Here is a 113597-nt window from a genome sequence, read left to right as displayed (position 1 = left end):
GTTGAGCCCGCCGTGCGGGAAGGTCGCGGGGACGTTCGTGCACCACACGAACGTGGAGGACGCGGTCTCTGATCAACGCAGGCTCGTTTGTTACGACTGCGGCGTGGCCTGCGACATGACGCAGATGCGAAGCGAGCGGGTCGACTTCCTCCGCAAGCTCGGCGCGAACAAGCGGCTGCCGCTGATCACGGATGCCGTGGTGGCAGCGCCGGTCGTCGAGGCCCCCGTGGTCGAGGCACCCGTGGACGACGAGGTCGAGGTGATCGAGCAGGCGTCCGCGCCGGTGAAGAAGGCGCCGCAGATGAAGGGGCGCGGCGGATTTTTGTATCGCATCCGGTTCGAGAAGACGGGCGCGATGGCGCTGCTCGGGCACCTCGACGTGGTGCGGGAGCTTCCGCGTGTGTTCCGGCGCGTCGGCGAGCGGATGGTCTACACGAAGGGCTTCCACCCGAAGCCCGACATGATCTTCTCGCCCGCGCTCTCCCTCGGCGTGGCGAGCCTCGACGAGTACGCGGACGTGCGGCTCGAACGCGCGCTCGACCCCGCCGAGGTCGCGTCGCTCGTCGAGCGAATGAACGCGGCGAGCCCCTCGGGCCTCCGGTTCCGCGGCGCTGCGCTGCTCGGTCCCGAGGACGCGGCGATCTCGCGTGTGATCCGGGGCGCGCGGTACGTGCTCGCGTTCGCGCGCGCGGCGCTCGTGGTGCCGCCCGGGCAAACCGTCGAGGAGATGCTCGCGGCCGCGTGCCGCACGGCGATGGCGGCGTCGTCGCTCCCGATCCGGCGTGAGATCGAGGGGATCGGCAAGGTCGTCGACGTGCGGAAGTACCTGCTCAAGGTCGAGGTGGGCGGCGCGGAGGCGCACGCGGCGCTCGAGCGTGCAGGGCTGTTCGGCGATCTCGTCGCGCTCGACGTGTTTGTGGAGATCACGGGCTCGGGGGCGGCGAAGTCGTCGGAGATCGCGGCCGTGATCTGCGGGGAAGGCGGCGTCGCACCGGCGCACCGCGCCATCCGCCTGGAGCTCTTCGGCGGCGCCTCGGACGCGCGTTTCTCGCCGCTCGATCTCGCCGCGGTAAAGAGCGCGCTCGGGCGGGAACGCGTGGCGTCCTCCGCCGCCAGCGCGCCTGTCCTCGTGTCGGCCGACGCCGAGTGACAGCACGTCCGCTTTTGGATAGGAACGCCCAGCGTTCGTGCTCGTCCTCCCGCTCCTCTGCGCGGTCGCCCTTGCCGCCGGTCTGATCGACGCGATCGCCGGCGGCGGCGGTCTGCTCACGGTGCCCGCGCTGCTCGTGGCGATCGCCGATCCTCGCCTCGCGCTCGGCACGAACAAGGGGCAGGCCGTCTTCGGCTCGGGCGCGTCGCTCCTCTCGTTCGTGCGCGCGGGCCGCGTCGACAAGAAGCGCTTCTGGCCGACGTTCCTCGCCGCCGGCCTCGGCTCCGCGGCGGGCGCGCGCGCGCTGCTCGCGGCGCGCCCCGAGGTGCTGCGCCCGATCGTGCTCGTGCTCCTGATCGGCGTCGCCGTCTTCTTCGCGGCACGCGGCAGGCGACGGCCGAAGGCGCCGCCGAAGGCCGAAGCGCCGCCCCCCGTGCCCAAGCCGTGGGCGATCGCCGAGCGTCGTCCGCTCGTGACGGCCGTGGTCATCGCGCTCGTGATCGGCGCTTACGACGGCTTCTTCGGGCCGGGCACGGGGACGTTTCTGATCCTGCTCTACACCACGGTGTTCGGCGACGACCTCACGCGCGCGACGGCCAACGCGAAGGTCGCGAACTTCGCCTCGAACCTCGCCGCGATGGTGAGCTTCGCGCTCGCCGGACGGATCGACTTTCGCCTCGCGTTGCCGATGGCCGTGGCGCAAGCCGTGGGCGGCGTCCTTGGCGCACGCGCGGCCGTGAAGGGCGGCGAGCAGCTCATTCGCTCGGTCGTCCTGCTCGTCTCGCTCGCGCTCGCGGCGCGGCTCGCCTACCAGATCCTCGCGGGCGGCTGAACTTCTCCGCCCTTGGCACCCGCAGGGCGGGGGCCCTGCGCACACCAAGACCCACCGATGCGACAGCGTTGTCAGAGGAGGCGCCTTCGCACCCTCGGGCCGGACGCTGGAATTGCGGGCAAGCGTGCGCGGCCCGGCTCTTGCTCAAGGGTCTCGTCGCAGCGCGCGAGCGCTCTTCCTTTGCTTCGCTTGGATCGGTCCCCCGGCGTCGGCGTGTGATGGCAGCGAGTCGACGAGGACCACGCCGCCGCCGGGGGACCTTGCTTCTTATGCCTTCGCGCTAGACTCGCGCGCCGTGACGACGGCATCCGATCCGAACGATCGAGACGCGCGCGCGGCGGCCCTCGCGATCGCAGGCGCGCTCGGGGCAGGCGTGGCCCACGAGCTCAGGAACACGCTCGCCGCGATCGAGTCGGCGCTCTACCTCGCGCGGCGCCACGCGGAGGATCGAGCGCGCCTCGGCGAGCACCTCGCCCGCGCGGAGAACGAGGTGCGGAAGGGGCAGGCGGTGATCGACCGCGTCCTCGGCCTCGCGCGAGGCGAGCCGCTTGATGTGGAGCCTGCGTCCGTCGCGGAGATCGTGGCCTGTGCGGAGCGAGAGCTCTTCGACGTGAACGCGACGATCGAGGTGCGCGTGGCGCCGCCGGATCTCGAGGTCGTCTGTGATCGGATCCTGATCGAGCGGGTGATCGCGAACCTGCTCCTGAACGCGCGTGACGCGCTCGAAGGCCGCGCGAGGGGGCGGATCGTCGTGCGGGCGCTCGCCGCCGGCGAGGCCGTCATGGTCGACGTCGAGGACGATGGGCCGGGGATCGATCCGGCGATCGCGCCGCGCATCTTTGAGCCTTCCGTCACCAGCAAGCCGACGGGCACGGGGCTCGGGCTCGCCTTGTGCCGCATCATCGCGCATGCACACGGCGGCACGATCGAGGCGCTCGGCGCGCCCTCGGGCGGCGCGCTCTTCCGGCTCACGTTGCCCGCAAAAAGCGCGGACTAGCGCCGCGTGCGCCCGCCGCGGACGAGCTGTGCCACGGCCTCGCCGAGCCCTTCGAGCGTGAGCTGGTACATCGGGAACACGTCCTTCACGACCTGCACCGTGCCGTGCGACCAGCCGCTCGGCGGATCCGGGTTCAGCCAGACGGACCGTTCGAAGTGTTCGCGCAACATCGCGAGCCATGCGACGCCCGGCGTACCTGCGTCATCGCCCCAGCTCGCCGCGCCGAGCAGCTCGTACGGCGCCATCGACGCGTCGCCGACCATCACCAGCTTGTAGTGCTTGCCGCACTCGTGGATGAGGTCCCGCACGCTCACCGGGTCCTGAAACCCCTCGGTTTTGTAGACCTTCCCGTAGACGCAGTTGTGGAAGTAGTACGTGCGGAGCTCCTTCCAGTGCGTCGCGCGCTTGGCCGCGCTGAAGAGCTGCGAGACGGCGTGCGCGTACGGATCCATCGAGCCGCCGACGTCCATCATCAGGAGGACGCGCGTGTTCGGCCGTCGCGGCGGCCGCGTCACGACCTCGAGCTCGCCTGCGTTTCGTGCCGTCGCGTCGATCGTCCCCTCGATGTCGAGCTCTTCGAGGGCGCCCTCGCGCTCGAAGCCGCGGAGCTTCCGCAGCGCCACCTCGATCGTGCGCACGTCGAGCGTGATGTCACTGCGGTACGAGCGGTACTTGCGCGCGTCCGCCGTATGGATCGCGCTCTTGCCGCCCGAGCCGCCGCCCATGCTGATCCCCGACGGATGGAAGCCCGCGCGGCCGAACGGCGACGTCCCGCCCGTGCCGATCCACCGGTTGCCTCCGTCGTGACGCTCCTTCTGCTCGCGCAGCCGCTCCTCGAATTGGCGCAGCACCTCTTCGAGGTCGAGCGCCTCGATCATCGCCTTCTCTTCCTCGCTGAGCTGTCGGAGCTGCTTCGGATCCTGGAGCCATGCCTTGAGCTCCTCGGCGATCTTCTTTGCCTCCACGTGTACGCCGCGGAAATGCTTGGCGAAGGCGAGGTCGAAGTCGTCGAGGTGGGCCTCGGAGTGCACGCAGAGGGCCCGCGCCACGTGGTAAAAACCCTCCAGCGACGAGTCGTGCAGCCCTGCGGCGAGGGCGCGACCGAGCGCCACGGCCTCCTGCGTCCCGACCGGCACCTGCCTGCCCCGTAGCTCGTACAGGAAATCGAGGAACATCCTGGGGAGAGCTTAGCCTCTTCCTCGTCCTCCGCTCCCCGTTCCGGACGTCTCTCTCGCGTCCGGGATGCGCTCGCGGCTCCCCTCCGCGCGTGCACTTGTGTATGGTTCGCAGAATGGCGAACAAGGAGGAACTGGTCCAGACGGTCAAGGTCATCGCGAAGCACTGGCGGGATGGCCAGCTCGACGAGGCGTACGCGGGCTACCGCGACCTCTTCTCGAGGCCGGACTTCGCGGAGCATCGGCCGGAGGACCAGAGGAGCGCGTTCAAGCTCATGATCCTGGCGAAGGGCGCGCCGAACCCCGAGCGGGCCACGCCTTTGATGATCGAGGCGCATCGCGCCGCTGTGTCACCCCTCACGGACATCGTGACGGCGCACGGCGATCCGGCAGATCACGAGATGCTCGGCATCTGTCACGTCGTGATCGGCAACATCGAGAGCGCGAGCGCGATCTTCCGGGCTGGGCTCGCGATCGAGCGTCAAAAAAATCCGCAGTCGGATCTGTGCGGTTCGTTGATGAAGCGGATCAGCCTGATCTAGTTCGTCGCCGCGCGACCCACCTTTTCGCGTGGTGTCCTGCTACGATGGCGCGAGAAGCATGCACGTCATCTGCGTGGCCAGCCAAAAGGGAGGCGTCGGTAAGACCACGATCTCGCTCAATCTAGGTCTCGCCCTCGCCCGGGCCGGCAACCGCACGCTGCTCATGGAGCTCGACGCGCAAGGCAGCCTCTGCCTCTCGCTCGGGCTTCCCGACCGCGCGCGGCCAGGCATCGCAGAGGTGCTCACGGGCGCCGAGCACATCGGCAACGTCCTCCTCCGGACCCGCGACCCGCAGCTCCACGTGCTCAGCGTCGGTCGCGTCGATCCCACGACCGTCGCCGGCTTCGAAGAGGCGCTCACGCGCACCGGCATGCTCACCGGGATGCTGAGCAAGCTCGAGAGCGAGTTCGACATCGTGCTCCTCGATTGCCCCGCGGGCCTCGGCAAGGTGACGAGCCGCGCGCTCGAGGCCGCGACGCACGTGCTCTCGCCGCTCCAGGCCGAGCCCCTCGCGCTGCGCTCCGTCGGCCAGCTCCTCGCGCTCATCGACCGCGTCCGCGCCGAGAAAAACCCGCGCCTCACGTTGATCGGCATCGTACTGTCGATGTTCGATCGGCAGACGCCGGCCTCGCTCGAGGTCGCCGAGACGTTGTGGACGCGTTTCCCGGGCGGCATCATCCTCGACAGCGTGATCCCTCGCGACGAGGTGTTCCTCGAAGCGTCGCTGCGCGGCTCGCCGCTCCTGCTCATGCAGAAGCGCCCGCCGCCGCTCGCGCGTGTCTTCGATCAACTCGCGAACGACGTGCTCGATCGCCTCGACAGCCAGGGCGGCGCCACGGAGGAGGACGATGGCCCGATCCCGCTCCTCGTTTGACCTGACGAACGCGATTGCGGCTGCGACCTCGCTCTCGGGGGAAGAGAAGGGCAAGAAGAAGCCGCCCGCCGTCGAGCCGCTGCCGCCCGATCTCGTCTCCTTCGATCCCGGGGCGACCGCGCCGGCGACCGAGGCCTCGCCGGCGCCAGTCCAGCCGACCCCGCCGCGCGGCGGTCACGTCGCGGCCTCCGCCGCACAGGACCCGGACGCGAGCGCGGGCGATTCGCCGCGGAACCTGCCGAAGCTGCCGGATCTCTCGGGCATCACGAGCCTCGTGAAGCGCTGCGAGAAGATCGTGCAGTGGATCGGCGAAGCCACGGGCGCGACCGACGTGTTCCTCGCCGACGCCGCGGGCCTGCCGCTCGCGGGCGCCGTGAGCGACACCGAGGCGAAGCTCGCGGGCTCGGGCCTCGTCGCCTCGTCGATCGCCTCGCTCGCGTCCGCGGTGCCCGGCAACCTGGGCTCGACCTTCGAGATGCACATCGGCGAAGGGCCCTGCTTTCAGCTCATCGGCTTCCAGGTTGGCCCGACGCTCTTTTTCGTCGGCTTGAACCGCACGCGCCCGCTCACGCCCAACCAGTCCCTGGGGATTCGCCTCGCTTGCCGGCACGCGCTCGGCGACGCGTTGCGCACCGGAGGACCATGACGGCGAGGCCTGCTCGGCCGAAAGGAGCTCCCACCGGCGCGTCCCTCGTCGAGCAGCTCGCTGCGAGCGTCGACGGGTGCGAGGCGATCGTCGCGTTCCACATCGCCGATGGAAAGATTCACGCCGCCTGGATCCGCCCGGGCTCCGGCTACACCGCGGGCGCCGTCACGCAGAGCCTGCGCGAGGTCTACAAAACGAGCCAGGTCCACGCGCGCCGGCTCGATTTCCTCTCGCCCTCGCCCATGCTCGATCAGGGCTCGGCCGACCTCTCCGATCCGCTGATCACGCTGGAGATGCCGGGCCGCGTGATCGTGGTCCGGCGCGTGCACAGCCACGTCGTCGCGGTCTCCTTCGACGGCACGGTGCCGCTCGGCTTCGTCCGGTACCACGCGTCGCGGATCGCCATGACGCTCCGGCCGGAGCTGCCGCAGGAGTCGGCCACGCCGTCCTCGGGCGTGCCTGCGGTCTCGACGCCGCCGCCGACGGTGAACGTCGTCTCGAAGCCCGCGCCGGACGACGCCGAGCACGAGGAGCCGGCGCGCACGCTCGCGTTTCCGGCGAGCGGCGCGGTCGTCGTGCGTTCGTCGCGCCCGCCGCCGCGCGGCACGAAGGCGGAGATCGATCGCGCGACGAAGCTCCTTGCGTACCTCGACGCCCATGCGCCCGATCCGCACGTCGTGCGCCTCCGCGTATCGCTCCGCGCGGGCATCAAGCCGATCGCGCTCGACCACCCCGAGTCGCTCGGCGCGGACGTGATGGTCCTGCTCGAGACGGCGGCGGAGGACATCCTCGGCATCGACCGCGCCGAGCTCCGGAGCAAGTTATGAAGTCGCTCGGCGAGCTCGTCCGCGACTTGCAGCCGCACTCGCTCCTCACGCTGAGCGACCAGCTCGTCTACGTCCAGAGCCACCACCACGCGATCTTCCTCGACCAGACGGTCTCCGACGCGCTGGGCGGCGAGGGCTGGGCCGTGCGCAAGCAATCCGCCTTCGAGAGCTCGCACGCCCTGCTCGAAGCGGTCTTCAAGGCCCAGAGCGTCGAGGGCGCGAAGGACCGGCTCGAAGCTGCGTCCGCGCTCTTCTCGTCGATGGGCCACGGAAAGCTCGTCTTCGACGTGACGGCCGAGGGCGGCATGGTGCGCGGCGAGGCGCTCTTCTACGGGGCGAGCTTCGCCGAGAAGTACGGCAAGAAGATCCGCCACAAGCAACCGGTCGACTCGTTCGCGGCGGGCTTCTCGGCGGCGGCGGCGAGCCTCGCGTTTCCTTCGGACTGGGGTCATTTCGAGGCCGAGGAGGTCGCGTGCGTGGGGCGGGGGGATAACGGCTGCACCTTCACGCTCTCGCGCCGCCCGGAGCGGCCGCGGCTCGGGATGGCGGTCACGCGCCAGGTCGTGGCGGCCCTCCCGCTCAAGGCGCCGCCGCTCGACGCGCCGGCCTCGCAGTATCCGCACGCCATTCCCTCGGCGATGCGGGTCCTCCGGAACCTCGCGGCGACCGACGAGGGCGCCCTTGCGGCGTTTGGCGTGCGCCTCGCGCTCGTCCCGGTCGGGTACGTAAATCAGATCACGTTTGACACGATGCACCTTCTGGAGAGCCGCACGCCGGAGCTCGTGCCGGTGTACGCGGCGCTCGTGCGCGAGGCGGCGCAGGCGGGGGCCTTTCATTTGCTCGGCGGGGTGCTCTCGTCGCCCGAGTGGGCGATTTCCTCGAAGGCGACGGGGCCGGTCGAGCACCGGCTGGAGAAGCTCCTTTCGATTGCCCGCGTCCTCGGCTGGGGCCGCTGGTATTCGGTCGAGTTTTTCCCGGGCCAATCGCTGGTCGTGCGCAGCCCGACCACGCAGGAGAGCATCTATTACGGGACGCGGTATGGTGCGTCCGTGCGAAACCGCCTCTTCTTTCAGCAGGGCGCGGTCCTCGCCGTGATGCAGCTCCTCCACCGGGTGGATTTTGCGACGCCGAATCCGATCAGCGCGGCATCGTACGCGTCGCTCTTCGGCGGCGGCGGCGTGCGGTTCCATGTCGAGGAGACGCGCTCGCCGCTGCGCGGGGACGATATGTGCGAGATCGTGGTCGAGGTGCTGAGCGAGCGGTGAATGGGGGAGTCCACGCGGGCAGACACGCACCACGTGGATGGACAGAGCCCAATGCCTCGTGTCTCCTGTGGGCCATGAGGGTTTCACGCGTGCGTACCCTCCTCTCGTGGGGGCTCCTCGGCTGCGCGGCGGCGGCGCTCGTGCCGCTCGGCTGTGCGGCGAAAATCGTCTACCCCACGGTGGAGGACGAACGCCCGCGGGTCCCGGACGCCACCGCGGAGCGGCTGCGCGAATGTGTCGATGAATTCGGGGGTGACCTTCCCCGCGGGAAGTTTACGTTCGACGTCGCGTTGACGGTCGACGAAGATGGACAGGTCGTGGATGTCAAGAGCAAAGGCGTGCCCCATGAAGAGCTCGCGATATGCATGCGGATCGCGCTGCGAGGCATGACTGTCCCGGAGGAGCTCGTCAGGCTGCGCGAGCTGCGCCTTTCCGAGTCGCCCGCTTCTACGCACGGGCAGACGGCGGCCGAGCGTGGGCTCGTCGGGCACCCCGGTGCGCTCGTGGTCGTGGCGCTCGCCCTCGCCGACCTCATCATCGAGGCGGCCCCCATCGTCGTCGTGATCGCCGCGTCGGTGGAGATTGGCAAGTCGGAGATTGCGGAGACGGCTCGGAGGCGGCCCAAGCCGAACCTGAACCGCTGCCTCGACGCCGCCGCGGGTGGTGGTGCGCTTTGGCAGGAGTTTTGCCGAGCGCTGCCGACTACACTCGACCGCGAGGATTGCTGGTCGAGGGAGGACGAGAGCGAACAGAACAAGCGCGGTTGGTGCAGATGGAGATTTGGGAAGTGACGACGGCCAAGCCTGGAAAGACTATGTCGAAAACCAAACGAACGCGCTGGATTGCCGAGCGCCGCCTCGAGCGACGCGACGCCGTCGGGGGCATCGTCGTGGTCCGCATCGGTTGTCCTGAATGGCCCCCTGGCGCCGAGGAGTGGAGATGCCCGTTCATCATCTTGGGACTCGGCGACGACTCGATTCAATTCAGTCACAGCATCGACTCAATGGGCGCGATACAAAATGCCCTCATCGGCATTCGCTGCAAGCTCGTGCAGAGCGGCATTCCACTTCGGTGGGAGGGCTTTCCTGAAGATTCTGAAAATCACACTGGTTTTCGGATGGTTATGCCATCGGGATTTGGCCTCGCGTTTGAACAACGTATGGAAAAAATGATTGAAACGGAGATCGAGGAGATCGTTCGGCCCAAGCGCGAGCGCCAAGAACGTCGAGAGGCGCGCCGCAAGACGAGGGCAAAGCCGCGAACGGAATGACGCTCGTGACGCACGCGGATCCGTCGTGGTTCAGGCTGACACCGGGCCCGCGTCGCCGCGGGCCGGACGCCGTTCCCTCACATCTCGGGGCTCATCGATCCCCCGTGTGCACAGACGGATTGGATGGTCTGTGTCCCGCCGTTGCCCGCGGCGCCTGGCGACGGAGAACCGCTGGGGGACGTGCCGTTCGCTCCCGCCTTGGGAGCGGCGCCTTGGGAGCAGGTGACGTTGGTGCTCCAGGTCGTGCTGTCGCTGCCCTGGCTGCCGGCGGCGCCTCCAGCGCCCCCAACCCCATGGACGCCCGCGGCCCCGCCGCTTCCCCCGCTCGTATCGAGCACGAGGCTGCTGCTCAGATTGACGCAATAGGACACCGCGATGGTGCCGCCGTTGCCGCCTTTTCCGCCATTGCCTCCATTGCCGCCATTGCCCCCCTTGCCACCGGTCCCGCCAACGGCGCCCGGCTCGCATTTGCCGCCGTCGCCCCCGGTGCCTCCCTTGCCGCCGGTGCCTCCCTTGCCGCCATTGCCTCCCTTGCCGCCGTTGCCACCCCGCGCGACGATGTGGACATCCCCGCTCAGCGTGTTCGCGAGCACGGTGACGCTGCCGCCTTTTCCGCCGTTGCCGCCGTGGCTGCCGGGAGCGCCGTTGACGCCGGCTCCTCCGGTTCCGCCGATCGTCGGGCACGTATCATTGAACAATTTGCATACGGAACTGCTGCCGGTGGCGCCGGTGGCGCCAGTCTGGCCGCTCGCGCCATTGCCGCCGTTTGCCCCGGCCCCACCCGACGAGGTGACGTCCGTACTGGTGGTCGATACGGTTCCTCCCTGCGACCCGTTCGGCGCCGTGGTTTGCGTCGTTCCGCCGCCGGTGCTCCCGCTGCCGGTGCTCCCGCCGCCGGTGCTCCCGCCGCCGGTGCTCCCGCCGCCGCAATCGTCTCCTTCTTCCACGAGCTCCATGCATTCGACGATGGGGATGACCTGGTTTTGACCGTGCTTGCCCGAGACTTCAATCGTGCCGGAGCCGTCGAGCAAATCGGTGACGATCGTGATCTCCTCGCTCCCCATCAGCTTGGCGTCCTTGCCGAGCACGACGCCCCTCGCGGCTTCGATATGAACGGGGGCGAGAAATTCTACATCCACGCCTTCCTCGACGATCACGCTGCCATGGACGATGACCTCGACAGGCTGGGTGAGCGTGCGCGTCGTCTCGGGAGCGTTTTCCCGCGCGAGGTCGGCGACGCCCCGCGCCCGTACGCGCGCATGACGGCCCGTGGTATCGAGAAAGGCGAGCATCGAGGTGGACGTCGGGTCCTTCGAGAAGACGAGATCACCCTCGTAGGCGAACCGGATGGCGTCGCCATGATCCTCGGGCGTCGCGGCGCCGCATCCGGACAGCATGGCGAACACGCCCAGCGCCCCGCAGGCCGTGTATGCAGTGAGGCGCGAACGGGTCGTCTTCATGGAATCGAGCTCCTTCCTGCACGACGTCGAAGCGCCCTGCCCAAAGAGGGGCAGCGCTCCTGCGTGCAATGGCCACGACGCTCCGAGGGCGCTTCGTGCGCCTCCGTCTTGAACAGCGTCTTGAATTCGTACCGTAGTTGAAATCGGACCATCCGAACAAACAAGTGATGCACATGGGGGGCGAGCCGGACACCACGGTATCGCTCTTGGATTGCAACGTCGCGGCGGAGGAGTTCCTCCTGCGCGCCGAGCTCGATCGCTCTCCGTGGGCGGCCCCGGGGGCAGCAGACGCCCGAGGAGCCGGCCTGCGATGACGCGGCGTCGTCCGCGCGCCCCTGACCGACGGAGGCGCGATGATGCGGGACCTCACTCAGGCGGCTGCGCGGCTCCCCGCGGCATCGCGCAAAGCCCGGCAAGCCGGTTGGGATGCGCCCGGCGTCGGCGTGAGAGGGGCGTGCAGGTGATCGTCACGCCGACCGCAGGGATGCGGGAGGCGTCGTCGGACGCTTGCGAAGCGTCCCGCATCCTGGCGGGTGCGTGTTCCGGCGCCCGAGCCGTCCCCCGCGCGGGCGCCTGCGCTTCAGGGGGTGGCTTCCGGCGCGGGCGCCTCGGAAGCGGCGGCGCCAGCGCGGCTCGTCTTGCGCCACGGAATCGTGAACAGGGCCGTCTTCTCGCGGTCCTTGAGGAGGCTCTGGATCGTGCCCAGCTCCGCCTCACGCACCTGCGAGAGCTCGGACTTGTAGAGCGTCAGGGCGACCTTCCCGCTCTGGAGCGCGAGGCGCGTCTTGTCTTCGTTCTTGTCGGCGGTGGAGAACTCCGCGAGCTCCTTCTCCAGCTTGTCGAGAAAGGCCACCCGGAGCGGATCGTCCACCGCGAGCGTGCGCAGGTTCGAGAGGGCCGCATTCGTGCGATCCGTGAACGTCGCAGCGCCGAGACGGCGGAGCGCGGAAGGCGCCTCGGGCAGGAGCGTGAGCGCGTCCTCCGGGCTCTTGACGGCGATCGTCCGCCGCAGCTCCGTGTAGATGTCCACGACATCGAGCTTCTCGGCGTCCTCGACGGCGCGCGCCCGGATCTGATCGTCCTCGGCGGCCTGCAAGGAGGTTCGGCGGGCGTCGATTTGCGCGACGATGACGTTGGCCTCGGCGCCGACGGCGGCGAGCCCGGGATACCGCTTGGCGAGCGCGCCGCACATCGCGCCCCGACGGATGAAATCCTCGCGGTAGGTATCAAAAGGCGTCTCTTCGGTGTACGTTTGGTAAGTATTTTTCGCCATGGGGCCAGCTCGCGCTTGGGAGGGAGGGAGTGGGCAACGACGGTACGTCCGCTCACGCTCGTCCGTCAAGGCGTTTGGTTGCCGCCGCGCGAACCCTTGAAGGCGTGCGCCCTCTCGGGGTGGAGCAATGCATCCTTCGCGCTTCGCGCCCAAAAAGAGTTCGTCGATGCACGCGACGAGCGAAAGAGGCACGAGCGCGAAATGGGCTCCCTGCCAGCCCTTGGACCTCAAACTACCCCGTTGAGGACCGCGCGCCTTTCGCGGTACTCTCGGTCCGATGAACTACGTGGTCCGGGCAGGCGACACGCTGAGCAAGATCGCTTCGCGCAATGGTCTGAGTGTCCGCGAGATCGTCTCGGCCAACCCGCAGCTCACGAATCCGAACGTCCTGTCCGTCGGGCAGCGCCTCGTCCTGCCCACGGCAGCCGACGCCGGGAGCAGCGGCGGCGGCGGCGGCGGCGATGGCAGCGCGAACGCCGCGTCCGACACGCGCCCCACCACCACCGAGACGAGCGGCGCGAATCGTTCGAACACCCCGCTCACCTCGCCGAACAGCGATTGGATCCTCCCCGGCGAGGGCCTCGCGCTGAAGCTCGTCCCCACCGATTTCGCGAACGCCGCGCGGGAGCTCGGCTGCGAGACGGCGGCCGTGCGCGCGGTCGCCGAGGTCGAGTCCGGCGGGCGGAGCGGCTTCGACGCGCAGAAGCGACCCAAGATCCTCTTCGAGGTCCACAAGTTCCGCAAGCACACGGCCCGGCGCTACGACCAGAGCCACCCGCACCTCTCCGCCCCCTACGAGAGCGCGCGCCGCAGGGAGAGTTATCGCAAGGACCAGTGGCAGGTCCTCCGCGAGGCGTTCGCGCTCGACCCCGAGGCCGCGGTGAAGAGCTGCTCGTGGGGCATGTTCCAGGTCATGGGCGAGAACCACGCGATGTGCGGGTGGCGCAACGTCCGCACGTTCGTGGAGGATATGTTCGTTTCGGAGGCGCAACATATGCGCGCCTTCCTCGGGTTTTGCCGCGACAAGCGGCTCACCCGCCACCTCTTGACGAAGAACTGGGCCGCCTTCGCCCTCGGTTACAATGGCGAGGACTACGCCTCGAACCAGTACGATACCAAGATGGCCGAGGCATACCGTCGGTACAGCCGAAGCTGAGCCGACGGGCGCCGGACCCTCGTGCCCCGCGCCCGCGATCTGAAAGGTTCGACTGCAATGGACGTCGACTCAACTTGCCCGCTCCGCGTCGCCGCGCGGGTCTGGACCTCGGCGCACGGCGCCTCGCTGCTCACGATCGCGTGCAAAGCCACCTACGTCCTGCTCCCAGGGACGTCGCAGCTCGCCCCCGAGCAGGAAGCGCTGAACGAGGACGACAACTACTGGGACGACGATCCCGCGCGTAGCCTCTACGCGCCGAGCGAACTCGCTCCCTACAAACCCTGCGCGGACATCGTGCTCGTCGGCTACGCCTTCGCGCCCGGCCGTGTCCCCACGGCGTCCTTCCACGTGCGCATGATCGTGGGCGACGTCGACAAGTCGATCGAGGTCGCGAGTGATCGCGTGTGGGCGGCGGACGGGACGCTCCAGGACGGCAGCCGCGTGGTGCGCATGCCGCTCCGCTACGAGCGCGCGAGCGGCGGTCCAGGGACGTGGAACCCCGTCGGCGTGCGCTGCGCCGGTCCGCCCGACGCCTACGGAAGGCTGCCCCTGCCGAACCTCTTGCCGCCCGGAAAGACCCCGATGCGCCGCGGCGATTTCGTCGAGCCCATCGGCTTTGGTCCGATTGCGCCGACGTGGCCCTCGCGTATGGAGAAGCTCGGCCCTTATGCAGGCGTATGGGATTCTCGGCGCTGGCACGAGCGACCCTTGCCCGAGGGATTCGACGCGTCGTTCTTCAACGTGGCGCCGCGTGATCAGAACGTGAGCGAGCTGCGGGACAACGAGCGGATCGTGCTTGAAAACCTGCACCCCGAGCACGAGCGCCTCTCGACCAGCCTGCCGGGGCTCCGGCCCCGCGCCGTGGCGGAGCGCGCCCCCGGCCGGCGCGAGGAGATCGCTCTCACGGCCGATTCGATGTGGATCGACACCGGGCGTGGCCTCTGCACCTTGGTGTGGCGAGGCCGGCTGAACCTCGCGCACGCCCGCGAGCCCGGTCGGATCACGGTGAGCCTCGACGAGACGCGCAGCCCCGCGGTAAGCGCGTCCGTCCCGTCCGCCGCATCCGCGCCGCCCGTGAGCGAGAAGCCGAGGCGGGCCCTCACCATGACCATCGAAGCCACGGAGACGACGGTCGTTCGTCCCTTGGAGGCGTCGAGGCAGGTGATGCCGTTCATGATGCAGCAGCCGGTGGTCGAGGCCCCCCCGGCCGGCGCGCCTGTTCGTCCGGGCAGCGCCCTCGCGGGTCTGCCCTTCGCGTCCTTGTCGGCCGCGCCCCCGCCCGTCCAGGCGGCCCCGCCGATGCAGGCGCCTCCGCCGATGCAGGCGCCTCCGCCGAGCGCGCCTCCGTCCGTTCAAGCGCCTCCGCCCATGCAGGCGCCTCCGCCCGTCCAGGCGGCCCCGCCCATGCAGGCGCCTCCGCCCATGCAGGGCCCTCCGCCGAGCGCGCCCCCGGCGTTCTGGCCCGTGTCCCCGGCGGAGCAACCGGCCGCGAAGGTCTCGATCGGGCAGCGGGTCGTCGCCGAGAGCGTGCCGTCGTCGTCGCCGTCGTCCGAGGTCGCCCCCGAGCCGGCCGCGCCGCCCGCGTACCGCGCGCCGCGCGTCGCGCCGAACGACCCGTACATCGATCTGCTCTGGTTCGACAAAACCGCGCCGAAGCGGGTGCGCGCGCAGGCGAGCTTCGCGGAGGAGCTGCGCGACCCGAGCGAGAGCGGCGCGTGGCTCACGCTCGACGACACGCAGCAGCCGAAGCAGGAGATCAAGGATCGTCGCGACGTCGTGCGTGTCCTCCGGCGCGTCGCGCCGGTCGATGGGGACGGCGTCGGCCGCGCGATGGCGGAGGCGATCGACGACGAGGGCGCGCTCACGCCGCCACTCGTGGTGGTGTCGGGCGAGGTGCAGCTCTTCTTCAATGAGGTGCAGACGCTGAAGGCGACGATCGCGGTGACGTCGCCGCTCGCGGGCGCGGACAAACGGCTGCGCGAGACGCTCGACGCCGCGAACGAGCTCGTGCAATCGGACTGGAAGTGCACCGCGCTCGCGGCCGACGGCATGACGAGCCGGCTGCGCGAGGCGTTCGTGCAGGCCAATCGATCGTTGCCGAGCAACTTCCTCGACCAGAACATCGAGCGCGTGCTGCTCGAACAGCGCAGCTATCAAAAGCGCGTGATCCTGGGGGAGAAGCGGATCCGCGCGGCCCTCACGCCCGAGGGCTCGTCCACGCCGATTCCTTGTTATCTCTCGGAGGAGCTCGAAGCGAAGCTGCCGCTCTTTCAGCGCTTCCGCGCCGTGGTCATCGCCGAGGCGCGCGGGCAGCAGGACCAGTACGAGACGAGCCCGCTCGCGCTCGTGGCCCTGGCCCTGGGTCGTGTGCTCGGCATGCCGGGCCGGCGCTGAGGGTCAGGGCGGGTAGGGGATCGTCCGCCGCGCCGAGGTGCGCAGGTTGACGAGCGTGATCGTGTCGGCCTGGTCCCGGTAATAATGGTCGGTGAGCTCGCCGAGGACGACCTCGACGATGAGGCGGATGGACGCGTCGTCGTCGAGGTCGTTGACGAGGATTTCGTAGGAGCATTCGAGCACGCGATCACGTGGCTCGAGGACGGGGATCTTGATCACGTCGACGGGCAAGGGCTCGCCGCCCGCCTTTTCGAGGCGGGAGATCACGTGGTATCCGGGCGGCGGCACGTCGGCGTACGCGCCTTCGTAAATGGGTCGGGTCATCGTGGGGTTTTCGTGGGAGGGAGGCGCGCCGCTCAGGGGCGCCGTTTGTACCTGCCCGCGGCAGGGTCGTAAAAATAGTTGTCCGGGTTTTGCCGGGCGTACGGTGGTGGATTGCCTCCTTGTGCCATGCGCTCGCTGATCGACTGACCGCCCTGCGGGACGGCCCTCGGCGGCGTGGGCGGCACGTTGGGCGCGTCGACGCGCGGGGCGGTGGGCAGATCGGGCGTGCCAGCGCGCGGGGCGGTGGGTAGATCGGGCGTGCCAGCGCGCGGGGCGGTGGGTAGATCGGGCGTGCCTCCGCGCCCAGGCCGAGCGAGCCAGCCCGACCGGCCGAGCGTCCCGGTCTCGTAGATCGTGCGGACCCATGGATTCAGGCCGCCGTACGTCTCGGCCAGCCAGAGCCCCCCGTCACCCAGCGCCAAGCCGATGTCCCAGCGCTGGGAGCTCGACAGGGATCGAATCGCCGGGATGAACCCCTTGATGCCTTGCGTGAAGATCACCCGGATCGAGCCGAACCCGGAGAGGATGCCCAGCACGACGCCGACCCTGTCGACCAGGGTCATCCAGTCGCGGAACTCCTGGGAGATCTCGGGCCGCCAGCGCGACCTCGGAATGAGCTCGATCTTGGGGCCGCCGATCCGGACGGTCTTGCATCCCTGGACAATCTTGCCGCTGCAGTCGGTCTCGTCCGTTTCGCGCGCGGCGTTGAACCTCTCGATGTAGACGGTCTTGCTCCCCGTGGCGATCCGCGCGTCTCCGTGATCGGCGCGCGAGAAGCTGTAAATGCCGAGGCCGATCATCCCGAGGGGGCCGAGGAGCGCGGCGACGGCCACCTTGCCCGGCGTGACGGGAGGATCTCCGCACGCGAGCCTGTCGAAGGCCCTCGCGGCCGGGGGACAGCCCTGCCCGATGAAGACGGTCTTGGCGCCTTCCCGTATGACCCCGGATATCGATTTGGATTTCTGGCCTATCCATTCGCCGAAGGAGAAACCAGCAACGGCCCCCGTACACGCCATGGCCGCCGCCCCGATCACCGCGAACGCCACGGCGGCGAGTCCTCCGGTGGCGACGGTGAGGATCCCCGCGACGCCAATGGCCACGCCGATGGCCAGGCCCATCGCGATCCCCGTGATCGCGCCGAGCAAGGCGTTCGAGTGTTCGATCGCGTCTCCGACACGTGCAGCAGGCGGGGGACCGGACATGGGTATCTCCTCGTCTTGTCGTCAGCGCCCTTCGTCCAGAATGGGCCTCACCCTCACGGTCGCGAGCAATCGCGCGAGCTCCTTCGAACAAGCCTCCTCGACGCGCGCCAGGCTCGCGGCCGTGAAGGTGACGAATTTCCCCCGCACGACGAGCGTGACCTGCTGCTGGAACATCTCGGACTTCCCGTCGCGGAACGTCGAGCGAACCGAGAGCGCCCGCATGCCCGCGACCATGCACTCGTCCCGGCCCTTCTCCTCGAACCACGGCATGCGTTGCGAGAGGTCCTTGACCTGGCTGCTCACGAAATCGTCGAGCGCGCGCCCATTTTGATCCGCGCGGGAGACGAGCACCTTGAACTCGTCCACGCTCGGCTCGGGCCCGAGCACGTTCAAGGAGCGGTCGAACCACCCGCTCGGCAGCGAAAAGACCGCCTGGTCGATCGTGTACTCGCTCATTGTTTTCGGAACTTGATGCCGGAGAGCATCTGCTCGAGATAAGCGTCACACTGGGGCGCGAGCTTCACGAGGCTCGACGCGGTGAAGATCAGGACCTCGCCATAATAAGGCACGTAGACCTGGTGCTGGTACATCGTCCCGCCTTGCATGGGCCATTGCAGGCGGGCTTCGAGCCCCGAGAGAGGGCCCACCATGCGCTCCCGCTGGCCGAGGATGTTGAGCTTGGGCACGCTCTTGGAGATCTCCTTGAGCTTCCCGAGCACGAAGGGCCGGAGCTCCGCGTCCCCGAGCTGGTCCCGCGTGACCACGACGTTGAAGGGGACGCGGTCGCCGGGCGCGCTGACGAAGATGTTCACGGAGCGGTCGCTCCATTCGTCCGGCACGTCGAAGAGCAGCTCGTCCGTATGGTACGTGCGCACGCCTCACCTCACCGCATCGGAATGACGAGCGCTTCCGGGTTGCCCGCGACGAGCCCCGGCGATCCGGTCGCGACGACGAGCTGGTTGTCGAGCCCGATCCGCGCGAGCGCCGCGACGAACGCGCCGACCTCGGGCTCGGGGATGTGCAGCTCCGGCGTGTCGACGAGGACGAGCGAGCCCTCGATCCCGGAGCGCAGAAACGTCACCGCGAAGAGCAACGCCTGTCGCTCGCTGTCGGAGAGCTCCTCCGGGCCGACGACCCCGCCGCGCGCGTCGACGAAGCGCGGCACGAGCGCTCGTCCGGCCTGCTCGACCCCCGCGAGCGTCCGGGTCCGGCAGAGCTTCGCGAATGCCTCCGCGAGCCGCTCGGCGCCACGCTTGCTGCCCTGGTCGTGAAGGCCGAGGCTCGCCTCGGCGACGTACTGCGGGACGAGCGCGTACTTGGCGTCGTCCCGCGTGAGCCGCGCGAGCCGCTCGCCCTCGGGGATGCCGATCGTGGCCATGCTGGGCGCGCCCCCGCGCGGGATGCGGCGGCTCGCGTGGAAATACTCCACCTTGCTCACGCCGGGATCGACGTCGTATTCGCCGAGGAGCGCGACGAGCGAGGGATCGTGATCGATGGACGAGAAGAGGTTCGGCGCGAAGATCGACTCGCTGGACAGCTCGAGGCCCGTCGCGCCGACGCGCGCCCGCTCCTCCTGCGTGAGCACCCAGTCGACGCGTACCTTCGCCGCGGCCTCGCCAGGGCGGATGAAGGCGATCGGAGAGCGCTTGAGCCCGTAGGGCCCCACGTCCTCTTTGGCCGCCAGGATCGCCTCGAGCAGGCTTGTCTTGCCCGACCCCGAGGGCCCCGTCAGCACGACCATGTCGGCCGGCGCGCCGGTCCTCGGGGACGTGAAATCGAACGTGCGGTCCGGCAAGCCGCGGAAGCCGTTCGTGAGGAGTCGCTTGATCTTCATCGCGTGCTCCGCGCCTATTCGCCTTCGTTGGGATTGATGAACACCTTCGGCCCCTGGATCACGATGCCCTCGGGGGTGATGCGAATGAAGGAATTGTCCCCGACCTTGAGGATGATCTGCTCGTCGCTCTCGATGAACGTCGTCTGCTTCGATTTGTGGTAGGCGAAGCCCTCGACCGCGGTCTGGATGATGTTCTTCGAGACGGAGTGCGTCTGGCTCTGGAGCACGGCCACGGTCCGGTTCAGGCCCACGACCTGCGTCTGGAACGCGGTGACGACCTCGAGGTCGTTCGCGAGCACGAACGTCGAGCGGTTGCGACGCACCGTGGTGGTCTGGTCGTTCTTGACGAGCGTGTTCATGTCGCGCTCGGCCTGCATGCGCAGAAGCTCCTTGCCCGCCGAATCCTCGAACATGAGCTCGTTGTATCCGCCGGTGGCGGTGGTCGAATTGCTCTTCCAGCCGCTCTGCGTCTTGTTGTCCGGCAGCTTGTACGGGACCTTCTGGAGGTTCGTGTAGACGCGACCGATGATCACCGGGCGATCGGGATCTCCCCCGAGGAAATCGACGAGCACCTCCTGCCCGACGCGCGGGATGTTCATCCCGCCATACCCCGCGCCGCCCCAGGGGTGGCTCACGTGGATCCAGCAGGAGCTCTTGTCGTCCATCTGGCTCTCGCGGTCCCAGTGGAAATGGACCCGGACGCGACCGAACTCGTCGCAATGGATCTCCTCGCCGGGCGGGCCCACCACGGTGGCGCTCTCGACGCCGACCGCCTTGGGCTTCGACGTCGTCATGGGCGGCCGGTAGGGCGCTTCGGTGCGGCGCGCCTCGCACGCGTGGTGCCAGTCGCCATTGGGCGTGCCCGCGAGGAGGGATTCGACGAGCAGCAAGTTCTTCCCCACGGCGAGATCCCCGCGCGGATGATCCGCGAAGGTCACGACCACGCCAGGCGCGAGGTCATGGACGTTCGTCTCGAAGGAAATGACGTTGCCGCTGCTCCGCTTGGCGGCGAGGCGTTTTTCGGCGAGCCCGGTCGCCTCGGCCTCGTCCGTGCGCGTCTTGCCTCTGTCGTCCGCGTTCGGCGTGTCGTCGCCGCGGTCGACGCCGAACAGGAATGCGCCCGGCGTGTAGTGGAATCGCTCGAGCCGCTCCTCGATGCTCACCTTCGGCGCAGCGGCGCTCGCCGCGAGCTTGTACGAGGGCGGGCGGCGATAGTCGTGGTCCCGCATCGTGTACTTGCCGGGGCGCACCCGCTGCCCGACGCGGACGTTCGTCACGTGCTCGCGGTCGGCCACGGTGGGGTTGTCCCGGAACGAGATCGTCGGGCGGGGCGCGTTCGTGTGGGGCGCGTCGGAGAGCACGAGCTTGGTCTCGTCGCCGATCTGCGCGAAGTAGAAAGAGATGCCCGCGTCCTCGAGCATGCGGCTGATGAACGCGTAATCCGACTCGGCGTACTGGACGCGGTACTTGCGTTTCTTGTACGCCCCCTTGTCGATCTTGAGCTCGGGCTCGATGCCCCACTCGGAGAGGACCTTGAGCACGATGTCCGGCTCCGAGACCTGCTGGAACATGCGGTGATTGCGCCGCTGCGTCAGGAGCCACAACGTGGGCACGATGTTCAGCCGGTAGGTCGAGAGCCCCCGCTCCTCGACGCGGACCTGCGAGAGATCGTTGCAGATGCCCGACCAGAAGCGGACCTGGGTGCCTCCGACGCCGCTGTAGAGGAGGAAGCGCGCCGGCTGCCCCACGACAGCGTCGAAATCGACGTCCGGGTTTTCACACACGGCGTGCAGCGTGACGTCGAAAATCGAGGACATCCGCTGGTGAATGGTGAACTCCCGGACGTCGAATACATCGCCCGAGCTGACCGTGACCTCGAGGTTGCCGCCCATGGTGTCGACTCCGTGGCGCGAGAGATGCAGGTGGAGGCGCGACGTGCCCCACGCGTCAATCTATTCCAATTCGGAGCACGCAGATAGTCTTCTCTGCACGAGTTCGTAGGTGCACAAACGAAAGAAAGCCCCGAGGGTGCCATCGGTTCGTAGGTGCACAAACGAAAGAAGCCCGGAGGGCGCCCACAGGTTCTTAGGTACACAAATGAAAAAAGCCCCCTCTCCGCGGGGAGAGGGGGCTTTCATTCGCCCGGGAGCTGTTTGCGGTCAGCCCTTCGCGGCCTGGATGCCCTTCACGAGCTCCGGCACCGTCGCGAACAGGTCCGCGACGAGGCCGTAATCCGCGACCTGGAAGATCGGCGCGTCGGCGTCCTTGTTGATCGCCACGATCACCTTCGAGCCCTTCATGCCCGCGAGGTGCTGGATCGCGCCCGAGATGCCGATCGCGAAGTAGAGCTGCGGCGCCACGATCTTGCCCGTCTGGCCGACCTGGAGATCGCTCGGCGCATAACCCGCGTCGCAGGCCGCGCGGCTCGCGCCCACGGCCGCGCCGAGCACATCGGCGAGCGGGTCGAGCACCTGGTTGAACTTCTCCTTCAGCGCGCGGCCGCCCGACACCACGACACGCGCCTCCGTCAGCTCCGGACGCGCGCTCTTCACCTGGTCGAACGAGACGAACTCCACGCGCTCGGCCGCCTTGCTCGGGCCCGCGTACGCGACCGTCTCCACTGCTGACTGGCCGCCCGTGGGCTCCGCCGCGGCGAACGCGCTCTGGCGCACGCTCACCACCTGGATCGGCGTCGAGATCGAGCTGATCCCGAACGCGTTGCCCGCGAACATCGGCCGCTTGTACTTGAGCTTGCCGCCGTCCGCGATGACCTCCGTGATGTCGCTCGCGTAGCCCGCGCCGAGGCGCGCCGCGACGCGCGGGAGCAGGTCCTTGCCGTAGGCGCTCGCCGTGCCCACGACGACGGCGTAGCCCTTGCCGATCGCCGCCACCGTCGGCGCGTAGCGCTCGGCGAGGTAGTTCTTCAGCGACGCGTCCTCGACCACGAGGATCTTCGCCGCGCCAAAGCCCTGCGCCTCGGCCGCCGCCTTCCCGGCGCCGTCACCGATCACCAGGATCGAGAACGCTCCGCCGATCGTCGCCGCCGCCTTCTGCGCGAACGTGATCGCCGAGTGCGTGGTCTTCTTGAGCTTGCCCTCGGCAACCTCCGCCACAACGAGAACGTCAGCCATTCTGATTCCTCTTCTCCGAAATGGGGGTTTGTCCTAGAGGGTCCTCAGAGGACCTTCGCTTCGTTCTTCAGCTTCGAGACGAGCTCGCCCACGTCCTTGACCTTGATGCCGGCCTTGCGCGCCGGGGGCGCCGCGAAGCCGTGGTACTGCACCTTCAACGTCTGATCCGACGCGAGGTCCGCGAGCTTCACCTCGACGAGCGGCTTCTTCTTCGCCGCCATGATCGCCGGCAGCGCCGCGAAGCGCACGCCGTCGTTGTACTTGTGGGTCGCCGGCGTCTTCAGCGAGTACACGCTCATCGGCGCCACGATGCGCAGATCGACCGTCACCACGGCCGGCAGCTTCACGCGCAGCGTCGACACGCCGCCGTCGACCTCGCGACCGACGAGCAGCGCGCCCGCCTCCTCGCGGATCGTCGCGGCGAACGTCGCCATCGGCCAGTCGAGCAGCTCCGCGAGGATCTGCCCCACCTGGTTCGAGTCGCCGTCGACCGCCTGCTTGCCCATCAGCACGACGTCCGGCTTCTCCTTCTCGACGAGCGCCTTCAGCGCACGCGCGACGAGATCACCGTCGAGTTTGTCGTCGGCCGCGTCCACGCGGATCGCCTTGTCGGCGCCCGTCGCCAGCGCGGCGCGCAGCGTCGTCTCCGTCTCCTTCGGGCCGAACGTCACCACGACGACCTCGCCGGCACGAACCTTCGGCTGCGTACCGTTTTCCGTGAGCCGCAGCGCGGCCTCGAGGGCGTACTCGTCGAACGGGTTCGGCTTCCACTCGAGCCCGGTGGTGTCGATCTTCTCTCCCGAGGCAGGGATCTTCACCTTGTTGGCGTTGTCCGGGTCGGCGACGCGCTTGAGAGCAACGAGGATCTTCACGGTTCGGGAGGCTCCTTTCGGCGGCCAAGGGTCGGGCCCAACAGGACGCGCGCGCCCGTCAGGCGCGTGCCTCATGACAGCGTTGTCGTTGTGCGTCAAGGAGCCTGCTACCCTGCTGCCCGTGGCCGTCACGACCGATTTTCTCGTCATCGGCAGCGGGATCGCTGGCCTGACCTTCGCCCTCGACATCGCCGACCACGGCGAGGTCGTGGTCGTCACCAAACGCAGCAGCGAGGAGTCGAACACCCGCTGGGCGCAGGGCGGCATCGCCGCCGTCATCTCGCCCGAAGACACCTTCGACGCGCACATCAAGGACACGCTCGTCGCCGGCGCTGGCCTCTGCCATGAGGTCGTCGTCGACATCTGCGTCCGCGAAGGGCCCGATCGGATCCGCGAGCTCATGGACCGCGGCGCGCGCTTCGACCGCGAAAAAGACGGCTCGATCGCCCTCGCCCGCGAGGGCGGGCACAGCGCGCGCCGTGTCCTCCACGTCGCGGACGCGACTGGCTTCGAGGTCGAGCGCGCGCTGCTCGAACGCTGCCGCGCGCACCCGAACATCCGCATCCTCGAGCATCACATGGCGATCGACCTCATCGTCATGTCGCGCTTCGGTGGCCCTGACGTCTGCGTCGGCGCGTACGTGCTCAACATGGCCACGCGCTCGGACGGCGAGGACGACGCGAAGAGCCACCTCGTCGAGACGTACCTCGCGCGCGCCACGATCCTCGCCTCGGGCGGAGCGGGCAAGGTCTACCTCTACACCTCGAACCCCGACGTCGCGACGGGCGACGGCATCGCGATGGCGTACCGAGCAGGCGCCGAGATCGCGAACATGGAGTTCTATCAGTTCCACCCGACCTGCCTCTATCACCCGCAGGCGAAGAGCTTCCTCATCACGGAGGCGCTGCGCGGCGAGGGCGCGATCCTCCGCTTGCCCGACGGCACGCCGTTCATGGCGAACCACGACCCGCGCAAGGAGCTCGCGCCGCGCGACATCGTCGCCCGCGCCATCGACTTCGAGATGAAGCGCACGGGCAGCGAGTTCGTCCTGCTCGACATCACGCACAGGCCCGCGAGCTTCGTCTGCGATCACTTCCCCACGATCTACGCCGAGTGCCTGCGCTTCGGGATCGACATCACCTCGCAGCCGATTCCTGTCGTCCCCGCGGCGCACTACCTCTGCGGCGGCATCAGCACCGACCTGCACGGCCGCTCCACGATCCCCGGCCTCTGGGCCGTCGGCGAGTGCGCGTGCACGGGCCTGCACGGCGCGAACCGCCTCGCCTCGAACTCGCTCCTCGAAGGCCTCGTCTTCGGCCACCGCGCCGCCGTGCGCCTCGCGAGCACGATGGGCGAGCTCTGCAAGAGCCCGTTCCCCGAGGTCCCCGAGTGGCAGATCGGCGACGCCGTCCCGAGCGACGAGGAGGTCGTGGTCACGCACAACTGGGACGAGCTCCGCCGCACCATGTGGAACTACGTCGGCATCGTCCGCTCGAACGCGCGCCTGCGCCGCGCCGCCCGCCGCATCGCCCTCTTGCAGGACGAGATCCGCGAGTATTACTGGCGCCACCTCGTGACGCGCGACCTCCTCGAGCTGCGCAACATCGCCACCGTCGCCGAGCTCATCGTCGGCTGCGCGGCCGCGCGACACGAGAGCCGCGGCTTGCACGCGACGATCGATTATCCGCAGACGAACGACCGGTTCGCCGCGGACATCGTGGTCAAACGGGGCGTCGTGCCCCATCTTCGAGGTCGTTGATGGATCCTGACGACGACGACCGCCCGAGCAGCCCGCTCGTTCCGCCCGCCGAGCGGAGCGAACGCTCGATGAGTTACCTCGCCGCCGCGGGGTTCGCGGTCGGCACGACGTTCCTCTACATCTTCTTGCTCTCGCTCAGCAGCTCGATCCGCGGCGGGGATGGCCGCCTGGACCTCGTCACGAGCTTCGGCTGCCAGCTCGTCTCCACGTTGATCGCGCTCTTCTTGATCCTGCAGCTCCACGCGCCGGACAAATCGATCCGCGACTACCTCGGCGTGCGCGCGACGCACCGCGGCTTCTTCCCGCTCGCGGCGATGCTCGGCATGGCCGTGCAGATCCCGGCGAACGCGCTCTACGACCTCATCGTCAAGCGCTGGCCCACGGGACAGCCGCGCGAGGAGATGCTCCAGGAGGAGCTCGCGGGCGGCGTGCCGAAGCGCATCCTCTTCTTCGTCATCCTCGTGCTCGCCGGCCCGCTCATCGAAGAGGTCTTCTTTCGCGGCGCGCTCTTCCGCCCGCTCCGTCGCCGCTACGACGCGCTCGGCACGCTCCTCGCGACGAGCACGTTCTTCGCGTTCGCGCACCTCGAGTGGCAGCTCGTCTTGCCCATCGGCATCGTCGGCCTCTCGCTCGGCTTGCTCCGCAGCGCGAGCGGCTCGCTCCTGCCGAGCTTCGTCATGCACGGACTCTTCAACGGCATCACCCTCGGATCCGTCTACTCGCGCTCCCCCACGGAAATCGCGGACTCCGCGCCGATCCCGCTCGTCGTGACGATCGGCGGATCCGCCGTCACCATCGTCTTGATGGGCCTCGTCTACCTCCTCGGCAAGAAGTCCGAGGTGGCGCGCGAGGCCCGAGAAAAGGACGTAGCGTGAGCGACGCGTCGAGTTCTTCCCACGAACCTCCGAAGACCGCCCTCTGCTTGCCCGGCGGAGGCCTGACCGGCGCGCTCTACCAGATCGGCGCGCTCGCTGCGCTCGCCGACGGCGTGCGCGGCGTCGACGGCCAGAGTTTTTCCCTCTACCTCGGACAATCGAGCGGCGCGAGCGTCGCGGCTGCGCTCGCCGGCGGCATCCCCGTCGATCGCCTCTACCGCGCGCTGCTCGATCCGGTCGACAACTTCTTCCCGCTCGAACGGGGCCACGTCTTCCGCATGGACATCGACGAGTGGCGCCGCGCGCTCTCGACCTCCTGGGTCGCGATTCGCCACGCCGTCGCACGCCTCTCGTCGCGCCGCGACACCGTCTCGCCCACCGCGCCGGGCCACCTCTACCTGTGGGAGCAGATCGACCGCCTCGCCGACTCCCTCCCCGCCGGCTTCTTCACGCTCGACCGGTACGAGCGTTTCCTCGCCGAGTTTTTCCTCCGCCGCGGCATCCCCAACGCCTTCCGCGCCATGCCGCGCCCCTTGCGCATCCCCACGTACGACGTTGACTGCGGCGATCGCATCCTCTTCGGCGCCGAGGGGCACGAGGACATCCCGGTCTCGCTCGCGTGCGCGGCGTCGCTCGCGCTCCCGCCCTTCTTTTCGCCGATCCGCATCGGGGATCGGCACTACATCGACGGCGGCCTCGGCGACGTCGCGCACCTCGACGTCGCGGCCGAGGCGGGCGTCGAGTTCGCGGTCGTCGTGAACCCCATGGTGCCCGTCTCCGTCGCGCACCGCGCCGTCCCCACGGGGCATGGCGTGCGGCAGAGCGTGCGCGACAAGGGCTTGTTCTGGGTGATGAGCCAGGCCATGCGGATCGGCACGCACGCGCGGCTCGCGCAGAACGTCGAGCAGATCCAGCAGAAGACCGGCATGCACGTCCTCGTGCTCGAACCCGAGCCGACGGACGTCCTGCTCTTCCTGCACAACCCTTCGAACCTCGCCGCGCGCCGCGCCATCCTCGAATACGCGTACCGCACGACGCGCGAGCGCATCGTCGAGTGGATGGAGAAGCGCCGCGGCGTCGTCGCGCGCCTCGGCTGGAAAGCGGCTTAGGACGCCGACTAGTACGCCGACGCGAGATCGATCGGCGCGAGGTGCGGGCGCTGCGTGGCGAGCCAAGCCCGCGCTTCCAGCTCGTCCTCGAAGCAGGCCGTCCGCCGGGTTTGCCCCTGGAAGACGCGCACCGCCTTATCCATCATCGCCACGATCACGCGGAGCCGGAAGTTCGCGCCGAGCAGCGCGAGCGCGCCCACGAGCCGCGAACGTGGATCCATCGTCGCCACCTTGCGTGTCCGCGCCCCGGGATCGTTCGAGTGCGTCAGGTCGTTCATGACCAGCACCTGCCGCCCCTGCGCCATCTCTTCGAGCATGTCGTAAAACGTGAGCATGTGCTCCGGCTCCACGTCGCCGTTCCAGGCCAGCACCACGACATCGGGCGGCTCGAAGCTCACGCGATGGGCCTGGCCAATGGAGAAGATGCGCGCGTCGTGTTGCAAGGCTGCTCCTCGTTGAACCTCAAAGTTTCGCCCAGGACACCGTGCAATACGCGGGGGTGTCCAGTCCGTCAACCCGACCCTCCACGTCCGTCCACGCGCCTTCCGCCTCGCCTCGAGAGGTCGCCCTGTAAGCCTTGCCGGGCTGCGTACGTTCTCGAGGCATGCCGGCTCTTGAAAGCCGCCCCTCGCTGCGCTCTCCTCGGAGGATCCTGATGCTCGCCCGCCCTGCTCTCCTCGCGTCCCTCGCCCTCGTCGCACTCTCGGGTCTCACGGGTTGCGCGAGCCTCGTTCCTTTCACCCACGAGATCCGCACCGAGCACGGCCTCACCGACGACGAGGTCAAGAACCTCCAGTTCTACTCCTCCCACGGCATCACCCTCCGCCGCGAAGTCGAGTCGGGCGGCCGCAAGATCACGCCGGGCCACAAGCTGCTGCTCATCTCGGGCAAGCAGATCGAGGAGGTCGTGATTCCGGCGAAGACCCCGGGCGTCGCCGTGAAGGTCGGCCCGCGCGCGCTCGCCGTCAGCTTCGAGCCGGGCACCTCGCTCGTGTTCACGGTGAAGGGCTCGCGCCTCGCCATGGATGAACGTGGGTTTTTGCGCCCCCTCGCGCTCGATCCTTCACCCGCGTCGCCCTTCGAGCGGCGCGTGACGAACCTGCTCGGCCAGCAGTTCGCGCAGCCTCCGAACCCGTTCCCCGGCAACGACAGCGGCAATGAGCCGCTCCCGGGCTCCTCCACCGTGGCCGGCGACGACGCGAGCGGCAATTACTGGCTCGACACGGACAGCGCGGGCCGCATCTCGTTTGCGGGCAAGCTCTGGAACAGCGAAGAAGACAGCATGCAGGCGCACCTGCTCATCGATTCCGATCTCCTGGAAGAGGTCGACAAGAAGCGCAACGTCCTGCATGGCGTGAAGCTCGAACCGAAATGAGCTAACGGCTCTTCAAGAACGGGATCGGGTGGCTCCGCAGGAGCTCCACCGTGTACCCCGCGGCCACGTCGCAGGCATACGATCGATATCCATCCACGCGCGGCGTGTTCTTGTTCTCGTCGGCGAGGTCCGACACGCCGCGCACCATGAAAAACTCGGGCTGCCGCGCGGCCGCGAAACAAGCGCTCGCCACGCCCGCGGCCTCCATCTCCACGCCGATCAGCGTCGGCCACACATTTCGATATTCCGTGAGCACCCGCTCGACCGCGACCACCTTGTCGCCCGACGCGATGGGCCCGAGGTGGATCCGCGGCGCGCCCTCGCCCGGACGCGGCACCGAGAGGCTCTTCGTCCACGCGTCGCCGAGCACGTTCAGCGCCGCCGCGTAGAGCCTCCGTGATGCTTTGTGCACCGACCAGCGCACCTCGATCCCCTGCTCCGTGAGCTTTTGCAGCTCGTAATCGACGACCTGCTCCGAGATCAAAAGATCCCCGAGCGAGACGCTGCGCGCCGCGACGCCCCCCGCGATCCCCACGAGCACCACGTGCCGGGGCCGCCAGCGCTTGATCGCCTCGCTCGTCGCCGTCGCCGCATTCACGCGGCCCATTCCGAGCAGCGGCAGGACCACGATTCGATAGCTGCCCGAGCCGTCCGTCACGGGCAAGGTCGCCCGGAAATAGACGTGCACGTCTTCCTTGCGCGGCACGACCCGCTCGAAGCCGGGCAGCCGCCGCAAAAGCGCGTCGCGCTCCTCGGGCAGCGCCGTCACCAACAAGAAATCGACCCGCTCGGGCTTCGTCTTCGTCGTGCTCTTGGGCTCCCGCGGCCCCTTCGGGCGATCCGTGGCGGTGACGGGCCGGCGGCCCGAGAGCTCCTCCGTGATGAGATCCAGCAGCCGCTCGGCGACGTCGTCGGCCGCCTCGCGCGTCGTGATCGGCGTATCGAGCGCGGCGAGCTGCGCCCGCGTCACGCGCCGGTGGAGCCCGAGGCCCTGAAAATCGGCCATGATCTCGTCGAATGCCTTCTTCGCGTCGCCACCCGTGGACGGCAGCGGAAACACGGGCACCTGCTCATTGCGCGCGGTTTGGTATGTCTTGTACGTGCCGCCGAGACCCCCGATGAGGACCACGGCTTGCGCGCGCCGCACGCTCTCGACCCATTCGGGGACCCCTTTCTCCACGTACACCACGTCCCCGCCGAAAAAGGAGGGCTCGTCGGGGCGCGGCACGATTTGCTTGAGCCGCGTGGAGAGCGGCATCCCGAGGGCCTGGAGCTCGCCGGCGAAGGCCATCGTCGCGGCCTTGTCCACGCCATCCCAGCCGCACGTCACGAGCCCCGCGCCGCTCTGCGCCAGCGCCCGCCCGATCGCTTGCGCCGTGAGCTCCTCCGTCCTGGGCAACGGCGCTTTGCGCGAACCCGTGCCCGCGACCTGCACCCACATCTCCTGCCCTTGCGCGGCGTCACTCATGGATGCGGAGTCTACCAGGCGCGGCGCCTCGGGTGTACGCTGAGCAAACGCGCGGCGCGTGCTGGGCGCGGAGGAGCCGGAGCATGGATCAGGGCCTCACCGATTTCCTGCGAGATTACGTCGACGCCCTCGAACGCGGGAGCGCGGCCCTCTTCGTCGGCGCGGGATTGTCGATGGCGACCGGCCTGCCCGGCTGGGGCAAGCTGCTCGAAGGCATGGCACGCGAGATCGGGCTCGACGTCGGCAAAGAGCACGACCTCGTCTCGCTCAGCCAATTCTACGTCAATCGGTACGCCGGCAGCCGCACGCAGCTCGAATCTCTCGTCCGGCGTACGTTTGATCGCGACGTGGGCATCCCGGACAACCACCGGATCCTGGCGCGTCTGCCGATCGGCCACGTCTGGACCACGAACTACGACGAGATCCTCGAAGGCGCGTGGCGGCAGGCGGGCAAGGTCTTCGACGTGAAAGCACGCAGCCGCGACCTCACGACCTCGGACCCCGAGGCCGACGCGCTGCTCTTCAAGATGCACGGCACGGCCTCGCAGCCGGACGAGATCATCCTGACGAAAGACGATTACGAGCGGTATGCGCGCTTGCGGCCCGGCTTTTTGCAGATCCTCGAGAGCGACCTCACGACACGCACGTTCCTGTTCCTCGGGTTGAGCTTCACGGATCCGAACCTCGGGCACGTCCTCTCCGCGCTGCGCCGATCCTTCGAAGACGGCCCGCGCCAGCATTACACGATTCTCAAGCGCCCCTCGGACCCGTACGACGCGCAGCGGTTCGCGCACCTCGTCACGGACCTGCACCGGTATGGCATTCGCACGCTCGTGGTCGACGATTTTGCTGGAATCACGGAGATCCTGCGCAAGCTGGAGCGACGCCGGGCGCAGCGCAGCGTGTTCGTGTCGGGCAGTTTTCCCGAGGACGGGGACGAAAAGGAGCGCGCGTTCCTCACGACGATCGCGCGCGGCGTGGGGCGCATCGTGGGCTCGAAGAACATGCGGCTCGTGACGGGGCTCGGGCGTGTCGTGGGCAGCGCCGCGGTCACGGGGCTCGTCGAGGCGCTCGACGGACGAACGGCCGCGGCCATTTCGAGGCGGCTCGTCGTACGCCCGGTCCGCGAGGTCGTCCCGCCCGGCGCGTCTCTGGAGGCGTGGAAGCGAAAATCACGCGAGGACCTGATCGTGCAATCGGGCGTGATGATCGTGATCGGAGGATTGCGGCGCGGCGCGCCGGCGCCCGGCGTGCTCGAGGAGTTCGAGATCGCGAAGGCGCAAGGCCTCGTCGTTCTGCCGATCGCGGCCACCGGGTACGCGGCGCAGGCGATTCACGAGGCCATGCGCGCAAACCCCGGGACGCATCTCCCCGCGGAAATCGACGCGGCCTCGTTCGAGGCGCTCGGCCCGGAGACGAAGGACGAGGGCGCGATCCTCGCGGCGATCGAGCGTTGCCTCGGCCGGCTCGCGACGTAAAGCTTCGGGGTGGATTTCGAGGGCGCTCGCGCCCTACGATGCCCGGCGTGCCGAGCATCTTCTACGCGCCCGACCAGATCCGCATCGACGTCGAGGAGAGGCAAACCCTCTTGAATGCCGCGCTCTCCGCGGGCATTCCGCACACCCACGTCTGCGGCGGCCACGCGCGTTGCTCGACGTGCCGGGTGATCGTGGTCGAGGGCCTCGACAACGTCGAGCCGCCGAACGAAGTCGAGCGTGCGCTCGCCGAGCGCCTCGGCCTGCCGCGCGAGGTCCGCATCGCCTGCCAGACCACGGTGCGCGGGCCGGTGCGCGTGCGCAGGCTCGTGCTCGACGACGACGACGTCGCCCTCGTCGGCCGCATGCGCACGTCGAAGGTCGACCTCACCCCGGTCGGCGAGGAGATCCGCGTCGCCATCCTGTTCTCCGACATCCGCGGCTTCACCCCGTTCACCGAGGCGCTCCTGCCCTACGACGTGATCCACGTCCTGAACCGCCATTTCGAGGCGATGGGCAGCGCCGTCGCGACCGCGGGCGGCTTCATCAACAATTACATGGGCGACGGCTTCATGGCCCTCTTCGGGGTCGACGGAAAACCCGACGCCCCGATGCGCGCGGTGCGCGCCGCGCTCGGCATGCTTTCGGCGATGCAGTCGAAAATGACGCCGTACCTCCTCGCGACGTACGGGCGCGTCTTCGACATCGGGATCGGGATCCATTACGGCGAAGCCGTCGTCGGCCCGATCGGCTCGTTCGAGAGGAAGGCGATCACCGCGATCGGCGACGCCGTCAATTTCGCGAGCCGCATCGAGTCCGCGACGAAGGACGTCGGCGCCCGCCTGCTCGTCTCGGAGGCCGTCCACCGCGAGGTCGCCGGGCGCGTGACGATCGGAAAAACCGCGCGTGTCTCCGTCAAAGGAAAGACCGGCGAGCACCAGCTCTTCGAAGTGACCGCCGCTTCCGAGGCGTGACGTTCAGTTTTTCCGGTACACGAGCAGCTCGTTCCCGTATTCGAGCCGCCGCATGCGCCGGAGCCCGTGTGGCTCCATCACGCGGTCGAGCGTCCGGGGATCGAGGTATTCGACGCCGATCCACGTGAACGCCGGATTCGGATTGACGACCACCACATGCCCGCCCGCCGTCAGGCGCTCGGCCATCTTCGCTGCGGCCCGATCCAGGTGCGGCACGTGGTTCAGCGCGTGGACCGCCGTCATCACGTCGTACCGCCGCCGCAAGCGCCGCGCGGCCGCGCCTGCGCCGAAATCGGAGCGCTCGACCCCGTCGATGCGCCGCCCCGGATGGCGCCCCCGCGCTTCGCGCACCACGAGCCCGGCCCCGCTCCCGATATCGAGCATCGAGCGGAACGGCAGCTCGTCGAGCATCGTGAACAGCGCGACGAGGTCCATCCGGTAGCTCGGCGATCGATGAAACGCTTCGAGCTCCCATCGGGGCCCCTCGGAGACGTGGATCGTTTGCAGGGCGGGGTGGTTCATGGCGCAGCCAGAGCGGGAAATCGTTCCGTGAACGTACGAATCCCTTGCACCCCACGTGCCATGGCGTGGACGTGACGTTTTCCGGGTCGCGTTCCGCTGTGGCTGCGCATGTTGAGCAGGAACGGCGCGACCTGCGCGGCGCGTGTTCCTGCGCTGTCAGGGTCGAGGTGCGCGGGCCGAGATCCGGGACGAGGGCGCGATCCTCGCCGTGATCGAGCGTTGCCTCGGCTGATTCGCGGGCGGACCCTTCGGAGGGGACGAATCGTGGGGGCGTGCACACGTGTGTTGACGGATCCGGCGTCTCCTGGTCGCATTCTTGGAATGCGTTTTCCGTGTGTACGGACCCTCCTGTCCCTCGGGCTCCTCGGTTGCGCGACGACCGTGCTCATACCGCTCGGCTGCGGGAGCAGAATCGTATACCCGGCGATGAGCGAGGGCCCGCGCGTGCCGGACGCCACCGCGGAGCGGCTGCGGGAGTGCGTCGATGAGCTCGGCGGCGAGCTCAGGGGCGGAACCTACACGTTCGACGTCGCGGTGAAGGTCGACGAAGACGGCCGCGTCGTGAATGTGGAGTCGAAGGGCGCGCCCCATACGGAGCTCGCGGTATGCATGCGAATCGCGCTGCGAGGCATGACCGTCCCGGAGGAGCTCCTCAGGCTGCGCATGCTGCGCCTGTCCGAGTCGCCTGCTCCTGCGAACGGGCAGACGGCGGCCGAGCGTGCACTCGTAGGGAACCCCGGGGTGCTCGTGGTCGCGGCGATCAGCCTCGCCGACCTCATCATCGAAGCGGGCGGGGTGACGATCGTGATCGCCGCTTCGCTGGAGCTCAGTAAGGATATTGCGGAGACAGTCAAGGGGAAGTGGTCATGCACCGCATCCTGCAACGTGCAGCAGATCAACCCGAGTGTCTCTTGTCCTGACCGAGCGACAGGAACTGCAGGCGGACCTAATGAGCCCGCCGCCTGTGTTGAAGCAAAGCGCAGTGCTACGCAGTCGACCCCAGCCGGCTGTTACCCGCGGCACTGTCAGTGCCGTTGTTCCAAAAGATGACGGAGCACGTGATGCAATCCTCAAAGGTCGTTGAAGCTCTTGATTTGGCGGTGCCTGCTGCCGACGGGGAAGAGTTGCTGTTCAGGTTGGAGGTGTTGGCGCACGGAGCCGGGAACGCTCGTCGCTACCGCTGCCGTCTGTACCGGCTCGAAAGCTTCAGATTTCGAGTTTTCGGCAGCAAAAGCGGTGGTCGCGGCAGGAAATGGGAGGGCGCTGACTACCGTTGTTGGGTTGTGGATGACAGCCTCGGGGTCGATCTTCTATCGTACCCCTCTCTTGCGAAGGCTAGAAATGCGGCCGTTCTGACACTGAAGACGCAACTGGGTCTTCCGTGAGAACTCCGGTTGCACAAGGGACGTCAGCGCGGCGTATCGCCTCCGAAGATCAAAGCCCCGGGATGCTCCCGAAGAGCGAAGGCTCGATCTTGCCGACCGTTGCTTCGACCTCGAACCGATACACCACGCCGTCGACGTCCTCGGCGACGACACGCCGGAGCGCCGCAGGATCCCCACGCGCCACGAGCACACGATCGATGTGCAGCTCGACGTGCAGGATCCCCGTGCCGGGCTCGCGGGGCGTGCCCGTGAGCACGATCGTCGTGGGCGACGAGGAAACCGGCGCGACGGAGAGTGAAAACGCCCCCTGCGGGCCCACCGCGAGCGCGCGCCAGAGCGCGAGCAGGGGCGTGGGGACGCGGCGCGGCGCCGACGGGCCCTGGCCGTCACGGACCTGGATCGAGGTCACGCCGTCGTAGACGAGCCGATCGTGGCCGTGCACGTCGTTCAGCACCGCGAGGCGGAACGTCGCGCCGTCCCGCGCCTCCACCTCGACAGCCACCAGCGCAGACGTGACGACCTCGCCATCCGGCCCCGTCGTCCGCCAGCCGATGAGCGCCGACGCGGGCGAAGAGCGCGGGTAGAGCGCGTCGAGCGCGGTCGCCACCTCCTCGGCCGAGCCCGCGTGCGGGCCGAGCCGCTCGGGCCAGGTGAGCGGGGACGCGAGCGAGACCGGCGAGATCCGCGTCGACGTCACGGGCTCGGTCGCGTGCGGGCCGAACGTGGCGAGGTCGTTCTCCGTGCCATCGGGTGGCTCGAGCAGGAGCAGCCGCCCCACGTGCGTGAGCGCGGCCGTCTGCGGCAGGCCCGGCGCGCCCTGCGCGAGCACGGGCGTGGCCGAGGCCGCGAAGCGCGCGCCCACGGGCGGGAAGGGCAGGGGCGGCAGGAGCGGCTCGGGCGGGCGGCCCGGGTAGACGAGCGCGCGGATCAACGTCGCGCCGAGCGGATCGGCGGCGCGCAGCGCGTCCGTACGGTCGCGCGGGACCCAGTCGAAGGCTTCCCGCACCGCCGCCACCAGCGCCTCCACGTCGAGCCCCTCGCCGCGCATGCGCTCGAGCGACCCTTGCAGCGCGGCCGTCCCGCCTTGCTCGGCGGCCTTGCGCAAGAGCGGGATGCCGCGCTGCGCCGCGCCTCGCGACAGGGCCACGAGGCCCGCGCACGCGAGCATCGACGCGTCGCCCGGCGGCCGCGAGCCGGCGCGTTCGAGCCGCGACATCGCCTCCTCGTAGCAGGCGCCGGCCGCGCGGTGTGCGCCGAGATCGTCGAGCCTGCGCCCGTGCCGCACGAGCTCGAAGGCCGCGCGCAGGTGCACCCGCCCGTGCCGCGCGTCGCCCTCCTCCTCGCTGGCCTGGAGGAGCCCGGGCAGCTCGTCCACGCCGCGGGCGTGCTCGCGCATCCGCGTGAGGTACCAGGCCACGTCGGCGCGGCGTTCACGCATGTACACCTCGCCCGGGTGCTCCAGACAAACGTCCACCCAGCGCAGCCCGTCCTGCAGCGCTTCGAGCCGCTCGATCGCCGCGTCCTTTCGGCCGAGCGTGGAGAGCAGGTGCCCTTCGAGCAGCACGGCCGAGAAGCGCACCCGGTGCACGACCGCGCCGAGCCCGCCGAGCGAGGCGCGCATCTGCTCGAGCCGTTCGAGCGCCGCCTCGACCCGGCCCGCGCGCGCGAGCACCGCCGCCTCGTTGTAGGCCGCCGCGGCCGCCACCTCGTGAAACGGGCTCTGCCACGTGCCCGCGAGCCGCTCGGAGAGCGCGCCGAGCACGGCGAGCGCGTCGTCGTAATGCCCCGCGAGCCCGAGCGCGGCGCCCTCGTTGCACGCCGCGATCGCCGCGATCGCGCCTTCGATGAGGGACGGCGAGGGGCCGAGCCGCTCGCGCAGCGCGCTCGCCCGGTCGGCCGCATCGTCGGGCCTGCCCGAGCGCGCGAGCACGAACGCGGAGAGGCACGCGGCCGCCGCCTCCGTCTCCCGCTGCGCCGCGCTGCTCCCGCCCGGCGTCGACAGCGCCGCGTGGCCGAGGGCCGTGAGCGCGCGCGCGTCGTCGCCTCGCTCGATCGAGATCACGCCGAGCACGAGCGCCGCGTCCGCCGCGAGGGCGCGCAGATCCACCGAGGATGTTTGTCCCTGGAACTTCCACTCCCCGGCGAGCTCCAGCGCGGCCGAGAGGCTGTCGGTCGCGAGGGCGAAGCGCTCGCGGGCTGCGTGGCGCTTGCCTCTGCGGTAGAGCGCGAGCAGCACGGACTCGAAGAGCTCCGGGTCCTCGTGCCTGCGCTCGTGGAACCTCCGGACGACCTCGTCGTACTCGCCCGTCTCCGTCTGCGCCGAGAGATCCCCGAGCGCGAGGAACGCCTTTGCCGTCTCCTTGCTCCCGCGCTCGTCGCGCACCGCCTCGCGCACGATCGCCGCGCAGATCTTGGCGGCCTCGGCGTTCCGGCCCTGCGCCCGGAGCGCCATCGCCTCGGCCAGGCGCTCGGCGTGCTGGGCCGAGAGCTTGCGCGTCGAGAGCGGATCGGGGCGCCCCGGCCGCTCCGTCGGGCGGCCCCCCGGCCCGGCGGCGGGCGCGATCGTGGACGGAGACGAGAGCCCCGGCGAGCTCGGCCGCTCCGCGGGCACGGCGCGGAGACCCTCCGCGGGCGTCGCGTGGGGCGCCGCGCGCCGCGCCTCGATCGCCGAGAGCAGCTCCGCCGACATGGGCCGCGCGCGCGCGCCCACCTTGATCGGGCTCGTCTTCGAGAGACACTGTACGAAGCGGAAATAGGCGTGCGAGAGCCCCTGCGGATCCGACGTCGGCTCCACCTCGGCAGCGAGGCGCGGGGCGGGCTTCGTGGTGCTGCGCTGCGGGATCTGCGCGAGCTCCAGGTAGAGCGAAAGGTCACACGCGGGCAGCGCGAGCGTGGATCGCAAGAGCGCTTCGAGCCGCGGACGCGCCTCCTCCACGAACGCGCGGCCCGCGGAGCCGTCGGCCACGTGCACGAGCAGCGGGAACAGGTGGAGGGGTCGATCCGTCGAGGCGATCGCGCGCCGCCCGTGCGCCCAGGCGCCGAGCTCGATGGCCTCTTCGAGGGACGCGTCGTCGAGCACCACCACGAGCTTGTCGGCGAGGTGCGAGGCCAGGAGGGCCGTCGTCTCGGTCTCGCCCGTCGGCGCGTCGAGGAGCACCGCGTCGTAGCGACTGCGCAGCGCTGCGGCGACCTCTTCGAGCACGCCTGGGAACGCTTCGAGCCCGTCGAGCGGGCGGTTGCGCTCGCGTGGCGTGTCCTCGCCGCCGACGGGCAGGAAGTGCAGCTCCACCGTCCGGTCCTCGGGCAGGCCTGGGTAGCGCAGGGGCACGCGCCGGATCGCGGCGTCGTTCGCCTCGATGATCCGCTCGACGAGCTCGCGCGCCGCGCCGCCGCCGGCCGGTCCGCGTGTCGCGGGGAAACGCCGGGCTTCTTCGCGCACGGCGGCGAGCAGATCGACCATGCCGGGCGCGGGCCTCGGCCTCGGGGCGGTCGACGTGGCGGCGCGGCGCTTCGTGTCGTCCGGGAAGTACCGTGTGAGCGTGGGCGAGTCGACGGCGAGGTCGATGACGAGGACCTTGTCGCCGCGGTGGGCGAGCAGGGCCGCGAGGTTGGCCAGGGCCATTGCGCGTCCCGCGTCGCTGCGGGCGGACGCGAACACCGCGAGGTAGCCATCCCGAACGGTAGGCAAACGAAAACCCTCCAGCGGCCTACTTTCGCATGTTGCGGCCGCGGTACAAGGGGCTTGTCCCGGAGCGGGACGTGGGGGGTTGGGGGCGCAGCCGGCTTGCCGAGCGTAGCCCCCAAGCGTTGAATCGCGGGTTGGGGGCGCAGCCGGCTTGCCGAGCGTAGCCCCCAAGCGTTGAATCGCGGGTTGGGGGCGCAGCCGGCTTGCCGAGCGTAGCCCCCAAGCGTTGAATCGCGGGTTGGGGGCGCAGCCGGCTTGCCGAGCGTAGCCCCCAAGCGTTGAATCAAAGCGTTCCGGACTCCATCGCCGCCTTCTCGGCCGCGCGAACGGCGGTCTTTGCTTTCGCCTTGCCGGCGATCACGCGCGCGATGGCGTCTGCGTAGACCTCGGTCGTATCCATCGCGTCGAAGATCATGTTTCGGACGAGCAGCGGCGAGAGCGGCTCCTCGGTGTAATCGAGGGCGATCTTGAACCGGACGGAGCCGTCGTCGAAGTCCATCTCGAAATTGCCATCGCCCATACCGAAATTCGCGCGCGTGACGAACTCGGCGAGCTCCGTGCGGAGCTCCTTCTTCGCCTTCGGCTCGAAGATTACGTACACGACGACCCGCTCGAGCTCCTCGGACAGACGGACCGCGAACGACTCCACGATCCCCTGATTCACCGCGGCCAGGTAGTCGATGTAGCCCGCCTCGTCCTCGGACAGGGCGAACGTAAAGCCCGAGGCCCCGAGCACCTCCTCGACCACCATTCGTGCCGTCCGAGGCGCTTCCTCGACCTTCGCGCCCTTGCGCGCCTTCGTTCCGCCCTTTTTGCCTACCATGGTTTCGGTCCTCTGCTTTTCCCCGGCCTTGCGAATCATGTCGAGCAGGTTCTGGGTGTTCGGTCGATGGTGCCAGTCGGCCGCGGCCATCCCGAGGGCCCGCTCGCAGTCCTCCACGGCGCCCGCGAAATCGGCGTGCAGGGCCCGCAGCGCGGCCCGCTCGCCATACGCGCTCGGCTCGTCCGGCGCGAGGCGAATGGCCTCGTCGAGATCGGCGATGGCGCCGTCGAGATCCCCGTGCCGCTGCTTCGACAGGCCGCGTCGCTGCCAGGCGGGCGCGAAGTCCGGGGCGATCTTGATCGCGTCCGTGTAATCGGCGAGCGCGCCGTCGACGTCGCCGGCGAGCGACCGGGCATTGCCGCGGTTGTACCTCGGCGCGTGCTCCTTGGGCGCGAGCTTCATGGCCTTCGTGAAATCGGCGATGGCGCCGTCGAGGTCGCCCTCCTCCTGCTTGCGATTGCCACGATTGTTGATCTCGGCCCACGCGGGCATCCCTCCCTCGGGCGCCTCCGTCGTGAGGATGGGCCTCGTCGGCGTGCGCTTCGTGGGCGCCTTCCTGGCGGCTTTCTTGGCAGGGGTTTTTGGGGCGGCGGTTGTCTTGGTCGTGCGCGGCATGCGTTCGGCGGAGCCTATAGCACGGGGGCGCGCGTGTTCTCACCTCCCGACCGGCGCCCGAGCGCCCCGGCCCGTTTTTCGTGACGCGAGGGGGTCGCCGCGTGGCGAGGGAGACGCGCGAACGTGACGCGAGGGGGTCGCCGCGTGGCGAGGGGCACGCGCGAATGTGACGCGAGGGGGTCGCCACGTGGCGAGGGGCACGCGCGAATGTGACGCGAGGGGGTCGCCACGTGGCGAGGGGGACGCGCGAACGTGACGCGAGGGGGTCGGTGCGTGGCGAGGGGGACGCGCGAACGTGACGCGAGGGGGTCGCCACGTGGCGAGGGGCACGCGTGAACGTGACGCGCGGGGGTCGCCGCGTGGCGAGGCCGCCGGTCGAGGGTTTTCAGGCTCGTCGGGGATTGCGCTGGCAGAACGTGCACGACCAGGTCGTGCGGGGCGTCGGGGCGCGGCATCCGAGCGGACGCCGCGCCCGGCGTGGTTTTACTGAATCAGCCGCTTGATCTCGCCGCCCGCGACGTACGAGCCGCCGCCCGAGGCCTCGACGACCTCGTCGCAGACGTAGAGCACGCCGAGCTCGCGGATGCTGCGCGGGAAGCGGATGTTGTAGTTCGGGTTGAACCCGTCCGACACCACGCGCGCCCGGAGCTTCTTGCCCTCGGGCACGCATTGCACGAGCACGCCGTCGCCGATCTCCGTGCACGTCGGCAGATCCGCCGCCGTCGCCGGCGTCTTCGCCGCCTTCGAGGACGACCCCGACGAGCGCCGGCTCGACCCGCCGGAGCTCACGCTCACGGTCTCGCCCGGCCGGAGCAGCCGCTTGATCCAGCCAGCCGCGCGGTAGAAGCTCCCGTCGTTGCTCCCCACCACGTTCTCGACGAGGTACGTCACGCCCTCCTGCCGGATCGCGCGCGGGAACTGCACGTTCTTCGACGAATCGAAGCCGTCCGAGATCACCTTGATCCGGAGCTTGCCGCCCTCCTTCTCGCAGCGCACCACGACGCCGCCGTCCGCGCTCGTGACCGTGGCCAAACCCGCTGCGCTGCCGCCGGTCGTGCCGCGCTGCGCGAGGTCGCCGCGGCTCCGCGCCCCGGCCTGGTAGGACTGATCGCGCAGCTCCTTGCGGAGCACGCCGTCGTACGACCGCTTCTCCAGCCGGTCGGCGAAGTGTTCGAGCTGCTCGATCTCCTCGGCGAACGCGAACTGGTTCGCGAGCGGGCTGTTGCGGAGATCCTCGGCCATCTTCCGCAGCTTCTGCGCCGCGTTCTTGAGGTCGCCCTTGTCCGCGAGGTCGACCGCCTCGTCCTTGAGCTTCGCCGTCTCCAGGCGCCGCGCCTCGCCGATGACGTTGATGTCCTGCGCCGCCGCGGCCGCTTCTTCGGCCGTGCCCGCGTTCACCGTCACCACGAACTCGCCCGACCCGTCCTTGATCGAGCCGTCCACCACCGTCTGGTACTGGAACTGAACCGACGCGACCTTCACCGGCCCGGCCTTCGTCGGCTTCACCTCGAGCTCGAGCGCGAGGACCTTGTCTTCCACGGCGTACACGTCGCCGAGCGTCACCTCGAGCTCGTTGCCCTTCTCCTGGATGCGGTACTTGTTCAGCACCCAGCCGTGCTCGACGATCTCGTCGGGTCGCACGCTCACCACGAGGTTCTGTCCGATCACGGAGGACAAACCTTCGAGCTCGATCTTGAAGACCTGCTCGACGTCCTCGGGCGACTCGATGAAATAGAAGTTGCCCTCGGCCTCGCGGGCCATGCCGATGAGCAGGTCCTCGTTGAAGCCCGAGCCGAAGCCGAGCGTCGTCGTCACGACGCCCTCGCCCGCCTTCTCGCCGGACGTCTTCTTCAGCACGTCGGGATCGGTGATCCCCATGTTCGCCTGGCCGTCCGTGAGGAGCAGGACGCGGTTCACCTCGTCCTTTTTCGCGTGCTTCTTCACGTGCTTGACGCCTTCGAGCCAGCCGCCCGAGAGGTTCGTGCAGCCGCCGGCGCGCGCCTTGCCGATCTTGTCCTGGATGCCCTTCTTGTCCTTGGCGAGCACCGGATCGACGATCGTGTCGGGGCTGTCGTCGAAGATGACGACGCTCACCCGATCGTCCTCCTTCATCTCGCCGACGAGCGCCTGCGCGGCCTTGATGGCTTGGCGCAGCGGCGTGCCGCCCATCGAGCCGGAGCGATCGAGGACGAGGCTGAGGTTCAGCTTCCGCCTCGGCGCGTCTTCCTTCTTCCCCTCTGCCCCGAAGCGGACGACGAGCGATACCTTGGTGGACTCACCGACGACGATCGTCGGCTTGCTCAATGCGTAAGTCGCTTTCACGGAGTTTCCCCTCTGGACGCCCGAAGTGGCCGCCCGCGCGGCCTAGAGACCTATCACAAGGCGACCAGGGCGGAAAATCAGGATCCGTCAGGGAAAGGCGACGGAGGTAGGAACGAGAACGTCCTCCGGGGCGGGCGTCCCCGCGCCGGTCTGGCCGAACTCGTTGTCACCCCAGCAGAAGACGCCCCCCGTCCCCGTGATCACGCAGGTGTGGAGCCGCCCTCCGGCGATCTCGGTGGCGTTGAAGAGCTCCACGGGCAGGGGGACATAGGTGGTGTCGGTCGTGCCATTGCCGAGCGGCACGTTGACGCCCGTCACGTAGGGCTGGCCGCCCTCGCCGGAGATGCTCGCCGTGTGGTTGAAGGCCGCCGATACGAAGATCGGCTTCGGGACCGCGGAGGGGTCCGTGGGCGTCGTGCGCCACGTGAACTCGTTCTCGATGCCGAGCTGACCCTGGTACCCATTGCCCCAGCAGTATTGCTGCCCGCCCTTCAAGGCGCAGGTATGCGTGGAGCCGGACGAGACGCGATCCACGCCCGTCAAGCTCACGACCTTCGGCGAGGGTTGGTCGTCGCCGCCCCCGAGGCCGAGGGGGCCCATCAGCCCATCACCGCCCCAGCAATAGAGCGTGTCGTCCATCAGGACGGCGCACGTATGCTCGTTTCCGGCCGATACCTGGCGCACGCCGTCGAGCGGCACCTTCGTCGGCGTATTGACCTCGGGGCTCGCCATTCCGATGCCAATCTGCCCCCGATCGTTCGCGCCCCAGCAGTAGAGCTCGTTCTTGTTCGTCACGGCGCACGTATGCCGCCCGCCCGCGCTTACGGACACAGCGCCGACGAGGCTGATGACGGTCGTCGGCGTGTCCCGCCATCCCATCGCGCCAATGCCGAGTTGTCCCGTTCCGTTCGCGCCCCAGCATTGGACCGTGGTGTCCTTGAGGACCGCGCACGTGTGCGCGGCGATCTGCTCTGCGCCGGCCGCATCCTTGAAGAGGCCTCCGCCTGCGTCGACGTCGACGGCGTTCGTCGCGAGGGCCACCTTCGCCGGCGCGGCGGCCATGACATCGACGCCGAGCCCGAGCTCCCCCGACGCGTTGCGGCCCCAGCAATACACATCGCCGATCTCCGTGCGCACGCACGTCTGATGGTAGCCCGCGGTCACGTGGCGCGGATCGTCGCACACTCCGAGGACACACGAACGCGCGCAAACGATGCCGCAACCGCCGCAGTTCTTGGGATCGTCCGTGGTGCTCGTCTCGCACCCCGGCATGTCGTCGCAACTGGCGGTCCCGGGCGCGCAGCCCGGGTTGTCCCCGCCGGACCCGCCGCCGCCCGGCCCACCGCCGGACCCGCCGCCGCCCGCGCCGTAATTGCGTGGCTCCGGCGTGCACGCGGCCAGGACGACGAGGCCGACGACGAGGGCGCTGACGGAGAGAGCATTTCGCATGATGGACCTCGGAGGCTATCGAAAGCTTGCGCCGATATGCTCGCGTACGGCACCCCGATTGTCAACGCGGCTCTCACTTCGAGCGCAAAAGCCCCATCCTTTGCCGGCGCTCCCACAACGTCTTTCGGCTGATCCCGAGCCGCTTGGCCAATTCCGTCTCCGTCATGCCGTCCTGGTTTTCTAGGACGAACCGGCGGAAATACTCTTCCAGCGATACGTCCGAGGGCAACGAGGTCGGGGCTCCGCCGCGGCTCTCTTCTTTGGCCTCCAGGCCGAGCAGATCCGCGCTGATCATCCCTCCCTCCGAGAGGATCAACGCGCGCTCGATCGCATTCTCGAGCTCGCGCACGTTGCCGGGCCAGGAATGGCTCGTGATGGCCTTCTCCGCGTCCGGCGAGAGCGCGGGCACCGGCCGCTCCGCTTTTCGGGATCCCTCGGTGATGAAATGGCGCGCGAGCGCGAGCGCGTCCTCGCCCCGCTCGCGCAGCGGCGGCAGGCGCACTTCGATCACGCGCAGCCGGAAATAGAGATCGCTCCGGAACGTGCCCGCCTGCACCATCGCCGCGAGGTCCCGGTGCGTCGCCGCGACGAGCCGCACCGACACCTTGCGCGAGCGCGTCGAGCCCACGTGCCGCACCTCGCCCGTCTGCAAAAACCTGAGGAGCCGGGCTTGCGCCGGCAGGGGCAGCTCGCCGATCTCGTCGAGGAACAACGTGCCGCCGTCGGCCGCCTCCACGAGGCCCACGTGTGCGCTCGTCGCGCCCGTGAACGCGCCGCGCTCGTGGCCGAAGAGCTCGCTCTCGATGAGCCCCTCGGGGATGGCCGCGCAGTTGACCGGCACGAACGCGCGACCCCCGCGCCGGCTCATGCGATGAATCGCAGCCGCGACGAGCTCCTTGCCCGTCCCGCTCTCGCCGAGCACGAGCACCGTCGCGTCCGTGGGCGCGACCTTGCGGAGCCGCGCCTCGACGTCGCGCATCGCTTGCGACCGGCCGATCAAGCCCTCGAACGCCCCCTCGTCCGCGCGGGCGGCAGGCGCGGGGGGCACGTCCGCGGCGGGCCTCGGGCGCGACAGGATGCGCTCGACGAGCGCGAGCAGCTCATCGTGTTCGAACGGCTTCGACAGGTAATCGACCGCGCCCCGCTTCATCGCGTCGACCGCGGATCGCACCGTCGCGTAACTCGTCATCACGAGGACGGGCACCCCCCGTATGCGACACGGATCGATGAGGTCCGTGCCGGGCGCGCCAGGCAGCCGCACGTCGGTGATCACGAGATCAAACGAGGCGAGGTCGTGCTCTTCTTCGGCCTCGCGTACGCTCTGTGCCTCGGCGACGTCGTGCCCGGCGCGCGCGAGCAGGCGGCGGAGCTCGCTCCGGATGATGGATTCGTCTTCGACGAGGAGGAGCCGCGGCATCAGGTCGTCCCGCCAAACGCGGAAGGCGCATCCTCGCCCAGACGGGGCGCGAGCGGAAGCCGCACGTGCACCGTGGTCCCCACGCCCTCCTCGCTCTCGACCCACACCGCGCCGCCGTGCTCCCGCGCGATGCTCTCCACGACGGCGAGCCCGAGCCCCGTGCCTTCGCCGCGTGGCTTCGTCGTGAAAAAGGGGTCGAACATCCGCGCTTTCACCTCCTCCGGAATGCCTGTCCCCGCGTCGATGACGCGCAGCACCACCGACGAGTCCTGTCGCGCTGCGTCGATGAACACGCTGCCTTCCTCCTGCGACGCGTCACAAGCATTCGTCAGCAGATTGATGAGGATCTGCGTCAGGCGTTGCCGGTCGGCGTGGACGGCGAGGTCGTCGGGACAGACGTTTTCCATCTGGATTCGCTTGCCCGTCCGGTCGAGGCGCACGAGCGCGATGGCCTGATCGACGACCGGCGCGAGCGGGACGCGGGCGAATGCGCCCTCCGGCCCTGGCTCCACGGCGCTCGCGCCCGCATGGCTGTAGCCGAGGAGTGATCGGACGATCGCGTCGATGCGCCCCGCCTGCTCCAGGATGAGCCGCGCCCGCGCCCGCGCCTCGGCCGCGTCCGGCTCTTCCGCGAGGTTTTGCGCGAGGCAGGTGATGCCGGTCAGCGGATTGCCGATTTCGTGCGCGACGCCGGCCGCGAGCCGACCGACCGAGGCGAGGCGATCCCGATGCACGAGCTGCGCTTCGAGCGCCGCGCGCTCCGTGCGGTCCTCCAGGAGGAGCACGAGGCCAAACGGCGCGCCTGTTTCTCCTGCGCCTTCGGCATCGAGCGAGGCCTTGTGCAGCCGCACGGCGAGGCGCCGCCGGCCGTCGTCGAGGTCCACGTCGGCCTCCGCGCGCGCCGCGTCGTCGGCGAACGAGGAGAGGAGGGGCCCGAAGGGATCGGGGAGCCGTTCGAGGGGCAAGCCCGAGGCGACCTCCGGCGCGAGGCCGGTCGTGCGGGCGAGCGCGCGGTTCCACAGAATGACGTCGCGGCGTGGGCCGAGGGCGCAGACGCCGATGGGCAGCTCGTCGAGGACCGTGCGCAAATAACGCCGCAAAAGATCGAGCTCGGCCGCGATTCCGGTGAGCCCGAGGGCGGGCCGATTGAGGCGTTCGTCGAGGAAGCGGAGCTGATCGGCGAGCGCGGCGTCGTCGCCCTCGCCGCGATCGGCCGGATGCACGAGCAGCCGCGCGAGGATCGGCCCGAACAGGCCCGAGAGGTTGCGCTCGACCTGATCGCCGAGGCGGCGCAAATCCGCGCGGCCGAGCCCTTCCCGCGAAAGACCGAGCTCGCCGAGGGCCCGCGTGATCTCGGCCTCGGCGACGGCGGCGCCCACCTTGCGCGCGAGGGTCCATTCGAGCTCGGACGCCGAGCCCCACGGCGTCGCGGGCGGCCCCACGACGATCGCCTCCCGCGCGCAGATGCGCGCCGCCTCGGCCTCCTCGGGGGATTGCCCGCCGCGCAGCGACACGCCGCCGAAGAGCGCCACGTTCACCGAGAGCGAGAGCACCGTGGGCAAGGTCCAGCTATCCCCGAGGTCCGCGCCGAAGAGCGCCCGCGCGCCGAGATCCGCCGGCAACACCCCGGTGCGCGAGAGCAAAGGCAAGAGCGCCGCCGCCACCCACACGAGCGACCCGGCGCCGAGCCCGCTCAGAAATCCGGCCCGCGTGGCGCGTTTCCAGAACAGGACGCCGAGCAGGCCCGGGAGGAACTGCGCGAATGCGACGAACGACACGAGGCCTGTCTCGACGAGCAGCCCGCCGCGCTCCTGGACCCGATAAAACCCATACCCTGCGAAGATGATGGCCGCGACCAGCGCGCGGCGCAGCCAGAGCAGGCGCCGGTACGGGTCCTCGCCGAGCTTGTCGAGGCGAACCGGCAAGACGAAGTAATTGACGCACATGCCGGCGAGGGCAATCGTCGTGACGATCACCATCGCGCTCGCCGCGGAGACGCCGCCGAGGAACGCGAGCAGGGGGAGCTTCGTCGACCCGAGCGCCGCGGGTACGGCGAGCACGTATACGTCCGGCGAGGCGTCGAGCCCGAGGCGCTGGCCCGCCCACAGAATGGGCAAGACGGGCAGGTTGAGGAGCAAGAGGAACACGGGGAACGCGACGGCCGCGAACCGGAGCGAGCGCTCCTCCGCGCCCTCGGCGAATGCGACGTGGTATTGCCGCGGCAGGAGGAATGCGGCGCCGAACGAGAGGAGGATCAGGGACGAATAGCCCGTTCCCTCGCGCACGGGCGCCGCGAGCCGCTCGGTGACCTCGGGGTGGGTCGCGAGATACGCTTCGAGCCCCCCGACCCCGCCGTGCACGCCGAAGAGCGCCGCGGCGCCGACCGCGACGAGCGCGACGAGCTTCACGACCGATTCGAATGCGACGGCGAGCGCGAGCCCTCCATGCCGCTCGCGCGCCGTGAGGTGCCGCGCGCCGAAGAGCACGGTGAACGTGGTGAGCAGCGCGGAAAACCCGAGCCCGAGCGCGGCCGGCGAGGCCGTGGGGGCGAGGGCACGTGCGCTGTCGACGACGGCGTGAATCTGCTGCGCGATGTACGGGACGCTGGCGACGAGCGCGAGCAGCGTGACGAACACGCCCACGCGGCGCCCGCGATACCGAAACGCGAAGAGGTCCGCGAGCGAGGTGAGCTGCTGATCGCGTGAGAGCCGCAGGATGGGCTGCCAGACGAGCGGGGCGGCGATGCAGGCGAGCGTCGGCCCGAGGCACACCGCGAGGAACGTGAGGCCGTGGCTGCCGGCGAAGCCCACGCCGCCGAAATAGGTCCACGACGTGGCATACACGCCGAGCGAGAGCGAATACACGAGCGGGCTGCCCGTGAAGCGTCGTGGAATGGTCTCCCGCTCGGCGAGGTGCGCGAGCAAAAACAAAAGCGCGAGGTAGCCGAGCGCGACGAGCGAGAGGGTGGAGGCCGCGAGCGTCATGGTCCGGAGCCACGGCCGCCGCGCTCGCCCCGCGCCGCGAGCGCCGAAAGCGCGATGAGCAGGGCCCACACGAGGAACGGCGCGAGCCACGTGCGCCCCGGGTGCGCCCACGCGAGGCGCAGCGGCGACACGGCGACGAAGGCCCCACATCCGAGCAGGACGAGGGAGATCTCGGCGGCGGAGGCGCGCGGAGGGATGCCCACGCGGCGACGTTACCAGATCCCCGGGGCCCTTGGCGCGCGCGGAGTGTGCTGACGCACCGCGTTCGTTACGAAAGGAAACGCGGCTTCGTTACGAAACACCACGCGATGCGGTTTTGCCGCGGCGCGCGCCCGCGTTCCGCGCCTGGTACGCGCATTGCAATCCGGTTTTCCCGGCGAACGGGGACGTGCCCGACCCGGCGTACCTCGGTCCCCCCGTTCCCCGTTTTTTCCCGCGTGCCGGAGCGCCGGCGCGGCTTTGGGGGTCGTCCATGAAGAGGTGTCTCACGGCGACGGTGGCGATGTTCGCGCTCGCGATGACGGCGGGCGTGGCGCGGGCCGAATACGATCCGTCGATCGACAAGGGCGTGAAGATCGAGCTCTCGAAGGACGGAAAACAGTACTTCCGCATCCTCACGTGGCACCAGATCTGGATACGCTACAACGAGCACAACCCCGATTCGCTCGTCCGCGGCGCGCCCCAGGACGCGAGCGCCGACATCGGCATTCGCCGCTCGCGGCTGCTCCTGCACGGCCAGCTCTCCAAGGACCTGACGATCCTGGCGCATTTCGGCATCAACAACCAGAGCACCGTCGGGGGCGGGTTCGGCGCGGGCGACACGCCGAAGAAGCCGCAGCTCTTTTTGCACGACCTGTGGGGCGAGTACCGGATCGCCGGGGACGCGCTCGCGGTCGGGGTGGGCCTTCATTACTGGAACGGCGTGTCCCGTCTCGCGAGCGCGAGCACGATCAACTCGATGACGATCGACGCGCCCATTCACAACTGGCCGACGATCGACAAGTCCGATCAGTTCGCGCGTCAGCTCGGCGTGTACGTGAAGGGCATCCTCTGGAATCGCCTCGAATACCGGGCCGCCGTGAACCATCCCTTCGCCGTCGCGGGGGAGCCCAAGGAGAGGACGGCCGACTACGACCCGAACGCGAACATGCCCGCCGTGCAGGGGTATTTAAAGTTCGATTTCCTCGAACCGGAGTCGAACTCGCTGCCTTATTACGTCGGCACATACCTCGGCAAGAAGAAGGTCCTGAACCTCGGCGCGGGGGTTTATTGGCACCCCGATTCGATGGCGTACCTCGACGGCGGCGACAAGCGGAAGGCCGATACGCGGATGTTCGGTGTGGACACGTTCCTCGACCTGCCCACGGGCTGGAAGGGCACGGCCGTCACGGCGTATGCGGGCCTCGTCCTCTCCGATTTCGGACCGAATTACGTGCGGAACATCGGCATCTTGACCCCCTCGACGGCGCTCGCCGCAGGCGCGCCTGGATCATTCAATGGTCCGGGCAACGCGGTGCCCACGGTCGGCACGGGCATGCAGATCTACGGGCACGCGGGGTTCTTGTTCCCCGACATGGGCCGCGCGGGGCAGCTCCAGCCTTATGTCGCGGTGCGCCGCGGGCACTTCGAGGGCCTCGACGATGCCGTGCTCGTGCCCGACGTCGGGCTCAACTGGTTCGTCGTCGGGCACCACGGCAAGCTCACGCTGAATTACCGCAGTCGCCCGGTGTTCTCGGCGCGGCCCGAGGGCAAACCGATCGAAACGGATCGCAAGAACGAAGTCACGATGCAGGCGCAGGTGTTCTTCTGAGGAAGGCGCGCCGCTGTCGGAGCATGGGAGGAAGAACATGAAATTCGCAGACGAACCGCTCGCCTACCACCCGAAGATCCGCTCGATGGAGGACTACGAGACCCTCTATCGGCAGAGCCTGGAGGACCCCGAGGTCTTCTGGTCGGAGCGCGCCCGCGCCCTCTCCTGGTTTTACCCGCCCCACAGCACCGTGGACGTCGACCCCGAGAGCGCGGACGTCGCCTGGTACTCGGGCGGGCGCCTCAATGCCTGCTTCAATGCCGTCGACCGGCACGCGGCCCACCGGCCGAACAAGACCGCGCTCGTGTGGGCGAAAAACGAGCCCGGCGAGTACGAGCGTATCTCCTTCCGCAAGCTCAAGCACGAGGTCTGCCGGCTCGCGAACGTCCTCAAATCGTTCGGCGTGCACAAGGGCGACCGCGTGTGTCTCTACATGCCGATGATCCCCGAGCTCGTCTACGCGATGCTCGCCTGCGCGCGGATCGGCGCCGTGCATTCCGTCGTCTTCGCCGGCTTCTCGGCGGAGAGCCTGCGCGAGCGGATCCTCGACGCCGGCTGCGAGGTCGTCCTCACGGCGAACGAGGCGCTCCGCGGCCCGAAGCGCATTCCGCTGAAGCACATCGTCGACGACGCGGTCGAGGGGCTCTCGCTCGTCCACACGGTCCTCGTCGCGCGCCGCACGGACACGCAGGTGCCCATGCACGCGGGCCGCGACCATTTCCTCGACGAGGTCATGGACAAGCATCGGTCGACGTGCCCCGTCGAATGGATGGCCGCCGAGGATCCGCTCTTCATCCTCTACACGTCCGGCTCCACCGGGAAACCCAAGGGCGTCCTGCACACGACCGGCGGATACCTCGTGTATGCGGCCCTGACGCATGCCGTCGTCTTCGACCTGCGCCCGGACGACGTCCATTTCTGCACGGCCGATCTCGGCTGGATCACGGGCCATAGTTACGTGGTGTACGGCCCGCTCGTGAACGGCACGACGACGGTGCTCCTGGAGGCGCTGCCCAATGATCCCGACGCGAGCCGCATCTGGCAGATCGTCGACGATCTGAAGGCCACGCAGCTCTACACAGCGCCGACCGCGCTGCGCTCGCTCATGGCCGCGGGGGATACGTATCTCGAAACCTCGAGCCGCGACACGCTGCGTGTCCTCGCCTCGGCCGGCGAGCCCATCAACCCGGAGGCCTGGCGCTGGTATCACGATCAGGTCGGCAAGGGCCGCGCCGCCGTCGTCGATACGTTCTGGCAAACCGAGACGGGCGGCGTCCTCGTCACGCCGCTGCCCTTCGTGACGCCGACCAAGCCGGGGTCCGCCACGAAACCCTTCTTCGGCGTGGAGCTCGCCGTCCTCGACGAGCAGGGGCACATCCTCGATAAAAACGGCGTCAGCGGCAACCTCTGCGTCAAGCGCTCCTGGCCCGGCCAGGCCCGCACGCTCTACGGTGACCACCGCCGCTTCCGCGAGACCTATTATGCGCGTTTCCCGGGCCTGTATTTCACGGGCGACGGGTGTGTGCGCGACGAGGACGGCGACATCTGGGTCACGGGGCGCGTGGACGACGTGCTCAATGTCTCCGGCCACCGGCTCGGCACCGCCGAGGTCGAGAGCGCGCTCGCCGAGCACGACGCCATCGCCGAGGCCGCCGTCGTGGGCATTCCACACGCCATCAAGGGCACGGGCATCTTCGCGTATGTCGTCCTGCGGTCCGGCGTCTCGTACCGCAGCGAGATCGAACTCCAGGGCGCGCTGAAAGAGCAGGTCCGCCACGCGATCGGCCCGATTGCCACGCCGGACGGATTCCGGATCGTGTCGGGCTTGCCGAAGACACGCTCGGGCAAGATCATGCGCCGCATCTTGCGCAAGATCGCCTGCGGAGAGACCGAGAACCTCGGGGATACGACCACGCTCGCCGATCCGACCCTTCTGGACGAACTGCTCGAAAAAACCGTCGAGGGCGCGGCGAAATCGCGTACGCTGAGCGCCGAGGTGAGGGCATGAACGAGAAGGATCTTCGCCGGGTCGCCGCGGCGCGCGACCGCATCGCGCGCGTGCTGACCGCGGCCACGATGTTCGCCTATTTCGGCTTCATCCTGCTCGTGGCCTGGGGCAAACCCCTGCTCGGCAATCTCCTCACGAATGGCTTGAGCCTCGGCATGCTGCTCGGCTCCCTCGTGATCGTCCTGTCCTGGGTGTTCACGGGCATCTATGTCTCCTGGGCGAACCGGCATTACGACGTCCACGTCGAGCGCCTCGCCGGCAAGTCGAAGAGCGGGGGCGGTACATGAACGGCGTACAGACCTCGCTCGGCGCGACGAGCGGCACGGCGATCGCGTTTTTCCTGGTCTTCATCTCGGCGACGCTCGCCATCACGGGCTGGGCCGCGCGGAAGACGAAGACGACGAGCGAGTTCTTCGCGGCCGGCGGCAACGTGAGCGGCTTGCAGAATGGATTCGCGCTCGCCGGCGATTACATGAGCGCGGCGAGCTTCCTCGGCATCGCGGGCCTCGTGGCGACGAGCGGCTTCGACGGCCTCATCTATTCGGTCGGCTGGCTCGTCGGCTGGCCCGTGGTGACGTTCCTGATCGCCGAGCCGCTGCGCAACCTCGGCAAGTACACGTTCGCCGACGTGGTGGCGTATCGCCTGAAGAAAAAGCCCGTCCGTATCGCCGCCGCGATCGGCGGGCTCACGGTGATCTGCTTTTATCTCATCGCGCAGATGGTCGGCGCGGGCAACCTCATCAAGATGATGTTCGGCCTGCAATACGAGACCGCGCTGCTCATCGTGGGCACGGTCATGCTGCTCTACGTGCTCTTCGGCGGCATGATCGCGACGACGTGGGTGCAGATCGTCAAGGCGGTGCTTTTGCTCGGCGGGGCGACGTTGCTCGCGCTCCTCTCGCTCGTTCCTTTCGGGATGAACCCGCTCGCGCTCTTCGCGAAGGCGGCCGAGACCTATGGCCCGGAGGTCCTCGCGCCGGGCAAGCTCGTGTCGAGCCCGCTCGAAGCCGTCTCGCTGGGCCTCGCGCTCATGTTCGGCACGGCCGGCCTGCCGCACATCCTGATGCGCTTTTACACGGTGCCCGACGCGAAGGCCGCGCGCTCCTCCGTCTTTTATGCGACGGGCTTCATCGGCTTCTTTTACCTCGTCACGTTCATCCTCGGCTTCGGCGCGAGCGTGCACGTCGGGCGTTCGGCCATTACCTCGGTCGACAAGGGGGGCAATATGGCCGCGCTCCTGCTCGCCGAGGCCGTGGGCGGCCGTCCGTTCCTCGGGTTCATCTCGGCCGTGGCGTTCGCGACCATTCTCGCGGTCGTGGCTGGCTTGACGCTCTCGGGCGCGGCGGCGCTGGCGCACGACCTGTGGGTCGGCGTGATCCGGCACGGGCAGGCGGACGAAAAGGAGCAGCTCAAGGTGGCGCGTGTCGCGACGATCGTTCTCGCGCTGGTCGCGATGGGCCTCGGCCTGCTCTTCAAGGGTCAGAATGTCGCATTCATGGTCGGCCTCGCGTTCGCCGTCGCGGCGAGCTCGAATTTCCCGGTCTTGCTCCTGTCGATCACGTGGAGGAAGTTCACGACGCGGGGCGCCGTGAGCGCGATCGTGGCGGGCGTCGTGAGCGCGCTCGTGCTCATCTGGATGTCGCCGACCATTCAGGTGGACCTGCTCAAGAACCCCACGGCGATGCTGTCCCTGAAGAACCCGGGCATCATCACGGTGCCACTCTCGTTCGTCGTGGGAATCGTGGTGAGCCTGCTCTTCCCGGAGCCGGAAGCTGAGGCGAAGTATGCCGAGGTGGAGCGCCGCATGCACCTCGGCGCGGAGGATGCGGAGCCCGCTGCGGCGGAGTGAGCCTTACGCGCTTTCTTCCAGGGGGGTTGCGGTAGACTTCGTCCAGGTCGAGCTTGCAGCCGATCGACGCCAGCGTACTCGGTGAACGTGACGAGCTTGCGAGCGGCCTCTCCCATGTGCGGCTCCTCCTTGCCCATCGCCCTACCACGCGCCGTCCGACGGGGGAAGATCCCCGGTTTTACCTTCTGGAACAGGTTTCACCTGGCTATACCAGGAGTTTCACCGTTTCTTCATGAACATTTTCGCCCGTCGACACATCCCCCCGCTCGGCCTTCCGCATGAGCCGCCAGATGTGCCGCCCGAGCACGTCGATCTCCGTCGACGCGTATTGCTCGCCCCCGAACCGCTGGATGTTCTCCGTCTGCAGCTTCAACAGCGCCGCGTCCTGCGCGAACACCTTGAGGCCGAGCGGCAGCAAGAACGGCTTGAGCAGCCAGCCCGGGAACAGCCGCACCCTGAAGCTCACCACCGCGTAGATGTGCGTCAGGAAGTCCGTCACCGGCGTCATCGCGGCCGAGACCAAAAAATGGTTTTCCGTGCCAATCTTGTACTCGACCTCCGCGATCGAGGGCAGGATGAACCGATCGAAATGCGTTACCTCGCCGCCCGACGGCGAGAGGATCCGGGCCACGAGGCCCGTCGGGCGCGGCTCGCCTACGTACTCGGCCACCACGCGGTCGTGCGTGCGCTTCACGCGCGCCTCGATCTCGATGCCCCGCGGCTTCGATCGAAACAGGCCACTGTGCAGGTACTGCGTGTGCGGCACGTCGAGCGCGTTCTCCAGCGCCGCGTGCATCGTGCTCTCGGACTCCACCCGCCGCCGCACCGACGTGTAGCCCGCGCCGAGCGCGGGGAAACGATACGGCTCGGTCTTCGGCGTCTCGTTCGGCGCCCCGTAGACCCACACGAACCCGTCTTGCTCCCGCGCCGCGTAGCTCGGCGCGTTGCGCGCCTTCGCCGCAGCGTCGCCGACGAGCGACGGGACGAACTTGCACGTGCCCCCGCGGTCGAAACGCCAGCCGTGGTACGAGCACTGGAGCTGCCCCTCCACGACCTCGCCGATCGAGAGCGGCACGTTCCGGTGCGGGCAGCGGTCGAGCAGCGCGCCGGGCTTGCCCTCGCCGTCGCGGAAGAGCACGAGCGGCACGCCGAGCAGGGTCCGCGCGATCGGCCGATCCCCGAGCTCGTTTGATGTCGCCACGACGAACCAGTGGCCCAGAAGGCGCGCCACCGAGGCCCGCACCTTCGCCCGGGGCGGCGCGAGCAAGGCCTCGGCCGGCACGAGGGGTGCGCTCTCGGAAGGCTCGGCAACGACGTCGCGATCGTCGGGTCCCATCACGCTCGAAGCCTCCCCACTTTCGGCCCCGATGGCAAGCGCCGGTTGGTGCTCGGCCCGTGTGTGCGATTTGTCACGATGTTTTTACCCAGGTGCCTTTCCGGAGATCTCACGCTCTCGGGAGGTATGTTATGCGATCAACCATGAACAGGACCTTTTCGCTTCTTCTCTTGGGCGTGGGAATGGTTGGGCTTCCGTTCGTCCTCGGCGGATGCGGGAGCGACATCTCCGACACGACGAGCGGCACGTTCACGGGCAGCACGGGGACGGCTGGATCCGGCGGGGCCGGAGGCGACGGCGGCGTGGGCGGGATGGGCGGGATGGGCGGGATGGGCGGGATGGGCGGGATGGGCGGGATGGGCGGGGCCGGCGGCGATGGTGGTATGGGCGGCGGCATGGGCGGCGCGGGTGGCGGCGGCCCGGCATGTATGCAGCCGCCGGACGGCTGCGCGGCGTGTATGTTTCAGCAGTGCAACGTCGCGTACTGCGACTGCGCTGCGGAGGCGTCCTGCCTCGGAATCATCCCCTGCCTGCAGGCGTGTCCGGCGATGGACGAGGCGTGCGCGCAATCCTGTTATCAGAAAAGCTCGCTCGGCTTTGCAGAGTTCGTGGTCACGTCGAACTGCGCGAGCACGCTCTGCGCGCCCTCGTGCCCCGGCGCGGGGATGATCGGCGCCTGCGAGCTCTGCCTCGCCCAGCAATGCGAGCCGCAGTTCGAGGCCTGCATCGGCAACCCCGCGTGCCCGGCGTTCATCGACTGCGTCCGAGCCTGTCCGCAGGGCAACATGTCCTGCCAGCAGGCGTGCCTCCAGCAGCACGCGGGCGGCGCAAACCAGGCGCAGCAGCTCAACCAGTGTGCCTCGATGAGCTGCGGCAACGTATGTAACTGAACGTCACCGAGGCTCTTTACTTCCCAACGGCGCCCAGGACGGCTAGGCTCCGCCGCCGTCGCGTCATGCTTCCTCGAAAGACCTTCGCTCGTAGCCCCCTCCTCGCCCTCGTCCTCTCGCTCCTGCCCGCCGCGTGCGGCGGCGGTTATGCGCCGCGCCCGATGTACGGCCAGGCCGATCGAGGGGCCGACACCGACCAAGACGGCGCCGCCGACATCGACGACGCTTGCCCCGCGGACGCCGAGGATGGCCTGCCGCCGAAGGCAAACGACGGCTGTCCCGCGACCGATCCCGACAACGACGGCGTCCTGCTCGCGGACGACAAATGCCCCTACGCGAAGGAGGACGGCCTGCCGCCGAAGGCGGATGACGGCTGCCCCTCGGACGACGAGGACCAGGACGGCGTCGCCAATGCGAAGGACAAGTGCCCGGTCCAGCCCGAGGACAACCTGCCGCCGAACGTGGGCGACGGCTGCCCGTCGCCCGACCACGATCAGGACGGCGTCGCCGACGTCAACGACAAATGCCCGAACCAGCCCGAGACGATCAATGGCTACCGCGACGAGGACGGTTGCCCCGACCAGGCCGCGGGCGAGGTCGCGTATGACGAGGCCTCACACGAGATCGTGATCCCCGAGACGAAAAAGGTCGATTTCGAGCTCGATTCGGCCGAGCTCACCCCGGCCGCGAAGGCGACCGTCGCCGAGATCGCCAAGGTGCTGAAGCAAGTGCCGCAGATCCAGCGCATGGAGATCGAGGGGCACGCGTCGAGCAAGGGCGACAAGTTTTACAACCTGAACCTCACCGAGCGCCGCGCCCAGGCCATCGCGAATGCCCTCGTGGCCGGCGGCGTCGAGAAGACCCGGCTCGTCCCGGTCGGTTATGGCGAGTATTGCCCGGCCGTCGATCGCGGCGACGAGGTCGACGATCCCGTCAACCGGCGCGTGCTCCTCAAAGCCGTGCAGGTGAACGGCATCTGGCAAGACGTACCCCGCGGCTGCTGGCGCGCGAAGGCGGCCGGGATCGATCCCACGAAGCGCAAGCCCGGCGTGTGGCAACCCCCGTCGAGCCAGCCTTCTTCGCCGCAGACGCCGTACGTCCCGCCCGCCGGCGGCGCGTGAACGAGCATCATTTTCCTGGTCCATCGAGGAGCTTCGTCATGTCTTTCCTGCGTGGTTTCGCCTCCCTTCCATTTATCGCCGCGTTGCCGCTGCTCGTCGGCTGTGGCCCCAACCAGGCACAGATCGACCCGAAGAACGTGGTGAATGTCTCGGTCCGGCCGGCGTCGGGGCAATTGCTGTTTTGCCCGGGAGACCCTTTCCAGGTCGAGGTCGTCGCGAAGCTGAAGGACGGCACGTCCTGCAGCAACGTCGACGCGAGCAAGGGGTGCATGAATGAGAAGGATACGGTCATCTCGTCGGAGATGGTGCGTATCCAGGGCAGCTCGGGCGCCATCGGCGGCGGCAATTTCATCTGGGTGCCGGAGAAGGACGTCCTCAAGACGGCCGACACGGGCATGGGCCTGCGCGGCTGGCTGGAGTCGGCGACGAGCGGCAAATCGATGGAGGGCGAGGCCCAGCTCAAGCCGGTCTACGATTGCCAGGGGGAGCAAAAGATCCGCGGCGGGAAGGGGCGCGAGGGCGAGCCGGGCGCGCCGGGGCCGGATCTCACGGTCACGATCACCACGCTCTCGACGCCCTTTTATCCCGACGCGGCGCTCGTCCGGCTCGATTGGCCAGGGAGCCGCGCCTATCTGATCAGCCCCTCGGCGGACAAACCCGTGCGGATCACGAGCATCGGCGGGGAAGGCGGCCAGGGCCGAGAGGGCGCGCCCGGCATTCCGGGCAAGGACGGCAAGGACGCGAAGGAGGACTGCCTCGACGGTACGGACGGCACGAACGGCACGGACGGCGGGCCCGGCGGTCGAGGCGGCGACGGCGGTGCCGGCGGCTTGATCAAGGTGATCCTCGACGACGCGAACCCGGACAAACTCAAGGGGCGGCTCTTGCTCCAGAGCGTCGGCGGGCCGAGCGGCGATCGGGGGCCGGGCGGCAAGGGTGGTTTCGGCGGCAAGGGCGGCCAACGCGGCATGCTCAAGGCGGGAGAGGCCTCCTGCAATCCGAAGGACGGCAAGAATGGGCAGCTCGGGCGAAGGGGTCCGAGCGGCGAGACCGGTCGTCCGGGGCCGTCGGGACCTGCGCCCGTCTTCGAGATGGGGCAGCGCCAGGTGATGTTCGCGAATGAGCTTGCGATCATCCAGCGGATCGAGGCGGGGAAGGGGAAATAACCCTTCAGAAGACGAGCTTGGTTTCGCCGCTGGCGAAAGGCTCGCGCTGAAAGCGGCCGGAGAGGATCCGGCCGCTTTCGTTTTCCGGCAGCTCGATGCGAATCACGGCCGGCGTGCCGGGCACGATCCGCACGAGATCCGCGCCCGTGGTCAGCACGGTCTTCATGCGCGTCTGCCCGTGGATCCAGAAGCTCAGGTCCTGCTCGGGGTCGCAGGGTTCGCCCCAAATGATTGGCGCGGGCCCTCGGTTGTCGAGCGTGAGCTCGACCGTCTTTCCGGAGACGACCCGCAACGTCGCCACGTAGGATTGGCGGTCGCCGAGGACGCGGTATTCAACGACGTTGCTCTCCGCGCCGCCCCAGCGGCATGACGCGCGGTACAGGCCGACGTCGCGCATGCTCCCGCTCACGGAGGAGGACACGGTCATTTCGTGGACGCCGCCGGGGGGAATCTCGATTGCCTCCGGTGGAAAGGGCCACGGCGCACGGGGGAGGAAAGGGAGCCACTGCCCTCGCTCGTCCGTCGTGAGCAGGCTCATCTCGTCCGGTTTCTCGCCCCGGACCGGCGCGGGGCCGTGGTTCTCGATCCGCAATCGAAACTGGATCGAGGAGGGCTGGAGCGCATAGGGCGTATGCGCGTGGAGCGAGAGCGCGAGGGGCACGGTTCGAGCCTCCCGGATCAGGGCCGGCCGAGCACGCTTTCGAGCGGCGTGAGCGGCGCGGCCGCGAGGTTCCTGCAGCCGGTGACGCGTTTGCCGGCGAGCGTGTAGCTCGCCGCCGGCGGCTGCGTTTGCACCATGGAGACGCGCAGCTTCCCACCGTCGAGCCGCGCTTCCAGAGGTTTGCCCGCGATCTCGGTGTACGGGACGATGCAGGTCGCGCGGGCGAGCGCGACGTCGTATTCGTTCCCCGCGGGCGGGTTCGGCCGCAGGCGATCCTCGACGCCGAAGACGTCGGTTTTTCCGGGCAAGGCGCGGAGCACGAAGCGGGCCTCGCCCTCCTCGTATCCTTGGAGCGCAAAGGGTTTGGCGTCGCGGATCCGCATTTCGAGCTGGTCGCCGACGAGGACCGCGTCGTATTCGCGGCCGCTGTCGCTCCGCCAGCGCCCGGCGAGGGCGGCGAGGGGGTGTTTCGTGTTCACGCTCGGCGCCGCGCTCGCGTGCGCGCCCGCGCTCGCAGCATGCTCCACCGGAGGCGGGCCTTTGGCCTCCGCGCGCTGCTCGTCCTTGGGTGCGCCGAACAAGCCGAGCGAATACGAGATGCCGACCCCGGCGAGCACGGCGACGCCCACGGTGAGCGCCACGGCGAGCCCGCGCTTCGAGGTCGGCTCGTTCCCGGGCGCCGTGACCACCGAGGCCTCCGCGGTCTGCGGGACGCCCGGCGGCGCCAGGACGTTCGCATGCAGCGGCGCCGCCGGTGCCGTCAGGTGGAGCGGAGCGGCGGGTGCGGTAGAGCCGTACAACCCCTGGCCCTGCGCGTCGAGCGCCGCGAGGATCTCCTCGCACGAGCCGAACCGGTCCTCGCGGCGTTTTTGGGCGCAACGCTCGGCGACGGCCTCGAGCCACGCGGGCACGTCGGGCCTGCGCGCGCGGATCTTCGGGAGCGGCTCCTTCACGTGCGACGTCATGATCATGTAATGGCTTTCGCCGTCGAATGGCACCTGCCCGACGAGCAGCTCGTACAGGACGATGCCGAGCGCGTAGACGTCGACCCGTTTGTCGAGGTCCTTCTTGCCGGTGCATTGCTCGGGCGACATGTAGAGCACCGAGCCGATGACACCCTCGGTGTTCCCCTTGCCCTTTTGCGCGTCGCTCTCCTCTTTGGCGATGCCGAAATCCGTGACCTTGACGATGCCGTCCTTGCCGCGGATGAGCACGTTCGCGGGCTTCAAATCGCGGTGGATGATGCCCTCGGCGTGGGCCGCGGCGACGCCTTGCACGATGGGGCGGAAGAGCGCGAGCGCCTCGGCGACGGAGAGCGGCGTGCCGGATTTCGCGTGGCGCGCGATGCGATCTTCGAGCGTCCCGCCCTCGATGAACTGCATGACGAGGCAGAGGCCGTCCTCGTCGGAGACGACGGCATTGAGGCGGACGACGTTCGGGTGGTCGATCCGGGCGAGCGCGCGGCCTTCGGCGAGGATGCGGTCGCGGAAGTCCTTGCGATGCGCGTATTCGGCGCGGATGGCCTTCACGACGACGGGCACCTCGGTGTGCACGTCGCGCGCGAGCCAAACGACGCCCATGCCGCCTTCCCCGAGGAGTTTTTCGAGGGCGTATTTTCGATCGACGATGGAGCCGGGAGCGAGTTCTTTCATGGGAGATCCGCGCAGCAACGGAAGCCGGTGTTCGAGTTGGCCAGGCCGCGTGGGAGCGACGTGCTTACCGTGGAGCAATCCAGGTCGGACTCGATGCTCGTATAACCGCCTCCGCGGCGCCGGCACGGGTTTTCTGCGGGCGTGGCGCCGCTCGTCTCGTCGCAAGCGTCCTCCCATTCCCAGACGTTCCCGCTCATGTCGAAGAGCCCTGGGAACCCACCCTCGCACGTCAGGAAGCTTTTCACGGGGGCCGCGCTGCCCATTGCGGCGCCTTGGCCATTGCAGACGGTCTGATTGTATAAATTGTCGTAGGGGTACGCCTTGACGCCGCCGCCGGTACAGGAATTGTGCCATTGGCTCAGGGAAGGATCGAACGAACTTTCGCTGAATGCCAGGGGCCCGCCGCTGATCTTTCCACAAAGGCGCTTCTCGTGGTCAGCGCAGAACGCGTACGCGTCGCACCAGTCCACGTCCGCGACTGGCAGGCTGTCCTTCGCCGGTGTCTTCGAGGGGGCAAACGTCGTGTTCCCCTCGCATTGCGCGGGCTGACCCACGATCGGGTTCGTCTCGACCCATTCGAGGTACTGGAGGTTCGTGACCTCGGTGCTGTCGATACAGTAAAACGTTCCGCCAGCCGGGGCCTGCACCGCCACCATCACCGGCGTGCCGGGTACGTCGGGACAGACCACCGTCGGCCCGCCTCCCGTGCCGCCGCTGCCGCCTGCGCCACCGCTGCCGCTGCCCCCGATTCCGCCCGCGCCGCCGCTACCACCTGCGCCGTCGCCCCCGATTCCGCCCCCGCCCCCGATTCCGCCCCCGCCCCCGATTCCGCCTGCGCCTCCGCTACCGCCGCCGCCTGCACCGCCCGTCTGCAGCTCCGGCGCGCACGCCACGAGAAGCGCCAGTGCACCCACCCCGAGCATCCACGAGCCCCGCGCTTTCATTGCACGCGTCGCCTCTTTCCTCATGGAACATCCACACAGCAGCGGAATCCCGTGGTCGCGTTCGCAGCGCCGCGCGCCCCGCCCCCGGTCGTCGGGCAATCGAGATCCGTGGCGAGGCTGGCGAATCCGCCGCCGCGCCGGCGACACGTGTCGTTTTCCCCCGTCGCCCCGTCGCAGGCGTCCTCCCACTCCGAGAGGTTGCCGCTCATGTCGAAGAGGCCCGGCAAACCGCCCACGCAGCCGGCCTGGCTGCCGACCTTTTTCGAGGCGGTGAGCATCTTGTCCTGGCCATTGCACGCGACCGCGTCGTACGTGCCGCCGTACGGGTAGACGAGCGTGCCGGCGCCGCTACAAGCGTTGTACCACTGGCTCGTGGCAGCATTGTTGATGTCGGCGTACGGGACCGATCCGCCGCCGATCTTCCCGCAGAGCCGCTTTCCGTGCCACTTGCAGAAGGCGGAGGCGTCACACCAGTCGACGTGCGCGACGGGGTGATCGTCCGCGGGCGGCGTGATGGCAGGCACGAAGCTCATGTTGAACGCGCATTCGGGGCCCTGGTTCGTTTCCATCGAGGTGGCCGAAGGGAGCCAGGCCGCATACTGGTTGTTCGTGACCTCGGTGCTGTCGATGCAATAGTTCCCCGACGCGGACGCCACGGGCACCATCGTCGGCGTGTTCGGCGTCTCGGGGCACACGATCGCGCCGCCCGCGCCGCCGCCTCCACCCGCGCTCCCACTCCCGCTCGCGCCCGCGCCGCCGCTGCCGTCGCCCCCTTCGCCGCCCGCGCCCCCGGTCGTGGTGAGGTTCGGCGCGCACGCTACGACGAGGGCGCAAAGGACGGGCCCGAAGGTTCTCGCGCCCCACGCCCTCGCTGCTTCGAAAAAACGTCCGCCGGACCTCACGACGCGGCCGAGGCTAGCGCAGAACGAAGCCCGATCCCACCCGACCTTGCCGCGGCGCGCGCCCGGGTCGACGACCGAGACCGGGGCCGCGCGACGCAGTTCGGCGTAGGAGGGGTAGGGGTCTTGCAGACGAGCGGATCGAGAAGATTCAAGCGTGCCATCGGCGACCTCCTGCCTGTGATGCGCACCCCTCGGAGGATGGAGTTTTCGCCATCGAGGGGTTGGTACACGCCAGGTCGTGTCGGGAGACGTGCCGCTCCACACGCTTGCAAGCCCTGGCCCTCGGCGGTATCTCCCTCCGCCGGAGACGTCTCTCCGACGCTCGAACTCCGCGTCATGGCCTTCGTTCGGTCCTCGGTCCTCTCCCTCGCGCTCCTCGCCGCCCTCTCGTCGGGCTGCAAGAAGCGCTTCGACGTGGGGGACAATGTCCTCGTCGAGTGGGAGAAGAACCTTTACCCGGCGGTCATCCTCGAGACCCAGGGGCCGACGAAGTTCAAGGTCCACTACCAGGGCTACGATCCGATCTGGGACGAGGTCGTCACGCGCGAGCGCGTGAAGGAGTTGGTCGAGGGGACGGTCGTCCACCCCGAGCCGCCGCAGAAGGTGCGCGCGAAGGCGCTCGCAGCGGCGCAGACGAACATCTACAAGATCGGCGATCGGGTGCGCGTCGAGTGGCACGGCACCATGTACCCCGCACTGATCGTGGGCATCGTGGGGCAGGAACGTTACCGCATCCACTTCGAGGGATACGGTGACGAGTGGGACGACACCGTGGGCCTCGCCCGCATCCAGCCGCGCTGACGCGCGCGTTCTCCACATGCCCCTCGCCCTCGAAAGGCCGGCGCCGAGCGCAGGGCCCTCCTTGCCGCAGCTCGACGCCCTGCGCGGCGTGGCGATCCTCGCGGTCTTCGTCCAGCACCTCGGCGATCGATTCCTCCCGCTCGTGCGCGCGTCGGTCGAGGCGCGCGCGCCGGCGCCGCTCGTGCCGTGGATCCTGACGGTGCTCCATCATGCGTGGTGGGGCGTCGACCTCTTCTTCGTGCTCTCGGGCTTCTCGCTCGGGCTCTCGTGGATCCGTTCGGGCGGACAACCTCCGCGCGACTTCTTGCTCCGGCGCGCCGCGCGCATCCTGCCTGCCTACTGGGTCGCGCTCGTCGTGACGATCGCCTTCCACCGCGGCGTCTTCGGCGCGCCCTCGTTCGCCGCGTCGCTCGCCGCGCATCTGTTGGTGCTCCAAGGATACGTCTCGCCGGGCGGGATCGTGATCATCGGGGCGACGTGGTCGCTCACCACGGAGGCCTGCTTCTATCTGGTCTTTCCGTGGCTCGCGCCCCTCGTCTGCAAGGAGGGGCGGCGGGCGATCTGGATCGGCGCGGGCGTGGTGATCGGAAGCTGGCTCGTGCGCATGTGGCTCCACGCGATCGTGCTCGAACCGGGGATCCACACGGGCCTGCTCGAAGCAACGCAGCGGCGGTGGATCCCGAGCCGGCTCGATCAGTTCGTGCTCGGCGCGCTCGCGGCGCGGGTGTATGTCGCCCTCGCACGAAGCGAGCGCGCGGCCGCGCTCGCGCCTTACGCGCTCGCTGCGTGCGTGCCTGCGCTCGTGATCGCGTTCCGGCTGGAGGGGCTTCATTACCTCGAACCCGGCGGCGGCGCGCCGTATGCGCTGCTCTCGCTGGTCACGGCGGCGCTTGTCCTTTCGGCCGTCCTCTGCCGCGGCCGCGCGCTCGGGATCGTGGCGCCGCGCCCGCTCGCCTTCGTCGGAATCGTGAGTTATGGTGTGTTCCTCTATCACCAGCTCGCGCTCGGGCTCTCGGACCTCGAGCCCGCGTCACCGCCAACCTGGAAGAACCTCGTGCGGACCGCGTCGTTCGCGCTGGTCGCCTCGGTCGTCGTGGGCTACGCATCCTGGGTGCTCGTCGAGCGCCCTGCGATGCGGTGGGCGAGCCAGAAAAGAAGGGAATCACGTCCCTCACCGGCGTGACGAGACGGTGTCAGCCGGCACGCCAGTCCACTTTCCCCTGGCGTGACCGCCGGCTAACGATTATAGCGCGCCGCGTTTTTTGCCGAGAGCCGCCCTCCCCCAGGGGGCAGCAGGAGTCCTCTTCGTGATCAGCGATCTGTCCAGGCTCAGGAACATAGGAATCAGCGCCCACATCGACTCGGGGAAGACCACGCTGACCGAGCGCATCCTCTTCTACACGAAGAGGATCCACGCCATTCACGACGTGAAGGGCAAGGACGGCGTCGGCGCGAAGATGGACTCGATGGATCTCGAGCGCGAGCGCGGGATCACCATCCAGTCTGCAGCGACGTTCTGCACCTGGGGCAACACCCAGATCAACATCATCGACACGCCCGGCCACGTCGACTTCACGATCGAGGTCGAGCGCAGCTTGCGCGTGCTCGACGGCGCGATCCTCGTGCTCTGCTCGGTCGCGGGCGTGCAGTCGCAGTCGCTCACGGTCGATCGCCAGATGCGCCGCTACGGCGTTCCGCGCATCGCGTTCGTCAACAAGTGCGACCGCGCCGGCGCGAACCCGCTCCGCGCGCGCGACCAGCTCCGCGAGAAGCTCAACCTGAACCCGGTGCTCTTGCAGCTCCCGATCGGCCTCGAAGACAAGTTCGAGGGCGTGGTCGACCTGATCAAGATGAAGGCGTTCCGGTTCGAGGGCGCGAACGGCGAGAAGATCCTCGAGTCCGACGTGCCGGCCGATATGAAGGCCGAGGCGCAGAAGTGCCGCGAGGAGATGCTCGACGCGCTGAGCATGTTCTCGGACGAACTCACCGAGGCGATGCTCGAGGAGCGCGTGACCGAGGACCTCATCAACAAGGCGGTCCGCTCGGCCACGGTGAACCTCCAGATCGTGCCCGTGATGATGGGTTCGGCCTACAAGAACAAGGCCGTGCAGCTCCTGCTCGACGGGGTCACGAAGTTCCTGCCCTGCCCCACGGACATCACGAACCACGCCGTCGACCTGGAGAAGGACGAGGCGAAGATCTCGCTCGACAGCGACCCGGAAAAGCCGCTCGTCATGCTTGCGTTCAAGCTCGAGGACGGCCGCTTCGGCCAGCTCTCGTACCTGCGCGTCTACCAGGGCACGATCTCGAAGGGCAAGGAGATCACGAACACCCGCACGGGCAAGCGCCACAAGGTTGGCCGCCTCGTTCGCATGCACTCTGACGAGATGGAGGACATCGACAGCGCGGGCGCCGGCGACATCGTCGCGATGTTCGGCGTCGACTGCAACTCGGGTGACACGTTCACCGACGGCACGCTCAGCGTGGCGATGACGAGCATGCACGTGCCCGACCCGGTCATCGCATTGACCGTGACGCCGAAGGACAACAAGGCGCAGGTCAACATGTCGAAGGCGCTGAAGCGCTTCACGAAGGAGGACCCGACCTTCCGCGTGGGCAGCGATCCCGAGACGAACGAGACGATCGTCCAGGGCATGGGCGAGCTGCACCTCGACGTGTACATCGAGCGCATGAAGCGCGAGTACGGGGCCGAGGTCGTGACGAGCCCGCCGCGCGTCGCGTACCGCGAGACGATCACGCGCCGCGTGGAGTTCAACTACACGCACAAGAAGCAGACCGGCGGCTCGGGCCAGTACGGCAAGGTCGCGGGCTTCATGGAGCCCTTCGAGGAAGGGTTCGAGTTCGTCGACGACATCACGGGCGGCTCCATCCCGAAGGAGTTCATCTCTTCGTGCGACAAGGGCTTCCGCTCGATGCTCGCGAAGGGCCTCGTCATCCACGCGCCCGTCACGGGCGTCCGTGTCACGATCAACGACGGCGCCGCGCACGCAGTCGACTCGTCGGACATCGCGTTCCAGGAGGCCTCGCGCGGCGCGTGGCGTGAGGCTTATCCCAAGGCGGGTCCGCAGATCCTCGAGCCGCTCATGAAGGTCGCGGCCGAGAGCCCGGCGGAGTTCCAGGGCGGCGTGGTCGGCATCCTGATGCAGCGCCGCGGCATCATCATCGGCACGACGGAGTCCGAAGGGTTCTGCCGCGTCGAGGCAGAGGTCCCCCTCGCCGAGATGTTCGGGTTCTCGACCGTTCTTCGCTCCGCGACGCAGGGCAAAGCTGAGTTTACCATGGAGTTCTCCCGGTACGCCCCGGTCCCCGGAGCGATCTCCGAGGAGCTCATCAAGAAGCACAAAGAAGAGCTGGCGAAGAAGGGGAAGTGAGGGCACCGATGTACCGCAAAGAGGTCAACGAGCGGAGCCCCATGCGGGTCTTCGAGAAGTCGATGCACGGCGGCCTGGGCCGCGGCAACGTGGGCGTCGTTCTCTCGCGCGCGGGCGTCGGCAAGACGGCGCTCCTCGTGCAGATCGCGCTGGACGATCTGCTGCGTGATCGGCGCGTGCTGCACATCTCGACGGAGCACGCCGTCGATCACGTGCGCGCTTACTACGACGAGCTCTTCCACGACATCGCGACGTACACGAAGCTCGCCGAGCCCGAGTCCGTGCGCCTGGACCTGGAGCGTCACCGGCTGATCTTCTCGCTCCTCGGTCACGGGAACACGACCGAGGGCGCGTCGTCGTCGATGAAGAAGCTCGTCGAGACCGTGGCGTTCGCCCGCGAGATCGCGCACTTCTCGCCGGACGTGATCATCATCGACGGCTTCGATTGCGCGCACGCGACCGAGGCCATGATCGACACGCTGATCACGCTCGCGCGGGATCACTCGGCCGAGCTCTGGCTCTCGACGACGACGAAGGCCAGCGAGGCGAAGCCGGGCTCGGCGCCCGCGCCGGTCGATCGGTTCTTCGACAAACTCGGCGTCGTGGTCTTCCTCGACCCCGAGAAGGACGTCGTGCGCCTGCGCCTGCTCAAGGATCACGACAGCAAGGAGATCGCCGATCTCTCGCTTCGCCTCGAGCCGCACACGATGCGGATTATCGACGCGGACATCCCGCCGGCCTCCGAGCGTCCGCGCGATGCCAAGCGCTACCGCCTCTACTCGGGCGGCGCGAAGGGCGCGGAGGCGGCGTTCGGCGCGTGTGCGGAGCGCTGGGGCCTGACGGAGACGAACTTCAGCTTCGAGGGCCACACGCTGCGCGAGCGTACGCGCGGGGTGCAGGTGCTGAGCGAGGCGGACCTGCGCCGCGGCGACTTCAGCCTGGTCTACGTGTCGAAGCGCCTCGGCCGCGTGCTCAGCGAGATCCCGCTGGTGCGCAACGTGCTGCAGACGATCTGGTACCAGATCAACGCGGCGCGCGAGGTCTTCGTCGTCGGCCAGATCCAGGACGACGGCACGGTCCGCGGCGGCACGGGCTGGGGCGCGGAGCTCGCGCGGCTCTGGAAGAAGCCGCTCTACGTCTTCGACCAGCAGAAGCGGACCTGGTTCCGCTGGAGCGGGACGGCGTGGGAGATGGCGACCCTGCCGATGATCAAGAGCGAGGCCTTCGCCGGCATCGGCACGCAGAACCTGACCGAGGACGGAAAGCAGGCGATCGAGGAGCTCTTCCAGCGGTCGTTCGGCGATCCTTCCTGATCGAAGGTTCGCGGTAAGCAAAACCCCCAGCATGCTTCGGCCTGCTGGGGGTTTTCTTTTTCGGGGCGCGCTCGTGATACAAGGGCTCCCGTGTCGTCGTCGGAAGACCATTCGACCTCCCATATCGTCCAGTCGCTGCTCACCAACCTCGCCATCGCGGCGGGCAAGGGCGTGGTCGCGTTCCTGACGGGCTCGGGCGCGCTGCTCGCCGAGACGCTGCACTCGGCGGCGGATTGCGGCAACCAGCTCCTGCTCCTGCTCGGCGTGAACCGGGCGCGGAAGAAGCCGGACGCGTCGCACCCACTCGGCTACGGGCGCTCGCTCTACTTCTGGTCGTTCCTGGTCGCGCTGCTGCTCTTCTCGGGCGGCGGCGTCTTCTCGATCTACGAGGGGATCCACAAGCTCGGCCACCCCGAGCCCGTGGAGAAGGTGCACCTCGGCCTCGGGATCCTCGGGTTTTCCCTGCTGCTCGAGGGCGGCGCGACGCTGTCGAACATCCGCGAGATGAACAAGCGTCGCGGGCAGAAGCCGTTCTTCCAGTACCTCAAGGACACGAAGGACTCGGACCTCGTCGTCGTCTTCGGCGAGAACGCGGCGGCCTCGCTCGGCCTCATCCTCGCGTCGATCGCGCTCGCGGCGGCGTACGTGACCGGAGATCCGAAGTGGGACGCGATCGGCAGCATCGCGATCGGGCTCGTGCTCGTGGCGGTGGCGGTCTTCCTCGCGGTGGAGATCATGTCGCTCCTGATCGGCGAGTCCGCGGATCCGGAGGTCGAGGTGGCCGTGCGCCAGGCGGTCGCGGCGCACCCGAAGATCGATCGGGTGCTGCACGTGATCACGATGCAGCAAGGCCCGGGCGAGGTGCTCGTGGCCGTGAAGGTGAGCTTTTACGAGGGCGTGACCACGAACGAGGTCTGCACGGCGATCAACGAGTTCGAGGCGTCGCTGCGCCACAGGAGGTCCGACGTGCGCTGGTGCTTCGTCGAGCCGGACATCCCGCGCACCGCCCAGGTCGCCTGAGAGGCGCTTCGAATCAGGCGTACTTTTCGATGACCTTCGAGAGGCGCGGGATGGCCTCCTCGACGTGCTTTTTGGCCGTGCCGCGCAGCGATTCGTAGGTCGAACGGACGAGCGCGTTTTTCGCGTTTTTCGATTTCGCGTCGGTCACGGAGAGCAGGGCGTCCGCGACACGCCCGCGGTTGTCCTGGAAGAATTTGACGGGATTGCCCGCGGAGACGCCCTCGGCCCAGAGCGGGTCCACCTTCGTGGCCATCTCGGGCAGGAGCGACTCGAGGACGTGCGGAATGAAGCCGGGCTTGATGCCCTTGATCGCCTTGTAACCCGCCTTGAGCGGCAGCGCGGCGAGCCCCTTCGACGCGACCTCTTCGTCGATCAACGTGGCGCAGTCGGAGATGATCCGGCCCTTCTTGTCCTTGTCCGCGAGCGCATCGGAAAGTCCCATTCTTTTTCCTCCAAGCGCGGCCTTCCTAGCACACGAGCCGCGCCACGCGCGAGTTTCACGCCCCCGCTCGAAGCACCTCGTCCGCCCCGAGCAACCGCTTTTCGACGCAACCCGCCCCCCACCAAGCCGCGTCGAATGGACATGCACGCTCGCTTTAACTTGGTAATATGAGGCACTAGCTGAGCATACTGCTTGGATTCGGGGGGAATCCAATGAGTACGAGTTGTGGCGTCTGTGGGGGGACCCAGGTGAGCGAGCGCCCGGGGATGGAGGCGACGATCTGTCCCCGGTGCGTATCGGAGGCCTTTGCTTTACGTTTCCGGCGGCAAACGAACCTCGCCGACGACGATCCGACGTGCCTATCGGCGCCCGGGAGCGGACGCGAGGGGCCACGCAGCAAGCTGGAGCGGCTGGAGGAGCTGCACGAGCTCGCGGATCGATCGCGTTCGTCGATGCTGTCGCCGCCTCCGCCCGGCGCGGACCTTGGCGAGGTGTCGATGAGCGTCCGCGCGGCGATCCGCGGCGTCGACCTTTTCCCGGCGTCCACAGCGGCGGCGCCGCCGGTGCAGGCCGGGAGCGACGCCGCGCGCGAGCGTGAGCCGATCTCGTCGCGGCCGCGGCCGATTACGTTCGACCGAGTGCTCTTGGCGGTGGCCGTCGGGGGGTCGCTGGTGATGGGCTACAAGGTCGGTGAGGAGCGGGCGGCGCGGGCCGGACGTTCGTCGCTGACGGCGCCGGAGCTCGCGGGCAAGGTGATGCGGGGCGCGACGGAGCGGGCGCACCGCATCGCCACGAGCTTCCGGCTGGAGCCGGCGGCGCCGCGCGTGGAGGAGCCGGTGAAGGCGCTCCCCGAGGCGAAGCCCGCCCTTGCGGCGATACCCGCGCCGAGCTGGCAGAGCCACGTGCCCGGGGCGAACCGGAATGCGGCGTCCGTCGCGAAGGCGCCCGCGCCTGCGTCCAAGGCGGAGCAGGTTGCACCCGCCGCGGAGGCCGAAGAGGAGCCGACGCCTTCGGTGCCGCCGCCGACGATGTCGCTCGTGGAGGCCATGGCGGCGGCCGTCAAAGCGAAGCCGTGAATTTTGCGCGCCCTTTTCGCGACGCGGCCGCGAGCGAAAAGGGCGCGAGCAGCATCTCTTCCTACGTACTTAGAGCTGTCGACGTCTTACCTTCGAGAGCAACAACATGCGCTTTCTTTCGCCTCGCATTCGCCGCCGTCCGTCCATTGCACGCCATGATCGGAGGCCCGTCCCCGTCGATCCCTGGTCTTTCACGACGAACGAATACATGGAGAGCGTGACCTTCGTCGAATTCGTCCTGGCCGAGTTCGAGGAAGACGAGGAGGAGCGCCGCGGCGCCGATTCCGCCGCGGACGCGGACGCGACAGGGGCGCGTGTGGCCCGGACGCGGCGAATCGGGCGGCCGCGCGCTGGGATGCGGCGGCGCGCCGCGGGGTGACGATTCCATGGAGGAGAACGAGAAAGAGCCGCTCGGGGCGCGCGAAACGGGCCCCGGCGGCCTCGATCTCGATCTCGAGATCCTCGATCTCCACCGGTCGTACCAGCGCGATTCACATCCCTTCGCGCGCGTCGATCGAGGGCCGGAGGGCAGCACCCGGGCCACGGATCGGCTCCTCGATATGTTCTTCGAGACGCTCGTGTAGCGGGCGTTCGCTCAATACTTCGACCAGGGCGTCGGCATGAAGAGCAGGACGAAGACGACGAGCGAGAGGACGGCGATTCCGCGGCGCACGGGCGAGAGCTCGCCCGGCTCGGTCGGGGGATGATCCTTGCCGCCGAGGCGGCCGAGCAGGTGGACCAGGACGAACCACACGAGCCACGAGATCGAATTGCCGACGGCATCGCCGACGCCCTCGCCGGCCCGGAGCGCCGGGGGCAGGAAGCGGGCGAGGTTCAAGAGGAACATGCCGAGCATCGTCACGTGGACGATCCGGGCATATCGATTCTGCTTTTCGCCGAAGAGGGCATACGCGATGTGACCGCCGTCGAGCTGGCCGACGGGGACGAGGTTCAGCATCGTGACGAAGAGCCCGACCCAGCCGGCGAACGCGGGGCCATTGAGGAAGACGTCGTGCCCCGCGGGGATCGTGCCGAGGGCGAGGCGCTTCAGCGCGAAATAAAGCAGGCATTGCCCCTCCTGGATGCCCTCCTCGGGGATGGGCAGGACGGGCGAGGTGCGCAGGCCGTAGAGGATCACGGGAATGGCGACGAGGAGGCCGGCGAGCGGGCCGGCCGCGCCGATGTCGAGCAAGGCATTGCGGCTCTTGATGCGGCCGCTCATGCCGATGACCGCGCCCATGGTGCCGAACGGGCTCAGGAGGGGCAGGGGAATGAAAAAGGGGAGCGAAGCCGGGACCTTGTGGAGGCGCGCCGCGAAGTAATGGCCGAGCTCGTGCGTCAGCAGGATGGCCATGAGCGGAACGGTGTACGTCCACGCGCGCAGAACGCCGCGGAGCTGCTCGGCGAACGGCGCGCCTTCGGGGACGAGGCCGTTCGAGAAGGCAAAGGTGACGAGCGTCGAGGCGATGGTGAGGACGAGGAGGAGCAGGTTTTTCTGCCAACGGAGCGGGCCCGCAGCGGGCGCGGCGTCTTCGGCATGGGGATCGGGCAGAGGCGCCTCGGCGGCCTGCGGCTCGGCCGCGGGGGAAACGTCGGTCGTCTCGGCTTGGTCCCTTTGCATCGGGCCTAGCGTGGCCGGTAGGCGGCTTTCGCTCAAGCCGGATCGCGCGGCATCGGCAGGCCCGCGACGTCGAGCGCCGCGCGCCAGTCCTCGGGCGTGTTGAGGTTTCGCAAGGCGAGGATCTCGTCGCCGGAGAGGGAAACGCCGGGCGCCTCGCGGAGCCGATCTTCGGGGACGACGAGGGTGCGGACGCGCTCGAACAGGAAAAACGGGCGGAGGCGGTCCTCGGCGAGGAGGGCGTTGATCTCGGACACGACCGAGACGCCGTACACCGCCGCGAGCGGGTGGTAATGCCCGCCAGCGCGAGGGACGACGACGTCGTGCGTGGAGCCGCGGAGATCCGCGAGAAAACGCACGAGCGCGGGATCCACGAAAGGCGCGTCGGTGGAGGAGACGAACGCGGCTTCGGCCTTGCCAGCGAGCGCCGCGAGGCCCACCGCGATGCCCTGGAGAGGCCCGCGGCCTTCGACGGGGTCGTCGGCGAGGGCGACGTCGGCCGGGAGCGGCGGGAGCGCTTGCCCGGGGGCGCGGACGACGACGAGGGGCGCGGCGACCGTGGCGAGGCGACGTACGACGCGCTGGAGGAGGACCTCGTCGCCGAAGGGGAGCCAGGCCTTGGGGCGGCCCATGCGGCTGCTGCGGCCGCCCGCGAGGACGACGGCGCCGAGGCCGGGGACGAGGCCGGCGCTCACGCGAGGAGCCCTCGGTCGCGCAGGGCCGCGCGTGTCGGTGCGGACGCGAGCTCGGCGAGGAAGGTGCGCACGGCGGGCCGGCCGAGGCGGTTCGAGGGGACGACGAAGTCGAAGCGCTCCTCGCCGAGCGGGAGGAAGCCGAGGCGCCGATCGCGCGCGACGATGTCGATCGCGATGCCGAAATCGGCGCGGCCTTGTGCGACGGCGGCGGCGACGGCGCGGTGGGAGGAGGCCTCGACGGAGTGGCCGGCGGGGCGCGCGTCGCCGAGGAGGCGATCGTAGAGCGCGCGGGTGCCGCTGCCGCGGTTGCGGTTGATCATCACGATGCCCTCGGTGCGGGCGGCCTCGCGGACGGCGTCCTCGGCGCGCTTGCCCTCGAAGCGCGGATCGCCGGGGCGGAAGACCACGCCTTGCATGCGGCCGTAGCCGCGGGCGAGCTCGAGCCCAGGGTCGAGGAAAGGCTCGTTGTAGGTGCCGGTGTTCGGGTCGTAGAGGTGGACGCCGGCGACGTCGCATTCGCCGCGGCGGACGGCGGCGAGGCCGGCCTCGCTGCCGACGGCGATGAGCTTGCTCGTGGTGCCACGCGCGGCGAGGCGGCCGAGCAGGACGTCGAGGCCGACGCAATGGCTGCCGATGACGACGAGATCGACCTGCCGTGGGCGGGATCCGGCGACGGGGTGGATCACGACGGTGTCGCCGGCGTCGAGCATCTCGACACGCTCGTCGACGATGAAAAAGCCGTCGGCCTGCGAGAAGGTGGTGACGGAGCCCGAGCCCTTGCCGATCGGGTACGCGACGCGCGCGCCGTGTTCGTCGTCGACGAGGCGCACGAGCACGTACTCCGTGCGGCCGTGCTCGCTCGTGACGCGGAACGGAAGGCGCGCCGTGACCGTGTCGTCCGCGCGCTCGGAGAGGCCCGCGAGCGCGCGGATGACGGGCGCGACGAACTCGTGGAACGTGAAGATCGCCGAGGTCGGAAAGCCCGGCAGGACGACGACGGGCTTGCCGCGGGAGACCGCGAGGCAGAGGGGCTTGCCCGGCTTGAGCGCGACGCCGTGCACGACGATGCCGGGCGGATCGAGGGCCTCGGCGAGGACACGCGCGTTGAGGTCGCCGGGGCCCTTCGAGGTGCCGCCCGAGAGGAGCACGACGTGCGCGTCGGCGAGGCAGCGGCGGAGCGCGTCGCGGACGGAGGTCTCGTCGTCGGGCACGATGCCGGCGAGGAACGGCTCGCCGCCGGCCTCGCGGACGGCGTCGGACAGGATGCGCGCGTTCGAATCGTAGACCGCGCCCGGCAGGAGCGGCTGACCAGGCGGGACGATCTCGTCGCCCGTCGAGAGGATCGCCACACGCGGACGCGCGAGCACGGCGACACGATCGAGGCCGATCGCCGCGAGGACGCCCGTTTCCCGCGAGGTGAGGCGCTCCTTCGCGCGGAGCACGACCTCACCCTGCGCGACGTCGGTGCCCGCGTAGGTGATCCATCGGCCGGGGATCGAGGCCTTCGTGATCTGCACGTCGTCGCCGTCGAGGAGCGTGTGCTCGACCATGACGATCGCGTCGGCGCCGCGCGGCACGGCGCCGCCCGTGGGGATCGCGAGGGCCGTGCCCGGCTCGACGGTGACGTCGGGGAGGCGGCCCATCGCGACGCTGCCCGGCAAGCGCCGGAGCCGCTGCGGCTCGGCCTCGGTGGCGCCGAACGTGTCGGACGCGCGCACGGCGTAGCCATCGACGTTCGAACGATCGAAGCCGGGCACGTCGACGGGGCTCGCGACGTCCTCGGCGAGCAAGCGACCGAGCGCCGCGTCGAGCGGGACGATCTCGACGCCGATCGCGCCGAGCTCGCCGATCGCTGCGCGGAAGCGCCGCTCGGCCTCGTCCCGGTCCACGACGTTCAGGAACTGCGCTTGCTTCACGACGCCCCCCCGAGATCAATCGTAGAGGAAAACCTCGACCTCCTCGCCCTCCCCATGGCCCTCGCTGCCGGCAGGGACGAGCACGACGCCGTCCGCGCGGGTCGTGGAGGAGAGGATCGACGCGCCGCTCGTCATGATCGGCGTGACCCGCGCGCCGTCGTACTGCACGCGGACGTAATCCACGCGGCCGAGCTCGGAGACGATCTTCGCGACGAGCCGGCCCTTTCCGCGCGGATGGGGCCACGCGCGCGGGAGGCCGCCGAGCGCGCGGATCGTTGGTCCTGCAAAAAACTCGTACGCGCACAAGCAGGAGACCGGGTTGCCCGGCAGGAGGAAGACGGGGCGCGGGCGGCCGTTTCCGGGGACGAAGCCAAAGCCGGCCGGGCTCGATGGGCGCATCGCCACGCCGTGCACCGTGACCTCGCCGATCTCGGCGAGCGCGAGCGGCGCGTGATCCTCGGGGCCCACGGACGAGCCGCCGGAGACGAGCACGACGTCCTCGTCGCCGCCGCCGATCGCCTCGCGCACGAGCTCGTACCGATCGGCCGCGCGCACCGTGGGCGAGAGCGCGCCGCCGTCCCGCGCGACGAGCGCCGCGAGCACCACGCTGTTCGAGTCCACGATGCACGATCCCTCGGGCATGTTGCCCGGCGCGAGCAGCTCGTCCCCCGTGATCACGACCCGCACGCGGGGCCTGCGCACGACGGGCACGAGGCCCGCGCCGACGCTCGCCAAAAGCCCCACGTCCTGCGGCCGGAGCTTGCGGCCTCGCCGCGCCACGATCGTCCCGGCCGGCACGTCCTCGCCGATCGCGCCGACGTGTTTCCCCGGCGAGACCGGCTCCGCGACGGAAACGATCGTCTGATCGCCGCGCGAAATCTCCTCGGCGCGTTCGGCCATGAGGACCGCGTCCGCGCCTTCGGGCACCGGCGCGCCCGTTGTGATGCGCACGGCCTCGCCACGCCGGAGCGCGCCCGCGAACGGCCTTCCCGGCCTCGCCTCGCCGATCAGCATGAGCGAGGCGGGCGCGTACGTGCTCGCCCCGAACGTCGACTCTCCGACGACGGCCCATCCATCCATCGCGGCACGGCGGAAGTGCGGCACGCTCGCGACGGCGGTCACGTCTTCGGCGAGCACACGCCCGCTCGCCTGCGTGACGGGTACGCGCTCGGCTTCGAGCTCGCCCGTGCGCGACACGAGCGTGGCCAGCGCCTCCTCGACGCTCGCGCGCTTCCGGAAGCCACGCATGCGCACGTCTCGCACGCCCATGTTCGATCAATCCTCCGGGAAGCGCGCGCGCACGTCGTCCTCGAACGCGCGCAGGACGGAGAGGAACGGCGCGATCGCGACCTGACCGAGGCCGCAGATCGAGGTGTCGGCGAGCGTCTCGGCGAGCTCGGAGAGCACCACGAGGTGCCGCTTCTTCCCGCGCCCGAGCACCGCATCCTCCAGGATCGTGACGGCCTTCTCCGTGCCCACGCGGCACGGCACGCACTTGCCGCACGACTCGTTGCGGAAGAAGGCCACGACGTTCGTCACGAGATCCACGATGTCCGCGCCTTCGCACACCACGAGCACCGCGCCCGAGCCGAGCATCGAGCCACGCTTCTGCAGCGCGTCGAAGTCGAGCGGCGCAGAGGTCGCGTCCGCGCGCAGGAAGTTCGATGAGGCGCCGCCGGGCGCGATCGCGAGGATGGGCCGCTTGTCCTTCGTGCCGCCGGCCTGCTCGATGAGCTCGCCGATCGTCGTGCCCATGGGCACCTGATAGACACCGGGCCGCTCGACGTCGCCCGAGAGCGCGATGAACTTGAGCCCGCCCGCGCCACGCACGCCGCGCGCCTTCCACGCCTCGGCGCCTTCTTTCACGAGGAGCGGCACGTACGAGAACGTCTCGACGTTGTTGATCAACGTGGGGCGACCGAAGAGCCCTTTCTGACCGGGGAACGGCGGCTTGTTCCGTGGCTCGCCGCGCTTGTCTTCGAGGCACTCGAGCAGCGCCGTCTCCTCGCCGAGGATGTATCCGCCCGGCGAGACCGCGATCCGCACGTCGAAGGGCAACCCCGGGCCGAGGGCGTCGGTCCCGAGCGCGCCGCGCTGCCGCGCTTCGTCGATCGCGCGAGCGAGCTTCTCCCGCTCGGGACCGTACTCGTGGCGGATGAACACGATGCCCTCGGAGGCCCCGACGACGAGCGCGGCGATGGCCATGCCCTCGATCACGAGGTGCGGCAGCTCGTCGAGGATCACGCGGTCCTTGAACGTGCCCGGCTCGCTCTCGTCCGCGTTGCACACCACGTACTTCGGGTGCGCCGTCTCCTTGCGGACGAGCTTCCACTTGAGCCCCGTGGGGAAGCCCGCGCCGCCCATGCCGCGCAGCCCGCTCGTTTCGAGCGTCGCCACGATGCGGTCGCCCGCGAGCGTGTCCCCGCGCAGCGACGCGAGCACGCCGTAGCGGGATCCTTGGTCTTCGTACGGATCACTCGCCCAGCGTCGCGCCGGGGAGGGCGCTGCTTCGGGCCTTGGCTCGTCGGCCCAGCGGACGGCGTGGGCGAGGTTGTCGAGGTCTCCCGCGTGCATCGGTCGCTCGTTGAGCGCGGCGGCCGGCGCGTGATCACATCGGCCGAGGCAGCTCACCTCGCGCACTTCCACCGACGGATCCCTCCCGACCGCCTGCCGCGCCCGCGCCAGGAAATCGCGGCCGCCGGCGAGCCTGCACGTCACGTCGCGGCAGAGCGCCACGTCCACGCGCGGCGGGGGTTTTCGCCGGAAGTGCGGGTAAAACGAGACGAGCCCTTCGATCCGGTAGAGCGGAATGCCGAGCTTCTGCGCGAGCGCGGCGAGGCGCGCGTCGTCAAGCCAGCCGTGCTCGTGCTGTAGGTCGGTCAGCGCGTCGATGATGGCGCCCACGTGCGCCCCCCTGCTCCGCGATCAGCGGCAGAGTCTGCCGATGTCCGTGATTCGCTCCTTGAGCTCCTGCGGCGGCAGGAACACGCCCAGCGCGGCCTGGAGCGTGGGGAGCGCGCGCTCGAGATCGTCCCGCTTCATCTTTGCCGCATCGACGCCGATCCGCGCGAAGGCCCGCTGGATCGTGCCCTTCGCGAACACCGGCGAAAGGCCGCTACGCTGGACTACTTGATCGAACAGGGAGTCCACGCGCGCGCCATCCTTCGTTGAGCGAGGTCATGCATCCCGAGCATGCAGATCATAACGGATCTGCATGCTCGTGTGGCGCCTGGGCGATCGCTGCCCATGCCGCGATGACGCTGTACCCCCTCGCGAGTCTGGCGCCCGGCGCGATTCATGATTCGAGTATCCTATCACGCCGGCCCGGACGGCAACACGGCCCGGGGGGGATCCCCCGACGTTTTCCTGCCGCGTCGAAGGGCTCGGGCCGCGTGCCCGCTCGCCCGGGACAGCCCCGAAGCGGGCATGCGGGGCCCTCACGATGAAACGCGCTCGCGTCGGGGTTTGTCCTTGGAGCCACGCCGCGAACGGTCCGGCCGCGCGAGGCGACGCAGCGGCGCGAGGATCGCGAGCAAGCCCAGCGTGATCACGGACGCCTTGGGCCCGCGCTTGCGATGCTTCTTCGCCGGTGCGTGATGCGCGGCCGACGATGCGTCGTCGTGATGGGACACGTCGATCGTCGCGACGCGCCGAGCCGCGCTGCTCGACTTGCGCGCCTCTTCCCAGTCGCCCCAGTCGTCGCTGTCGCTGCCGTCGTCCGTGTCGCCGCTGCAGTCCGAGTCGCTGCTCTCGCTGTCGTCGTCCGTGTCGCCGCCGCAGTCCTCGCTCGACGAGTCGTCGTAAGAGTCGTCGTAAGTGTCGTCGTCGGAGGTGTCGCCGCTGCAGTCTTCGCTCGACGAGTCGTCGTAGGAATCGTCGTAGGAGTCGTCCTCCGTGGTGTCGCCGCTGCAGTCTTCGCTCGACGAGTCGTCGTAATAGTCATCCTCCGTGGTGTCGCCGCTGCAGTCCTCGCTCGACGAGTCGTCGTAATAATAGTCGTCGCCCCCGCTGCCCGTGTCGTCGGTGATCACCGGATCCGCGGTACCCACGCAGGCGCAGTTGACGTCGCTGTCGTAGTCGTCGTCGTAGTACGAACCTGCCGATCCGCCGACGCCCACGCCGACGCCGTTCGAACCGCCTTGCCCGCCCGAGCTCGAGCTGCCGCCCGAGCTCGAGCTGGTGCTGCTTCCCGTCGTGCTGCTGTTCCCGCCACAGGAGCCGAGATCGAGGCTCGTCGCCGTGAGCAAGGGCTTCACGTCCGACGCCGCGGGCTCGAACGTCACGGGCCACGTGCTGCCGACCGCGTTTTTCGCGATGAACATCGTCGCGCGCGTGAGCACCGCGTCCTGCGGGACCATGCCGGAGAGCGCGACGGCGAGGTCGTCGGTGATGCCGCCGCAGCGTAGCTTCGCCGGATGGATCTCCGCGCCGGCGGGCGACTCCACGCACGCAGGCCCGCCGCCCACGATCCCGAGCCCGGCGCGCGGACAGCTCTCGGCCACCGCATAAGGTTCGTCGAGCGCGACCGCGGCCACCGTGATGCAGGCCGACGCGCTCGGGTTCCCGTCGCCGTAGATCGCGGCGCGCTGGAAGAAGCTCGTCACCACGCCCGTGACCGAGCTCGTCCCGTTCGCGATCGGCTCGTTGCTCACGAGCGCTTCGTGGCTCGCCGCCTCGATCAACACCGCGCTCGGCCCGCCGGCGAGGAGCCTGTCCGCGCGCAGCGTGACGTAGTTCGAATCGCCGTCGCCTGCGCTCCAGTGCAGATCGTTCGTCGAGAGCGTGATCGGCTTGCTGCCCGCGAGCGCGGCCCTGCCCTTGCCGAGCAGCCATGCCGTGACGCGCAGATCCGCGGTGCCGGCGCGCGTCACGGCGAGTGGAAGCACCGGGTCCTGCGTCGGGGACACGACACGCAAGGTGGAGGTGACGAACGGCGCGTTCGGCGCGTCGAAGCGCTCGGCGAAGAAGCGCTTGCCGACCATCTTGTCGAGCGTGGCGTAGACATCGGGCGCGATCCCGAAGCCGTGCTGGTTCGCCCACGCGACGACCGCGGCCATGTCCGGCAAGAGGGTGGATTCGAGGGGCGCGAGGCTCTCGAGCGTGCCGAGGTCGTCGGTCACGTGGAACGGATCCGAGCCGTCGGGGATCTCCTCGCCGGGGCACGTCGGGGTCACGCCGGTCGGCGGGAAGATGCGCGGCGCGGTCGCCGTGTTGAGGGCTTCGAGCCACGCGTCGGAGCTGTGATCGAGCGCGGCGCCCGGGGCGACGGGGACGATGATCCCGAACGGGCCGGTATCGGCCGAGGCGCGAAGGCTCGTCCACATCGTGGAGCGCGTGGGACCGACGGCGACGGCCACGCGCTGCTCGATCGGCGTCGTCTCTCCGCCCGGGAGCCAGGCGCCGGCCGCGTCGGCGTGCTGGGTCATGGCGAGGGTCGTGATCGCGGCGAGGCCCGTGAGAGGGAGCAAGCGCAAGTGCATGCCGGGCCTGTGAGCAAGTGATGTGCCTCCATCGAATTCAAGCGGCGAAGCGGAGTTTCGTGCTTCGCCTCGCGGGGTGAGAACCGTCGTTCATAGCGGCCTGCGCAAACCTGGAGGGGATATGAAAAGTAAGCATGTGGGGACGTAAACAGACGAGCGCGGACGGGAAGCCCTCTTGCCGGTTACGTAACCTCATGTACCCTCGAAACCCGTGGATCCTCATGCACCTGCACCGCCCACCGACGCGCCTGCCGAGGGGGGTGCGCACGCGGAGGCGGACCGCCCGCGCGAAACGCAGCTCTTGACCACCGGTGAAATGGCGCGGCTGTCGAACAGCACGCTCCGCACCGTGCGTTTTTACGAGGAAGAGGGCATCTTGCGGCCCGCCCGGCGCACCGACGGCGGGCATCGGCTGTTCGAACGCACCGAGCTCGACCGGCTGATGCTCGTGACGGACATGCGCATGGCGGGCCTGTCGCTCGACGACATCAAGGCCATCCTCGACGTGAAGAAGACGGCGTCGTCGGGGTCCGCGGCCGCGCAGCAGGCCACGAAGGTCCTCGCCGCGCGGATCGACGAGCTGAAGGAGAAGCTCGCGGTCCTGAACCGCCTGCGCGACGACCTCGAAGAGACCACGAAGATCGTCGAGCCCTGCATGCGCTGCGAGGACGATCGGGGGTTCCCGACGGCCTGCGAGACCTGCACCGTGATGACGTCGCACCCGGTCCTGCCGCGGAGCGTGCGCGTGCTCTGGTCGATCAACCCGTGCAACCACGATCCGGCTCGCAAGGTCGCGGCGCCGCCGGGCGGGGCCGAGGGCGAGAAAGAGTCCCCTTGAGCGGCCGGCGCATCTGGACGGTTTCGGAAGCGAACGCGCTCGTGCCACGCCTCTCGCTCCTCGTCGGGGAGCAGATGCGCCGCGCGTTCGACATCGACCAGCGCCTGCGCGCGATGCGGGCGCGTGGCCACGGCGAGCGATTGCTCGTGATGATCGAAGGCGAAGAGGCGCTCGACCCCGACGAGCGCGCGCTCCGGGCCGAGCTCCTGGTCTACGAACAGGGCTGGCGCGCCATCGAGGAGCTCGGCGTCGCCGTGAAGGATCCGCGCATCGGCCTCTGCGATTTCCTCGGGCAGATCGAGGGCCGCGACGTCTGGCTCTGCTGGCGGTACGGCGAGCGGGCGGTCGAGCACTGGCACGAAGTCGATCAGGGTTTTTCCGGGCGCAAGCCCATCGGGATCCCCTCGAAGCCGCTGTATAACTGACCATCATGATCGATCGCAGAGCTGCCGCGCGGGCCGTGGAGGACTTTCTGCGCGCCCTCGGCCACGAGCCCGTGGGCGAGCTCGAGGGCACGGGCGAGCGCGTGGCCGACGCGTGGGCCGACGACCTGCTCGAAGGCGAGTCGATCGACGCGGCCGCCGTGCTGCGCGAGGGCTCGCTCGGCGTGACCGACACGGGCACGGGCATCGTCGTCGTGCGTGACCTCGCGGTCACGACCATCTGCCCGCATCACCTCTTGCCCGCGTTCGGCTCGGCGATCGTCGCGTACCAGCCGGGCGCGCGCGTCGCGGGCATCGGCACGCTCGCCCGCGTCGTCGACGTCGTGGCGCGCAGGTTGACGCTCCAGGAGCAGATCGGCGCCACGGTGGTCGACCTCATCAGCCGCGAGCTCGAAGCGAAGGGCGCGCTCTGCAAGCTCTCGCTCACGCACACCTGCCTCGTGTCGCGGGGCGAGCGGAAAACCGGGGCGATCGTGGAGACCTTCGCGTTCAGCGGAACGTTCGCCACGAGCGAAGGACGCGCGCTCGCGCTCGCCGCGCTCGGCCGCTGAGCCGCGTCCGTTCGAGGCCCTCGGCGTACGCCCTGCCTGTGGTGCGTGCTACGTTCGTTCGATGAACACCCTTTCGGATCTGCTGGAGGCGCTCCCTGCGTTGCCCCTCTTCCCGCTGCCGAACGCGGTGCTCTTTCCAGGCGCGCTCTTGCCCCTGCACGTCTTCGAGCCGCGGTACCGCGCGATGGTGGCCGACGTGCTGAAGACACACCGCTCGATGGCGGTCGTGATGATCACGAACGAGCGCCCGGTGGACGTGCACGGGCATCCAGAGATTGCGCAGGTCGCCGGGCTCGGCACGATCCTCGACCACACGGAGCTGCCGGGCGGTCGGTTCAACATCCTCCTGCGTGGACGCGTGCGGGTTCGTCTGTCGGAACTCCCGTTCGATCCGCCGTACCGGCGTGCGGCCGCGGAGGTGCTCGTGCCTCCGGACGAGGAAATCACGCAGAGCGAGTTGTCGGCGTTGGTCTCGACCGCGACGGCATTCGCGCAGTTCGTTCGGGAGCGGGATCGCGGCTTCGAGTTTCGCTTGCCGCGCGACGCGAAGCCGGCTTTGCTCGCTGACCTCTGCGCGAACCACCTCGTGCTCGACGCACGCGAACGTCAAGCGATCCTCGAGACGCTCTCGCCGCGCGCGCGTGTTCGCCGCGTCGCCGAGGTCCTCGCGATGCAGAGGCACACGCTCATGCCGGGCGGGCGCGAGCTGAATTGAGCGAGGACATCGCGTGCGCCGCGCTCCTCATGGGCTACTCTGGCCGCCCATGACCGTGAACGTCCCCCCTGCCTCCGCCGTCGCGCCGATGATCGTCAAGCACCCGGGCTGTCCCGAGTGGGGCCTCGGCTATCTCTCCGAAGAACGCGACGACAAGCGCTTTTACGACTTCGAGGATGGCATGAGCCACTCGATCGCCAAGGCCTTCTGGTCGAAGCTCGAGCCGGTCACGCTCGGCGCCGCGGAGGCGCGAGCCCTCGAGAAGAAGGTCCGCGGGCTCAAGGATCAGAGGTCGCCGTCGGGCAAGCCCAAGCAGAAGGCGGTGGCGCCCGTCCTGCCGAACTTCGACGCGCAGTTCGCGTTGTTCCTGGAGATCTTCCCGGGCGGCTTCACGAGCGCGCGGTTCGCCAAGGAGGAGCGCGGGGTCGAGGATCCGAACCCGACGGCCAAGAAGGCGAAGGCGACGCGCGCGATCGCGATGGCCACGGCGCGGGATCTCCTCGCGCGCGACGTGCTCGACAAGCAGATCCAGGCCGGCGCGTTCGCGGAGATCGTGGCGAACGTGCGCACGATCCACAAGGCCGCGACGGGCCTCTTGCACCCGCTCGGCGACATCATCCCGTTCAGCAAGATGGCGGCCGAGCATGACCGTGCCGTCGCCGAGGCGGTGCGCGATTTGCTCCATGGTTCCGATGCGTACGACGCGCGCTTTGATCGTCTCGTCGCGGTCCTCGGGAAGGCGAAGCTCGCGACGTGGCCGCTCGCGACGGTGCTCTCGGCGCTCATGACGCCGGAGGAGCACGTCTTCGTGAAGCCGTCGTTCTACGAGAAGCAGGCGGCGATGATGAGCTTCCCGCTCAAGTACGAGCGTGCGCCGAGCGCGGCCACGTACGAGCGCATGCGCGCGCTCGTCGACGACATCGCGCAGAAGCTCACCGAGAAGGGGCAGCCGCCGCGCGACAAGATGGACGTCTACTCGTTCATGGCGCGGACGATGTCGCCCCAGCAGCCTCCCAAAAAGGGAGCTTGATTCGCCTCTGAGCGTCCCTCGCCCCTCGCCAGGGTGAGGGCCTCACTCCCCCTCCTCACCGAGCAAAAGCGAAGCGTCGAGCAGCTCGCCGAACGTGGCAGGGCGGTGGGCGCGTGCAGGCGAGCCGAGCGCGACGAGCTCGTCCTCCGGCAGCACGCGCCGCACGAGCGCGGGCCCCTGGGCGGCGTTGGGCTCGATGCGCACGCGCGCGTCCTCGCCCGGCGCCTTTCGTTCCACGCCGAGCCAGCCGGCCTTGCGCGTGGGCGGAGGCTCGGCCGTGAGGCCGTCGATCTCCCAGGTCGAGTAGTCGTCGACGCGCTCGTCGCCGCGCGCGTCCGGAACGCGCACGCTCGCGACCTTGCGCGAGGCTGGGGGACGCTCTTCGGATTCGGGGAGCGGCTCGGCGTCGGGATCGAGGATGCCGGGCAAGGCGTCGTCGAGCGGCAGCTCGTCTTTGAGCGACCGCGGTTGTCGCGACGATGCGGGCGGCACGAGGTCCGGCGTGGATTTCGAAACCTTCGTCTCCGGCGAGCCGGGCCAGTCCTGGTCGTCGTCGTCGCTCAAGCGTCACCTCGGGAGGCGGGCTCGTCGAGCTCGGCGAGCACCTCGGCCCATACCGTGCCTCGCGCGAGCTCCGCGCGCATCCTCGCCGTCGCACCTGCGTTGCTCACGAAGAACCGCGCGCGCGCCTCGACGCGCTCGATCCGCACGACCCGCGCGCTCTTGCCGCTCGCCACGGACAGCGCGCCTTCGAGCGTGATCTCGCAGAGCTCGTCGCCGTCCGTGCCGAGGGGTGAGCTCGCCACGACGAACACGAGCGCGCGGCCCCACCGCTCGAGATCGAGCGCGCCGAGCCCGGCGAGCGCCCACGCGGCGGCGAGCTCGGAGAGCGCGGCTTCGGGGCTCGCGTCGAGCATCGCGTGTGTTGGGTCTGCGCCTTCGGTGGCGAGACGTTTGGCGGCGGCGCGTCCGATCGACTCGCCGAGAGCTCGACCAAAGACGCGCCGCGCGGCTGGGCTCGCGCCGCCCCAGAGCGCCATGAGCGCAGAGGCGGGCACGACGAGGCGCGCTTCTCCGCCGAGCCGCACGAGCCCTTCGGCGAGGTCGAACGACAAAGTCCCCGCATTCGTGTACATACCCTACCCGTGTCGAGCGGCCTTCGGAGCCCGACGAGCTCGGACCTCATGGTTGTAGGGCGTCGCGCCGAGGGGTGTCAAATGGCGGCATCGCGCTCGTCGCGCCGTCGCTGGGCCCTCGGGTGGGCAGGAATCCTGGTCGCTGCCGCTGCCGCCTCCGCGTCCGCGTCCGCGTCCGCGTCCGCTTCCGCTTCCGCTTCCGCTTCCGCTTCTGCGTCCGCGTCCGCTCCCGTCGCCGCCCCTCCTGCCGTCCACCGCGCTGGGCCCTCCGTTCTCCCGGCCCGCGAACGCCCGCTTGTCGCCTCCGTCCCGAGGGCCGCTTGTTCCTTCCTCGCGCCCGTCTGCGTCCACGCGGGCGCCTCCGTGGCCGAGGGCTCGATCCTCCGCGCGCTCGCCTCTGCCGAACGTTCGCTCCGCGCCATGACCGCGCTTGGCTTGCCGCTCCCCTTGCCCGACGACGATCGCGGCGGCGACGCGCGGTACGACCTTTACCTCGTCGAAGGCGCCCTTCCGCCCTTCACCGTCCCCGACGGCATTGCCACGGGCGGCGCTTGGGACCACACGTCTGCGTTTACCGTCCTCCCGCCGCCCGATCCTGCGGCTGGCTGCGAATTCGACGCCGCCGTCACCCGCGCCCTCGCCCATGCCTCCGTGCTCCGCCTCGACGCGGGCGCCGAGCCCTCCGCCATCGGCATGGCCTCGACCGAACTCGCCGCCACGATCGTCGATTGTGGCCTCGTCGACGCCGCCGCCGTCGACGATTTCCAGCGCGCGCCCGAGCGTTCGCTCACCACGCTCGCGAGCCCCGACGAACCCACGGGCGCCTTCCTCTTCGCGCGTTTCCTCGACGAGACCTACGGCACGGGCGTGGCTCCCGGCGTCCTTTGGGGCTTGCTCGCCGTCGCCGGCCAGCGCACCGAGGCTTCCGCGCTTCATTTCGCCAACGAGCCCGACCTCTTCGACGCCTTGCGCAGCAATGCCCGCGCGCGCGAAAAACCTTTCGAGGACCTCCTCCTCGATTTTGCGGTCGACCGCGCGTTCGTGGGCTCGCGGAGCGACGGCGGCCACCTCGTGGACGTCGAGCGGTTCGGCGATTTCGGCCGCGTCCGTTTCGAATGGGCCATTGCCTACGACACCTTGCCGCGCAGGCTCGCGCCGTTCCGGCCGATCGAGGCGACCGGCATGACCTACCTCTGGCTCGATTTGCAAGGCGCGCCCGAGGACGCCGAAATCACCTTCGCTGCGGACTGGGAGCTCGGCGTGTTTTTCCACTGGACGCTCGTGAAGATCGACCGCGCGGGCGCCGAGGTCGGCCGCGCGACGATCGCCGGCATCAATGGCGCGACCCACGCCGATCGCACGATTCGCGACCTGCGAGGCCTCGCCGGGCTCATGGTCGTCGGCGTCAACGTGGGCAGCATCGACCGGAGCCACCCGTTCGACCCGGACGAGGGCCCCGAATTGCCGCGCGCGTACACGGTCACGCTTTACAAATGATTCAGGTGACGATCGGCACGCACAAGCCCTGCGTGCTGTGGACGGCCCCGGCCGCGTAGCCGAGCAGCCCTTGCAGGAAATACCCGGGCGGACAGGTCTCCGTGAACGGCACGCCGCTGGTGCCGCCGAACGAGGGCTCGATGCTCCCGGGCGCGCCCATTTGCACCCACGGACGCACGCGCGCGCAGCGCACGCCGATGCGATCGAGCGTGGTCCCGGCGCGGCCGCGCACGGCGATGACGGCCTCGCTCTGCGGGCATTCCGAGGAAAACGCTTCCCCCGTCGTCCCCCCGATCATCGGCCTTTCGTCGTGTTGCGTGAACGTGCCATTCTCCTGCATTCGCGCACAAATCAGCCCCAGCGCGCCGACGGTCGTGTCGCTCCGTCCCCGAAGGCCGACGACGAGCTCGTTTTGCGCACACGTCAATGCGTAAGGATCGCCGGTCGAGCTGCCGCGTAGATCGAGGAGGAGCGGCGTGGCCGCGTCGATCGTGTAGGTGATCTGGAATTCGGTCGTCGGCGTCGGCGCGTCGGGATCCTGGGTGAAAAGCTCGGACTGCGGGGAAGGGGGTTCGCAGGCGGCGAGGGCGATACACGCCGCAAATGTGAGCAGGGGCTTCGCAGGGGAGGGGGGCGCGGGCATGGTGCGGGGGGAATGGGCAGCGGGTGTGCCAGGGGGGCGGGCTGCGCTGAAAAGACGCTGGAGAAGCTGACGAGAGGGGTGGATACGCGTCAGGGGGTGCGGGTGACGATGGTCCGCGGGGGTCGACGCGTGTCGAGGGGGGCGGGTGACGATGGACGGCCGGGGTAGAAGGGCGTCAGGGGGCGCTGGTCACGATGGTCTGCGGGGGTCGCCGCGTGTCGAGGGGGGCGGGTGACGATGGACGGCCGGGGTCGACACGCGTCGACGGGGTCAGGTCAGGATGGACTGCCGGGGTAGAAGGGCGTCAGGGGGCGCCGGTCACGATGGACTGCGGGGGTGGACGCGTGTCGAGGGGGGAAAACGGCGTCTGCCATGGTGCGAGGCGGAGAGCGGAGCGTCCGGAGTGGGTGGGGCAGGGGATAAGGGAAGGAGGCAGGAGGTGGTGGTTTGACGCGTGCAACCTGTCGCAGGGGGCGGCCCAGGTCAGGATCTGCTCGGCACTTGCCAGCGGCCGACAAACTGCGGTAGCGTCGCACACTCTTCCGGCTTCCGGAGACGGAGCACGGATCACCCGCTGGGCCATCGGAGAGTCGCGGATGCCTGTTGACGTCTTCATCTCCTTCGCCGCGAAGGCACCCAAGGATGTCGAAGCCTACCGAGCGCTCGAGAAGCATCTCGCCGGGCTCCTCACCCGCGGACGGATACGAATTTCCCACACCGACAATGTCTTGGCTGGCAAGACACGGCTTGATGTCCATCCCGATCTCGAACGTGCACAGATCATTTTATGTTTGCTCACCTCGGATTACGCTGCGTCCCGCGAGTGCAACGCCGAGGAACACCGGGCTTATGCGCGGCATGAGGAGCGTACGGCGTGGGTCGTGCCCGTTCTGGTGAGGTCGCTCGATATAAAAGCCACGGGCGTGAGGCCAGCCGGGCTCCACGTGCTCCCCTCCAATCTCGTGCCCGTGGAGAGGTGGCCACAGCCGGATGACGCTTGGAGCCTGGTCGCGGAGTCGATCCGCTCTATCGTGAAGACGATCGAGGCGCAGAACCAAGGCTCAATTCCGTCGTACAGGTCGAGCGCACCCTCCTTTCCGTCCGATCCGAGACCGATGCACGCGTCCTCCCCGGATTTCGGGGGGGCGCATCCATCTTCGCCGGACCTTCGTTGGAGCCAGCCTCATTTGAGTCTGCCGTCTCCTGGAGCCGGCACCGGGCCGCTTTCTCGAACTCCGGAAGCTCGTTCGTGGTCTCGCACGTCATGGATGATGCTCGCGGGTGTCTTTGTCGTCCTGTTCTGTGTGGGTATTTTCAAGGGTATTTACGGGAGCGCCTCTCCGAACCAGGGCGTTTCGCCTCCGTCCGTCAACGAGCAGGGCTATGAGTCCTCTGTCAAAACGACGGTTCCGGTTGCACAGACGCCAAGTGGTTCCTCTTGCTGCGGGGGTATCGAGTGCCGAACGGACCCGTCCAATACGAGCAGGCTGAAACAGGTTTGCAAGGAATCCGCCCAGTACTGCGGTAAGTGTGCCTCGGATCGTGCATCTGTCCCAGGCGCTTGCGCCGACGCTCTTCCGCCGAAGCAGGATGAATTGATCCGGCTGTACAGTGTCCGCGTGAACGGCAACGATGTCCCCGACGACGGCCAGGTATGTTTTCGGCGCGTCGACGCACGCGAATGGATTGGCTGCATCCCGATCTCGGATGCCCATACGAAAGGAAATGTGCGCTCTCCACGGCGGGTTCCGGTGACCATCGGAGACATGCTCGCGGGCAAAGGTCTCCATGTCGAGGTATTGGTCGGGCAGACAACGTGGGCAACGGGGGTCGTCGCACACGACGACATCAAGAGGACTGCACTTTGTATTGGACTGAATATGCCGCTCAACCCGACCCTCGACGCACCGCCGCCCAACGCCGACAGGACGACGAAAGTCGTCGTGCTTCTGGACGAACCGTGAATGTTGTCACGTCATCGAGGAGGTCCCCATGAATGCGCCGCTCGACATCTTTATTTCGTATTCGCACATAGATGAGGCATATCGGGTCGAGCTGGAGAAGCACCTTTCCCTCTTGAGGCGCAGCGGCGCGATCCGAAGCTGGCATGACCGACGAATCGGTGCTGGTGACGAGTGGAAGCCTGCCATCGACGAGAACCTCAACCGAGCCGCGATCATCCTGCTGCTCGTGAGTTCCGATTTCGTCGACTCCAAATACTGCTATGATATCGAGATGCAGAGGGCCATGGAGCGCCGCGCGTCCGGAGAGGCGGTCGTCATTCCGATCATCCTACGGCACTGCGAGGGCTGGCAGAAGAATACACCCTTCGGAGCGCTCCAGGCCCTGCCGCGGGACGGAAAGCCGATCAAGACCTGGGCCGATCCCGACGAGGCGTGGACCGACGTCGCCCGGGGGATCCGTCAGGTCGTGGAGAGGCTCACGGCTCCCTAGCAGCCTGTGGACTTATCCCGAAGGAGGCTCGACAGGAACTGGCGTCGATGGTAGTTTGTCCGCGTCATGTCGATGGGGCGAACACGTGAGAAGCAGGCGTCGCTCTGGGTGGCGGCGCCTTCGCTGCCGCGGTCGCCGGGGCACCGGTTCTACGAGAAGCTGAACGAGCTTCTTCGCGAGAACGGGTTTGACCGGGCCATGGAGGCGGCGTGCGCGAAGTATTTCGAGGCCGACGGGACGGCGGGGAGGCCATCGATCCCGCCTGGGCTTTACTTCCGGATGCTGCTGGTCGGCTACTTCGAGGGGATCGAGTCCGAGCGTGGGCTCGAGTGGCGCTGCTCGGACTCGCTGTCGCTGCGGGAATACCTCGGGCTGTTGCCCGGCGAAACGGTGCCCGACCATTCGACGCTTTCCAAGATGCGCAAGCGCCTCGGCAGTGAGGTTTTCGAGGGGATGTTCGCCTTCGTGCTCGGGGTCGTGAATCGCTCCGGGCTCCTCCATGGCAAAGTCATGGGCGTGGACTCGACGTATCTCCGCGCGGACGCCTCGATGAAGGCGATCGTGCGGCGCGAGACGGGCGAGGTGTACGCGGACTACATCAAGCGGCTGGCGAAGGAGGAAGGCATCGAGAATCCGACCATGGAGGATGCTCGGCGACTCGACCGCAAGCGCAAGGGAAAGAAGACGTCGAATACCGACTGGAAAAGCCCCACCGACGAAGATGCCCGCATCGCAAAGCTCAAGGATGGCCGCACGCGATTGGCCTACAAGACCGAGCATGTCGTCGACATGAGCACGGGCGTCGTGGTCGCCGCGGAGGTCTATTCAGCGAACGAGGCCGACCCAGCGACGATGGCGCAAAGCCTCGAGCAGGCGCGCACGAATGTCGAGCAGGCCAAGAGCAGCGAGGAGCGCGATTCGGACGACGATCCGCCTCCGGAGGGCGGCAGCAGCGACGCGGAGCCCGAGCGCACCGTGATCGAGGTCGTGGCGGACAAGGGGTATCACAAGGCCGAGCTGCTTCTATCGTTGAAGGTGTCCGGCTATCGCACGTACGTCCCGGAGAGGATCCAGTCCGTCCGCAGATGGGTGGACAAGGGCTGGGATATGCAGCAAACGTTTTACGGGAACCGAAACCGCGTGCGTCGTCCGAAGGGGCGCGCTCTTCAACGCAAACGTGGAGAGCTCATCGAACGAACATTCGCCCACGCATGCGAGACGGGCGGAATGAGGAGGGTGCGAGTGAGAGGCCGGGAGAACGTGAGAAAACGCTACCTGGCGCATATCGCCGCGCTCAATTTGGGGCTCGTGCTACGTCAAATACTCGGCGCAGGGACCCCGCGGGCCCTGGCCGCGGCCCGGAAGGGCTCCGCCCTTGCAGTTTTGGTGATATGGGCAGCCATGGTGGCCCTGGTACGGGGCACGCCGAGGCGGTTGGCACGATTTTCCCGGGCCACGTGGCGCGGGATGTACCCGCATCAAATGCAAGATGTTGGGGTCGCGATCGGGGGCGCGTAGATCCACGGGCTGCTAGGCGAAACCCCTCTCGCTTCCAGCACCTCCCACCACGTCGCCAGATCGATCTCCACGGCATCGAATGGCTCGGCGCGCACCTTCTCCCCGACCCCATGCACCCCCAATTCGACCCAATGCCCATTCTCGAGCCGGCTCACCATCAAGGCGCGTGCTTCCAGGTCGACGTACCACAAATGCCCGACGCCGATGTCGGCATAAAAGCGGCGCTTCACGATCAGATCGTATCCTCGCGTCGTGGGCGATAGAATCTCGCAAATCCAGTCCGGTACGAGCGTGATCGGTCCATCCGCCGGAGGCCGGGCGAGCCGCTCTCGCCGCCATCCAGCCACATCCGGCACGAACTCCGGCGCGCGCGGGAGCTGAATGCCGGGCTCCGGCAGGATCCACCAGCCGCCGGGACCACCTCGGCCTTTTTGAAACGGGCCTCGCAACGCATCCACCACGTCGGCCTCGACGTCCGCGTGGGGAGCTCGCGGGCGCGGGAAGACGTACAGCATGCCGTCGATGATCTCGCCGCGGAGGTGCTCCGGCAGGGACTCCAGGTCCGCCAGGGTCGCCGGGCGATCGAGGGGGCGAGCGAGGGCCATGCGTGAAGCTTACCACGGAAGGCCCTGGGCCCGGAGAAACCTCCCCCTTTGCCCCGGCCCGAAGGCTTGCTAGTGCATGGCCTCCCCGAGCCCGCGAGCCATGAGCGAGATCAAGCAAGATCCGACCGACGCAGCCGACGATGAAGCCGACCGGCCGGACGCAGAGTCTGCCACGGACACGGAGACGGAAGCGGGCCCGGAAGCGGAAGCGGAAGCGGGTTCGGACGCGGAAGCGGAAGCGGGTTCGGACGCGGAAGCGGAAGCGGGTCCGGACGCGGAAGCGGACGCGGGCTCGGACGCGGAAGCGACAGCGGGTTCGGACGCGGAAACCGACGAAGCGGACGACACCGACGACGACACCGGCGACGAACCCGACGCCGCCGAATCCCCTCCCGCCCCCGATCCTCTCCTCCGCCCTGGCAACCCGCTCCAGCTCGTCCGCGGCGCCTCCACGCTCGCCACCGGCGCGCTCGTCGCCTTCCTCCTCATGGCGTTGCGCCCGCAGTACCGCGTCGGCGTTCCCATCGGCATCCTTGCCATCCTCGTCGCCACCTTTGGCCTCCTCGACCTCTGCGGCACCTTCGACGACCCCGACGAGCGCGTCGCCAAGCGGATCGCGCTTGCCGACCTCGCCCAGCCCCTCGGCTTGCTCGGCGGCTCCGTCCTTGGCCTCTTTGCCGCGGTTTCCTTCGCCGTCTCCGGGTATCTCGGCCCGATCGGCGCAGGCCTCGCCGTTCCTGCCTGTTTTCTCGGCGCCGTCGTCTCCACCTACCGCGTCGGCGACAAACTCGGCGCGTGGGAGAAAAATCCCGCCGGCAAACCCATCCCGCTCCTTCGTCGCCACGGATTCTGGCTCGTCACCCTCGTGACGCTCCTTTATTTGCCGGCGCTCGGGAGCCATTCGCTCAGCGATCCGTGGGAGACCCACTATGGCGAGGTCGCGCGGGAAATCCTCGCGCGGAATGATTGGATCTCGCTCTGGTGGGCGCAGGACGGCTGGTTCTGGTCGAAGCCCATCCTCGATTTCTGGATGCAGTCGATCGCGATGGCGACGTTCGGCGTCCGTTATCAACCCGGCGCGATGCTCTCCGCCGTCGCCGAGGGGCGCGTGCCCTGGCCCGAGTGGGCCGTCCGTTTGCCCTTTTTCCTCGTCACGCTCGTCGCGACGTACCTCCTGTACAAGGCCGTCGCGCGGGTCTTCGGCCGTCGCGCCGGCTTTTTCGGTGGCCTCGTGCTCACCACGATGCCGCAATGGTTTCTGGTCTCGCACCAGACCGTGACCGACATGCCCTTCGTCGCGACGATGTCCGCGGCGATGGCCCTCTTCCTGCTCGGCATTCACGAGGACGCGGAGCGCGAGGTGCGGGTGTACGAGGTGTCCGTGGGCGAAGCGAAATACCGCTTCTCCGGATACCACCTCGTCCTCGGCATCATCATCGCCTGCGCATTGCCGCAGATCCTCTACCTGATCTCGCGCAACGTCGAGATCCTCCCGTCGCCGTTCTCCCTTCGGTTCCACGCCGACGCCTTCCGCTCCGGCTCGCCCATGAATTGCGGCCTGCCGGGCAACCAGGTCTGCGGCGACGCGTCCCCCGTGCTGAAGGGCCTCCAGCCCGCGCTCCAGGCGGTCCTCTGGATCCAGGCGCTCGGCCTCTTGCTGTACATGTGCTGGGGCGAGCGGCGCGCGCAGCGGCTTTATTTCCTGGCGGCCTGGTTCTTCGCCGCCCTCTCCACGATGGCCAAGGGGCCGGCCGGGTTCGGTTTGCCCGTGCTCTGCGCCCTCGCGTACATCGTCGTTTCGCGCCGGTATCGCGACCTGCTCCGCCTCGAAATCGTCGCCGGCCTCTTGATTTTGCTCACCGTCGCCCTGCCGTGGTTCGTCGCGATGTATGCGCGGCACGGGCAGCCTTTCACCGATCGGCTGCTCTTCCACGACATGTTCAAGCGCGCCTTCACGCACGTGCACGACACGAACGAGGGCGACGACGTCGGCTTCCGTTTCTACCTCTGGCAGCTCGGCTACGCGATGTTCCCGTGGACCGGCCTCGTGCCCGCGGCGCTCGTCGCGTGGCTCAGGCGCCGCGAGGAGGGCGATCGCAGGAGCGACGCGTCGATCTTCCTCGCGATGTGGTTCCTCTTCGCGTTCGTGCTCTTCACGCTCATGCTCACGAAGTTCCACCATTACATCATGCCGGCCCTCCCGCCGGCCGCGATGCTCACGGGCATTCTGCTCGACGAGATGGTGCAACGTTCGGGCGCGCGAAAGATCACGGATGCCTTCGCCGAGCAATACGAGCGCGTGATGTGGGGCGCCGCCGCGATCGCGGGCGGCGTGCTCGTCTTTTTCGTGGGCCGCGACCTCGTGGGCCCGCGCGAAGGCATGCTCGGGCAGGTGCGGCTGCTCCACCTCTTCACGTACAACTACAAGCGCGCGTTCCCCTCGACGCTCGATTTCAGGACCACGCTGCTCGTCTTCACGAGCGCCGCCGCCCTCTTCACGCTCGCCCTCGTATGGGCCCGCGCGCGCCGCCACGTCGTCACGGGCCTCTGCGCCGTGTCCGTGCTCTTCGCTGCCTGGGGCCTGGACGTGTATTTCGTGAAGACCTCGCCCCACTGGGGGCAACGCGAGACGGTGCTCGCGTATTACCACGCCAAACAGGAGATCCCCGGGCCGATCATCGCCTTCCAGATGAACTGGAAGGGCGAGAACTTCTACAACGGCAATGCCGTCCCGGCCTTCGTCTCCAGCGGCAAGAAGTTCCAGGATTACGTCCTGGAGCAGAAGAAGAAGGGCGTGAAGACGTTCTACTTCATGACCGAGCACGGCCGCATGGGCTCGCTCGCGAACGAGCTCGGCGGCCCGCGCATCTTCGACAAGCTCACGACGCCGGAGCTCAACAACAAGTTCGGGCTGGTGCGCGCGACGTTCGAGTGATCAGGGGCAGGCGTCGAGGGCGCTGATTCCCTGGGGCTTCGCCTGCGCCGTGGGCGACGCTTGCCATTGCTTGTAATACCGGCACGCCGCGTCGTGGTCCCCCTGGCCGAGCGCGGTCGTCGCGAGCTGGAAGAGGACCCGGTCCCCCGGCAAAATGCGGTACGCCTCCTCGAATTGCCGCCGCGCCACGGCGAGGTCCCCTCGCTGGGAGGCGAGGACCGCCTCCTTGTAGGCCCGCTTCGCGAGGACCTGTGGCGTCTCCGGACAGCCGTCCTCGTCCTCGTGGCCATCCCTGTTCTCGGGTTCGTCCGGACACTTGTCGTTCGCGTCCGCCACGCCGTCGTTGTCGTTGTCGGGGTCGGGGCAGCCGTCGTCATCCGCAAAGCTGTCACGATCCTCGGGTTCGTTCGGGCAGCGGTCCGTGTCGTCGGGGATCCCATCGCGGTCGGCGTCACGCCCGTCCGTGTCCTCCGATGGGATTGCATCCGTCTTCGCGACGGGCGCGGCAACATCGACGATGGGCGTGGCCGAGCGCTCGGACGGAGCCGCGCAGCCGACGCAAACGAGCGCGAGGAGGAGGGACGAGCCACGCACGCAGGGAGTTTCGGCGCGACGTGGGGCCGGAGCAACAGGTTCCGTGGGCACCGTGCCCGGGGGCTGTCCAGGCCAACGGGATGGGGCTACGCTTCCGCCATGCGCTCGCGCGCCACGCTCCAGGATGCCCGCTTCGAGGAGACCGCTCCGCGGCGCCTGGTCGAGTACCACGACCCCGAAGAGTTCGATCGCATCGACTTCGCCATGCGCGCCCTCGACCGCCTCCGGCCGAAGCGGCTGCGCATCGCCGTCTACAAGACCGTCAGCGCCGTCCAGATCGAGACCGTCGAAGACCTGTCCCGCGAGGGCTACCGCATCGCGAGCGTGGGCATCCCGCCGCACGCGAGCCGCGAGCACATTGCGTATGCGCTCGCCGAGCTCGTCGGGGTCGCGTCGGTGCCGTACGTGGTGCGGACGCTGCTCGCGCTGGAGCGTACGGACCCTTATCGCTAGCCGCGGCCGAACTTTTTCCGCAGCGCCTCGCTCACCGCGGGCGGCGCGTAATGGCTCACGTCGCCGCCGTGGCTCGCGATTTCACGCACGAGCGAGGCCGAGACGAATCCGTAATTCGTGCGCGTCGGCAGGAAGATCGTGTCGATGTGCGGCGCCATGTCGGCGTTCGCGTGCGCGATCTGCAGCTCGTACTCGAAGTCCGTGGCGGCGCGCAGGCCCCTCACGATCACGCGCGCGCCGACCTTCTCGCAATACTGGAAGAGCAGGCCGTCGAACGAGTCGACCGTGAGGTTCGGGATGTCCTTCGTCACCTCGGCGAGCAGCGCGAGGCGCTCGTCGAAGCTGAAGAGCGGGTTGCGCGTCGGGTGGCGGCCGATCGCGATGATCACGCGATCGAAGAGCTTCGCCGCGCGCTCCATCAGGTCGAGGTGGCCGAGCGTCGGCGGATCGAAGCTACCCGCGTAGACGGCGATCGGGTGCTGCATGGCTCAGCGCTCCGGGGCCTTCTTCGGGGGCTTCGCCCCGCCAGGCGACGCGTTTCCGCCGGGCGCAGGTGCAGGTGCGAGGCCGCCGCCCGGCGGGAGCAGCCCGCCTGGATCACCGAGGCCCGGCTGCGGCCCGAAGGGCGAGAGCGGATCGGGCATCCCCGGCATCGGGTCGTCGGAGAGCGGCTGCCCACTGCCGCTCTCGGCGAGGATGCGCTGGATGAGCAGCGTCGTGTCCTCGAGCCACATCAGGCGGCCCTGATCGCCGAACGTCACGCGGAAGGGCGCGAGCAGGCCCGTGCCGAGCACGCCGTCGATGTCGAGTGAGATCTGCCGCTCGATCTGGTCGACGGGCGTGCCGAACACGCCGGGCACCTTGGGCACGTCGAAGGCGCCGAGGCGCACCATCGGGACCACGCCCTCGCGCAGCTTCTGCTCCGGATCCTCCGCCACGATCTTGAGGTTCTTCGCCACGGAGCCGGCCTTCTTCCAGCCGCCCTCGTCGAGCGCGAGCGGGAAGGTCATCGACGTGTCGAGCAAGAGGCTCACCGGCTCGCCGCGCTCGCCGCCGAACTTGCCGCGCAGGATCATGCCGCCGCCGCGGATGTACGAGAGGTCCACGCGCGTCGCGTCGGGCGGCGGGGGCGGCGAGAAGCTCCGCGCGACGAACTGGTGGCCGTCGTAGTCGATCGTCGCGTGCAGGTGCCGGAGCAGGTTCACGCCGAGCAGCGCCTTGATCGGCGCGCCCATCTGCTTCGAGACGCCCGAGAGATCCTGCGTCAGCGCAGGCACGTCGTGCACCTCGAGCTTCTTGCCGAAGCGGAGCGAGATCCAGCTCGGCTCGGGCCGCGTCGCGCTGTCGAGCACGACCTCCGCGTTGCCCGTGGAGATCATCGCGAGCGCGCTCTCGCCGTCGATCTCGACAGGCACCACGAAGAAGGGCGCGAGAGGGCTCACGTGCGGGAGCTCCACCGCCGCGAGCAGCGCGCCCGAGAGCGCGAACGGCGTGCGCCCCGCGCCGCGCCGCGCGAGCTTCGTGATCCCCTTGGCCCAGTCGTCGACCACGTCGGGATCGTTGAGCATCGCGTCGAGCTGATCGGCGGCAGCTTCGAGGTCGCCCTTGTACCAGAGCGCGCGGCCGCGCAGGCCCGAGGCCTCCGAGCCCTTGATGCCCTTGAGCAAGCGGATCGTCTCGGCGTAGTCGAGCTGCGCGAGCGCGATGCGGGCCGCGAGCTTGCGGACCTCGGGGTCGTCGGGGACGATCGCGAGCGCCCGCTTCACGGCGTCACGCGCGTCCTCGATGTCGGCGACCTTGAAGTCCTGCTGCGCGCGCTGGAACCATTTGTCGGCCGTGGCAGGCCGCGCATTCTGCAGCGTGCCCGCCGTGGGACACCCGGAGAGGAGCAGCGCCAAGGCGGCCGCGCCGAGGAGGGAAACGCGGCCCAGCGGCCGATCGGAATCTCGTCGAGACATACTGCTTCCCACGGACGTTTCGCTTTCTACTTTCCCGCTTCGCCGGGAGCTTCGATCAGCAGGATCCGATCGGCTCGTAGCTCCCTGCGGCTGCGCGAGGGAAGCAGATAGCCGAGAACCCGCGGAGGGTCGAGGTCCGTTCGCACGCTCGTCACGCAGAACTCGAGGTCCTCGGGGCCACGATGGGCGGGGCGGTAGCGCAGGCGCACAGGTCTCCCGATCTCGGCCGCCGCGACGGCCGCCGCCACGATGGCCGGGCGCGCGTAGCGTTGGCCGATCCGAACGTGCCAGAGGTCCCGCGGCGTCGCAGGCGCGAGGACGTCCCGGATCTTCTTCCAGATCTCGCGGAGCACGTGCACGTCGTCCTCGGCCCGGTGCGCGCGTGTTTGCGCCACCCCGAGCGAGGCGCAGAGCGATCCGAGCGCGTGTGTCGGCAGCGCGAAGGCGCGGCGCGAGAGGACGAGGGTATCGAGGAAAAACGGAAAACGTTCGGGCCGCTTCGCCCGCGCGAGCTCCGCTTCGAGGAACGTCACGTCCCACGAGGCCGCGTGCGCGACGAGGATCCCGCCCGCGCACACGGCGAGGAGCTTGTCGGTGATCTCGGCAAACGTCGGCGCGTGCGCGAGGTCCTCGCGCTGGATGCCGTGCACGTGGGCATTGCCGAAGGCGCCGTCGTCGGGACGCACGAGCGTCGTGAGCGACGCCTCGACGCGGTCGCCGCGCGTGCGCTCGGCGCAGAGCTCGATCACGCGGTCGGACGCGGGCCGGAGCCCCGTCATTTCCAGGTCCAGGAAGACGAGCGGCGCTTCGTCGATGGGATCGTCCCACGGCGAACCACGTGGCGGCCCGGCTGCCTCCGGGGTTGTCATCAGCCGTTCGACTCGGGGTCTGGGGCGGAGGGCGCCGAAGGGCGACCCGAAGCCCCAGCCGGCGAACTGATCTTGGTGCTGGCGCCGCGCATCATCGCGATGACGGGCTTGATCGTGTCGGGCTCCATCATGGCGATCTGGTTGAACGTGCCGCCTTCGGTAAGCCACGCGCCGCCGTCGATCGTGATCACGTCGCCCGTGATGTACGCGGAATAGTCACTCACCAGAAATGCCGCGAGGTTCGCGAGCTCCTCGTGTTCGCCGTACCGGCCGAGCGGGATCTTGCTCTTGCCGACGCTGTCCATGCCTTCCGGCACGAGCGCCTTCCACGCGCCCTCCGTGGGGAAGGGACCGGGCGCGATGCCGTTCACGCGGATCTTGTATTTCGCCCACTCGACGGCGAGCGAGCGCGTCATCGCCATCACGCCCGCCTTCGCCGACGCGCTCGGGATCACGAAGCCCGAGCCCGTCCAGGCGTACGTGGCGAGCATGTTCAGGATCACGCCGCCCTTGCCAGCCGCGATCATCCGCCGGCCCGCAGCGAGCGTCGCGTGGAACGTGCCGTTCAGCACGATGGAGACGACGGCGTTGAAGCCGTTGGGACTCAAATCTTCCGTGGGGCAGAGGAAGTTTCCAGCCGCGTTGTTCACGAGGATGTCGATCGATCCGAACGTGCGCTCGGCTTCGGCGACCATGGCCTCGACCTCGGGGAAGTGCCGGACGTCGCAGCGCACCGCGAGGGCTTTTGCGCCGCGCTCGCGGACCTTTTCGCAGGCGGGCTCGATGTGCCCGGGGTCGCGGCTCGTCAGCACGAGGTTCGCGCCGAGATCGGCGAGGCGCAGCGCCATGGAGAGGCCGAGGCCCGTGCCGCCGCCGGTCACGATCGCGGTCCTGCCTTGCAAGCATCGCTCTTTGAACATGCGGAGCCTGTAAGCGATGGAGAGCGCGGGGCAAAGAGCCGCGGCCGGTGGCTCTCTTTTTTTTCATGCGGGGGGCCGCCAGGCCGGGCCATTTGTTGCTACATTCAGGCTGTGCCAAGGCCTGAGCTCTCCGAGCGATTGGGGGCCTCGCTCCTTCAGACGAGCCCCTCGGATGTTGGTGACGCCGACGTGGTGGGCGGGCTCGACGAGCTCGATGGCTCGTTCGAAATCGACGGCGATCTCGCGTTCGCGCATCCGACAATCCTCTCTCCCGAGAGGCGGAGCCGTGATCCGCTGACGTTGCCGGTCCTCGCGTTGAACCGGCATTTTCATCCTGTCCAGGTGACGACCGCGCGCCGCGCATTCCTGCTCCTCTTCGGCGGCGCCGCGCACGCCATCGACGAGGCCGGCGAGGTCCACGATTTCTCGTCCTGGCGCGGCTTGCCCGTTCGCGACAGCGACGACGGCCTGTCCATCGTCGGCGGCTCGCTCCGCGTGCCGCGTGTCCTGCACCTGCGCCGCTACGAGCGCGTCCGCCGCCCGACGGTGCGCCTCTCGCGCCGCAACGTGATGCTGCGCGACGCGCACCAGTGCCAGTACTGCTTGAAGCGGCCGCCCGTGCGCGACCTCAACATCGATCACGTCGTGCCGCGATCCCGCGGCGGCGTCGACTCGTGGGAGAACCTCGTCACCGCGTGCCGCCCCTGCAATCTACGCAAAGGCCGCCGCACGCCCGAGGAGGCCAGCATGCGGCTCCTTCGCACGCCGACGGCGCCACGGTGGTCGGCCTCCATGCTCCTTTTGCTCGGTCGGCCCGAGCCGTTCAAGGAGTGGGAGCCGTTCTTGAAATCGGCCTAAAGCTCGTGTCGTGGCCGTACTTCGAGTGCGATCGAGAGATCGAAGCGCTCGCGTGACTGCGTCGTCGGGAACCGCAGCGCCGCCACGATTCGTTCGAAGCACGCGCGCGCGTCGTCCGTGCCGAAGGTACTCGCTTGTTGCGAGGCGACCTCCAGCGTCGCGCCGTCCTCTTCGACGCCGAGCTTCAGCGCGATCACGCCCGTCGAGCCGTCGGCGTCGAGGCACGTGAGGAACGCGGACTCCGCGTCGCGCAGCACGGCGCGGACCGCCTCCACGTCGATCGCCGCGTCGGAGCGCACCGAGGCGACCTCCACGGCCATGCCCGAGATCGGAGCGCGCGCGCTTTTCGCCGTGGTCTCGGCCGGGGGTTCCACGACCTCGACCGATCCTCGTTCGTCCGGACAGCCCGCGAGCGCCATCGCCATCGCAAGGATCGCCGCGGCTCCCGGACTTCGATGCAGACCTCGTTGCCTCACTGGGTCAGTTCAAGCGTCCCTTCTTCATTGCAGTATGCCACGAGGTTCCAGCCTTCCCCGGTGCAAAGAAAAAAATCGATGCAATCGGTGAGGCAAACGGTTTCGAAGCACTGCTCGGCCGCGACCGCAGGGCAGTCTGGGTTTTGGAGATCCGGCATGCACCCCGTGGTCTCGCCCGTGTGGTCAATCACAGGTTTGGCGCAACCATCGGGGGAGACGCCGGCGTCCGGGTCCTGTCCGCCGCCGGGGCAGGTCTCGGCTTGGCGCCACGCGCCGTCCACGCAATCGTAAAGGGCCGCGCACGTCGCGTCGTCGCACGTTCCGCCACGACCCACGGGGCAGCCTTTTTCGGGGATCTGACCGCAGGGACGAACCTCGTAGCCGTCGCCACACGCGGCCGGGAGAGCAAATGCGAGGGGGATCACGAGGAGCGCGAGCTTGGCGGGGAGCCTACGCATGACGGAAGGATGCCTCGGCGCGCGCGTTCGGGCGAGGTGACGCACGGGATGGAGGCAGGATCGGGTAGGATGGCCGCCATGCGAGCCTGCGCGACAGCCTCCTTCTTCGCGACGTTGAGCCTCACCTTCGCGGCGCTGTTCTCGGCGTGCGCGAGCGGATCGCCTTCCGAGGCGAGCTCGCCCGAAGCCTCGCCGGACAAGGGAACGAACGGCGAGTCGGCAGCACCAAAGGACGAGGCGCAGCCTTCCCCAGGCGCCGCGGCGGGCGATCAAGGCGCAGGCGCGGCCGCGACACCTCCGCCTGCGCCGCGCAAGGCGCCGGAGAAGGCGTCCGACTGCAAGGACATGCTCGCCGAGCTGACGAACGAGCCGCCGGCGAACGGCGTCGTGATGAACAACGCGCAGACCGCGAGCGACGCGGGCGCGAGTGATCGCTTCCAGCCGATGAGCGAGCTCATCAAGTCGAAGCGCGACGCGTTCCGCTGCTGCTTCGATCTGTGGGCGAAGAACAACCCGGGGCAGAAGGGGAAGGTCGCCTTCACGTTCGAGCTCGCGCCGGACGGGCGGCTGAAGGAGTCGAAGATCAAGCAGGAAGAGAGCGACATCAAGGCGCCCGAGATCGAGAGCTGCATGCAGGACGTCGCGAAGGGGCTCTCGTACCCGAAGTCGCCGAGCGGCAAGGACACGATCTTCACGTACCCCTTCGAGTTCAAGGCGCGCCGTTAGGCGCCGGACGAGCCCTTGACGAGCGACTCGAACCCTCCCACACGCGGACAGGGCCTGGGCGGCGCGCACAACGCGTACGTCGAGCTCCTGCGCGACTCGCGAGGCCTGCGCCGCGAGCAACGCGAGGCGCGCGACGCCTGGTTCTCGAAGCTCGCCGAGAAGCAGAAGGACGAGATCCTCTTCGAGCTCGAGATTCTCCTGAAGGGTCTCGCCTGCTTCGCGAACCCGCGCAACCACCCGGGCTCGGGCCGCAGACAAACGATCGTCAGCCACGATTTCCGCGAGCAGCTCGCGCACGCGAAGGACGGCATGCTGCGCGTCGTGCAGCTCGCGCGCATGATGCTCGGCGAGCGCGATCGAGCGTTCGTGTTCCAGCGCTACCTGGAGACCGTGCTGCCCGAGGACAACTCGCGCACGCGGCTCGTCTACGCGACGATGGCGCAGGAGTCGCCCGAGGCGGCGCTCTTCCTGCTGCGGCAAGCGTTCACGAACCTGATCGAGACGGGCACGGCGATGCTGCGGCTGCCGCGCGTGAGCTACCGCGTCTTCTACGCGCACCTCTCGATCACGATGCGCGAGATCACGCAGAGCGCGTTCTTCAATCCGCTCTCGGCGCTCGAGTTCCGGCCCGAGTTCGATCGCATCGGTTCGTCGGCGGTGCTCGAGCTCATGCAGAACGTGACGGGCGAGCACCCGCATCGACTCGTAGCGCTCACGTTCCTGTCGCTCTACCGCATGCTGCGGTACCTGCGCCTGCTCGACGCGATCGCGCTCGACCACACCGACCGTCGCGTTGCAGGGCGCGCGTACCTCGTGCTCGCAGTGCTGCGTAGCGACGGGCGCGCGCTCTCGAACTACCTGCGCAGGCGCGCGGGCGAGCTGCTCGCGGAGGGCTTCGGCCGGGAGATCGGGCGCGTCGGCGCGTCGGACATCGCGGCGCGGCACGACACGCTCGTGGCCGAGGGGCAAAGGCTCTCGGCGATCAAGGACGCGCTGCTCACGGTGTCGGCGAGTCTGCGCGTGGAGCTCCGCCGAATCTTTGAGCACGAACTACCTCCGGCCGACGCGAAGCTCACGGAGCAGGATCTGCGCGCGCGGATCCAGGGAGCGACGGCGCTCTTGCGGCCGGCGATCGAGCTCTGCGTGCTCTTCCTCGGGCGCGCGCTCGGAGCGACGCTGGAGGAGGGGCGCGTCTTCGAGGACGTCGGCGTGCGGCGTGGGACGATCGCGCGCGTGCGGCAGAACGTGTGGATGTTCGCGCAGATCACGCGCGCGTTCGCGAGCAAGCTCCGGCACGCCGATCCCGCGAGCGACCGGTGGGCCGTGCCCGAGAGCTTCGGCTTCGTACGTGACTTCCTCGGCTACTTCCGCGCGATGGGATATCCGCTCGTGGTGCTCGGCGACTACCCGCGCGCGCGGGAGCTCGTCGCCTCGCTCGCAGCGCTCCGCGACGCAGATCTGCTCGACCCCACGCGCCTCGATCTGGCCGCGGGCGAGTGCGAGGCGTTCTACGACTTTTCGATCCAGCTCTTCGAGCGCATGTCGCAACGCGAGCTCGCGGGCGTGCCGTTCGATCGTCCCGCAGCGGCGCGATCGCTCAAGCTCTACCTCGGCGACTAGCTCGAAGAAGAAGCAGGGTTCGTCCGGCGCGCGCCGACGAACCAGAACGCGGCGGACAGCGCGAGCGCGACGGGCAGGAGGAGCATGCCCCAGAAGAGGCCCGTGCCCGACGTGCACTGCGCCTTCGCGTCGCCGAACGCGTCGCTCACCGCGCCGACGATCGGCGGCGAGATCAGATCACCGAGCAGGTGGATCAAGAAGATCGACAGCGCCATCGCGCTCGCGCGTCGATCCTCGGGCACCGACTTCAAGATGGCGAGGTTCGTCGGGGCCATGCTGGCGAAGACCGCGAGTTCACACACGCCGAGCAGCGCGAGGAAGCTCGTGGACGACGGCGCGAAGATCGCGAAGACGGCGACCGGCGTGGCCACGGCCGAGGAGACCGCGCAGACCCAGAGCGCCGCACGCACGCGATCCTCGCCGGGCACGCGCTCCGCGACGAGGCTGCCGATCGCGGTGCCGACGAGCCCCGTGAGCACCGTGAGCTTGCCGAACGCGCCGTCGGCGACGTGCAGATCGAGGCAGAGCCTTCGGTAGAGGAACGGCACGGCCCACTGCACGAAGCCGCCGAGCGCGAACGTCTGCGCGATGTAGCCGGCGACGGTGAGCACGTACGAGCGGTTCTGTGCGAGCGCGCGCGTGTCGTCGAGGAAGCTCGCGACGATGCCGCGCTCGTCCTTCTTCTGCGCGAGCGATCGCTCCGGCTCGCGGAGCAGCAGCGCGACGAGCGCGAGCAGCACGCCGGGCCCGCCTGCGATGTAGAAGGCGTTGCGCCATCCGTAGCGATGCTCGAGCTGGCCGCCGAGGATGAAGCCGAGCGCGGAGCCTGCGGGGATCGCGACGTAGAAGATGCCGAGCCAGCGGTTCTTTTTTTCGGCGGGCGCGACGTCGTCGATGAGCGTGGGGCTCAAGGTCGCGTAGCTCGCCTCGCCCACGCCGACGACGACACGCGCGGCGAGCAGCGATGCGAGCGCGCTAGCGAGGCCCGACGCTGCGGTCGCAGCGGACCAGACGAGGACGCCGGCGGCGATGAGGGCTTTGCGGGGGAACCTGTCGCCAAGCCATCCGAAGACGGGGCTCGTGACGAAGTAGCCGAGCATGAAGGCGCTCGTGACGAGGCCGAGCTCCTTGTCGGAGAGCCCGAGATGTTCCTGGATGCGCGGTCCTACGGCCGTGACGACGAAGCGGTCGACGTAGTTCAGGAGGTTCAGGGCCGTGAGCAGCGCGAGGATCGCGCGCGGGCTCTTGATCACGGGACGAGACTACGGAAAGAGGCGCACAAAAACACGAATGGACGTGCGGTCTTCCGACGTCCATTCGGTCGAGGCTCTTCGATGTCCCTAACGCCGCGGATCCAAGCTGGTTCGGGGCACATCATCCCTCGATCTTCGTCGAGGCCCCGACGCCCGCGAGGCGGACTCGAAGTCCGCCTCCGGGACGGCTGCGAAGAGCTTGCGGGCTAGCTGCTGGGCCTATTCCTCGTCGTCGCTCGACGCGGCGGGCGCGGGAGCGGGCGCGGACTTCGGAGCAGCGGGCTTGGCGGCGGCGCGGCCCCGTGGAGCGGCCGACTTCTTGGCCGGCGCGCGCTTCGTGGCCTTCTTCGCCGTGCGCTTCGTCGTGGCGGCGGCGCGCTTCTTCGCGGGGGCGCGCTTGGCGGCCGTCTTCTTCGCGGGGGCGCGCTTGGCGGCCGTCTTCTTCGCGGCAGCCTTCTTCGCCGGCTTCTTGGCGGCCTTCGTTGCCTTCGTGGCGGCCGGCTTGGTGGCCTTCTTGGTCGCCTTCTTCGCGGGCTTCTTCGCAGTCTTCTTCGCAGCCATCTGTAGACCCTCCTGATTGGCCGCCTCGCTCTCGCTCTTACCTGAGTCGCGAGCCCCGAGACAACAGATGTTGCACGACGTATATTGCCACGCATGGTGACGGTCAAGGAAATTCTTGCAAGGCCTGCTCTGATGTACCCCTTCGGTTGAAGGGAGATCGCTCTGCAAGCATTGCGAGGGGGCGGAACGCAGGAACAGATGGGGTGTGGTGTCCCTCGCGATCCCAAGCGCCTACAACCTCCCCTTTCGTCGCCAAACGTCGTCTATTGACATGATCTACGATTCATGCATCGACCCCCGCGGGGCATGTCTCCCCTTGTGCGACGCGTAGGACCTCGGCTACGGTCCGGACGTTCGTCAAGCGTCCAGGAGGACAGGATGTCGATGCGTCGCACGACCTCATGGCTCCTGCTCGGATCCGCGCTCTTCGCCTTCACGGGCGCTACCGGGTGCGGCTACTCCGAGGAGGAGATGCAAGCCAAAGTCCGTGAAATCGAGGCCCTGAAGGGCCAGCTCTCCGATCAGGAGAGGCAAAACAAGAAGGCCCGCAGCGAGCTCGACGACGCGAAGGCGCAGATCGAGCAGCTCAAGCAGCAGCTCAAGAACGCCGGCGTCGATATCTCGAAGCTCAACGCGAACCTCGAGGAGCAATCGAAGGCCCTCGAGGAGTACCGCCGCCGCGCCGAGCAGCTCGAGGCGATCAAGAAGCGCTTCGAGACGCTGCGCGAGAAGCTCCAGGCCCTCACGAAGCTCGGGCTCAACGTGACCGTGCGCAACAACCGCATGGTCATCCAGCTCCCGGGCGACGTGCTCTTCGATCCGGGCAAGGAGACGCTGAAGAAGGACGGGCAGGACATCCTGCTCAAGGTCGCCGAGGTCGTGCGCAATGACTCGGCCCTGTCGCAGCGCTCGTTCCAGGTCGCCGGTCACACCGACAGCGACAAACTCGCGGGCGGTCGCTTCAAGGACAACTGGGGCCTCAGCGTGATGCGCGCGCGTGAGGTGCTCGCGTTCCTCATCGAGACGCCCGAGAAGAACGGCGGCGGTCTGAGCCCCGCGCGCTGGAGCGCCGCGGGCTACGGCGACACCGACCCGGTGAAGCCGAACGACACGCCCGAGAACAAGCTCGCGAACCGCCGTTGCGAGCTCGTGGTCCTGCCGAACGTCGAGGAGATGCTCGACCTGAAGACGCTCGCGAACTGAGCCGAGCGTCCGTTCCTTCGACCCCCAACCATTTGAGCTCCATGCGATTCGCCGCGATCGACATCGGCACGAACTCCGTCCTTTTGCTGGTCGTCGAGCAGCGGGGCGACGATCTCGTGCCGATCGTCGAGCGCGCCACGATCACGCGCCTCGGGCAGGGCGTCGACGCGACGCGGAAGCTCGCGCCCGAGGCCGTGACGCGTACGCTCGACTGCCTCGCGAAGTACGGCGAGGAGCTTCGCGCAGCCGGCGCCTCGAAGATCGCCGCCGTGGGCACGAGCGCGATGCGCGACGCGAGCGGCGGCGACGCATTCCGCGCGGAGGCGAAGGCGCGGCTCGGCGTGGAGCCGCGTGTCGTGTCGGGGCGCGAGGAGGCAGAGCTCACCTTCGAGGGCGCGCTCTCGGGGCTTGGCCTCTCGGGGCCCGTCACGGTCTTCGACGTCGGAGGCGGCAGCACGGAGATCGTGACGGGGGACGCGGCCGGAGGGCTCGCGCGCGCGACGAGCCTCGACATCGGCAGCGTGCGGCTCACGGAGCGGCACGTGAAGAGCGACCCGCCGACGGCGGCGGAGCTCGAAGCGGTGCGGGCGGACGTGCGCGCATCACTCGAGCGCACGGGCTTCTCGCCGAGCGGCGCGCTCGTCGGCGTGGCCGGCACGGTGACGACGCTCGCGTCCTATGCACGGGACGTCTTCCCGTACGACGCTTCCCGCGTGCATGGCGCGCGTCTCTCGCAGGACGAGGTCGTCCGCGCCGTGGGTTCGCTCGCGACCATGCCGCTCGTGGAGCGGCGGACCTTGCAGACGATCAAGCCGGAGCGTGCGGACGTGATCGTCGCGGGTGGGGTTCTCGTCGCGGAGGTGCTCGCGTGGGCCTCGGAGGCGCGTGCGCTGCACACGCCCGCCGTGGAATCCACTGTCGAGCTCGTGGTGTCGGATCGGGGCGTGCGTTGGGGGCTCGCGCGGAGGCTGGCAGAAGGGCGCCTTTCGTAACGGCGATCGCTCGCTCTCCCGCCCGACCATGCGCGTGTCCGTTGCCGTTTCACCGGACCGTTGCCATAACTGTATGGAAGCATGCCGGGTCGCGCCAATTCGGTTGACAGATCCCGGCGTTCTAACTAGAGTGCGCGCGCCTGGCGCAAACTAACCCCTCACCGAGGCGTCGAGACCTCGAGACGTGAGGGGACTTCTCTCAACAACCCCGAAACCCCTTCCACCGTCAGCTCCCCCGCGGTGTCTTCGATGGTGACCGAACCCGCAGCGCTCTGCGATCTCCCGCATCCCCCAGGCCCTTATCGTGGTCTTCGCGGCGGCGCTCGGCTCTTCGGAATGAGACCCCAGATCCAACGGTTCCTGGCCGACCTCGAGCGATCAGATCGCTCGGCCCAGCGGGGACACGGGATCGTAGCGGCGGGGCGGTAGGCAAAGGAGACAGTATGCAGGCTCGTTCGGAGATCCAGTTCAAGGTAGGCGACAAGGCGGTTTATCCGGCCCAGGGCGTGGCCGAGGTCGTCAACATCGAAGAGAAAGACATCGCCGGGAACCGCCAGCGCTTCTACGTTCTCCGTATCCTCGACACCGACCGCAAGATCATGGTGCCGGTTTCCAACGCCAGCGCCGTCGGGCTCCGTCAGGTGATCTCGGAGCAGGAGATCCGCGAGATCTTCGATATCCTGCGCGAGCGCACGATCGCGTTCGACAACCAGACCTGGAACCGCCGTTACCGCGGTTTCATGGACAAGATCAAGACGGGCTCGATTTACGACGTCGCCGAGGTTCTGCGTGATCTCTACCGTCTGAAGACGGACAAGCAGCTCTCCTTCGGCGAGCGCCGCATGCTCGACACGGCGCGCTCGCTGATCGTGAAGGAGATCGCGATCGCGCGCGGTCAAACCGAGGAGCAGGTGAAGACCGAGATCGAGGCGATCTTTCTCGCCAACTGAACCGTAGAACCGCGCGGGCAAGGGGGTTTGGGGTCCCCGCCCGGTTCCCCGAAGAGGGCCGATTCCAGCAGGAATCGGCCCTTCGGCTTTTTTAATTATTTCCCGGACGAACCTGCACGGGCGGCAGCGGGGGAAACGGGAGATCCACGCGCCATGCTTCGTCCTCGAACACGCACGCGACCTGCGCGTGATCCCCCGGCCCGAGGCCGATGATCTCGACGAGCGCGTGGTTGCCGGAGATCTGCGCCGCATACCGCTGCGGCTCGAAACGCACGACGAAGCGCGAGGGCACGATCATCGCCTCGGGCGCGATCGTCTTGCCGCTCGCCGCGCTGTAGCGCTGGGCTCGCTCGGCGAGGTTCGTGCGCGCGCGCTTCGAGAGCAGCTCGAACGCAGACTTCGCCGCGGCCGGGTCGCCGTTCACGAGCCGCAGCCGCTCGACGAGCTCGCGCACGGCGCCGTCGGGCGATGCGTTCGCGGGGCGCCGGTTGCAGCCCGCGGCCGTGACGAGCAGGGTCGCGGCGAGCAGGGTCGCGGCGAGGCGTGCGGAGAGAGGCTTCGGCATCGAGCGGGCTCCGGGCGTAGCGCGTGCGTCGGGGCGCGTAAAGGCGCGGCCTGGCCTCATCCGAGCGTCGTCTGCGAGAGCGCGCCGATCTGCCGCAGCGCCTCGTAGAGCACGATGCCCACCGCGTTCGCCAGGTTCAGCGAGCGCACGGGCCCGAGGGTCGGGATGCCGTAGACGTCATCGGGGAAGCGCTCGAGCAGCGCGTCGTCGAGGCCCTTGCTCTCCTTGCCGAACACGAGCGCGTCGCCGGGCTTGTAGCCCGCGTCGAGGTAACTCTTCGTGGCCACGGCGCTGAAGAGGCAGAGCCGCGGGGCCGGCAAGCGCGCGCGGAACTGCTCGAAGTCAACGTGTTGTTCGAGCTCGACGAGGTGCCAGTAGTCGACGCCGGCGCGGCGGACGGAGTGCTCGTCGATGCGGAAGCCGAGCTTGCCGACGAGGTGCAGCTTGCTCTTCGTGGCGGCCGTGAGCCGGGCGATGCTGCCGGTGTTCTGCGGGATTTCGGGGTCGATCAGCACGACGTGGAGGGGCTGGTCGAGCGGTTTTGCGCGGAGGCGAGGGCGCTGGTCCTTGGCCACGGGCGTCTTTCTAGCCCCATGCGCCCCAGGCACAAGCTTCCGCCCTCAGAGACCTTGACGGGAAAGCGGCCCCCACCGTAGCCTCGCGCCTCGGAGATCCTGGTATGCGTCGATTCGGGTGGATCGCGGCGGCTGCCGCGCTCGTCGCGGCTGTGGCAGTGCCTCGCCAGGCACAGGCGGACACGATGGACCCGGCCCTCGCGCGCCTCGTGACGGACGAGAGTTGCCGCGCGCCGGGCGGAAACGGCGGCCTCTACTACAACCCGCAGTCGGGCTACTCCCGTTGCGGCACAGACGATCTCGCGTTCGCGAAGCTCATCGGCGAGTGGGGCTTCGCGCTCGCGCCGACGGCGATGCATCCGGCGCGGACGACCGGCTACGGCGGGTTCGATCTCGCGTTCGAGGGCGCGTTCACGAACATCTCGTCGGACTCGCAGTACTGGGCGCTCGGGACGCAAGGCAAGCAGGACCCGAACAACAAGCTCTTCTCCACGCGCAACACCGGCCCCGACGACTTCCTCCAGGTCTTCTCGATGAAGACCCGGTACGGCTTCGCGCCGCTCTCGTTGCCGCTCGGCATCCTCGGCATGGAGCTCGGCACGAAGATCGGGTTCATGGCGAACTCGAACATCGGCATCCTCGGCGCCGACGTGCGTATCGCGCTGCTCGAAGGTTTCCGCACGGGCATCCCCGCGATCTTCCCGGACATCGCGGTCGGCGGCTCGGTCACGACCCTCACGGGCAACCCCGAGTTTCAGCTCACGGTCGCGGCCGCGGATGCGCAGCTCTCGAAGCCGATCCCGATCGCGGGCAGCGTCGTGCTCACGCCGTACGTCGGTTACTCGTTCCTCCGCATCTTCGGCGACTCGGGCCTCATCGATCTTACGCCGAACACCGACGCGCTGAACTACTGCGGCTACCAGGGCGGCAACTCGCCGGCCACGCCCGATCCCAGCAAGCCCTACCGCGATGGCCAGCCCGTCTGCGGCGCGGGTACGAGCGCGGACTTCAACAACACGGCCGTGTTCGATCCGGTGCGCATGACGCGCCACCGCATCGACGCGGGCTTGCAGCTCCGCTTCCAGATGATCCGCATCGGTGCGCACTTCGTCACCGACGTCATCGATCCGCAGGAGGCGAACCAGGACGAGGATTCGCAGGTCTTCACGCCGGATCCGAACGACGCCGCGGATACCAAGGTGAACAAGTTCGACGGCATGCCCCGGCAATACACGCTCGCCTTCGACATCGGCCTCGTCCTCTAGGCACGAGCGACGACCACGAACGAAAACGGGCCACCTCGATCGAGGCGGCCCGTTTCGTTTTCAGGCCTGCGCGGCGTTCATTTTTTCGCGTTCACGTCCGGCAGCGCGTAGCCGAGCTCTTTCAGGATCGCGCGGAAGTTCCGGTCCTCGTCACGCGCGGCGTTGAGGTGCTCCATGAACTTCTTGAAGTTCCCGTCCTCGGCCGCGGACGCCGCGCGCTCGTAGTTCGCGAGCACGAGCAAGAGGTGCGGGTGCGCCTTCGTCACGGCCGCGGGCACCTCCATCTTGCTGCCGACACGCGCGCGCGCCTCCGCGAGCGCCTTCACCACGAGGACGAGCTCCTTGTCGAACGTACGGGGCTGGAGCATGTCCCCTTCCTTGCGCGCCTCGTCGAGCAGAAGCGCGGCGCGGTCGAGGTAACTGCCGGCCCACGCGGGCAGCACGGTGAAGACCAGCGCGAGCGTCACGAGCACAGCGAGCGCGATCCGGCGCATCTTCGAAAACCTCCTCGAAAGTCTCAGGCGTCCTCCGTCCGCGGGAGGGCTCCATTGGACGGACGAACCTCGGACTCGTTCGATCCCGAAGATACCGCCTCCTCGACGTTCGCGTCACCTGACCACAAGCTCAAGATCGCGGCCCGCGCGGCCTCCTGCTCCGCGAGCTTTTTCGAACGGCCCTGGCCTTCGCCCACGACTCGCTCGTCGATCTCCACGACGACCGTGAAGTCCCGGTGATGCGGCGGTCCTTCGATGCGTACGACGCGGTAGCGGGGCGAGGGGCCGCCCGTGGCCTGCACACGCTCCTGCAGCTCGCTCTTCGGATCTCGCGTGCGCTGCAGGCCCTCCGTGAGGCGCGCGAGCGGCTCGGCGATCACCGCGTGCACGAAGAGCCGCGCCGCGTCGAGCCCGCGATCGAGGTAGATCGCGCCCATCATCGCCTCGACCGCGTCCGCGAGCACGTTCGTGCGGTCGCGCTCGCCTGCGGCTTGCGCGCCTCGACCGAGCCGGAGCGCCGCGCCGAGCTCGACGCTCCTCGCCCATGCGGCGAGCGGGTTCGGGTTCACCAGGACCGCGCGCATCCGCGAGAGCTCGCCTTCGTCCGCGCCTGGAAAGCGCTGCATGAGGAGCTCGGCCACGCAGAGCCCGAGCACCGCGTCGCCGAGGAACTCGAGCCGCTGGTTGTCGGCGCATGCGCCCTTGCGTTGCTCGTTCGAGAAGCTCGGGTGCGTGAGCGCCTCCTCCAGATGAGGCAACTCGCCGCTCAGGCCGAGCCGCGAAAGGAGCGCTTCTCGAGGGGAATCCATCACTGCGTCGGATCCTCGCTCACGGGCCTCCGTAGAGCCGATCGGTCGCTTCGGCCATCTCCGTGTCGACGCCCGTGATCCCGCCCGCGTCGTGCGTCGACCAGACGACTGTGACGCGGCCCCAGCCGAGGTGGACGTCGGGGTGATGATCACGCTTCTCCGCGGCGAGGCCCACGCGCACGACGAAGGCAAGCGACGTGGAGAAGTCGGGGAACTTGTACGTCTTCTGGATGGCCTCGTCTGCACGCGACCAGCCTGCGTGCGCGGCCAGGAACGCGGCGACGGCGTCGTCTTCGAGCTTCTGTCGCTTCGACATGGTGGGGGCATTTGTAAACGGTGGGACGCGCGCTGGGAACCCGGCGCGCGCTAAACTCCTCGTCGTCGATGCCTGCCCTCGTCGCGTGTCCCTTCTGCCGTGAGATGTTCGAGCCCTCGGAGGCGCGTGTCTGCCCCGAGTGCGGCTTGCCGCTCGAGGACATCCGCAAGCTGCCGCCCTCGCGCGAGGCGCTCGAAGACGAGGAGGCGGTGCCGCCCGAGATGGAGACGGTGCCGTTCCTGTACGTCGCGCGCGGACGCGGCGCGCTCGCTGGGATCGCGCTCCTCGGGCTCGGCGCTTTTTTTCTGCCCTGGATGCGTGAGCAGGCGCCGGAACTCCAGGTGTTCACGGGGTTCGGGTTCGCAGAGCGCTTGCAGTGGATGTGGGCGCCTTTCGTGTCGTGGGTCGTGATGCTCCCGCTCGTGCTCTCGCGCCGCTCGATCCACGCGATGCGCGGGGCGCGGCTCGCGGTGGGATTTCTGGCGGCGATCGTGATCATGACCGTGATCATGCGCGTCGCGGTGGTCCCCGAGAGCACGCGCTATCTGCCCCGTCGCTTCGAGTGGGCGTACGGCCTGCACGTGACGTTCGTGCTCGGCTTGCTCGCGCTCGGCGTCGCGACGCGCTTTGGCGGGCGTGTCGACGACCTGCCATCGAACGAGTCACGCAAGGGCGACGAGATGTTGCACTAGCCGCTTTGGCGGCCGCCCCGGGTCGACACAGGCCGAGGATTCGCGTATTGTGTGGGCGGCGGGTTTTCTTCGCGCGGCGCGGGGCGGGTCCGTCGGAGGTGCGCCATGGCCAAGACACCGATGAGCGCGCAACGCGTCCGGCCGAGAGCGGACTCGTCCGACACCGATGCATTCGAGGTGCCCGCGGCCGTGCTCTGCACGATCTGCGGCCAGTCGGATTGCTCCGGGTGCACGCCCGCGGATGAGACGGCCTCGGGCGTGATGGCCATCGTGCCTTGGGAGCGCCCTGGAGGCACGTCGTGGTCGCGGCTCTGGGGGACGGCGCTCGCGACGACGCAGGGCGCGGACGCGTTTTTCTCGGCGCTGCCGGACGGCGCGCTGCCGCCGGCCGTGCGGTTCGCGATCGTCGCCGAGATGCTCGCGGTCGGCTCGATGGTGGCGATGCTCCTGCCGATCGCCGCGCTCGCGTTGCCGCACCTCGCGCTGCAGGTGATCGGGGATCCGGAGATGCGCGTGCGGGCGCTCGAGTGGTTCGTGATCGGCGTGCCTGCGCTCGCGCTTTGGATGGTCCTGGCGCACGCGAGTCACGGCGCGGCGCTCGACGCGGGCGCGCGAAAGCAGGGGGCGCGGCCGCAACGAAGGCGCGCGCTCCGGTTTGGTTTGTACTCCTGCGGCTGGGACCTGATGACGGGTCCGCTCGGCGCGATCTGGATGCTCGGATCGCGCGGCGCGAAGGCAGCGGCCGAGGTGCTCGCGCTCTCGATGCGCGTGCCCGGTCGCGCTTCGGATGCGCTGCTCAAGGGCGTGTACGGTTTGCCCGAGGATGCGGCGGCGCGCGCGCGGCGTACGGGCACGGTCGTCGCGGTGATCTCGGCGATCGTGTCGGCGCTCGGGTTGCTCTTGGCGCTCGCGCTCGCTTGAGCCGCGTCAGCGCGGGCCCGCGGGCGTCTGCGAGGGCGCGGGCGGGCCTGCGGCGGGGCGCCGCGACGAGGGCAAGGTGCCGGGGCGTTTGGCGGGCGCGACTTCGCCCATCGCGCTCACGCCGAGCATCTCCAGGAGATCGGCGTTCGTC

The 113597-nt window shown here is 68.8% G+C and carries 107 protein-coding genes (2 of these 107 running past the window's edge); 54 read left to right on the top strand and 53 right to left on the bottom strand.

Features of this window, described 5'->3' with window-relative positions; translation table 11 throughout:
- The 3 genes from POL67_RS46645 to POL67_RS46635 form a co-directional block, all read left to right on the top strand.
- Nucleotides 1-1150, top strand: the final stretch of a protein-coding gene (locus POL67_RS46645; RefSeq protein WP_271928124.1) for a TIGR03960 family B12-binding radical SAM protein. The gene continues 1775 nt to the left of window position 1, outside the view; only the last 1150 of its 2925 coding nucleotides appear in the window; its start codon lies off the left edge, out of view; it ends in the stop codon at nt 1148-1150.
- A 37-nt stretch (nt 1151-1187) separates the two neighbouring features.
- Nucleotides 1188-1982: a TSUP family transporter gene (locus tag POL67_RS46640; protein WP_271928122.1), complete on the top strand. Its 795-nt coding sequence runs from the start codon at nt 1188-1190 to the stop codon at nt 1980-1982.
- A gap of 295 nt (nt 1983-2277) precedes the next feature.
- Nucleotides 2278-2979 carry a sensor histidine kinase gene (locus tag POL67_RS46635; RefSeq protein ID WP_271928120.1) on the top strand — a complete coding sequence of 234 codons (702 nt, stop codon included), beginning with the start codon at nt 2278-2280 and terminating at the stop codon, nt 2977-2979.
- Here POL67_RS46635 and POL67_RS46630 read toward each other — a convergent pair.
- The gene (locus POL67_RS46630; RefSeq protein ID WP_271928118.1) at nt 2976-4154 is read right to left on the bottom strand and encodes a vWA domain-containing protein; all 1179 of its coding nucleotides are present in this window, start codon (nt 4152-4154) and stop codon (nt 2976-2978) included. The two genes, POL67_RS46635 and POL67_RS46630, sit on opposite strands and share 4 nt — an antisense overlap.
- Nucleotides 4155-4270: 116 nt before the next feature.
- On the opposite strand from POL67_RS46630, the gene POL67_RS46625 reads away from it, so the two are divergent.
- The 7 genes from POL67_RS46625 (at nt 4271) to POL67_RS46595 (ending at nt 9578) form a co-directional block, all read left to right on the top strand.
- Nucleotides 4271-4696 carry a hypothetical protein gene (locus POL67_RS46625; RefSeq protein ID WP_271928117.1) on the top strand — a complete coding sequence of 142 codons (426 nt, stop codon included), beginning with the start codon at nt 4271-4273 and terminating at the stop codon, nt 4694-4696.
- A gap of 58 nt (nt 4697-4754) precedes the next feature.
- The gene (locus POL67_RS46620; RefSeq protein WP_271928115.1) at nt 4755-5570 is read left to right on the top strand and encodes a ParA family protein; all 816 of its coding nucleotides are present in this window, start codon (nt 4755-4757) and stop codon (nt 5568-5570) included.
- A complete protein-coding gene (locus POL67_RS46615; RefSeq protein WP_271928113.1) occupies nt 5545-6216 on the top strand; it encodes a hypothetical protein in 672 nt (223 codons plus the stop codon). The genes POL67_RS46620 and POL67_RS46615 overlap by 26 nt, the downstream gene beginning before the upstream one ends.
- Entirely contained in the window at nt 6213-7043 is an 831-nt protein-coding gene (locus POL67_RS46610) for a hypothetical protein (protein ID WP_271928110.1), read from the top strand. The genes POL67_RS46615 and POL67_RS46610 overlap by 4 nt, the downstream gene beginning before the upstream one ends.
- Nucleotides 7040-8308, top strand: coding sequence for a hypothetical protein (locus POL67_RS46605; RefSeq protein ID WP_271928108.1), 1269 nt, complete (start codon nt 7040-7042; stop codon nt 8306-8308). The genes POL67_RS46610 and POL67_RS46605 overlap by 4 nt, the downstream gene beginning before the upstream one ends.
- An 89-nt stretch (nt 8309-8397) precedes the next feature.
- A complete protein-coding gene (locus tag POL67_RS46600; protein WP_271928107.1) occupies nt 8398-9099 on the top strand; it encodes a hypothetical protein in 702 nt (233 codons plus the stop codon).
- Nucleotides 9096-9578, top strand: a complete 483-nt coding sequence (locus tag POL67_RS46595) for a DUF6968 family protein (RefSeq protein WP_271928105.1) — start codon at nt 9096-9098, stop codon at nt 9576-9578. Before POL67_RS46600 ends, POL67_RS46595 begins: the two co-directional genes overlap by 4 nt.
- A gap of 77 nt (nt 9579-9655) precedes the next feature.
- Here POL67_RS46595 and POL67_RS46590 read toward each other — a convergent pair whose 3' ends face one another.
- Together POL67_RS46590 and POL67_RS46585 are read right to left on the bottom strand one after the other, a co-directional pair.
- On the bottom strand, nt 9656-11038 hold the full coding sequence (locus POL67_RS46590) for a hypothetical protein (protein ID WP_271928102.1): 1383 nt from the start codon (nt 11036-11038) through the stop codon (nt 9656-9658).
- 580 nt (nt 11039-11618) lie between these two features.
- A complete protein-coding gene (locus POL67_RS46585) occupies nt 11619-12311 on the bottom strand; it encodes a hypothetical protein (RefSeq protein ID WP_271928101.1) in 693 nt (230 codons plus the stop codon).
- Between the two features lie 277 nt (nt 12312-12588).
- On the opposite strand from POL67_RS46585, the gene POL67_RS46580 reads away from it, so the two are divergent.
- Together POL67_RS46580 and POL67_RS46575 are read left to right on the top strand one after the other, a co-directional pair.
- Nucleotides 12589-13467: a LysM peptidoglycan-binding domain-containing protein gene (locus POL67_RS46580; RefSeq protein ID WP_271928099.1), complete on the top strand. Its 879-nt coding sequence runs from the start codon at nt 12589-12591 to the stop codon at nt 13465-13467.
- 57 nt (nt 13468-13524) lie between these two features.
- Complete coding sequence (locus POL67_RS46575) at nt 13525-15861, top strand: DUF2169 family type VI secretion system accessory protein (protein ID WP_271928097.1); 2337 nt, start codon at nt 13525-13527, stop codon at nt 15859-15861.
- 3 nt (nt 15862-15864) lie between these two features.
- Here POL67_RS46575 and POL67_RS46570 read toward each other — a convergent pair whose 3' ends face one another.
- The 8 genes from POL67_RS46570 to POL67_RS46535 form a co-directional block, all read right to left on the bottom strand.
- Nucleotides 15865-16185: a hypothetical protein gene (locus POL67_RS46570; RefSeq protein WP_271928095.1), complete on the bottom strand. Its 321-nt coding sequence runs from the start codon at nt 16183-16185 to the stop codon at nt 15865-15867.
- 32 nt (nt 16186-16217) lie between these two features.
- Nucleotides 16218-17387, bottom strand: a complete 1170-nt coding sequence (locus POL67_RS46565; RefSeq protein ID WP_271928093.1) for a PAAR domain-containing protein — start codon at nt 17385-17387, stop codon at nt 16218-16220.
- Nucleotides 17388-17408: 21 nt separating this feature from the next.
- Nucleotides 17409-17843: a DcrB-related protein gene (locus tag POL67_RS46560; RefSeq protein WP_271928091.1), complete on the bottom strand. Its 435-nt coding sequence runs from the start codon at nt 17841-17843 to the stop codon at nt 17409-17411.
- Nucleotides 17840-18262 carry a DcrB-related protein gene (locus tag POL67_RS46555; RefSeq protein WP_271928090.1) on the bottom strand — a complete coding sequence of 141 codons (423 nt, stop codon included), beginning with the start codon at nt 18260-18262 and terminating at the stop codon, nt 17840-17842. Before POL67_RS46555 ends, POL67_RS46560 begins: the two co-directional genes overlap by 4 nt.
- Nucleotides 18263-18270: 8 nt before the next feature.
- Nucleotides 18271-19221 carry an AAA family ATPase gene (locus POL67_RS46550; protein ID WP_271928087.1) on the bottom strand — a complete coding sequence of 317 codons (951 nt, stop codon included), beginning with the start codon at nt 19219-19221 and terminating at the stop codon, nt 18271-18273.
- A 14-nt stretch (nt 19222-19235) separates the two neighbouring features.
- A complete protein-coding gene (locus tag POL67_RS46545) occupies nt 19236-21113 on the bottom strand; it encodes a type VI secretion system Vgr family protein (RefSeq protein WP_271928086.1) in 1878 nt (625 codons plus the stop codon).
- 267 nt (nt 21114-21380) lie between these two features.
- Nucleotides 21381-22352, bottom strand: a complete 972-nt coding sequence (locus POL67_RS46540; protein ID WP_271928084.1) for an electron transfer flavoprotein subunit alpha/FixB family protein — start codon at nt 22350-22352, stop codon at nt 21381-21383.
- A 44-nt stretch (nt 22353-22396) separates the two neighbouring features.
- Nucleotides 22397-23224, bottom strand: a complete 828-nt coding sequence (locus POL67_RS46535) for an electron transfer flavoprotein subunit beta/FixA family protein (RefSeq protein ID WP_271928082.1) — start codon at nt 23222-23224, stop codon at nt 22397-22399.
- A gap of 121 nt (nt 23225-23345) precedes the next feature.
- Between POL67_RS46535 and nadB the strand changes: the two genes are divergently transcribed.
- Genes nadB through POL67_RS46520 form a run of 3 tightly spaced genes read left to right on the top strand, consistent with a single transcriptional unit; the run spans nt 23346 to nt 26967 of the window.
- Entirely contained in the window at nt 23346-24983 is a 1638-nt protein-coding gene (nadB, locus tag POL67_RS46530; RefSeq protein WP_271928080.1) for an L-aspartate oxidase, read from the top strand.
- A complete protein-coding gene (locus tag POL67_RS46525; RefSeq protein WP_271928078.1) occupies nt 24983-25858 on the top strand; it encodes a CPBP family intramembrane glutamic endopeptidase in 876 nt (291 codons plus the stop codon). Before nadB ends, POL67_RS46525 begins: the two co-directional genes overlap by 1 nt.
- The gene (locus POL67_RS46520; protein WP_271928076.1) at nt 25855-26967 is read left to right on the top strand and encodes a patatin-like phospholipase family protein; all 1113 of its coding nucleotides are present in this window, start codon (nt 25855-25857) and stop codon (nt 26965-26967) included. The genes POL67_RS46525 and POL67_RS46520 overlap by 4 nt, the downstream gene beginning before the upstream one ends.
- A gap of 8 nt (nt 26968-26975) precedes the next feature.
- Here POL67_RS46520 and POL67_RS46515 read toward each other — a convergent pair whose 3' ends face one another.
- Nucleotides 26976-27410, bottom strand: coding sequence for a SpoIIAA family protein (locus POL67_RS46515; protein ID WP_271928074.1), 435 nt, complete (start codon nt 27408-27410; stop codon nt 26976-26978).
- Between the two features lie 212 nt (nt 27411-27622).
- Between POL67_RS46515 and POL67_RS46510 the strand changes: the two genes are divergently transcribed.
- The gene (locus POL67_RS46510) at nt 27623-28342 is read left to right on the top strand and encodes a DNA-directed RNA polymerase (RefSeq protein WP_271928072.1); all 720 of its coding nucleotides are present in this window, start codon (nt 27623-27625) and stop codon (nt 28340-28342) included.
- Nucleotide 28343: 1 nt separating this feature from the next.
- Here POL67_RS46510 and POL67_RS46505 read toward each other — a convergent pair whose 3' ends face one another.
- Nucleotides 28344-29810: a 5'-methylthioadenosine/S-adenosylhomocysteine nucleosidase family protein gene (locus tag POL67_RS46505; RefSeq protein ID WP_271928070.1), complete on the bottom strand. Its 1467-nt coding sequence runs from the start codon at nt 29808-29810 to the stop codon at nt 28344-28346.
- Nucleotides 29811-29893: 83 nt separating this feature from the next.
- On the opposite strand from POL67_RS46505, the gene POL67_RS46500 reads away from it, so the two are divergent.
- Together POL67_RS46500 and POL67_RS46495 are read left to right on the top strand one after the other, a co-directional pair.
- Nucleotides 29894-31288, top strand: coding sequence for an SIR2 family protein (locus POL67_RS46500; RefSeq protein WP_271928068.1), 1395 nt, complete (start codon nt 29894-29896; stop codon nt 31286-31288).
- Between the two features lie 47 nt (nt 31289-31335).
- Nucleotides 31336-32259, top strand: coding sequence for an adenylate/guanylate cyclase domain-containing protein (locus POL67_RS46495; RefSeq protein ID WP_271928067.1), 924 nt, complete (start codon nt 31336-31338; stop codon nt 32257-32259).
- Between the two features lie 3 nt (nt 32260-32262).
- Here POL67_RS46495 and POL67_RS46490 read toward each other — a convergent pair whose 3' ends face one another.
- Complete coding sequence (locus POL67_RS46490) at nt 32263-32781, bottom strand: class I SAM-dependent methyltransferase (RefSeq protein WP_271928064.1); 519 nt, start codon at nt 32779-32781, stop codon at nt 32263-32265.
- A gap of 444 nt (nt 32782-33225) precedes the next feature.
- On the opposite strand from POL67_RS46490, the gene POL67_RS46485 reads away from it, so the two are divergent.
- Nucleotides 33226-33831 carry a hypothetical protein gene (locus tag POL67_RS46485; protein WP_271928063.1) on the top strand — a complete coding sequence of 202 codons (606 nt, stop codon included), beginning with the start codon at nt 33226-33228 and terminating at the stop codon, nt 33829-33831.
- 384 nt (nt 33832-34215) lie between these two features.
- Here POL67_RS46485 and POL67_RS46480 read toward each other — a convergent pair whose 3' ends face one another.
- The 7 genes from POL67_RS46480 to POL67_RS46450 all read right to left on the bottom strand — a co-directional run bounded on the left by POL67_RS46480 (nt 34216) and on the right by POL67_RS46450 (nt 47664).
- The gene (locus tag POL67_RS46480; protein WP_271928061.1) at nt 34216-37854 is read right to left on the bottom strand and encodes a hypothetical protein; all 3639 of its coding nucleotides are present in this window, start codon (nt 37852-37854) and stop codon (nt 34216-34218) included.
- A 280-nt stretch (nt 37855-38134) separates the two neighbouring features.
- Nucleotides 38135-39289, bottom strand: coding sequence for a tetratricopeptide repeat protein (locus POL67_RS46475; RefSeq protein ID WP_271928058.1), 1155 nt, complete (start codon nt 39287-39289; stop codon nt 38135-38137).
- Nucleotides 39290-39772: 483 nt separating this feature from the next.
- On the bottom strand, nt 39773-41611 hold the full coding sequence (locus tag POL67_RS46470; RefSeq protein ID WP_271928057.1) for a vWA domain-containing protein: 1839 nt from the start codon (nt 41609-41611) through the stop codon (nt 39773-39775).
- Nucleotides 41612-41698: 87 nt separating this feature from the next.
- Entirely contained in the window at nt 41699-43060 is a 1362-nt protein-coding gene (locus tag POL67_RS46465; protein WP_271928055.1) for an RCC1 domain-containing protein, read from the bottom strand.
- Nucleotides 43061-43133: 73 nt separating this feature from the next.
- Nucleotides 43134-44477, bottom strand: coding sequence for a sigma-54-dependent transcriptional regulator (locus tag POL67_RS46460; protein WP_271928053.1), 1344 nt, complete (start codon nt 44475-44477; stop codon nt 43134-43136).
- Nucleotides 44477-47461, bottom strand: coding sequence for an ATP-binding protein (locus POL67_RS46455; RefSeq protein WP_271928051.1), 2985 nt, complete (start codon nt 47459-47461; stop codon nt 44477-44479). The genes POL67_RS46460 and POL67_RS46455 overlap by 1 nt, the downstream gene beginning before the upstream one ends.
- A complete protein-coding gene (locus tag POL67_RS46450; RefSeq protein WP_271928049.1) occupies nt 47458-47664 on the bottom strand; it encodes a hypothetical protein in 207 nt (68 codons plus the stop codon). Before POL67_RS46450 ends, POL67_RS46455 begins: the two co-directional genes overlap by 4 nt.
- Nucleotides 47665-47933: 269 nt before the next feature.
- Between POL67_RS46450 and POL67_RS46445 the strand changes: the two genes are divergently transcribed.
- From POL67_RS46445 to POL67_RS46430, 4 genes are read left to right on the top strand one after another with little or no spacing between them, the layout of a single operon-like run.
- A complete protein-coding gene (locus POL67_RS46445; RefSeq protein WP_271928046.1) occupies nt 47934-49271 on the top strand; it encodes a hypothetical protein in 1338 nt (445 codons plus the stop codon).
- Nucleotides 49272-49308: 37 nt separating this feature from the next.
- Nucleotides 49309-51279 carry an acetate--CoA ligase gene (gene acs, locus POL67_RS46440; RefSeq protein WP_271928045.1) on the top strand — a complete coding sequence of 657 codons (1971 nt, stop codon included), beginning with the start codon at nt 49309-49311 and terminating at the stop codon, nt 51277-51279.
- Nucleotides 51276-51566: a DUF485 domain-containing protein gene (locus POL67_RS46435; protein ID WP_271928044.1), complete on the top strand. Its 291-nt coding sequence runs from the start codon at nt 51276-51278 to the stop codon at nt 51564-51566. The genes acs and POL67_RS46435 overlap by 4 nt, the downstream gene beginning before the upstream one ends.
- Nucleotides 51563-53128, top strand: coding sequence for a sodium:solute symporter family transporter (locus tag POL67_RS46430; protein WP_271928042.1), 1566 nt, complete (start codon nt 51563-51565; stop codon nt 53126-53128). Before POL67_RS46435 ends, POL67_RS46430 begins: the two co-directional genes overlap by 4 nt.
- 205 nt (nt 53129-53333) lie before the next feature.
- On the opposite strand, the gene POL67_RS46425 is transcribed toward POL67_RS46430, so the two are convergent.
- Complete coding sequence (locus POL67_RS46425) at nt 53334-54464, bottom strand: Rieske 2Fe-2S domain-containing protein (RefSeq protein WP_271931026.1); 1131 nt, start codon at nt 54462-54464, stop codon at nt 53334-53336.
- Nucleotides 54465-54607: 143 nt separating this feature from the next.
- Between POL67_RS46425 and POL67_RS46420 the strand changes: the two genes are divergently transcribed.
- The 3 genes from POL67_RS46420 (at nt 54608) to POL67_RS46410 (ending at nt 57641) form a co-directional block, all read left to right on the top strand.
- Entirely contained in the window at nt 54608-55354 is a 747-nt protein-coding gene (locus tag POL67_RS46420; protein ID WP_271928039.1) for a lipocalin/fatty-acid binding family protein, read from the top strand.
- A gap of 65 nt (nt 55355-55419) precedes the next feature.
- Nucleotides 55420-56475 carry an OmpA family protein gene (locus POL67_RS46415; RefSeq protein ID WP_271928036.1) on the top strand — a complete coding sequence of 352 codons (1056 nt, stop codon included), beginning with the start codon at nt 55420-55422 and terminating at the stop codon, nt 56473-56475.
- A gap of 38 nt (nt 56476-56513) precedes the next feature.
- Nucleotides 56514-57641, top strand: a complete 1128-nt coding sequence (locus POL67_RS46410) for a hypothetical protein (RefSeq protein WP_271928032.1) — start codon at nt 56514-56516, stop codon at nt 57639-57641.
- Between the two features lie 4 nt (nt 57642-57645).
- On the opposite strand, the gene POL67_RS46405 is transcribed toward POL67_RS46410, so the two are convergent.
- Genes POL67_RS46405 through POL67_RS46390 form a run of 4 tightly spaced genes read right to left on the bottom strand, consistent with a single transcriptional unit; the run spans nt 57646 to nt 61800 of the window.
- On the bottom strand, nt 57646-58302 hold the full coding sequence (locus tag POL67_RS46405; RefSeq protein ID WP_271928030.1) for a hypothetical protein: 657 nt from the start codon (nt 58300-58302) through the stop codon (nt 57646-57648).
- A 17-nt stretch (nt 58303-58319) separates the two neighbouring features.
- Entirely contained in the window at nt 58320-59954 is a 1635-nt protein-coding gene (locus POL67_RS46400; RefSeq protein WP_271928027.1) for a serine/threonine-protein kinase, read from the bottom strand.
- On the bottom strand, nt 59951-60922 hold the full coding sequence (locus tag POL67_RS46395) for a formylglycine-generating enzyme family protein (RefSeq protein ID WP_271928025.1): 972 nt from the start codon (nt 60920-60922) through the stop codon (nt 59951-59953). The genes POL67_RS46400 and POL67_RS46395 overlap by 4 nt, the downstream gene beginning before the upstream one ends.
- Nucleotides 60919-61800, bottom strand: coding sequence for a formylglycine-generating enzyme family protein (locus POL67_RS46390; RefSeq protein ID WP_271928023.1), 882 nt, complete (start codon nt 61798-61800; stop codon nt 60919-60921). Before POL67_RS46390 ends, POL67_RS46395 begins: the two co-directional genes overlap by 4 nt.
- Before the next feature lie 336 nt (nt 61801-62136).
- Here POL67_RS46390 and POL67_RS46385 point away from each other — a divergent pair, with 336 nt between their 5' ends.
- The 5 genes from POL67_RS46385 to POL67_RS46365 all read left to right on the top strand — a co-directional run bounded on the left by POL67_RS46385 (nt 62137) and on the right by POL67_RS46365 (nt 68326).
- Nucleotides 62137-62601 (top strand): Tudor-knot domain-containing protein, encoded by a 465-nt coding sequence (locus POL67_RS46385; RefSeq protein ID WP_271928022.1) that lies wholly within the window; start codon nt 62137-62139, stop codon nt 62599-62601.
- Between the two features lie 16 nt (nt 62602-62617).
- Nucleotides 62618-63784, top strand: a complete 1167-nt coding sequence (locus POL67_RS46380) for an acyltransferase family protein (protein WP_271928021.1) — start codon at nt 62618-62620, stop codon at nt 63782-63784.
- A gap of 124 nt (nt 63785-63908) precedes the next feature.
- A complete protein-coding gene (gene fusA / locus POL67_RS46375; protein WP_271928019.1) occupies nt 63909-65993 on the top strand; it encodes an elongation factor G in 2085 nt (694 codons plus the stop codon).
- Nucleotides 65994-66001: 8 nt separating this feature from the next.
- Nucleotides 66002-67306: a hypothetical protein gene (locus POL67_RS46370; RefSeq protein ID WP_271928017.1), complete on the top strand. Its 1305-nt coding sequence runs from the start codon at nt 66002-66004 to the stop codon at nt 67304-67306.
- Between the two features lie 90 nt (nt 67307-67396).
- Nucleotides 67397-68326: a cation diffusion facilitator family transporter gene (locus POL67_RS46365; RefSeq protein WP_271928016.1), complete on the top strand. Its 930-nt coding sequence runs from the start codon at nt 67397-67399 to the stop codon at nt 68324-68326.
- Nucleotides 68327-68339: 13 nt separating this feature from the next.
- Here POL67_RS46365 and POL67_RS46360 read toward each other — a convergent pair whose 3' ends face one another.
- Nucleotides 68340-68768: a DUF6918 family protein gene (locus tag POL67_RS46360; RefSeq protein WP_136928997.1), complete on the bottom strand. Its 429-nt coding sequence runs from the start codon at nt 68766-68768 to the stop codon at nt 68340-68342.
- Between the two features lie 248 nt (nt 68769-69016).
- Here POL67_RS46360 and POL67_RS46355 point away from each other — a divergent pair, with 248 nt between their 5' ends.
- From POL67_RS46355 to POL67_RS46345, 3 genes are all read left to right on the top strand, one after another.
- Nucleotides 69017-69844 carry a hypothetical protein gene (locus tag POL67_RS46355; RefSeq protein ID WP_271928013.1) on the top strand — a complete coding sequence of 276 codons (828 nt, stop codon included), beginning with the start codon at nt 69017-69019 and terminating at the stop codon, nt 69842-69844.
- Nucleotides 69845-70061: 217 nt separating this feature from the next.
- Nucleotides 70062-70223 carry a hypothetical protein gene (locus POL67_RS46350; protein WP_271928012.1) on the top strand — a complete coding sequence of 54 codons (162 nt, stop codon included), beginning with the start codon at nt 70062-70064 and terminating at the stop codon, nt 70221-70223.
- A gap of 7 nt (nt 70224-70230) precedes the next feature.
- Nucleotides 70231-70428 (top strand): hypothetical protein, encoded by a 198-nt coding sequence (locus POL67_RS46345; RefSeq protein ID WP_271928010.1) that lies wholly within the window; start codon nt 70231-70233, stop codon nt 70426-70428.
- 11 nt (nt 70429-70439) lie between these two features.
- Here the strand turns inward: POL67_RS46345 and POL67_RS46340 are convergent, their stop codons facing one another.
- The 7 genes from POL67_RS46340 to POL67_RS46310 all read right to left on the bottom strand — a co-directional run bounded on the left by POL67_RS46340 (nt 70440) and on the right by POL67_RS46310 (nt 79553).
- The gene (locus tag POL67_RS46340) at nt 70440-71465 is read right to left on the bottom strand and encodes a site-2 protease family protein (RefSeq protein WP_271928008.1); all 1026 of its coding nucleotides are present in this window, start codon (nt 71463-71465) and stop codon (nt 70440-70442) included.
- A gap of 32 nt (nt 71466-71497) precedes the next feature.
- On the bottom strand, nt 71498-72157 hold the full coding sequence (gene mobA / locus POL67_RS46335; RefSeq protein WP_271928005.1) for a molybdenum cofactor guanylyltransferase: 660 nt from the start codon (nt 72155-72157) through the stop codon (nt 71498-71500).
- Nucleotides 72154-74073, bottom strand: coding sequence for a molybdopterin biosynthesis protein (locus tag POL67_RS46330; RefSeq protein WP_271928004.1), 1920 nt, complete (start codon nt 74071-74073; stop codon nt 72154-72156). The genes mobA and POL67_RS46330 overlap by 4 nt, the downstream gene beginning before the upstream one ends.
- A 15-nt stretch (nt 74074-74088) precedes the next feature.
- The gene (locus POL67_RS46325; protein ID WP_271928002.1) at nt 74089-75342 is read right to left on the bottom strand and encodes a molybdopterin molybdotransferase MoeA; all 1254 of its coding nucleotides are present in this window, start codon (nt 75340-75342) and stop codon (nt 74089-74091) included.
- Nucleotides 75343-75348: 6 nt separating this feature from the next.
- Nucleotides 75349-76977, bottom strand: coding sequence for an NADH-ubiquinone oxidoreductase-F iron-sulfur binding region domain-containing protein (locus tag POL67_RS46320; RefSeq protein WP_271927999.1), 1629 nt, complete (start codon nt 76975-76977; stop codon nt 75349-75351).
- Between the two features lie 21 nt (nt 76978-76998).
- Nucleotides 76999-77223: a hypothetical protein gene (locus POL67_RS46315; protein WP_136928993.1), complete on the bottom strand. Its 225-nt coding sequence runs from the start codon at nt 77221-77223 to the stop codon at nt 76999-77001.
- Nucleotides 77224-77510: 287 nt separating this feature from the next.
- Nucleotides 77511-79553 carry a DUF2330 domain-containing protein gene (locus tag POL67_RS46310; protein WP_271927996.1) on the bottom strand — a complete coding sequence of 681 codons (2043 nt, stop codon included), beginning with the start codon at nt 79551-79553 and terminating at the stop codon, nt 77511-77513.
- A 211-nt stretch (nt 79554-79764) separates the two neighbouring features.
- Here POL67_RS46310 and POL67_RS46305 point away from each other — a divergent pair, with 211 nt between their 5' ends.
- The 5 genes from POL67_RS46305 (at nt 79765) to POL67_RS46285 (ending at nt 83130) form a co-directional block, all read left to right on the top strand.
- On the top strand, nt 79765-80391 hold the full coding sequence (locus POL67_RS46305; RefSeq protein ID WP_271927995.1) for a helix-turn-helix domain-containing protein: 627 nt from the start codon (nt 79765-79767) through the stop codon (nt 80389-80391).
- The gene (locus POL67_RS46300; RefSeq protein WP_271927993.1) at nt 80388-80816 is read left to right on the top strand and encodes a DUF2203 domain-containing protein; all 429 of its coding nucleotides are present in this window, start codon (nt 80388-80390) and stop codon (nt 80814-80816) included. The genes POL67_RS46305 and POL67_RS46300 overlap by 4 nt, the downstream gene beginning before the upstream one ends.
- Before the next feature lie 5 nt (nt 80817-80821).
- A complete protein-coding gene (folE, locus tag POL67_RS46295; protein WP_271927991.1) occupies nt 80822-81385 on the top strand; it encodes a GTP cyclohydrolase I in 564 nt (187 codons plus the stop codon).
- Between the two features lie 61 nt (nt 81386-81446).
- A complete protein-coding gene (locus POL67_RS46290) occupies nt 81447-82100 on the top strand; it encodes an LON peptidase substrate-binding domain-containing protein (RefSeq protein WP_271927988.1) in 654 nt (217 codons plus the stop codon).
- Nucleotides 82101-82155: 55 nt separating this feature from the next.
- Nucleotides 82156-83130, top strand: a complete 975-nt coding sequence (locus POL67_RS46285; RefSeq protein ID WP_271927986.1) for a hypothetical protein — start codon at nt 82156-82158, stop codon at nt 83128-83130.
- 42 nt (nt 83131-83172) lie between these two features.
- Here POL67_RS46285 and POL67_RS46280 read toward each other — a convergent pair whose 3' ends face one another.
- Nucleotides 83173-83694, bottom strand: coding sequence for a hypothetical protein (locus tag POL67_RS46280; RefSeq protein WP_271927983.1), 522 nt, complete (start codon nt 83692-83694; stop codon nt 83173-83175).
- Nucleotides 83691-84266 carry a hypothetical protein gene (locus tag POL67_RS46275; RefSeq protein ID WP_271927981.1) on the bottom strand — a complete coding sequence of 192 codons (576 nt, stop codon included), beginning with the start codon at nt 84264-84266 and terminating at the stop codon, nt 83691-83693. Before POL67_RS46275 ends, POL67_RS46280 begins: the two co-directional genes overlap by 4 nt.
- A gap of 363 nt (nt 84267-84629) precedes the next feature.
- Between POL67_RS46275 and POL67_RS46270 the strand changes: the two genes are divergently transcribed.
- Entirely contained in the window at nt 84630-85763 is a 1134-nt protein-coding gene (locus POL67_RS46270; RefSeq protein WP_271927978.1) for a hypothetical protein, read from the top strand.
- Between the two features lies 1 nt (nt 85764).
- Here POL67_RS46270 and POL67_RS46265 read toward each other — a convergent pair whose 3' ends face one another.
- Nucleotides 85765-86406, bottom strand: a complete 642-nt coding sequence (locus POL67_RS46265; RefSeq protein WP_271927975.1) for a hypothetical protein — start codon at nt 86404-86406, stop codon at nt 85765-85767.
- A 596-nt stretch (nt 86407-87002) separates the two neighbouring features.
- Here POL67_RS46265 and POL67_RS46260 point away from each other — a divergent pair.
- From POL67_RS46260 to POL67_RS46250, 3 genes are all read left to right on the top strand, one after another.
- Nucleotides 87003-88370, top strand: coding sequence for a TIR domain-containing protein (locus POL67_RS46260; protein WP_271927973.1), 1368 nt, complete (start codon nt 87003-87005; stop codon nt 88368-88370).
- 28 nt (nt 88371-88398) lie between these two features.
- Nucleotides 88399-88860: a TIR domain-containing protein gene (locus tag POL67_RS46255; protein WP_271927970.1), complete on the top strand. Its 462-nt coding sequence runs from the start codon at nt 88399-88401 to the stop codon at nt 88858-88860.
- Between the two features lie 72 nt (nt 88861-88932).
- Entirely contained in the window at nt 88933-90378 is a 1446-nt protein-coding gene (locus POL67_RS46250) for a transposase (protein WP_271915888.1), read from the top strand.
- Here the strand turns inward: POL67_RS46250 and POL67_RS46245 are convergent.
- Nucleotides 90339-90983, bottom strand: a complete 645-nt coding sequence (locus tag POL67_RS46245; protein ID WP_271927967.1) for a Uma2 family endonuclease — start codon at nt 90981-90983, stop codon at nt 90339-90341. The genes POL67_RS46250 and POL67_RS46245 overlap by 40 nt on opposite strands.
- A gap of 100 nt (nt 90984-91083) precedes the next feature.
- Between POL67_RS46245 and POL67_RS46240 the strand changes: the two genes are divergently transcribed.
- The gene (locus tag POL67_RS46240) at nt 91084-93918 is read left to right on the top strand and encodes an ArnT family glycosyltransferase (protein WP_271927965.1); all 2835 of its coding nucleotides are present in this window, start codon (nt 91084-91086) and stop codon (nt 93916-93918) included.
- Here the strand turns inward: POL67_RS46240 and POL67_RS54580 are convergent, their stop codons facing one another.
- The gene (locus tag POL67_RS54580) at nt 93919-94512 is read right to left on the bottom strand and encodes a tetratricopeptide repeat protein (protein ID WP_276076147.1); all 594 of its coding nucleotides are present in this window, start codon (nt 94510-94512) and stop codon (nt 93919-93921) included.
- 99 nt (nt 94513-94611) lie between these two features.
- On the opposite strand from POL67_RS54580, the gene POL67_RS46230 reads away from it, so the two are divergent.
- Nucleotides 94612-94965, top strand: coding sequence for a hypothetical protein (locus POL67_RS46230; protein ID WP_271927963.1), 354 nt, complete (start codon nt 94612-94614; stop codon nt 94963-94965).
- On the opposite strand, the gene coaD is transcribed toward POL67_RS46230, so the two are convergent.
- Genes coaD through POL67_RS46210 form a run of 4 tightly spaced genes read right to left on the bottom strand, consistent with a single transcriptional unit; the run spans nt 94962 to nt 98712 of the window.
- On the bottom strand, nt 94962-95450 hold the full coding sequence (coaD, locus tag POL67_RS46225; protein ID WP_271927961.1) for a pantetheine-phosphate adenylyltransferase: 489 nt from the start codon (nt 95448-95450) through the stop codon (nt 94962-94964). The two genes, POL67_RS46230 and coaD, sit on opposite strands and share 4 nt — an antisense overlap.
- Nucleotides 95451-95453: 3 nt before the next feature.
- A complete protein-coding gene (locus tag POL67_RS46220; RefSeq protein WP_271927959.1) occupies nt 95454-96923 on the bottom strand; it encodes a tetratricopeptide repeat protein in 1470 nt (489 codons plus the stop codon).
- A 26-nt stretch (nt 96924-96949) separates the two neighbouring features.
- Complete coding sequence (locus POL67_RS46215; RefSeq protein WP_271927956.1) at nt 96950-97792, bottom strand: 3'-5' exonuclease; 843 nt, start codon at nt 97790-97792, stop codon at nt 96950-96952.
- A complete protein-coding gene (locus POL67_RS46210) occupies nt 97792-98712 on the bottom strand; it encodes an SDR family oxidoreductase (RefSeq protein ID WP_271927953.1) in 921 nt (306 codons plus the stop codon). The genes POL67_RS46215 and POL67_RS46210 overlap by 1 nt, the downstream gene beginning before the upstream one ends.
- Nucleotides 98713-98823: 111 nt before the next feature.
- Between POL67_RS46210 and POL67_RS46205 the strand changes: the two genes are divergently transcribed.
- On the top strand, nt 98824-99570 hold the full coding sequence (locus POL67_RS46205) for an HNH endonuclease (RefSeq protein ID WP_271927951.1): 747 nt from the start codon (nt 98824-98826) through the stop codon (nt 99568-99570).
- On the opposite strand, the gene POL67_RS46200 is transcribed toward POL67_RS46205, so the two are convergent.
- Entirely contained in the window at nt 99567-99995 is a 429-nt protein-coding gene (locus tag POL67_RS46200; RefSeq protein ID WP_271927948.1) for a hypothetical protein, read from the bottom strand. The genes POL67_RS46205 and POL67_RS46200 overlap by 4 nt on opposite strands.
- A gap of 47 nt (nt 99996-100042) precedes the next feature.
- The gene (locus POL67_RS46195; protein WP_271927947.1) at nt 100043-100504 is read right to left on the bottom strand and encodes a hypothetical protein; all 462 of its coding nucleotides are present in this window, start codon (nt 100502-100504) and stop codon (nt 100043-100045) included.
- 78 nt (nt 100505-100582) lie between these two features.
- On the opposite strand from POL67_RS46195, the gene POL67_RS46190 reads away from it, so the two are divergent.
- A complete protein-coding gene (locus POL67_RS46190; protein ID WP_271927945.1) occupies nt 100583-101230 on the top strand; it encodes an AgmX/PglI C-terminal domain-containing protein in 648 nt (215 codons plus the stop codon).
- A gap of 15 nt (nt 101231-101245) precedes the next feature.
- On the top strand, nt 101246-102850 hold the full coding sequence (locus POL67_RS46185) for a hypothetical protein (protein WP_271927944.1): 1605 nt from the start codon (nt 101246-101248) through the stop codon (nt 102848-102850).
- Here POL67_RS46185 and POL67_RS46180 read toward each other — a convergent pair.
- Nucleotides 102847-104103, bottom strand: a complete 1257-nt coding sequence (locus POL67_RS46180; RefSeq protein ID WP_271927942.1) for a spinster family MFS transporter — start codon at nt 104101-104103, stop codon at nt 102847-102849. The genes POL67_RS46185 and POL67_RS46180 overlap by 4 nt on opposite strands.
- A 219-nt stretch (nt 104104-104322) precedes the next feature.
- Entirely contained in the window at nt 104323-104664 is a 342-nt protein-coding gene (locus POL67_RS46175) for a histone H1 (protein ID WP_136928969.1), read from the bottom strand.
- A gap of 384 nt (nt 104665-105048) precedes the next feature.
- Here POL67_RS46175 and POL67_RS46170 point away from each other — a divergent pair, with 384 nt between their 5' ends.
- The 3 genes from POL67_RS46170 (at nt 105049) to POL67_RS46160 (ending at nt 107809) form a co-directional block, all read left to right on the top strand.
- Nucleotides 105049-105867 carry an OmpA family protein gene (locus tag POL67_RS46170; RefSeq protein WP_308789583.1) on the top strand — a complete coding sequence of 273 codons (819 nt, stop codon included), beginning with the start codon at nt 105049-105051 and terminating at the stop codon, nt 105865-105867.
- A gap of 41 nt (nt 105868-105908) precedes the next feature.
- On the top strand, nt 105909-106859 hold the full coding sequence (locus tag POL67_RS46165; protein ID WP_271927937.1) for a Ppx/GppA phosphatase family protein: 951 nt from the start codon (nt 105909-105911) through the stop codon (nt 106857-106859).
- Nucleotides 106860-107302: 443 nt separating this feature from the next.
- Nucleotides 107303-107809 (top strand): CarD family transcriptional regulator, encoded by a 507-nt coding sequence (locus POL67_RS46160; RefSeq protein ID WP_136920397.1) that lies wholly within the window; start codon nt 107303-107305, stop codon nt 107807-107809.
- Between the two features lie 91 nt (nt 107810-107900).
- Here the strand turns inward: POL67_RS46160 and POL67_RS46155 are convergent, their stop codons facing one another.
- Together POL67_RS46155 and POL67_RS46150 are read right to left on the bottom strand one after the other, a co-directional pair.
- On the bottom strand, nt 107901-108374 hold the full coding sequence (locus POL67_RS46155) for a hypothetical protein (RefSeq protein WP_271927933.1): 474 nt from the start codon (nt 108372-108374) through the stop codon (nt 107901-107903).
- 56 nt (nt 108375-108430) lie between these two features.
- On the bottom strand, nt 108431-108949 hold the full coding sequence (locus tag POL67_RS46150; RefSeq protein WP_271927930.1) for a tRNA (cytidine(34)-2'-O)-methyltransferase: 519 nt from the start codon (nt 108947-108949) through the stop codon (nt 108431-108433).
- Between the two features lie 104 nt (nt 108950-109053).
- On the opposite strand from POL67_RS46150, the gene POL67_RS46145 reads away from it, so the two are divergent.
- A complete protein-coding gene (locus tag POL67_RS46145; protein WP_136969081.1) occupies nt 109054-110214 on the top strand; it encodes a hypothetical protein in 1161 nt (386 codons plus the stop codon).
- A 77-nt stretch (nt 110215-110291) separates the two neighbouring features.
- Here POL67_RS46145 and POL67_RS46140 read toward each other — a convergent pair whose 3' ends face one another.
- Genes POL67_RS46140 through POL67_RS46130 form a run of 3 tightly spaced genes read right to left on the bottom strand, consistent with a single transcriptional unit; the run spans nt 110292 to nt 111833 of the window.
- A complete protein-coding gene (locus tag POL67_RS46140) occupies nt 110292-110708 on the bottom strand; it encodes a hypothetical protein (RefSeq protein WP_271927927.1) in 417 nt (138 codons plus the stop codon).
- 23 nt (nt 110709-110731) lie between these two features.
- The gene (gene rnc / locus POL67_RS46135) at nt 110732-111517 is read right to left on the bottom strand and encodes a ribonuclease III (protein ID WP_271927925.1); all 786 of its coding nucleotides are present in this window, start codon (nt 111515-111517) and stop codon (nt 110732-110734) included.
- Nucleotides 111518-111536: 19 nt separating this feature from the next.
- Nucleotides 111537-111833, bottom strand: coding sequence for a 4a-hydroxytetrahydrobiopterin dehydratase (locus tag POL67_RS46130; protein WP_271927923.1), 297 nt, complete (start codon nt 111831-111833; stop codon nt 111537-111539).
- A 68-nt stretch (nt 111834-111901) separates the two neighbouring features.
- On the opposite strand from POL67_RS46130, the gene POL67_RS46125 reads away from it, so the two are divergent.
- Nucleotides 111902-112525 (top strand): zinc ribbon domain-containing protein, encoded by a 624-nt coding sequence (locus POL67_RS46125; protein ID WP_271927922.1) that lies wholly within the window; start codon nt 111902-111904, stop codon nt 112523-112525.
- A 105-nt stretch (nt 112526-112630) separates the two neighbouring features.
- On the top strand, nt 112631-113446 hold the full coding sequence (locus POL67_RS46120) for a hypothetical protein (RefSeq protein WP_271927920.1): 816 nt from the start codon (nt 112631-112633) through the stop codon (nt 113444-113446).
- A 6-nt stretch (nt 113447-113452) separates the two neighbouring features.
- Here POL67_RS46120 and POL67_RS46115 read toward each other — a convergent pair whose 3' ends face one another.
- A protein-coding gene (locus POL67_RS46115; protein ID WP_271927918.1) for a peptidyl-prolyl cis-trans isomerase crosses the window boundary here: on the bottom strand, nt 113453-113597 show its final stretch. The gene runs 887 nt beyond the window's last position; the window shows 145 of its 1032 coding nt (coding positions 888-1032); the start codon falls outside the window, past its right edge — the gene reads right to left on this strand; the stop codon is at nt 113453-113455.

The organism is Polyangium mundeleinium (genome assembly GCF_028369105.1).
GTDB classification, from domain to species: domain Bacteria; phylum Myxococcota_A; class Polyangia; order Polyangiales; family Polyangiaceae; genus Polyangium; species Polyangium mundeleinium.
The sequence above is the reverse complement of the archived record's forward strand: the minus strand, read 5'-3'. Positions and strand labels throughout refer to the sequence as shown.

Bases quoted from the DNA above. Each gene is read 5' to 3' on its own strand.
- POL67_RS46385 (WP_271928022.1), top strand. From the start codon at position 62,137: ATGGCCTTCGTTCGGTCCTCGGTCCTCTCCCTCGCGCTCCTCGCCGCC.
- POL67_RS46245 (WP_271927967.1), bottom strand. From the start codon at position 90,983: ATGGCCCTCGCTCGCCCCCTCGATCGCCCGGCGACCCTGGCGGACCTG.
- POL67_RS46565 (WP_271928093.1), bottom strand. From the start codon at position 17,387: ATGTCCGGTCCCCCGCCTGCTGCACGTGTCGGAGACGCGATCGAACAC.
- POL67_RS46175 (WP_136928969.1), bottom strand. From the start codon at position 104,664: ATGGCTGCGAAGAAGACTGCGAAGAAGCCCGCGAAGAAGGCGACCAAG.
- POL67_RS46160 (WP_136920397.1), top strand. From the start codon at position 107,303: ATGCAGGCTCGTTCGGAGATCCAGTTCAAGGTAGGCGACAAGGCGGTT.
- POL67_RS46260 (WP_271927973.1), top strand. From the start codon at position 87,003: ATGCCTGTTGACGTCTTCATCTCCTTCGCCGCGAAGGCACCCAAGGAT.
- POL67_RS46265 (WP_271927975.1), bottom strand. From the start codon at position 86,406: ATGCCCGCGCCCCCCTCCCCTGCGAAGCCCCTGCTCACATTTGCGGCG.
- folE (WP_271927991.1), top strand. From the start codon at position 80,822: ATGATCGATCGCAGAGCTGCCGCGCGGGCCGTGGAGGACTTTCTGCGC.
- POL67_RS46200 (WP_271927948.1), bottom strand. From the start codon at position 99,995: ATGGCGATGGCGCTCGCGGGCTGTCCGGACGAACGAGGATCGGTCGAG.
- POL67_RS46590 (WP_271928102.1), bottom strand. From the start codon at position 11,038: ATGAAGACGACCCGTTCGCGCCTCACTGCATACACGGCCTGCGGGGCG.
- POL67_RS46505 (WP_271928070.1), bottom strand. From the start codon at position 29,810: ATGAGTGACGCCGCGCAAGGGCAGGAGATGTGGGTGCAGGTCGCGGGC.
- POL67_RS46215 (WP_271927956.1), bottom strand. From the start codon at position 97,792: ATGACAACCCCGGAGGCAGCCGGGCCGCCACGTGGTTCGCCGTGGGAC.
- POL67_RS46435 (WP_271928044.1), top strand. From the start codon at position 51,276: ATGAACGAGAAGGATCTTCGCCGGGTCGCCGCGGCGCGCGACCGCATC.
- POL67_RS46195 (WP_271927947.1), bottom strand. From the start codon at position 100,504: ATGCGTAGGCTCCCCGCCAAGCTCGCGCTCCTCGTGATCCCCCTCGCA.
- POL67_RS46605 (WP_271928108.1), top strand. From the start codon at position 7,040: ATGAAGTCGCTCGGCGAGCTCGTCCGCGACTTGCAGCCGCACTCGCTC.
- POL67_RS46190 (WP_271927945.1), top strand. From the start codon at position 100,583: ATGCGAGCCTGCGCGACAGCCTCCTTCTTCGCGACGTTGAGCCTCACC.
- POL67_RS46255 (WP_271927970.1), top strand. From the start codon at position 88,399: ATGAATGCGCCGCTCGACATCTTTATTTCGTATTCGCACATAGATGAG.
- POL67_RS46630 (WP_271928118.1), bottom strand. From the start codon at position 4,154: ATGTTCCTCGATTTCCTGTACGAGCTACGGGGCAGGCAGGTGCCGGTC.
- POL67_RS46140 (WP_271927927.1), bottom strand. From the start codon at position 110,708: ATGCGCCGGATCGCGCTCGCTGTGCTCGTGACGCTCGCGCTGGTCTTC.
- POL67_RS46465 (WP_271928055.1), bottom strand. From the start codon at position 43,060: ATGCGAAATGCTCTCTCCGTCAGCGCCCTCGTCGTCGGCCTCGTCGTC.
- POL67_RS46460 (WP_271928053.1), bottom strand. From the start codon at position 44,477: ATGCCGCGGCTCCTCCTCGTCGAAGACGAATCCATCATCCGGAGCGAG.
- POL67_RS46360 (WP_136928997.1), bottom strand. From the start codon at position 68,768: ATGGGACTTTCCGATGCGCTCGCGGACAAGGACAAGAAGGGCCGGATC.
- POL67_RS46220 (WP_271927959.1), bottom strand. From the start codon at position 96,923: ATGTCTCGACGAGATTCCGATCGGCCGCTGGGCCGCGTTTCCCTCCTC.
- POL67_RS46155 (WP_271927933.1), bottom strand. From the start codon at position 108,374: ATGCCGAAGCCTCTCTCCGCACGCCTCGCCGCGACCCTGCTCGCCGCG.
- POL67_RS46210 (WP_271927953.1), bottom strand. From the start codon at position 98,712: ATGTTCAAAGAGCGATGCTTGCAAGGCAGGACCGCGATCGTGACCGGC.
- POL67_RS46570 (WP_271928095.1), bottom strand. From the start codon at position 16,185: ATGACCCGACCCATTTACGAAGGCGCGTACGCCGACGTGCCGCCGCCC.
- POL67_RS46545 (WP_271928086.1), bottom strand. From the start codon at position 21,113: ATGGGCGGCAACCTCGAGGTCACGGTCAGCTCGGGCGATGTATTCGAC.
- POL67_RS46610 (WP_271928110.1), top strand. From the start codon at position 6,213: ATGACGGCGAGGCCTGCTCGGCCGAAAGGAGCTCCCACCGGCGCGTCC.
- POL67_RS46540 (WP_271928084.1), bottom strand. From the start codon at position 22,352: ATGGCTGACGTTCTCGTTGTGGCGGAGGTTGCCGAGGGCAAGCTCAAG.
- POL67_RS46500 (WP_271928068.1), top strand. From the start codon at position 29,894: ATGGATCAGGGCCTCACCGATTTCCTGCGAGATTACGTCGACGCCCTC.
- POL67_RS46585 (WP_271928101.1), bottom strand. From the start codon at position 12,311: ATGGCGAAAAATACTTACCAAACGTACACCGAAGAGACGCCTTTTGAT.
- POL67_RS46560 (WP_271928091.1), bottom strand. From the start codon at position 17,843: ATGAGCGAGTACACGATCGACCAGGCGGTCTTTTCGCTGCCGAGCGGG.
- POL67_RS46290 (WP_271927988.1), top strand. From the start codon at position 81,447: ATGAACACCCTTTCGGATCTGCTGGAGGCGCTCCCTGCGTTGCCCCTC.
- POL67_RS46625 (WP_271928117.1), top strand. From the start codon at position 4,271: ATGGCGAACAAGGAGGAACTGGTCCAGACGGTCAAGGTCATCGCGAAG.
- POL67_RS46125 (WP_271927922.1), top strand. From the start codon at position 111,902: ATGCCTGCCCTCGTCGCGTGTCCCTTCTGCCGTGAGATGTTCGAGCCC.
- POL67_RS46380 (WP_271928021.1), top strand. From the start codon at position 62,618: ATGCCCCTCGCCCTCGAAAGGCCGGCGCCGAGCGCAGGGCCCTCCTTG.
- POL67_RS46395 (WP_271928025.1), bottom strand. From the start codon at position 60,922: ATGAGGAAAGAGGCGACGCGTGCAATGAAAGCGCGGGGCTCGTGGATG.
- POL67_RS46275 (WP_271927981.1), bottom strand. From the start codon at position 84,266: ATGTACACGAATGCGGGGACTTTGTCGTTCGACCTCGCCGAAGGGCTC.
- POL67_RS46550 (WP_271928087.1), bottom strand. From the start codon at position 19,221: ATGAAGATCAAGCGACTCCTCACGAACGGCTTCCGCGGCTTGCCGGAC.
- POL67_RS46490 (WP_271928064.1), bottom strand. From the start codon at position 32,781: ATGAACCACCCCGCCCTGCAAACGATCCACGTCTCCGAGGGGCCCCGA.
- POL67_RS46430 (WP_271928042.1), top strand. From the start codon at position 51,563: ATGAACGGCGTACAGACCTCGCTCGGCGCGACGAGCGGCACGGCGATC.
- POL67_RS46400 (WP_271928027.1), bottom strand. From the start codon at position 59,954: ATGAAAGAACTCGCTCCCGGCTCCATCGTCGATCGAAAATACGCCCTC.
- POL67_RS46615 (WP_271928113.1), top strand. From the start codon at position 5,545: ATGGCCCGATCCCGCTCCTCGTTTGACCTGACGAACGCGATTGCGGCT.
- coaD (WP_271927961.1), bottom strand. From the start codon at position 95,450: ATGCAGCACCCGATCGCCGTCTACGCGGGTAGCTTCGATCCGCCGACG.
- POL67_RS46250 (WP_271915888.1), top strand. From the start codon at position 88,933: ATGGGGCGAACACGTGAGAAGCAGGCGTCGCTCTGGGTGGCGGCGCCT.
- POL67_RS46575 (WP_271928097.1), top strand. From the start codon at position 13,525: ATGGACGTCGACTCAACTTGCCCGCTCCGCGTCGCCGCGCGGGTCTGG.
- acs (WP_271928045.1), top strand. From the start codon at position 49,309: ATGAAATTCGCAGACGAACCGCTCGCCTACCACCCGAAGATCCGCTCG.
- POL67_RS46120 (WP_271927920.1), top strand. From the start codon at position 112,631: ATGGCCAAGACACCGATGAGCGCGCAACGCGTCCGGCCGAGAGCGGAC.
- POL67_RS46340 (WP_271928008.1), bottom strand. From the start codon at position 71,465: ATGCAAAGGGACCAAGCCGAGACGACCGACGTTTCCCCCGCGGCCGAG.
- POL67_RS46240 (WP_271927965.1), top strand. From the start codon at position 91,084: ATGAGCGAGATCAAGCAAGATCCGACCGACGCAGCCGACGATGAAGCC.
- POL67_RS46310 (WP_271927996.1), bottom strand. From the start codon at position 79,553: ATGCACTTGCGCTTGCTCCCTCTCACGGGCCTCGCCGCGATCACGACC.
- POL67_RS46475 (WP_271928058.1), bottom strand. From the start codon at position 39,289: ATGCCGCGCACGACCAAGACAACCGCCGCCCCAAAAACCCCTGCCAAG.
- POL67_RS46345 (WP_271928010.1), top strand. From the start codon at position 70,231: ATGGAGGAGAACGAGAAAGAGCCGCTCGGGGCGCGCGAAACGGGCCCC.
- POL67_RS46230 (WP_271927963.1), top strand. From the start codon at position 94,612: ATGCGCTCGCGCGCCACGCTCCAGGATGCCCGCTTCGAGGAGACCGCT.
- POL67_RS46620 (WP_271928115.1), top strand. From the start codon at position 4,755: ATGCACGTCATCTGCGTGGCCAGCCAAAAGGGAGGCGTCGGTAAGACC.
- POL67_RS46455 (WP_271928051.1), bottom strand. From the start codon at position 47,461: ATGACGCTCGCGGCCTCCACCCTCTCGCTCGTCGCGCTCGGCTACCTC.
- rnc (WP_271927925.1), bottom strand. From the start codon at position 111,517: ATGGATTCCCCTCGAGAAGCGCTCCTTTCGCGGCTCGGCCTGAGCGGC.
- POL67_RS46445 (WP_271928046.1), top strand. From the start codon at position 47,934: ATGAAGAGGTGTCTCACGGCGACGGTGGCGATGTTCGCGCTCGCGATG.
- POL67_RS46415 (WP_271928036.1), top strand. From the start codon at position 55,420: ATGCTTCCTCGAAAGACCTTCGCTCGTAGCCCCCTCCTCGCCCTCGTC.
- POL67_RS46145 (WP_136969081.1), top strand. From the start codon at position 109,054: ATGCGTCGATTCGGGTGGATCGCGGCGGCTGCCGCGCTCGTCGCGGCT.
- POL67_RS46130 (WP_271927923.1), bottom strand. From the start codon at position 111,833: ATGTCGAAGCGACAGAAGCTCGAAGACGACGCCGTCGCCGCGTTCCTG.
- POL67_RS46410 (WP_271928032.1), top strand. From the start codon at position 56,514: ATGTCTTTCCTGCGTGGTTTCGCCTCCCTTCCATTTATCGCCGCGTTG.
- POL67_RS46170 (WP_308789583.1), top strand. From the start codon at position 105,049: ATGCGTCGCACGACCTCATGGCTCCTGCTCGGATCCGCGCTCTTCGCC.
- POL67_RS46425 (WP_271931026.1), bottom strand. From the start codon at position 54,464: ATGGGACCCGACGATCGCGACGTCGTTGCCGAGCCTTCCGAGAGCGCA.
- POL67_RS46165 (WP_271927937.1), top strand. From the start codon at position 105,909: ATGCGATTCGCCGCGATCGACATCGGCACGAACTCCGTCCTTTTGCTG.
- POL67_RS46525 (WP_271928078.1), top strand. From the start codon at position 24,983: ATGGATCCTGACGACGACGACCGCCCGAGCAGCCCGCTCGTTCCGCCC.
- POL67_RS46325 (WP_271928002.1), bottom strand. From the start codon at position 75,342: ATGGGCGTGCGAGACGTGCGCATGCGTGGCTTCCGGAAGCGCGCGAGC.
- POL67_RS46420 (WP_271928039.1), top strand. From the start codon at position 54,608: ATGAACAGGACCTTTTCGCTTCTTCTCTTGGGCGTGGGAATGGTTGGG.
- POL67_RS46370 (WP_271928017.1), top strand. From the start codon at position 66,002: ATGTACCGCAAAGAGGTCAACGAGCGGAGCCCCATGCGGGTCTTCGAG.
- POL67_RS46510 (WP_271928072.1), top strand. From the start codon at position 27,623: ATGCTCGCCCGCCCTGCTCTCCTCGCGTCCCTCGCCCTCGTCGCACTC.
- POL67_RS46580 (WP_271928099.1), top strand. From the start codon at position 12,589: ATGAACTACGTGGTCCGGGCAGGCGACACGCTGAGCAAGATCGCTTCG.